This is a genomic window from Mesorhizobium sp. LNHC252B00 (assembly GCF_000502955.1).
Classification (GTDB): Bacteria; Pseudomonadota; Alphaproteobacteria; order Rhizobiales; family Rhizobiaceae; genus Mesorhizobium.
The window spans coordinates 56,547-171,889 of the sequence record NZ_AYWO01000001.1 but is presented as its reverse complement, the minus strand read 5'-3'; the positions used below and the strand labels follow the sequence as shown (position 1 = coordinate 171,889).

101 protein-coding genes and 7 pseudogenes (2 of these 108 cut by a window edge) are annotated in these 115,343 nt (G+C 61.9%); 69 read left to right on the top strand and 39 right to left on the bottom strand.

The annotated features are described in order from the left end of the window. Together X744_RS168335 and X744_RS168340 are read left to right on the top strand one after the other, a co-directional pair. Nucleotides 1-839, top strand: the 3' portion of a protein-coding gene (locus X744_RS168335) for an AMP-binding protein (protein ID WP_023756814.1). It extends 934 nt beyond the left edge of the window; only the last 839 of its 1,773 coding nucleotides appear in the window; its start codon lies off the left edge, out of view; it ends in the stop codon at nucleotides 837-839. 190 nt (nucleotides 840-1,029) lie between these two features. Then, the gene (locus X744_RS168340; RefSeq protein ID WP_245266365.1) at nucleotides 1,030-1,986 is read left to right on the top strand and encodes a calcium:proton antiporter; all 957 of its coding nucleotides are present in this window, start codon (nucleotides 1,030-1,032) and stop codon (nucleotides 1,984-1,986) included. Between the two features lie 100 nt (nucleotides 1,987-2,086). On the opposite strand, the gene X744_RS168345 is transcribed toward X744_RS168340, so the two are convergent. Beyond that, nucleotides 2,087-2,995 carry a LysR substrate-binding domain-containing protein gene (locus X744_RS168345; RefSeq protein ID WP_023756812.1) on the bottom strand — a complete coding sequence of 303 codons (909 nt, stop codon included), beginning with the start codon at nucleotides 2,993-2,995 and terminating at the stop codon, nucleotides 2,087-2,089. Nucleotides 2,996-3,097: 102 nt separating this feature from the next. Here X744_RS168345 and X744_RS168350 point away from each other — a divergent pair, with 102 nt between their 5' ends. Further along, nucleotides 3,098-3,622 (top strand): membrane protein, encoded by a 525-nt coding sequence (locus X744_RS168350; protein ID WP_023756811.1) that lies wholly within the window; start codon nucleotides 3,098-3,100, stop codon nucleotides 3,620-3,622. A gap of 85 nt (nucleotides 3,623-3,707) precedes the next feature. On the opposite strand, the gene X744_RS0135675 is transcribed toward X744_RS168350, so the two are convergent. The 5 genes from X744_RS0135675 to X744_RS168370 form a co-directional block, all read right to left on the bottom strand. Beyond that, nucleotides 3,708-4,487 (bottom strand): ATP-binding cassette domain-containing protein, encoded by a 780-nt coding sequence (locus X744_RS0135675; protein WP_031259482.1) that lies wholly within the window; start codon nucleotides 4,485-4,487, stop codon nucleotides 3,708-3,710. Beyond that, nucleotides 4,487-5,584: an ABC transporter permease gene (locus X744_RS168355; protein ID WP_023756810.1), complete on the bottom strand. Its 1,098-nt coding sequence runs from the start codon at nucleotides 5,582-5,584 to the stop codon at nucleotides 4,487-4,489. Before X744_RS168355 ends, X744_RS0135675 begins: the two co-directional genes overlap by 1 nt. Before the next feature lie 55 nt (nucleotides 5,585-5,639). Next, nucleotides 5,640-6,596, bottom strand: a complete 957-nt coding sequence (locus X744_RS168360; RefSeq protein ID WP_023756809.1) for a sugar ABC transporter substrate-binding protein — start codon at nucleotides 6,594-6,596, stop codon at nucleotides 5,640-5,642. Nucleotides 6,597-6,710: 114 nt separating this feature from the next. After that, on the bottom strand, nucleotides 6,711-7,610 hold the full coding sequence (gene iolE / locus X744_RS168365) for a myo-inosose-2 dehydratase (protein WP_023756808.1): 900 nt from the start codon (nucleotides 7,608-7,610) through the stop codon (nucleotides 6,711-6,713). Continuing rightward, nucleotides 7,607-8,725, bottom strand: coding sequence for a Gfo/Idh/MocA family oxidoreductase (locus X744_RS168370; RefSeq protein ID WP_023756807.1), 1,119 nt, complete (start codon nucleotides 8,723-8,725; stop codon nucleotides 7,607-7,609). The genes iolE and X744_RS168370 overlap by 4 nt, the downstream gene beginning before the upstream one ends. A 98-nt stretch (nucleotides 8,726-8,823) precedes the next feature. On the opposite strand from X744_RS168370, the gene X744_RS168375 reads away from it, so the two are divergent. Beyond that, the gene (locus X744_RS168375; RefSeq protein WP_023756806.1) at nucleotides 8,824-10,284 is read left to right on the top strand and encodes a PLP-dependent aminotransferase family protein; all 1,461 of its coding nucleotides are present in this window, start codon (nucleotides 8,824-8,826) and stop codon (nucleotides 10,282-10,284) included. Between the two features lie 140 nt (nucleotides 10,285-10,424). Here X744_RS168375 and X744_RS168380 read toward each other — a convergent pair whose 3' ends face one another. Then, nucleotides 10,425-11,102, bottom strand: a complete 678-nt coding sequence (locus X744_RS168380; RefSeq protein WP_023756805.1) for an MIP family channel protein — start codon at nucleotides 11,100-11,102, stop codon at nucleotides 10,425-10,427. A gap of 316 nt (nucleotides 11,103-11,418) precedes the next feature. Between X744_RS168380 and X744_RS168385 the strand changes: the two genes are divergently transcribed. The 3 genes from X744_RS168385 (at nucleotide 11,419) to X744_RS168395 (ending at nucleotide 13,972) form a co-directional block, all read left to right on the top strand. Further along, on the top strand, nucleotides 11,419-12,708 hold the full coding sequence (locus X744_RS168385; protein WP_023756804.1) for an RsmB/NOP family class I SAM-dependent RNA methyltransferase: 1,290 nt from the start codon (nucleotides 11,419-11,421) through the stop codon (nucleotides 12,706-12,708). Nucleotides 12,709-12,849: 141 nt separating this feature from the next. Continuing rightward, nucleotides 12,850-13,308 carry a PaaI family thioesterase gene (locus X744_RS168390; RefSeq protein ID WP_023756802.1) on the top strand — a complete coding sequence of 153 codons (459 nt, stop codon included), beginning with the start codon at nucleotides 12,850-12,852 and terminating at the stop codon, nucleotides 13,306-13,308. A 4-nt stretch (nucleotides 13,309-13,312) separates the two neighbouring features. Then, nucleotides 13,313-13,972: a 5'-methylthioadenosine/S-adenosylhomocysteine nucleosidase gene (locus X744_RS168395; protein WP_023756801.1), complete on the top strand. Its 660-nt coding sequence runs from the start codon at nucleotides 13,313-13,315 to the stop codon at nucleotides 13,970-13,972. Here the strand turns inward: X744_RS168395 and X744_RS168400 are convergent. Then, nucleotides 13,944-14,270: a hypothetical protein gene (locus X744_RS168400; protein ID WP_023756800.1), complete on the bottom strand. Its 327-nt coding sequence runs from the start codon at nucleotides 14,268-14,270 to the stop codon at nucleotides 13,944-13,946. The genes X744_RS168395 and X744_RS168400 overlap by 29 nt on opposite strands. A gap of 90 nt (nucleotides 14,271-14,360) precedes the next feature. On the opposite strand from X744_RS168400, the gene X744_RS168405 reads away from it, so the two are divergent. From X744_RS168405 to X744_RS168410, 4 genes and pseudogenes are all read left to right on the top strand, one after another. After that, on the top strand, nucleotides 14,361-14,861 hold the full coding sequence (locus X744_RS168405) for a MarR family transcriptional regulator (RefSeq protein WP_023756799.1): 501 nt from the start codon (nucleotides 14,361-14,363) through the stop codon (nucleotides 14,859-14,861). A 55-nt stretch (nucleotides 14,862-14,916) separates the two neighbouring features. After that, a pseudogene (locus X744_RS1000000171300) lies at nucleotides 14,917-15,333 on the top strand (GMP synthase (glutamine-hydrolyzing)); the annotation flags it as partial. Continuing rightward, nucleotides 15,332-16,675, top strand: a pseudogene (gene guaA, locus X744_RS0135665) (glutamine-hydrolyzing GMP synthase); the annotation flags it as partial. The pseudogenes X744_RS1000000171300 and guaA, both read left to right, overlap by 2 nt. A 292-nt stretch (nucleotides 16,676-16,967) precedes the next feature. After that, nucleotides 16,968-18,224: a tyrosine-type recombinase/integrase gene (locus X744_RS168410; RefSeq protein ID WP_023756798.1), complete on the top strand. Its 1,257-nt coding sequence runs from the start codon at nucleotides 16,968-16,970 to the stop codon at nucleotides 18,222-18,224. Here the strand turns inward: X744_RS168410 and X744_RS1000000171295 are convergent. The 4 genes and pseudogenes from X744_RS1000000171295 to X744_RS01000000169090 form a co-directional block, all read right to left on the bottom strand. Beyond that, nucleotides 18,178-18,474, bottom strand: a complete 297-nt coding sequence (locus tag X744_RS1000000171295; RefSeq protein WP_084025030.1) for an AlpA family phage regulatory protein — start codon at nucleotides 18,472-18,474, stop codon at nucleotides 18,178-18,180. The genes X744_RS168410 and X744_RS1000000171295 overlap by 47 nt on opposite strands. Before the next feature lie 365 nt (nucleotides 18,475-18,839). Further along, nucleotides 18,840-19,067, bottom strand: coding sequence for a hypothetical protein (locus X744_RS1000000174880; RefSeq protein ID WP_050589459.1), 228 nt, complete (start codon nucleotides 19,065-19,067; stop codon nucleotides 18,840-18,842). A 186-nt stretch (nucleotides 19,068-19,253) separates the two neighbouring features. After that, nucleotides 19,254-19,422 (bottom strand): annotated as a pseudogene (locus X744_RS1000000173375) (transposase domain-containing protein); the annotation flags it as partial. Nucleotides 19,423-19,428: 6 nt separating this feature from the next. Beyond that, nucleotides 19,429-19,669 (bottom strand): annotated as a pseudogene (locus tag X744_RS01000000169090) (DUF6429 family protein). Between the two features lie 1,251 nt (nucleotides 19,670-20,920). On the opposite strand from X744_RS01000000169090, the gene X744_RS1000000173370 reads away from it, so the two are divergent. The 10 genes and pseudogenes from X744_RS1000000173370 to X744_RS0135635 all read left to right on the top strand — a co-directional run bounded on the left by X744_RS1000000173370 (nucleotide 20,921) and on the right by X744_RS0135635 (nucleotide 34,105). Beyond that, nucleotides 20,921-21,130, top strand: a complete 210-nt coding sequence (locus tag X744_RS1000000173370) for a hypothetical protein (RefSeq protein WP_156938467.1) — start codon at nucleotides 20,921-20,923, stop codon at nucleotides 21,128-21,130. A gap of 14 nt (nucleotides 21,131-21,144) precedes the next feature. Next, a complete protein-coding gene (locus X744_RS168430) occupies nucleotides 21,145-22,722 on the top strand; it encodes an Ig-like domain-containing protein (protein WP_023756794.1) in 1,578 nt (525 codons plus the stop codon). Continuing rightward, nucleotides 22,719-23,747, top strand: coding sequence for an Ig-like domain-containing protein (locus X744_RS0135650; RefSeq protein WP_031259473.1), 1,029 nt, complete (start codon nucleotides 22,719-22,721; stop codon nucleotides 23,745-23,747). Before X744_RS168430 ends, X744_RS0135650 begins: the two co-directional genes overlap by 4 nt. Beyond that, nucleotides 23,744-24,193 (top strand): Ig-like domain-containing protein, encoded by a 450-nt coding sequence (locus X744_RS1000000174875; RefSeq protein ID WP_031259471.1) that lies wholly within the window; start codon nucleotides 23,744-23,746, stop codon nucleotides 24,191-24,193. The genes X744_RS0135650 and X744_RS1000000174875 overlap by 4 nt, the downstream gene beginning before the upstream one ends. Then, complete coding sequence (locus X744_RS168435) at nucleotides 24,190-25,956, top strand: Ig-like domain-containing protein (protein ID WP_198032166.1); 1,767 nt, start codon at nucleotides 24,190-24,192, stop codon at nucleotides 25,954-25,956. Before X744_RS1000000174875 ends, X744_RS168435 begins: the two co-directional genes overlap by 4 nt. 126 nt (nucleotides 25,957-26,082) lie before the next feature. Further along, complete coding sequence (locus X744_RS168440) at nucleotides 26,083-27,834, top strand: type I secretion system permease/ATPase (protein ID WP_050589458.1); 1,752 nt, start codon at nucleotides 26,083-26,085, stop codon at nucleotides 27,832-27,834. Between the two features lie 19 nt (nucleotides 27,835-27,853). After that, entirely contained in the window at nucleotides 27,854-29,191 is a 1,338-nt protein-coding gene (locus X744_RS168445) for an HlyD family type I secretion periplasmic adaptor subunit (protein ID WP_023756791.1), read from the top strand. A gap of 326 nt (nucleotides 29,192-29,517) precedes the next feature. Beyond that, nucleotides 29,518-30,438: pseudogene (locus X744_RS01000000169085) on the top strand (IS110 family transposase); the annotation flags it as partial. A gap of 629 nt (nucleotides 30,439-31,067) precedes the next feature. Continuing rightward, nucleotides 31,068-33,227, top strand: a complete 2,160-nt coding sequence (locus X744_RS168450; protein ID WP_245266361.1) for a DUF3363 domain-containing protein — start codon at nucleotides 31,068-31,070, stop codon at nucleotides 33,225-33,227. 416 nt (nucleotides 33,228-33,643) lie between these two features. Beyond that, nucleotides 33,644-34,105, top strand: a complete 462-nt coding sequence (locus X744_RS0135635) for a phage integrase N-terminal SAM-like domain-containing protein (RefSeq protein ID WP_031259469.1) — start codon at nucleotides 33,644-33,646, stop codon at nucleotides 34,103-34,105. Here the strand turns inward: X744_RS0135635 and X744_RS1000000173365 are convergent. Both X744_RS1000000173365 and X744_RS168455 read right to left on the bottom strand, forming a co-directional pair. Continuing rightward, on the bottom strand, nucleotides 34,020-34,724 hold the full coding sequence (locus tag X744_RS1000000173365) for a hypothetical protein (RefSeq protein ID WP_156938466.1): 705 nt from the start codon (nucleotides 34,722-34,724) through the stop codon (nucleotides 34,020-34,022). The two genes, X744_RS0135635 and X744_RS1000000173365, sit on opposite strands and share 86 nt — an antisense overlap. A gap of 154 nt (nucleotides 34,725-34,878) precedes the next feature. Beyond that, nucleotides 34,879-35,115 (bottom strand): helix-turn-helix transcriptional regulator, encoded by a 237-nt coding sequence (locus X744_RS168455; RefSeq protein WP_023756785.1) that lies wholly within the window; start codon nucleotides 35,113-35,115, stop codon nucleotides 34,879-34,881. Nucleotides 35,116-35,266: 151 nt separating this feature from the next. Between X744_RS168455 and X744_RS168460 the strand changes: the two genes are divergently transcribed. Then, nucleotides 35,267-35,971, top strand: a complete 705-nt coding sequence (locus X744_RS168460; protein WP_023756784.1) for a hypothetical protein — start codon at nucleotides 35,267-35,269, stop codon at nucleotides 35,969-35,971. A gap of 198 nt (nucleotides 35,972-36,169) precedes the next feature. Here the strand turns inward: X744_RS168460 and X744_RS0135625 are convergent. Next, a pseudogene (locus X744_RS0135625) lies at nucleotides 36,170-37,524 on the bottom strand (IS1380 family transposase); the annotation flags it as partial. Between the two features lie 427 nt (nucleotides 37,525-37,951). After that, complete coding sequence (locus X744_RS0135620; protein WP_050589467.1) at nucleotides 37,952-38,191, bottom strand: hypothetical protein; 240 nt, start codon at nucleotides 38,189-38,191, stop codon at nucleotides 37,952-37,954. Nucleotides 38,192-38,310: 119 nt separating this feature from the next. Between X744_RS0135620 and X744_RS01000000169080 the strand changes: the two are divergent. The 3 genes and pseudogenes from X744_RS01000000169080 (at nucleotide 38,311) to X744_RS168470 (ending at nucleotide 42,366) form a co-directional block, all read left to right on the top strand. Further along, nucleotides 38,311-40,679, top strand: a pseudogene (locus X744_RS01000000169080) (hypothetical protein). 164 nt (nucleotides 40,680-40,843) lie between these two features. Then, nucleotides 40,844-41,458, top strand: coding sequence for a type IV toxin-antitoxin system AbiEi family antitoxin domain-containing protein (locus X744_RS168465; protein ID WP_031259459.1), 615 nt, complete (start codon nucleotides 40,844-40,846; stop codon nucleotides 41,456-41,458). After that, nucleotides 41,455-42,366, top strand: a complete 912-nt coding sequence (locus tag X744_RS168470; protein ID WP_023756782.1) for a nucleotidyl transferase AbiEii/AbiGii toxin family protein — start codon at nucleotides 41,455-41,457, stop codon at nucleotides 42,364-42,366. Before X744_RS168465 ends, X744_RS168470 begins: the two co-directional genes overlap by 4 nt. 644 nt (nucleotides 42,367-43,010) lie before the next feature. On the opposite strand, the gene X744_RS168475 is transcribed toward X744_RS168470, so the two are convergent. The 4 genes from X744_RS168475 to X744_RS168485 form a co-directional block, all read right to left on the bottom strand. Further along, nucleotides 43,011-43,823, bottom strand: a complete 813-nt coding sequence (locus X744_RS168475) for an SDR family oxidoreductase (protein WP_023756781.1) — start codon at nucleotides 43,821-43,823, stop codon at nucleotides 43,011-43,013. A 17-nt stretch (nucleotides 43,824-43,840) separates the two neighbouring features. Then, nucleotides 43,841-44,290, bottom strand: a complete 450-nt coding sequence (locus X744_RS01000000169075; protein ID WP_245266359.1) for an SRPBCC domain-containing protein — start codon at nucleotides 44,288-44,290, stop codon at nucleotides 43,841-43,843. A gap of 78 nt (nucleotides 44,291-44,368) precedes the next feature. Then, a complete protein-coding gene (locus X744_RS168480) occupies nucleotides 44,369-44,968 on the bottom strand; it encodes an NADPH-dependent F420 reductase (protein ID WP_023756780.1) in 600 nt (199 codons plus the stop codon). A gap of 75 nt (nucleotides 44,969-45,043) precedes the next feature. Further along, complete coding sequence (locus tag X744_RS168485; protein ID WP_023756779.1) at nucleotides 45,044-45,778, bottom strand: SDR family oxidoreductase; 735 nt, start codon at nucleotides 45,776-45,778, stop codon at nucleotides 45,044-45,046. 267 nt (nucleotides 45,779-46,045) lie between these two features. Here X744_RS168485 and X744_RS168490 point away from each other — a divergent pair, with 267 nt between their 5' ends. Continuing rightward, nucleotides 46,046-46,942: a LysR family transcriptional regulator gene (locus X744_RS168490; protein ID WP_023756778.1), complete on the top strand. Its 897-nt coding sequence runs from the start codon at nucleotides 46,046-46,048 to the stop codon at nucleotides 46,940-46,942. A gap of 179 nt (nucleotides 46,943-47,121) precedes the next feature. Here the strand turns inward: X744_RS168490 and X744_RS168495 are convergent, their stop codons facing one another. Next, the gene (locus tag X744_RS168495; RefSeq protein WP_023756777.1) at nucleotides 47,122-47,991 is read right to left on the bottom strand and encodes an NmrA/HSCARG family protein; all 870 of its coding nucleotides are present in this window, start codon (nucleotides 47,989-47,991) and stop codon (nucleotides 47,122-47,124) included. A gap of 102 nt (nucleotides 47,992-48,093) precedes the next feature. On the opposite strand from X744_RS168495, the gene X744_RS168500 reads away from it, so the two are divergent. Then, entirely contained in the window at nucleotides 48,094-48,987 is an 894-nt protein-coding gene (locus X744_RS168500; RefSeq protein WP_023756776.1) for a LysR substrate-binding domain-containing protein, read from the top strand. A gap of 130 nt (nucleotides 48,988-49,117) precedes the next feature. Here the strand turns inward: X744_RS168500 and X744_RS168505 are convergent, their stop codons facing one another. The 5 genes from X744_RS168505 to X744_RS168525 form a co-directional block, all read right to left on the bottom strand. Next, a complete protein-coding gene (locus X744_RS168505; protein ID WP_023756775.1) occupies nucleotides 49,118-50,179 on the bottom strand; it encodes an alkene reductase in 1,062 nt (353 codons plus the stop codon). 32 nt (nucleotides 50,180-50,211) lie between these two features. Next, complete coding sequence (locus X744_RS168510; protein WP_023756774.1) at nucleotides 50,212-51,192, bottom strand: NADP-dependent oxidoreductase; 981 nt, start codon at nucleotides 51,190-51,192, stop codon at nucleotides 50,212-50,214. Between the two features lie 689 nt (nucleotides 51,193-51,881). Beyond that, entirely contained in the window at nucleotides 51,882-53,000 is a 1,119-nt protein-coding gene (locus X744_RS168515) for a mannonate dehydratase (protein ID WP_023756773.1), read from the bottom strand. A gap of 4 nt (nucleotides 53,001-53,004) precedes the next feature. Further along, nucleotides 53,005-53,790, bottom strand: coding sequence for an SDR family oxidoreductase (locus X744_RS168520; RefSeq protein WP_023756772.1), 786 nt, complete (start codon nucleotides 53,788-53,790; stop codon nucleotides 53,005-53,007). After that, a complete protein-coding gene (locus X744_RS168525) occupies nucleotides 53,783-54,541 on the bottom strand; it encodes a FadR/GntR family transcriptional regulator (RefSeq protein WP_023756771.1) in 759 nt (252 codons plus the stop codon). The genes X744_RS168520 and X744_RS168525 overlap by 8 nt, the downstream gene beginning before the upstream one ends. A 178-nt stretch (nucleotides 54,542-54,719) precedes the next feature. Between X744_RS168525 and uxuA the strand changes: the two genes are divergently transcribed. From uxuA to X744_RS168580, 13 genes are all read left to right on the top strand, one after another. Continuing rightward, on the top strand, nucleotides 54,720-55,904 hold the full coding sequence (gene uxuA, locus X744_RS168530) for a mannonate dehydratase (protein WP_023756770.1): 1,185 nt from the start codon (nucleotides 54,720-54,722) through the stop codon (nucleotides 55,902-55,904). A gap of 117 nt (nucleotides 55,905-56,021) precedes the next feature. After that, nucleotides 56,022-57,164 (top strand): extracellular solute-binding protein, encoded by a 1,143-nt coding sequence (locus X744_RS168535; protein ID WP_023756769.1) that lies wholly within the window; start codon nucleotides 56,022-56,024, stop codon nucleotides 57,162-57,164. Then, entirely contained in the window at nucleotides 57,164-58,240 is a 1,077-nt protein-coding gene (locus X744_RS1000000176175) for an IclR family transcriptional regulator (RefSeq protein WP_023756768.1), read from the top strand. The genes X744_RS168535 and X744_RS1000000176175 overlap by 1 nt, the downstream gene beginning before the upstream one ends. Continuing rightward, nucleotides 58,167-59,150, top strand: coding sequence for a sugar ABC transporter substrate-binding protein (locus tag X744_RS168540; RefSeq protein WP_348626146.1), 984 nt, complete (start codon nucleotides 58,167-58,169; stop codon nucleotides 59,148-59,150). Before X744_RS1000000176175 ends, X744_RS168540 begins: the two co-directional genes overlap by 74 nt. Before the next feature lie 70 nt (nucleotides 59,151-59,220). After that, entirely contained in the window at nucleotides 59,221-60,204 is a 984-nt protein-coding gene (locus tag X744_RS168545; protein WP_031259451.1) for an ABC transporter permease, read from the top strand. Further along, on the top strand, nucleotides 60,194-61,726 hold the full coding sequence (locus X744_RS168550) for a sugar ABC transporter ATP-binding protein (RefSeq protein ID WP_023756765.1): 1,533 nt from the start codon (nucleotides 60,194-60,196) through the stop codon (nucleotides 61,724-61,726). Before X744_RS168545 ends, X744_RS168550 begins: the two co-directional genes overlap by 11 nt. A 45-nt stretch (nucleotides 61,727-61,771) precedes the next feature. Further along, nucleotides 61,772-62,767 carry an ABC transporter permease gene (locus X744_RS168555; RefSeq protein WP_023756764.1) on the top strand — a complete coding sequence of 332 codons (996 nt, stop codon included), beginning with the start codon at nucleotides 61,772-61,774 and terminating at the stop codon, nucleotides 62,765-62,767. A 1-nt stretch (nucleotide 62,768) separates the two neighbouring features. Further along, the gene (locus X744_RS168560) at nucleotides 62,769-63,554 is read left to right on the top strand and encodes an SDR family oxidoreductase (protein ID WP_023756763.1); all 786 of its coding nucleotides are present in this window, start codon (nucleotides 62,769-62,771) and stop codon (nucleotides 63,552-63,554) included. Between the two features lie 21 nt (nucleotides 63,555-63,575). Beyond that, the gene (locus X744_RS168565) at nucleotides 63,576-64,781 is read left to right on the top strand and encodes a CaiB/BaiF CoA-transferase family protein (protein WP_023756762.1); all 1,206 of its coding nucleotides are present in this window, start codon (nucleotides 63,576-63,578) and stop codon (nucleotides 64,779-64,781) included. A 2-nt stretch (nucleotides 64,782-64,783) separates the two neighbouring features. Continuing rightward, the gene (locus X744_RS168570; protein ID WP_023756761.1) at nucleotides 64,784-65,566 is read left to right on the top strand and encodes an enoyl-CoA hydratase/isomerase family protein; all 783 of its coding nucleotides are present in this window, start codon (nucleotides 64,784-64,786) and stop codon (nucleotides 65,564-65,566) included. Further along, nucleotides 65,563-65,715, top strand: a complete 153-nt coding sequence (locus tag X744_RS1000000173360) for a hypothetical protein (RefSeq protein ID WP_023756760.1) — start codon at nucleotides 65,563-65,565, stop codon at nucleotides 65,713-65,715. Before X744_RS168570 ends, X744_RS1000000173360 begins: the two co-directional genes overlap by 4 nt. Next, nucleotides 65,712-67,499: a CoA-transferase gene (locus tag X744_RS168575; RefSeq protein ID WP_023756759.1), complete on the top strand. Its 1,788-nt coding sequence runs from the start codon at nucleotides 65,712-65,714 to the stop codon at nucleotides 67,497-67,499. Before X744_RS1000000173360 ends, X744_RS168575 begins: the two co-directional genes overlap by 4 nt. A gap of 10 nt (nucleotides 67,500-67,509) precedes the next feature. Further along, complete coding sequence (locus X744_RS168580; RefSeq protein ID WP_023756758.1) at nucleotides 67,510-68,346, top strand: SMP-30/gluconolactonase/LRE family protein; 837 nt, start codon at nucleotides 67,510-67,512, stop codon at nucleotides 68,344-68,346. Nucleotides 68,347-68,390: 44 nt separating this feature from the next. Here the strand turns inward: X744_RS168580 and X744_RS168585 are convergent, their stop codons facing one another. After that, nucleotides 68,391-69,527 (bottom strand): mandelate racemase/muconate lactonizing enzyme family protein, encoded by a 1,137-nt coding sequence (locus X744_RS168585; protein WP_023756757.1) that lies wholly within the window; start codon nucleotides 69,525-69,527, stop codon nucleotides 68,391-68,393. 134 nt (nucleotides 69,528-69,661) lie between these two features. Between X744_RS168585 and X744_RS168590 the strand changes: the two genes are divergently transcribed. The 24 genes from X744_RS168590 to X744_RS168705 all read left to right on the top strand — a co-directional run bounded on the left by X744_RS168590 (nucleotide 69,662) and on the right by X744_RS168705 (nucleotide 97,569). Next, the gene (locus tag X744_RS168590) at nucleotides 69,662-70,297 is read left to right on the top strand and encodes a GntR family transcriptional regulator (RefSeq protein ID WP_156938465.1); all 636 of its coding nucleotides are present in this window, start codon (nucleotides 69,662-69,664) and stop codon (nucleotides 70,295-70,297) included. Nucleotides 70,298-70,426: 129 nt separating this feature from the next. Continuing rightward, nucleotides 70,427-71,665, top strand: coding sequence for a sugar ABC transporter substrate-binding protein (locus X744_RS168595; protein ID WP_023756755.1), 1,239 nt, complete (start codon nucleotides 70,427-70,429; stop codon nucleotides 71,663-71,665). 143 nt (nucleotides 71,666-71,808) lie between these two features. Further along, nucleotides 71,809-72,672 carry a sugar ABC transporter permease gene (locus tag X744_RS168600; RefSeq protein ID WP_245266357.1) on the top strand — a complete coding sequence of 288 codons (864 nt, stop codon included), beginning with the start codon at nucleotides 71,809-71,811 and terminating at the stop codon, nucleotides 72,670-72,672. Then, on the top strand, nucleotides 72,665-73,510 hold the full coding sequence (locus X744_RS168605; protein WP_023756753.1) for a carbohydrate ABC transporter permease: 846 nt from the start codon (nucleotides 72,665-72,667) through the stop codon (nucleotides 73,508-73,510). Before X744_RS168600 ends, X744_RS168605 begins: the two co-directional genes overlap by 8 nt. Nucleotides 73,511-73,520: 10 nt before the next feature. Next, nucleotides 73,521-74,600: a sn-glycerol-3-phosphate ABC transporter ATP-binding protein UgpC gene (ugpC, locus tag X744_RS168610; protein WP_023756752.1), complete on the top strand. Its 1,080-nt coding sequence runs from the start codon at nucleotides 73,521-73,523 to the stop codon at nucleotides 74,598-74,600. Between the two features lie 272 nt (nucleotides 74,601-74,872). Beyond that, a complete protein-coding gene (locus tag X744_RS168615; protein ID WP_023756751.1) occupies nucleotides 74,873-75,799 on the top strand; it encodes a helix-turn-helix domain-containing protein in 927 nt (308 codons plus the stop codon). A gap of 183 nt (nucleotides 75,800-75,982) precedes the next feature. Next, nucleotides 75,983-77,494, top strand: coding sequence for an alpha-N-arabinofuranosidase (locus X744_RS168620; RefSeq protein WP_023756750.1), 1,512 nt, complete (start codon nucleotides 75,983-75,985; stop codon nucleotides 77,492-77,494). 48 nt (nucleotides 77,495-77,542) lie between these two features. After that, nucleotides 77,543-78,634, top strand: coding sequence for a sn-glycerol-3-phosphate ABC transporter ATP-binding protein UgpC (ugpC, locus tag X744_RS168625; protein ID WP_023756749.1), 1,092 nt, complete (start codon nucleotides 77,543-77,545; stop codon nucleotides 78,632-78,634). A 34-nt stretch (nucleotides 78,635-78,668) separates the two neighbouring features. Then, on the top strand, nucleotides 78,669-79,571 hold the full coding sequence (locus X744_RS168630) for a sugar ABC transporter permease (RefSeq protein WP_245266395.1): 903 nt from the start codon (nucleotides 78,669-78,671) through the stop codon (nucleotides 79,569-79,571). After that, nucleotides 79,568-80,416, top strand: coding sequence for a carbohydrate ABC transporter permease (locus X744_RS168635; RefSeq protein ID WP_023756747.1), 849 nt, complete (start codon nucleotides 79,568-79,570; stop codon nucleotides 80,414-80,416). The genes X744_RS168630 and X744_RS168635 overlap by 4 nt, the downstream gene beginning before the upstream one ends. A gap of 99 nt (nucleotides 80,417-80,515) precedes the next feature. Beyond that, complete coding sequence (locus X744_RS168640) at nucleotides 80,516-81,829, top strand: extracellular solute-binding protein (RefSeq protein WP_023756746.1); 1,314 nt, start codon at nucleotides 80,516-80,518, stop codon at nucleotides 81,827-81,829. 581 nt (nucleotides 81,830-82,410) lie between these two features. Continuing rightward, nucleotides 82,411-83,946 (top strand): FGGY-family carbohydrate kinase, encoded by a 1,536-nt coding sequence (locus tag X744_RS168645; RefSeq protein ID WP_023756745.1) that lies wholly within the window; start codon nucleotides 82,411-82,413, stop codon nucleotides 83,944-83,946. Next, nucleotides 83,943-84,719, top strand: coding sequence for a DeoR/GlpR family DNA-binding transcription regulator (locus X744_RS168650; RefSeq protein ID WP_031259448.1), 777 nt, complete (start codon nucleotides 83,943-83,945; stop codon nucleotides 84,717-84,719). The genes X744_RS168645 and X744_RS168650 overlap by 4 nt, the downstream gene beginning before the upstream one ends. Before the next feature lie 50 nt (nucleotides 84,720-84,769). Further along, nucleotides 84,770-86,428 (top strand): glycerol-3-phosphate dehydrogenase/oxidase, encoded by a 1,659-nt coding sequence (locus tag X744_RS168655; protein ID WP_245266393.1) that lies wholly within the window; start codon nucleotides 84,770-84,772, stop codon nucleotides 86,426-86,428. Nucleotides 86,429-86,802: 374 nt separating this feature from the next. Next, nucleotides 86,803-87,813 carry a sugar-binding transcriptional regulator gene (locus X744_RS168660; protein ID WP_023756742.1) on the top strand — a complete coding sequence of 337 codons (1,011 nt, stop codon included), beginning with the start codon at nucleotides 86,803-86,805 and terminating at the stop codon, nucleotides 87,811-87,813. A 33-nt stretch (nucleotides 87,814-87,846) separates the two neighbouring features. Next, the gene (locus X744_RS168665) at nucleotides 87,847-88,506 is read left to right on the top strand and encodes a DUF2291 domain-containing protein (RefSeq protein WP_023756741.1); all 660 of its coding nucleotides are present in this window, start codon (nucleotides 87,847-87,849) and stop codon (nucleotides 88,504-88,506) included. Then, entirely contained in the window at nucleotides 88,503-90,029 is a 1,527-nt protein-coding gene (locus X744_RS168670; RefSeq protein ID WP_023756740.1) for a sugar ABC transporter ATP-binding protein, read from the top strand. Before X744_RS168665 ends, X744_RS168670 begins: the two co-directional genes overlap by 4 nt. 26 nt (nucleotides 90,030-90,055) lie before the next feature. Continuing rightward, a complete protein-coding gene (locus tag X744_RS168675) occupies nucleotides 90,056-91,189 on the top strand; it encodes an ABC transporter permease (RefSeq protein ID WP_023756739.1) in 1,134 nt (377 codons plus the stop codon). A gap of 31 nt (nucleotides 91,190-91,220) precedes the next feature. Further along, nucleotides 91,221-92,168, top strand: coding sequence for a D-ribose ABC transporter substrate-binding protein (locus tag X744_RS168680; RefSeq protein WP_023756738.1), 948 nt, complete (start codon nucleotides 91,221-91,223; stop codon nucleotides 92,166-92,168). 92 nt (nucleotides 92,169-92,260) lie between these two features. Beyond that, nucleotides 92,261-93,820: an FGGY-family carbohydrate kinase gene (locus X744_RS168685; protein WP_023756737.1), complete on the top strand. Its 1,560-nt coding sequence runs from the start codon at nucleotides 92,261-92,263 to the stop codon at nucleotides 93,818-93,820. Next, the gene (locus X744_RS168690; protein ID WP_023756736.1) at nucleotides 93,817-95,334 is read left to right on the top strand and encodes a glycerol-3-phosphate dehydrogenase; all 1,518 of its coding nucleotides are present in this window, start codon (nucleotides 93,817-93,819) and stop codon (nucleotides 95,332-95,334) included. The genes X744_RS168685 and X744_RS168690 overlap by 4 nt, the downstream gene beginning before the upstream one ends. Next, the gene (locus X744_RS168695) at nucleotides 95,334-96,272 is read left to right on the top strand and encodes a TIM barrel protein (RefSeq protein ID WP_023756735.1); all 939 of its coding nucleotides are present in this window, start codon (nucleotides 95,334-95,336) and stop codon (nucleotides 96,270-96,272) included. The genes X744_RS168690 and X744_RS168695 overlap by 1 nt, the downstream gene beginning before the upstream one ends. A 62-nt stretch (nucleotides 96,273-96,334) precedes the next feature. Next, nucleotides 96,335-97,105, top strand: a complete 771-nt coding sequence (locus tag X744_RS168700; protein ID WP_031259445.1) for a triose-phosphate isomerase — start codon at nucleotides 96,335-96,337, stop codon at nucleotides 97,103-97,105. Nucleotides 97,106-97,131: 26 nt separating this feature from the next. Beyond that, nucleotides 97,132-97,569 carry an RpiB/LacA/LacB family sugar-phosphate isomerase gene (locus X744_RS168705; RefSeq protein ID WP_023756733.1) on the top strand — a complete coding sequence of 146 codons (438 nt, stop codon included), beginning with the start codon at nucleotides 97,132-97,134 and terminating at the stop codon, nucleotides 97,567-97,569. An 18-nt stretch (nucleotides 97,570-97,587) separates the two neighbouring features. Here X744_RS168705 and dhaL read toward each other — a convergent pair whose 3' ends face one another. The 4 genes from dhaL to oiaX form a co-directional block, all read right to left on the bottom strand. Further along, nucleotides 97,588-98,226, bottom strand: coding sequence for a dihydroxyacetone kinase subunit DhaL (gene dhaL, locus X744_RS168710; RefSeq protein WP_023756732.1), 639 nt, complete (start codon nucleotides 98,224-98,226; stop codon nucleotides 97,588-97,590). 25 nt (nucleotides 98,227-98,251) lie between these two features. Then, on the bottom strand, nucleotides 98,252-99,265 hold the full coding sequence (locus tag X744_RS168715) for a dihydroxyacetone kinase subunit DhaK (protein ID WP_198032165.1): 1,014 nt from the start codon (nucleotides 99,263-99,265) through the stop codon (nucleotides 98,252-98,254). A 118-nt stretch (nucleotides 99,266-99,383) separates the two neighbouring features. Next, a complete protein-coding gene (locus tag X744_RS168720) occupies nucleotides 99,384-100,724 on the bottom strand; it encodes a four-carbon acid sugar kinase family protein (protein ID WP_023756730.1) in 1,341 nt (446 codons plus the stop codon). A 4-nt stretch (nucleotides 100,725-100,728) separates the two neighbouring features. After that, a complete protein-coding gene (gene oiaX / locus X744_RS168725; protein ID WP_023756729.1) occupies nucleotides 100,729-101,979 on the bottom strand; it encodes a 3-oxo-isoapionate-4-phosphate decarboxylase OiaX in 1,251 nt (416 codons plus the stop codon). 179 nt (nucleotides 101,980-102,158) lie between these two features. Between oiaX and X744_RS168730 the strand changes: the two genes are divergently transcribed. Next, nucleotides 102,159-102,872: a transcriptional regulator NanR gene (locus X744_RS168730; RefSeq protein ID WP_023756728.1), complete on the top strand. Its 714-nt coding sequence runs from the start codon at nucleotides 102,159-102,161 to the stop codon at nucleotides 102,870-102,872. Nucleotides 102,873-102,874: 2 nt separating this feature from the next. Here the strand turns inward: X744_RS168730 and X744_RS168735 are convergent, their stop codons facing one another. From X744_RS168735 to X744_RS168765, 7 genes are all read right to left on the bottom strand, one after another. Beyond that, nucleotides 102,875-104,713, bottom strand: coding sequence for a hypothetical protein (locus X744_RS168735; RefSeq protein ID WP_023756727.1), 1,839 nt, complete (start codon nucleotides 104,711-104,713; stop codon nucleotides 102,875-102,877). Further along, entirely contained in the window at nucleotides 104,710-105,744 is a 1,035-nt protein-coding gene (locus tag X744_RS168740; protein ID WP_023756726.1) for a Gfo/Idh/MocA family oxidoreductase, read from the bottom strand. Before X744_RS168740 ends, X744_RS168735 begins: the two co-directional genes overlap by 4 nt. A 2-nt stretch (nucleotides 105,745-105,746) precedes the next feature. Then, nucleotides 105,747-106,811, bottom strand: a complete 1,065-nt coding sequence (locus X744_RS168745) for an ABC transporter permease (protein ID WP_023756725.1) — start codon at nucleotides 106,809-106,811, stop codon at nucleotides 105,747-105,749. Then, the gene (locus X744_RS168750) at nucleotides 106,804-108,360 is read right to left on the bottom strand and encodes a sugar ABC transporter ATP-binding protein (protein WP_023756724.1); all 1,557 of its coding nucleotides are present in this window, start codon (nucleotides 108,358-108,360) and stop codon (nucleotides 106,804-106,806) included. Before X744_RS168750 ends, X744_RS168745 begins: the two co-directional genes overlap by 8 nt. Further along, nucleotides 108,357-108,995, bottom strand: coding sequence for a DUF2291 family protein (locus X744_RS168755; protein WP_023756723.1), 639 nt, complete (start codon nucleotides 108,993-108,995; stop codon nucleotides 108,357-108,359). Before X744_RS168755 ends, X744_RS168750 begins: the two co-directional genes overlap by 4 nt. Nucleotides 108,996-109,091: 96 nt before the next feature. Beyond that, entirely contained in the window at nucleotides 109,092-110,033 is a 942-nt protein-coding gene (locus X744_RS168760) for a D-ribose ABC transporter substrate-binding protein (protein ID WP_023756722.1), read from the bottom strand. A gap of 327 nt (nucleotides 110,034-110,360) precedes the next feature. Further along, nucleotides 110,361-111,188, bottom strand: a complete 828-nt coding sequence (locus X744_RS168765) for a phosphogluconate dehydrogenase C-terminal domain-containing protein (RefSeq protein WP_023756721.1) — start codon at nucleotides 111,186-111,188, stop codon at nucleotides 110,361-110,363. A gap of 238 nt (nucleotides 111,189-111,426) precedes the next feature. Here X744_RS168765 and X744_RS168770 point away from each other — a divergent pair, with 238 nt between their 5' ends. From X744_RS168770 to X744_RS168780, 3 genes are read left to right on the top strand one after another with little or no spacing between them, the layout of a single operon-like run. Continuing rightward, entirely contained in the window at nucleotides 111,427-112,212 is a 786-nt protein-coding gene (locus X744_RS168770) for an SDR family oxidoreductase (protein ID WP_023756720.1), read from the top strand. 10 nt (nucleotides 112,213-112,222) lie between these two features. After that, on the top strand, nucleotides 112,223-113,170 hold the full coding sequence (locus X744_RS168775; RefSeq protein WP_023756719.1) for a 3-hydroxyacyl-CoA dehydrogenase: 948 nt from the start codon (nucleotides 112,223-112,225) through the stop codon (nucleotides 113,168-113,170). Further along, nucleotides 113,167-114,129, top strand: coding sequence for a 3-keto-5-aminohexanoate cleavage protein (locus X744_RS168780; protein ID WP_023756718.1), 963 nt, complete (start codon nucleotides 113,167-113,169; stop codon nucleotides 114,127-114,129). Before X744_RS168775 ends, X744_RS168780 begins: the two co-directional genes overlap by 4 nt. 77 nt (nucleotides 114,130-114,206) lie before the next feature. Here X744_RS168780 and nanR read toward each other — a convergent pair whose 3' ends face one another. Further along, a complete protein-coding gene (gene nanR, locus X744_RS168785; protein ID WP_280948930.1) occupies nucleotides 114,207-114,908 on the bottom strand; it encodes a transcriptional regulator NanR in 702 nt (233 codons plus the stop codon). A gap of 200 nt (nucleotides 114,909-115,108) precedes the next feature. On the opposite strand from nanR, the gene X744_RS168790 reads away from it, so the two are divergent. Next, a protein-coding gene (locus tag X744_RS168790) for an ABC transporter substrate-binding protein (RefSeq protein WP_023756716.1) crosses the window boundary here: on the top strand, nucleotides 115,109-115,343 show its 5' end (the start). The gene runs 1,367 nt beyond the window's last position; 235 of the gene's 1,602 nt are visible here — the first part of the coding sequence; the start codon lies at nucleotides 115,109-115,111; the stop codon falls past the right edge of the window.

Sequence of the window (115,343 nt, the reverse complement as noted above, 5' to 3'; positions counted from 1 at the left end):
TGAAGGCGGTGGCTCGGGAACGCTGCACCGGGCTCTACGGGGTGCCGACCATGTTCGTCGCACTCCTCGATCATCCGGACTTCCCGTCCTTCGATCTCTCCAGCCTGCGCACCGGCATCATGGCCGGCTCGCCATGCCCGATCGAGGTGATGAAGAAGGTGGTGTCGCTGATGCATATGGAGGAGGTGACCATCGCGTATGGCATGACCGAGACCAGCCCGGTCTCGTTCCAGAGCGGCGTCGACGATCCGCTGGAAAAGCGCGTCTCGACGGTCGGGCGCGTCCATCCCCATGTCGAGGTCAAGGCGGTCGATGCCGATGGCGCCACCGTCGCCGTCGGCGCGCCGGGCGAGCTTTGCACACGTGGGTATTCCGTGATGAAGGGTTACTGGGAAGACGACGAGAAGACCCGCGAGGCGATCGACAGCGACGGCTGGATGCACACCGGCGACCTCGCCACCATCGACGCCGAGGGCTATTGCAACATCGTCGGCCGGGTCAAGGACATGGTCATACGCGGCGGCGAGAACGTCTACCCGCGCGAGGTCGAGGAATTCCTCTACCGCCATCACAAGGTCAAGGAAGTGCAGGTGTTCGGCATTCCCGACGCCAAATATGGCGAGGAGCTGTGCGCCTGGATCGTGCTCAAGCCCGGCCAGATCGTCAGCGAGCAGGAAATCAAAAACTTCTGCGCCGGCCAGATCGCCCACTACAAGATTCCCCGCTACATCCGCTTCCGCTCCGAATTGCCGATGACGGTGACCGGCAAGCCGCAGAAGTTCCTGATGCGTCAGGCGATGGTCGAGGAACTGGGATTGGTGACGCAGAAGACGGCGTGAGTATAGGCTTTCCGCTAGGTTCGCAGAAACGCACAGGGCCTGAATGAGTGGTTTCGCGCGATCGGTGACTTCTTATGCGATGCCGTTGGCCGCCTTGGTGATGGCTGTCGCAGTCAGAGCCAGCGGGCTGTCGGTAGACGAAGGTTCGCCGAGCGTCAGGATCCTCGTCGGAACGCTTTCGAGTGCGATCATGTTTATCACCATTTTCGTGGTGCTCGACCACGCCGAAGCGGTAGCTCGGCGTATAGGGGAGCCTTACGGTACGTTGGTGCTGACTTTTGCCGTCACGGCAATCGAAGTGTCGATCATCGTTTCCATGATGCTGCATGGAGAGAACAACCCTACGCTTGCACGTGAGTCCGTCTTTTCGACGGTGATGATTACATCTACCGGCGTTGTCGGCACGTGTCTCACGCTTGGCGGCTGGCGCCATCGCAAGCAGGCAATCGTTCGACAAGGGACCAGCGCATATCTGGCGGTTCTGGCCGCGCTGACCGTCATGACGCTTATCCTGCCGACCTACACACGAACTACGGGTCCTGGCACATTTTCAGCAGCTCAACTTGGTTTCGTGAGCGTGCTTTCGGTGCTGCTTTATGCAAGTTTTGTGTTCGCGCAGACTGTGCGGCACCGAGACGACTTTGTCGAAGGGCAGGCGCACGGCGTTTCGCTGCGGACTGCCCCTCACGAAAGCATCTCTGCCAGCACTCTGCTCCTGTTAATCGGGCTGATTGGCATTGTCATGCTCGCCGAGCAAGTCGCCGCAAGTGTTGAAAATACGCTCGTTACCTATAAGGTGACACAGGCTGACAGTATTGTGGGGGCATTGATCGCGGGGCTGGTTTTGATGCCTGAGGCCATTTCGGCGGTTCGCGCTTCCCTCAACAATGAGCTGCAGCGCGGCTTGAATGTCGCGATGGGTTCGGCTTGCGCTACAATTGGTTTGACAATACCGGCGGTCGCAGCCGCCAGCCTGCTGACGGGAAGAGGGTTAACCCTGGGGCTTCCAGCGACTGACACAGTGCTTTTGATTTTAGCGCTCTTCATATGCAACGTGAGCTTTAGTACTGAAAGAACAACATTCTTGACGGGTACGGTTCATATCGTGGTATTTTTTACTTATTTATTTCTTATATTTGTACCGTGAAAGATTTGGTTCGAGCGGGCAACTACTGCACGTATGAGGCGGCCGCTATTGGTGACGCAGAAGACAGCGTGAGGGGGCAGGGGCGACATCCTTCATTGCCTCACGCCTCGTATTTGAGGTGATCGATGAAGGCGCGCAGCTTCGGCAGGATCTGGCGTTTGCCGGGATGGTAGAGGAAAACGCCCGGCGTCGTGGCGGCGACGCCGTCCAGCACCGATTTGAGTTTTCCCTGTTCTATGGGGCCTGCGGCGACGGGACGAGGCGTCTGGGCCAGCCCGATGCCCTGTATCGCCGCACCGAGCAACGTCGGATAGTCGTGCGCGATCAGCGGCCCTGAGACCATCGCCTCGATTGCCTCGTTGCCGTCGACGAACGACCAGGGCGCAAGGGCGCCGTTCGAGCGGCGCAATCGCAGGCAGGCGTGGTGGCGCAAGTCGTCCACACGCTCGGGGCGGCCGTGGCGTTCGAGATAGTCCGGGCTGCCGACGACCACGAACGGGAACGATGGCGTCAGTCGCACGGCGACCATGTCGGGCGCGATGAACTGGCCGAGGCGGATGCCGGCATCGAACCCGCCGGTCGCGAGATCGACCATCTCGTCGCTCGCGGCGATCTCCAGTTCGATCTCGGGATAGGCCCGGCAGAAGGACGCGATCATCGGCTCCAGGATCAGCGGCACGACGGCGCGGGGTACGGAGAGGCGCAGCAACCCGGTCGGCCGTTGGCCAAGGTCGCGTACGGCTTCGCCTGCCGCGACGAGTTCCTCGAAGGCAGGGCCCGCACGGTCCAGGAACCGCTGACCGGCCTCGGTCAAACCGACGCTTCGGGTCGTGCGGACGAACAGCGCCGCACCCATGCGGGCTTCCAGCGTGCGCACCGCCTGGCTCACAGCGGATGGCGTCACCCCGAGATCGGCTGCGGCACGGCGGAAATTGCGGCGCCTGGCGACGGCCAGGAAAGCCTCGATCCCCTCCAGCGCACCGTGTCGGACTGTGTAGTTCTGCTTCATGGGCTGTGATGATTACACCGCCTAGTCGAACTATGAAAGCTGGCCTAGAGGTAACCGGACTGGCTGGGAGCCTGCGTGAACCAGCTGCTGACAGGAGGCCAAATGCCCACCGAAATGCTGTTCCAAATCCATCTCGTTCTCGGCTATGTCGCGTGGCTGCTTTGCTTCGGCGCATACGGGTTGCCGTGGCTGAGCTCAATGGACCGGGTCGCGGCGCAGCGCGCCATCGCCACGCTGCACAGCTTCCGCTTCTTCGGCCTCGTGTTCATCCTGCCGGGCGTCGTAAGCCCCGATCTGCCGGCCGGTTTCGCCGTGTTCGCCGCCTATGGCGATTTCGCGACAGGGGTGCTGGCGATGCTGGCGCTGCTCACGGTGAGGCTACCGCAGCTCTTCTGGCCGCTCGTCGTCGCCTTCAACCTGGTCGGAATGACCGACCTCGTCGTCGATTATTACCACGCGATACAGGTCGGCCTCCCTGCACATGCGGAGCAGCTGGGCGCCACCTACGCGATCCCGATCATCTATGTACCGCTGCTGATGATCACGCACATCGCCGCATTCTATTTTCTGGCGCGCCCTCACCAAAACGCGACTCGAGCCATTGCAGAAGATGCGAATGCTTCCTAACCGTGGCGAACGCCGTGCCTTTCAGCTGTGATGCCGGATGTATCGCGCCTGTCAGGCAAGTCGGGCGCGCGTCAAGTCGGGCTGCTTATGGCCGATTGGTCAGCTCCTGCTCCAGATCGACCAGTTCCTTGCCGCCCGCCATCAGATTGAGCAACTGGTCGCGATCAATCTCGCTTTTTGTGTAAGTGCCAGTGCTTTTGCCGCGCTTCAACAAGGTGAAGCGATCGCCAACCACATAGGCGTGATGAACGTTGTGGGAAATGAAGATGACGCCGATGCCGCGCGCCTTGGACTGCACCACAAGCTTCAGAACCACGGATGCCTGATGGACTCCCAGCGCCGATGTCGGCTCGTCCAGGATCAGAACCTTGGCACCGAAATAGACGGCGCGGGCGATGGCCAGGCACTGACGCTCGCCGCCTGAAAGCGTGCCCACGGGTTGTTCGGGATCGCGCAGCTGGATCCCCATCGCCGACATCTCGTCATACGCCGTGCGGTTCGCGAACTCGCTGTCAAACTGCCGGATCGGTCCGAACTTGCGCATCGGCTCGCGCCCGAGAAAGAAGTTTCGCGCCACGCTCATCAGCGGCACCAGAGCGAGGTCCTGGTAGACGGTGGCAATGCCGCTGTTGCGTGTATCGGCCGGTGAGGCAAACCTTGCGGGCTTGCCCTGCACGCGGATCTCACCTTCGTCAGGTGTATAGACGCCGGACAGCGTCTTGATCAGCGTCGACTTGCCGGCGCCATTGTCGCCAAGCAGACAATGCACCTCGCCAAGACATACATCGAAAGATACGTCCTTCAGCGCAACGACCGAGCCAAAATACTTGCTGACCGATTTCAGTTCGACATAGGGCTCGGCCATCACCGGCTCCTCATGGCGCGGTTGCGCACGTAGCTGTTGAACAGCACCGCGATGACCATCATGGCACCCATGAACAGCTTGAACCAGTCTGTGTCGATGCCGGTGTAGAAGATGCCCATTTGCACCACGCCGAAGATCAACGCCCCGAACATGGCGCCTACGGCCGATCCGTAGCCGCCGGTAAGCAGCGTGCCGCCGATGACGACGGCAATGATGGCCTCGAATTCCTTTTGGGTTCCGCGTAGCGTGTCGGCCGAGCCCGTGACCAGAACCTGGATCGCCGCAAAGAGCGCGGCCGCCATCGCCGTCATGACGAACAGGGTGATCTTGGTGCGTGCAACCGGCACGCCGAGGTTGCGCGCGGCATTGGCTTCACCTCCCGCGGCGAAGATCCAGTTGCCGAAGCGGCTGCGGGTCAGCAACCAGGTACAGGCCAAGGTCAAGACGATCCACCAGACGATGGACACCGGAATGCCGGAGATCGACGGCAGGCCGTCCGCGCGTTTGCCGATCAGGCCGATGTCCGAAAGCCAGGCGATGGGGCCGGAAAGTACCTGTCCCGAGAACAGGCTGTTGAGGGGATCGTTCAGGGCCAGTTCGTGCACGCCTGAAACCTGCGTTCGCCCGGATATGCCGCGCGTGAGGCCGAGCGTCAGGCCGCGCAGCATGAACAGGCTTCCGAGCGTCACGATGAAGGAGGGCAATCCGGTTCTGACCACGGCGAGCCCGTTGAGCGCGCCGATGCAGCCGCAAACAGCAAAGCAGAACAGCAGGGAAAGCCAGATCGGCCAGCCCCAGAACACCGAAGGGATGGCGATCAGGATGCCGGCAAACCCGATCATCGAGCCGACCGACAGGTCGAACTCGCCCGCGATCATCAAAAGAGCCACGGGAGCGGCGAGAATGCCAAGCTGGGCCGAGACTTCGAGGAAATTGATGATGCCCTTGGCGCTGAAAAGCCCGGTATTTCCTGCTGTAATGGCGAAGAACACAAAAACCAGAACGGTTCCGGCCGCCGCGCCAAGTTCCGGCCTGCTCAGAAGGCGGCTCAGGCGGGAGACGGAGCGGACCCGCTCGTCGCGAAGCTCTGCGGTCATGGATGCGCTACCTTCGTCGATGAAGGCGGCCGGGCTGATGCCCGGCCGCGAGCCGTCAACGCTTGCCCAGTTTTGCCAGTTCTATGACCGAGGCGGCGGTATCCTTGGTGACGAAGCCGGGACCCGTCGGATAGTCGGCGATCGGCGCGATCTTGTACTTCTTCCAAAGATCGAACATGGCGACCGGGATATAGCCCATGGCATATTGCTGGGCATCGATACCCCACTCCATCTTGCCGGCAACTACGGCCTGCAGGATCGTGGGAGAAAGGTCGAATGTGCCGGTTTTCACCTTGCCCGCGAGGCCCATTTCATCGAGTGCGGCCAGCGTCGGCTCGGCACCGCTGGCGCCGACTGCAAGAACGAACTGCGTGTCCCCATGAGCGGTCATGTAGGCGGTCACGCGGTTTTTCATTTCGGTCGGGTCGATGACGCCGTTCATCACCGGAACATCGACACCGAGACCTTTGGCAAAACCGGCACAGCGGTCATCGAGGCTCGAATTGCCTACTTCATGGTTGGCGCAGACCGCTTTGTTGATACCGAGTGCCTTGATGCGCTCGCCGGCCATGACGCCCGCCTGGAATTCGTCCTGGCCCATGAACAGCAGGCCGCCAAGGTCATGCGTCAGTTTGGAGCCGCCGGAATCGATGACGATCACCGGAATGCCGGCGGCAATGGCATTCTTGACCGGCGCCGAGAGAGCGGCCGCGTCGGGGATCGAAACAACCATGCCGTCGGGCTTCGAGGCTGCGATGGCGTCGATCATCTGCCCCATCTTGGCCATGTCGAATGTTTCGGGCGCCAGATATTCAGCCTTGACCCCAAGCGTCTTGGCTGCGTCGTCCATGCCGTTCTTCACGACCGACCAATAGGGGTCGCCGCTCTGGCCATGCGTCACAAACACCACGCGCGTTTCGTCGGCGGCCGCAAGGCTCGTGGCCGCCGTCATCATTGTAATGCCGGCCAGCAGGCCGAGCGCAGGCTTTATTAATTTCGCAAGCGAAAACATAATAACCTCCTGTTTGTTTTCCGCCGCCGCAATTACGGTCGGCAGTCCAGTTGCCCCTTCAGTCCAGTCTCATTCATCAGCACTGGTTCCCTGGAGGCCGCATCGCGGCCTCGATCATTTCAAGACTGTAAATCCGGCCTCGCTGGCCATGCGCGACAGATTTTGGAATCCCATTGTCGCATAGATCAGCGGGTTGGCCTTGTTTGGATCCTGCTCGGCCTCGACGACCAGCCAGCCGCTGTAGCCGTTGTCCGCAAGCACCCGCAAAATGGCCGGATAATCGATGAACCCGTCGCCGGGGACCGTGAAGATCCCTTCCATGACCGCGCCCATGAAACTCATGTCCTCGGCGCGGGCACGATCAAGGACGGACTTGCGCGCGTCCTTGCAATGCACATGCACGACGCGTTTGACATGCGCCTTGACCAAAGCCAGCGGGTCGCCGCCTGAAAATATCGAATGGCCGGTGTCGTAGAGAAGGCCGACCGCCTCGCCGGTGTGCCGCATCAGCAAGCCCACCTCGGCATCGGTCTCGACGATGGTCCCCATATGATGATGGAAGGCCATGCGCACACCGAAATCCGCCATCCTCTCGGCCAGCGCGGTCAGTTTTCTGCCATAGGCCGGCCATTCCTCCGGGCCGAGGGCCGGGCGCTGCGAGATCGGCCCCCAAATGGCATTGTGGCGCCCCCGCGACGTGTCGGCATAGACGACGTGGGTCGAGCCCATATCCTTCAGAAGCTGGAGATGCGGCGTGATCGCATCCATTTCCGCACCGACTTCCTTCTCGTCGCAGCAGCCATCATACCAACCGGAAATCACAGCAAGGCCGTGCCGCGCCATGATAGGCCTCAGTTCAGCCGATTGGCGCGGAAACTTTCCGCCTAGCTCGGTGCCGGAATAGCCGGCCTGCTTGGTTTCGCGAAGACAGACCTCGAGCGGAGTGTCGCCACCCAGTTCCGGCACGTCATCGTTGGTCCAGGTGATCGGATTGATGCCTATGCGAACCTTCACGGGCGAACTCCTGATTGCTTGAGCTGGCCAAGGTGGTGCCGCGCGAGGCCGGCCAGCAGCACCATGTCGCGACGCGCGTGTTCGGCCGTGTTGCGCACCGGCGTTCGTTCGACGATCGCCGACCAGAAACCTTTCAGTTCTTCGACGAACGCCTCTTCGTAGCCGCTTCGAATCTCCCGGCTGGAGAGGGTGTGGCCGTCGCTTGCCCGCAGGCTCAGCTGCGTCGGCTGGTGATTGAGATAGGGCGAGGGGAATTCCAGCTCGAGCGCGGCGTCATCGAAGTAAAGCGTGATGCGCTCGCGGTAGTCGGCGAGCCCCGGAACGGCCAGATGCGCCATGCTCCACAGTGCCTGGCCGCCGAGCAGCCGCACGGCGCCGTGGCCGCCTTCGCCCCTCGCGAAAAGCGAGGCGCCGACAATCTCGCCATCCGCGACGCCGAGCGCATCGAGCAGCCCATGCACGGCGTTCACGTCGTGCACGAGCGCCGAACAGTAGGCGCCGACAAAGCCACGAAACGCGTCGGGATCGTCCAATCCGGGCACCGCGCGGTTCACCTGCTCGCGCTGCCTGGCTTCGGTCAAGGCAGCCAACCCCGCCGCGACGTCGTCACCCCGGCATGTCGAATGGTGCCGCACGAACGGCCACGCGTCGGGATCGCTGACCTCGACCGAAATGTAGCGAAGCGTTTGCGCTGTGCCCGGCAGCATTTTCAATGCCGCCTCGTAGCTCGGATCGAAACGCTTCATGTAGCCGACCTGAAGCACCACCCCGGCGCGATCCCTGGCAGAGATCAAGTCGTCGATATCCCCGGGGCTATAGCAAAGCGGCTTTTCGCAGAAGACATGCAGCCCTCTGGCAAGGGCGACGAGAGCCTGTTCCCAGTGCAACGCATCCGGCGAGGCGATGACCACGGCGTCGAGCGGCATGGCGAGAAGCTGGTCTAGATCGGCGAATGTCTCGAGGCCGAACTCGTCGCCGACAAAGTCGCGGACTTTGCGCGAAGGATCATAGACGCCGAGGATCTCGAACTGCCGGTGCAATCTGAGCAGATTGGGAATGTGCTCGACCTGGGCGACACCGCCCGCACCGATCACACCCACCTTTATGCTTTGCATCGGTCAGCCCCATCTGAACCTGATCGCATTCTTCTTGAGCCTAAGGCTGCTTTGGTTCCATTGTTAGAACCAGATCGTTCTGATTTTGTGGAACCACGATGAAGACCAGTTTTCCGATCGACGGCATTGCGCTGGACCGCGAGAGTCCCGCCAATTTGCATCGGCAGCTCTATGTCCAGTTGCGCGACCTGATCGAGCACCGCGTGTTGCCGAGCGGTCACGCGCTGCCCTCGACACGGGTCATGGCGCGGGACCTGCACGTCGGCCGCAACACCGTGATTGCCGCTTGCGACCAACTGGCGCTGGAAGGCTACCTGGCCATACGGCCGCGCAGGCCCTCCGTGGTGATGGATCTGCCGACCAGGTTGGCGGTGCAGGAACACGTCTCGTCAGCGGACGAGAACCCGATATCCTTGCGTGGGCAGACCATGCTCGCCCAACCCTACCATCATGGCCGGCCCGGCATGCTGGCATTTCACCCCGGCATGCCCGACCCGGATAACTTTCCTTTCAACACCTGGTCGAAGCTGCTCAGTCGCCGTGCAAAATTTGCGCATATCGACCTTTTCGGGACCTATCATGTGAAAGGCTATCCTCCGCTTTGCGAAGCCATAGCTCGCTATCTCACGGCCTCGCGCGGCGTGAAGTGCAGCCCGGAGCAGATCGTCGTGACCAATGGTGCCCAGTCGGCGTTCGATCTTCTTGCTCGGCTGCTGATCGATGAAGGCGACACGGTATGGATGGAGGAGCCAGGATACTACGGCGCAGGTTCGGCCTTCGTCTCGGCGGGAGCGAAGCTGGCTCCGCTGCGGGTGAGCAATGCAGGGTGGGATCTTGATCCACCGCCTGTCATTCCGCGCATGATTTTTGTGACGCCCTCCTGCCATCACCCTCTCGGGATAACCATGCCGATGGAACAGCGGCTCAACCTCTTGCACATGGCCGAGACCTGGCGCTCATGGATCATCGAGGACGACTATGACGGCGAGTACCGATTTCAAGGACAACCGATTCCCGCGCTGCAGGGCATCGGCGCGTCAAATCGCGTGGTCTATGTCGGCACCTTCGCGAAGATACTGTTTCCAGCCATGCGCCTGGGCTTTCTGGTGGCGCCCAAGGTCATCGACCCTACGATCGTAGCGGCGATGAGCGTGACCGGCCAGTTTGCCCCATTGCTTACCCAGGCCGCTCTGGCCGACTTCATGAACGAGGGCCACTTCACCCGCCATCTCAGGCGCATGCGGCGTCTCTATGCGGACAGGCGGCAGTTCTTCCTGGAAAGCTCACAGAGACATCTCGGAGAATGGCTGGATTTCCACGCCACCGAGTCCGGGATCCAGGTTGTCGGCATTTTCCGCGAGGGATGTAACGACACCTCGATTGCCGAGGCGGCGCTCCAGCACGGGATCAATTTGTCGGCGTTGTCGATTCAGTACCGTCACGGCACGAAACAGAACGGCCTTGTCATGGGCTTTGCGGCTGCTGATGCGCAGACAACCGAAAACACCATGCAGAAATTTCGGACCGTGCTGAAAACCTGTTTCTCAAAAAGCATCTGATCCTGGCCAAAATGCCGAGATTGATCACGCCTTTGAGGCCGAGCTGCTGATGAGAATTCGACGCGTCTGTCGCTAACAAAAAGGCGCGGACGATGCCCGCGCCTTTTGTATTCTGGTCTTTGTATTCAACCTTCCGAAGCTCAGTCCTTCTCGAAGACACGCGCCTTGGCGACGACGCCGGCGATGGCGCCGCCGATCAACGGTGCAACGATGAACAGCCAGAGCTGGCCGATCGCGGCAGTGCCGGAAAACAGCGCCGGGCCGATCGAACGGGCCGGGTTGAGCGAGGTGCCGGTCACCGGGATGATGGCGAAATGCAACCCTGCCAGCGTCAAGCCGATGACCAGCCCGGCGAACGCCGTCGAGTGCTTTTCAGCCGTGACGCCGAGGATTACGGTGACGAAGGTGAAGGTGCCGATCACTTCCCACAGGAACGCCGAGCTGACACCCCATTTGGCCACGTCCCAGCCATTGGCGCCGAAGCCGCCAGTGTGTCCGCCAACCTGGCCGAAGACAATGATCCACAACGCCAGCGAGGCGAGGATGGCGCCAATGACCTGCGCGATCCAGTAGGGGATGACGTCCTTGGCCGGCAGCCGGCCGGCAAGGAAGACGCCGAGCGTCACCGCCGGATTGAGATGCGCGCCCGAAATGGGGCCGATCGCATAGGCCGCCGCAATGAGGCCGATGCCGAACGCCAGGCCGATGCCTTCCTGCCCGAGCGGCAGAGCGCCGCCGAAACCACCCGTAACCACCGACGCCGTACCGATGAACACCAATAGAAATGTGCCTAGAACTTCCGCCAGATAAGTTTTCATTGCCCTCTCCTCGTAGCGATCCGCCGGTCCGTCTTTTCTGCGCCGCGAATCATGGCGCCAAGAGTATTCTCAACGGAAAAATTTGGGAAGCAGAGCTATTGCGCCACGTGCCATGCTTGCGGTCGCCGGTCACGAATATTAGAGATCTTTGATCTATTGATCGATCTGCTGCCGCCGGCCTGAGACATTTACTGGTTGGGTCGCTGGTCTCGGTTTGGGTTGCCGCGTCGTCGCCAGGCGGAAGCGGGGTTCAATCCAGGCGCGAAAGGCTCTAAGAGCAGGCTGAGATCATGTGCTCGATTTGATGGAATGACGAATGCGACTGGGCGGACGGCTGGCTGCGGCCATCGAAGTGCTGGAAGACATCGGCCGGCGCCACCGGCCGGTGGCGGACGCGCTGAAGGACTGGGGCCTGTCGCATCGCTTCGCCGGCGGCGGTGACCGCGCGGCGATCGGCAACATCGTTTATGATGCCTTGCGCCACAAGCGGTCCGCCGGCTGGCTTTTGGGCGAGGACACGCCGCGCGCCATCGGCTTCGGCGCCCTGCTTCTCGAATGGGGCCAGACCGCGCAATCGCTCAACGACGCGCTCGAAGGCGACAAGTTCGCACCGCCGCTGCTCACTGCCGCCGAGCTTCAGGCAATTGCCGAACGCCGGCTTGCCGATGCGCCGGGCGCGATACGGGCCGACATACCGGATTGGTGCGCGCCGCTTTTCGAGCGAGCCTTTGGCCCGACCTGGGTCGACGAGGGAGCGGCGCTTGCGACACGCCCGCCGCTTGACCTCAGGGTCAACACCTTGCAGGCCGATCGCGTCAAGGTGCTGGCCGAACTGTCGGGTACCGGCGCGAAACCCGCGGCAATTGCCCCGCAGGGTATCCGCATTCCGCCGATCGACGGCGACGGCAGGCATCCGAACGTCCAGGCTGAGCCGGCCTTCCAGAAAGGCTGGTTCGAGGTCCAGGACGAAGGCTCGCAGGTGGTGGCCGCCCTTGCCGGGGCCGAAGCCGGCATGCAGGTGCTGGATTTCTGCGCCGGCGCCGGCGGCAAGACGCTGGCGCTCTCGGCTTCGATGGGCAATACAGGCCAGATCTTCGCCCACGACGCCGAAAAGGCGCGGCTGGCGCCGATCTTCGACCGCATCCGTCGTTCGGAAAACCGCAATATCCAGATCGTCACCAAGCCGTCCGAACTCGCGCCGCTCGGCAGCCACATGGACGTCGTGCTGGTGGATGCGCCCTGCACCGGCAGCGGCACATGGCGGCGCCGTCCCGACGCCAAATGGCGGCTGACGCAAAGGCAGCTCGATGCCCGCAAGGGTGAGCAGTCGACGATCCTCGATGCGGCAAAAACCTATGTCAAGTCGGGCGGCCTGCTGGTTTACATCACTTGCTCGGTCTTCGATGAGGAGAATGGGGAGCAGGTCGCGGCCTTCCTCGACCGCAACAGCGGATTTGTCCCGGTCGATCATCGCGCGCTCTGGGACGGCCGTTTTCCCGGCCACGCGGCAGCCGCACGCATCGGTGTCGAAGGGGACATCTCGCTGTCGCCGGCGCTGAGCGGCACCGACGGGTTTTACTTCTGTGCGTTGCGCAGGTCGGCCTGAACCTCAACGGAGATCGCCAATCCCTGCCGGATGTGAAACCCCTGCAGGCGGACGAGGCCGATTGCTGCAGTGCAGCAAAAGCATTTGCCTGCCGCCAGTGCCTCTGCAATAAGCTTATCCGCATAAAGGAAGGCAGCGGCCATGGCAGCAAAGATCGTACCCGCCCCGGACTATGACGACCGCGTCAGGACATCCTTCGCGCGTCAGAAAGCGATGGCCACGATCGGCGCCGAACTGACGCTGGTGACGCCCGGCATCATCGAGATCGAGATGCCCTATTCGGCCGCGCTCACCCAGCAGCACGGCTTTCTCCACGCCGGCGTCATTTCGATCGCGCTAGACTCGGCTTGCGGCTATGCGGCGTTTTCGCTGATGCCGGAAAACTCGGGCGTGCTGACCATCGAATTCAAGGTCAATCTGCTGGCGCCGGGCCGAGGCGAGCGCTTCCTGTTCCGCGGCTCGGTGACCAAACCCGGCCGCACCATCATCGTCGCCGACGGCCAGGCCTATGCCTTTGCCGCCGACGGCGAGGCCAAGCTGATCGCCACCATGACCGGAACGATGATGACGGTGGTCGGGCGCGACGGCATAGAAGGCTGATCCGATGGGCAACGTTGCGCGACTAGGCGGCAAGGACGTCCTCTTCGTCATGGCGGCCCAGGCCGAATACGGCCCGCACCTCAAGCAACTGTTCACGCCACTAATGACGGGGGTGGGCCCGGTCGAGGCCGGCGTCAGGCTAGGCGCCGATCTCTCCTGGCTGAAGTCGCGGAAGGCGCTGCCGGATCTCGTCGTGTCGCTCGGCTCAGCCGGCAGCCGGACGCTGGAGCAGACGGAAATCTACCAGGCGGTCTCGGTCAGCTACCGCGACATCGACGCCTCGCCGCTTGGTTTCGAGAAAGGGGCGACGCCGTTTCTCGATCTGCCGGTGACGGTTCCGCTGCCCCTGCGAATTCCTGGAATCAAGGAAGCGACGCTATCGACCGGGGGTGCGATCGTCACCGGTGCGGCCTATGATGCGATCGCCGCCGACATGGTCGACATGGAAACCTTCGCTTGCCTGCGCGCCTGCCAGTTGTTCGATGTCCCACTGATAGGACTGCGTGGCATTTCCGACGGCGCGGCTGATCTCAGGCACGTCGGCGACTGGACCGAATATTTGCACGTCATCGACGAGAAGCTGGCAGACGCCGTCACGCGCCTCGAACAGGCGATCGAGTCGGGCGCAATCGATCTCAGGGCTGCTGACGCGGCAGGTTCTTAGCGTTGCCGAACAGCACCCCGATCATCCTGAAGCGAACGGCATTGTCGCGGTTGACGTAGGTGATGGATCCCGGTTCATGGTGCAGGGTCCAGCGCCCTGTCACACCCGTGTCCCAGTCCGTGACATAGCCGTCATCGAGCATCCTCCAGCGACCGCTGCGCGCCTCGCCATCATCGAGCAGCATGTGCGCGGCACCTTCGTTCTCAAAATAGACGTAAGCCTCCTTGCCGTTTCGCTCCAGCACATGGGTCATGCCTGGAATGAGGATTGCAAGACTTTCCTTTTGCAGTGCCGTCATATTGTTCTCCTTGAGTGAATTCGGCGATTGCTTCGGCCATGGTCGCCACGTAAGGTCAAGCTACTTGACTATCTAGAGGGTGAATTGAATTTGGTCAAGCATCTTGACGAAAAAACCGAAGCGCCCGATCACATCGGCTGGCGGCTATGGCAGGCAAGCCGTGCCTGGCAGGCCGATTTTGCCACTGCGATGCGGGCCGCCGGTCACGGCTGGTTCACCGAAGCGCGCGCCGGATTGCTTGGACACATCGCCAGGGCAGGCATGCGGCAGTCGGCATTGATCGAACGCTCGGCAATCTCCAAGCAGGCGGTCCAGCAACTGCTCGACGGCCTTGAGGCGGAAGGTATCGTCGAGCGTCTGCCTGATCCGCAAGATGGCCGCGGTAAGCTGGTGCGCTACACCCGCAAGGGACTGGATGCCTTGCGAGACGGCGATCGTATCAAGATGGAGATCGAGCGCCGCTATGTCGGTCGCATTGGCGAGGAGCGGTTCACGGCGCTGATGGGCGCTCTGCGGGCGCTCGCGGCCGGAGAAGCTGCTGCAATGGGTGAAGACGCTGGCGCTGAAGGTGAAGTCGTGGAATCGAAGTGACAGCCAGGCCTCGCAACCCATTGCGCCGACTCATTTCTTTCTCTAAACGCTCGCCATGAAAACAGCCAATCATCCCGACACCGTCCTGATTGTCGATTTCGGCAGCCAGTTTACCCAGCTTATCGCCCGCCGCATCCGCGAGGCCGGCGTGTTTTCCGAGATCGTGCCGTTCCAGTCGGCCGAGGCGGCATTCAAGCGCATCAGCCCAAAAGCGGTGATCCTGTCCGGCGGCCCGGCTTCGACCTCCGATATCGGCAGCCCGCGCGCGCCACAGGTCGTCTTCGATGCCGGCGTGCCGGTGCTTGGCATCTGCTATGGCCAGATGGCCATGTGCGTGCAGATGGGTGGTGTCGCTGAAAGCTCCAACCATCGCGAATTCGGTCGCGCCTTTGTCGAAATCGAGAAGGACAGTCCGCTGTTCGAGGGCCTCTGGGCCCCTGGCCAGCGCCACCAGGTGTGGATGAGCCATGGCGANCTTCGATGCCGGCGTGCCCGTGCTCGGCATCTGCTATGGCCAGATGGCGATGTGCGTGCAGATGGGCGGCGTCGCCGAAAGCTCCGACCATCGCGAATTCGGCCGCGCCTTTGTCGAGATCGAAAGGGACAGCCCGCTGTTCGAGGGCCTGTGGGCCCCTGGCCAGCGCCACCAGGTGTGGATGAGCCATGGCGACCGTGTCATCTCCTTGCCCAAGGGGTTCGAAGTGTTCGGCAAGTCGGAAGGCTCGCCCTTCGCCATCTTCGGCAACATCGAGCGCAAGATGTACGGCATCATGTTCCACCCCGAGGTGGTGCATACGCCGGACGGTGCCCGGCTGCTCAGGAACTTCGTCCACAACATCGCCGGCATCGAGGGCGACTGGACCATGCGCGCCTACCGCGAGCACGCGGTCGAGGCCATTCGCAAGCAGGTCGGCAAGGGCAAGGTCATCTGCGCACTGTCGGGCGGCGTCGACTCCTCCGTCGCGGCGCTGTTGATCCACGAGGCGGTCGGCGACCAGCTGACCTGCATCCTTGTCGACCACGGCCTGATGCGCAAGGACGAGGCCGCGGGCGTGGTGGCGATGTTCCGCGAGCACTACAATTTGCCGCTCATTCTGGTCAACGCATCGGACCGTTTCATCGGCGCCCTGGAGGGCGAGTCGGACCCCGAGAAGAAGCGCAAGACCATTGGCCGGCTGTTCATCGAGGTGTTCGAGGAGGAGGCCAAGAAACTCGGCGGCGCCGATTTCCTGGCGCAAGGCACGCTCTATCCCGACGTCATCGAAAGCGTCTCCTTCACCGGCGGCCCATCGGTGACGATCAAGTCGCATCACAATGTCGGCGGCCTGCCGGCGCGCATGAACATGCAACTGGTCGAGCCCCTGCGCGAACTGTTCAAGGACGAGGTGAGGGCGCTCGGCAAGGAACTCGGCCTGCCCGAAAGCTTCATTGGCCGCCATCCTTTTCCCGGCCCCGGTCTCGCCATCCGTTGCCCCGGTGGCATCACCCGCGAAAAGCTGGAGATCCTGCGCGAGGCCGACGCCATCTATCTCGACGAGATCCGCAAGGCCGGCCTCTACGACGCCATCTGGCAGGCCTTCGCCGTGTTGCTGCCGGTGCAGACCGTCGGCGTGATGGGCGACGGCCGCACCTACGAATTCGTCTGCGCACTGCGCGCCGTCACCTCCGTCGACGGCATGACTGCGGATTTCTACCACTACGACATGGCCTTCCTCGGCGCCGCCGCCACCCGCATCATCAACGAAGTCCGCGGCATCAACCGCGTCGTGTACGACGTCACCTCAAAGCCGCCGGGGACGATCGAGTGGGAATGATTCAGGCCTACCCAAACGCCGCCGAAAACAGGCCGACGTTCGCCGCAACCTATTGGAAACAAAAATAAATCATTCCAGGACAGTCAGCACCTATCGGTGGGCAGAGATTGGCGGTGGCGGAGTGCTTGACGGGCCTCCGGCATGTTGCCCGCCCTGATTTTTCAAAGTACCGTCACGGCCAACGAGGCTCATGACGGTACTTTTTTTGCTTTAACGCATTGGAAGTAAAAGAGATTTCCTGCCGGAAAGCCTCAAAATTGTACTGACGGTACTTTTTCTGGAGGCAGTAGGAATGTTGACGGATGCCGCCCTTAAGGCACTGAAACCAAAACAGAAAATCTACAAAATCGCGGACCGTGACGGCATGTATGTCAAAGTCATGCCGGGTGGCGCGATGTCGTTTCTGCTGGACTACAGGCTCAATGGGCGCCGAGAGACGGTGCACCTGGGCAGATATGGACGAGACGGAATCTCGCTCGCGCTCGCACGAGAGAAATGCCTGGACGCTAGGAGCCTCATCCGCGAGGGACGATCGCCGGCGATCGAGAAGCAGCGGGCGAAGCGCCGCCTGAAAGAGGCGAAGAGTTTTGGCGAATTCGGCGAGAAGTGGTTCACCGCCGCGCCGATGGCCGACAGCACGCGCGCCATGCGCCGTTCCATCTTCGAGCGAGAGCTTCTTCCGGTCTGGCGCAATCGCCTCCTGACGGAGATCACTCCTGACGATCTAAGAGCCCACTGTGGCAGCATCGTCGAACGTGGTGCTCCGGCGACCGCTATCCACGTGCGAGACATCCTGAAGCAGATTTACGGCTTTGCGATCTTACACGGGGAGAAGGTCGCCAACCCGGCTGATGATGTTGGGCCCGCATCGATTGCTACGTTCTTGCCAAGGGAACGCTCGCTTTCGCCCTCGGAAATTCGCGTGATGCTGAAGCAGCTCGAGCACATCGCGACACTTCCCACGATCCGTTTGGGAATGCGGCTCTACCTCCTCACGATGGTGCGCAAGAGCGAGTTGCAGGATGCGGTGTGGGACGAAGTCGACTTCGAGAATGCGGTCTGGACAATCCCAAAGGAGCGGATGAAGCGCTCCAAGGCGCATAACGTGTACCTGTCGCGCCAAGCCCTCGACATCATGATCGCCCTGAAAACCTGCGCGGGAAATTCCAGATACCTTCTTCCATCGCGGTACGATGCGGATGCGCCGATGTCGCGCGCCACCTTTAACCGGGTTACCTACGCAGTTGTCGAACGGGCGAAGGCGGAGGGTTTGCCCCTGGAGCCGTTTACGGTGCACGACCTGCGGCGGACAGGTTCAACTCTGCTGAACGAACTTGGCTTCAACAGCGACTGGATTGAAAAGTGTCTGGCGCATGAGGACGGCCGTTCATCGCGCGGCGTCTATAACAAGGCCGAATATCAGGTGCAGCGTCGACACATGATGCAGGAATGGTCGGACATCCTGGATGCCTGGGTCAATGGCAAGAAGCATGTGCCGACACTCATCCCACCGTCGATGCCGATCTTGGAACCTGATCCGGCTCTGTGACCGGTCGGGCACGGCGCTGCTTCAGGTCCGGTTTTGGAGCGCGCAGTATTGGCTTTGCGCGGCGGGCAGCGAGCCATGCTTGAACCTCGCTCAGATCCCAGACTACGCATCTCGGGCTTAAAGCGAAGCGTCGCGGAAATTCGCCCCGCTGCTCCATTTCATAGATCGTGCTGTCTGCCAGCGGCACCATCTCGCGCAGCTGCCGCCTTCGGATTGTACGCCTCAGTGTTTCGTCATTCGATTGGGCCATCTCGCACTCCTCTGCAATGAGCCGAAATTGAAGGCGATTGTGTTCGATGAGAAAAGAGCTTCAGCCCCGGCGTCGTGCCATCGGCGGTCTCGACCTGTGAAAGGGACAGGTCCAACGCGTTTCAGAATGCCGGTTTTCACATTTTCGGGGGTTCGAGTCAGGAGAGGGATACCGCCAATACAGTGCTGCCACTGAATTCGTTTGCTAACTCGAGGGCGGTTTGCAGCCTTAAATCGTGTCCCCGCAACCACTTTCGTCATAATACCCTAACCGTCCCGGTCTAACCGGGGCGGTTTTTTTGCGTTCGTGGATTCGGAAACCGCGGGACGCGCCAAAACGTAACCATTCGGCCAGGGCCGCGGTGGCTATGCTTCCGGGCTACGGTTTTCTGCGGTGGGTTTCGGCGGTGCCTGACCCGCAGCCCTGCGCTCGTCTACGATATGGCGAAGGTTGCCGATGCCGTCTTCGGTGAAGACGACGATAGGTTCGCTCAATTCGGATGCGTGATAGTCGTCGTAGGCGCTCAGGCAACCGTCTTCCGACAACATCTCGATCGAGCAATCGCGCAAAAAGTCTTCGTCCTCTTCGAGCATCTCAGCCACATATNCTACACGACGCTCTTCCGATCTATCGAGCAATCGCGCAAAAAGTCTTCGTCCTCTTCGAGCATCTCAGCCACATATTTGAGGGTGTAAAGAGCGGTGTTGCGATATCCCATCTAATGGCTTCAAGATCGGGTTTGCATGTGAGCTCAATAATGAAAGGCCCTGATCAGGTGATTAGGCAACTGCTGCGATCGTCAACGAGCTCCAATTCCAGGGAAGCAAATCCTTGAGCCGTGTGATTGGCGTGTCCGATAAAGGAGAGAACATCGGCCTGCCAGGCCTGGGGATTGACGTCGTTGAACTTTGCGGTGGCGATCAGCGTCGCCACGAAGGCGGCCCCCTCGGGCGCTCATGGTGTCGGCCGCGTAAACAGGACGCGAGACAGCTCCTCCGAGCGTCTAAGACCTTCATCCGTCAATACCAAGGATTTTGCCTTGCTGACTGGATCGGCGATCAGTCCCTTCCGGTGAAGCCGATCCGTCACGTCCCAGTCAAAGCCCTTCCAGGCGCACCGCGCACCGCGCATCGCGCAGCGTCAGCCAAAGCAGCGCCAGGACCGCATCGTCGATCTTGTCGGTGTCGATCTCCATCGCTGCAGTTTAACACAGACTGCGCCCGACGCGGGCCAGACCGAATGGATACTGTGGGCTCTCGAACTTCGAATGCAACCGAGGCGAAGGCTGCGCGGTCTACAGGCAGCCCTTTGATTTACTTGCGGAAACGACGACCGCTGCAGTGAAGGAGAAGTCCGGGGAGCCAAGTTATCCACGGGACATCCGGTTTGGCTGGGTTCTTGGAAGCTTTTCGAACCTTCTGCCTTACTCCACCGTTCGAATTGCGAACGCCTATGAAGGAAGTTGGGATGTCTGGATCCTGGATCCGCAGTGGTTCGAACTTGATCGAGCACGCATTCTGGGGTTCGAGTCGGTAGACCGCTACATCGCGAGACCCGCTATCGAAGAGGCGTGCTTTTGTTATCGGCGACACTCCGCTCAATTATAATCTTTGAGAGTGGGAGGGCCCGACTTGACCGTGAGCGCACGGAGCTGGCGCAGATCTACGTCAAGCGGGCTCGAGGCGGGCTTGGGGCATCAACTTGCGACGAGTTGGTGGCCAGGAATGGGGTGGCCGCGCACGCCGATGAATAACTCGGCATTTCCAAGATGACTACGGCCCGGCGGGTCCAGGCGGCGCTGACTTCGGCGGGGACCTTCAGCGTGGCCGCGGCGATGCCGCTGCCCGCCTGCGTCCATCCTGGGACCGGCGATTTCGGTGGCGTCGCTGCATTCCTCGCTCTGCTCTGCGGCATTGGGCTGAGACACTCGCGGCTCCCTCGGTCTAGACCAAACGAGGGATGCAGCTCGCCCTGATGCGTCTTGGTCGATGCACTTGAGGCGCGTCCGGCAAAGTATTGATTCCTCACGAAATACCGTCCAGACGGCCAAAGCCTTTAACCAAGAATCTATTGGTAACGATTCGGATAGTTTACAAATCCTTAATTTTCCACTTTAGTAATGGCGCATATAAAAGTTGCGCGACCGATAGGGGCGGTCGTTCGAGTAACTGGGAGTTTGGGGTTCGTAAGACGAATTGTCGGGATGTGGCGACGGCGCGACCGGGATTGGCGTGCCGCAGAAACTACTTGTCTTATAGTTTCAGGCGCTTGCATTTGTCTTCCGCTTTCCGAATTTTCTTGCTGAGTCGTCGCCGAGGCATCGGCGGATGGGCAGGGGTAAGTGCGCGTAGGTCGGAAAGAGTCGCCACCGGGAGGCCAGAGCAGGAATGCCGCAGGCTTTGTCCGTTTGACTGGTCGCACGTCCGCGCAGGTGACTTCGCAAGGCATGCGCCACCTGGCTGAACTGTTGTTCATCGAACCCCTCGTCTTTGATCCTCTGACGCTGTTGAAGCATTTGAAGCCGGAGGTAGGCGCGATCGAGCTCGGCGTGAAGCGACCGGCCGCGCCCCATATGGCTACGGCAATCCGGCCAGTCGCCGGCGATCGTGTGAAGTCAATTTGTGGTCGACAGGCACCAGAGTTCTGCCGCCGCTGAAAAGGAAGCAAGTCATGGCCTCGACAACAAGCAATGGCACGACGGTCGACAACCTTAATGTGCTTGACACCCTCGCAAGTGATAACGTCGGCGGAACCCAGATTATCGAACTGCAAGATATCGCATACGCCCTGTTCGCCACCACAAACGCGACCCAGCTTCAGACGATTGATGCTGCGTTCTGGGCGAACAATCTGACACTTACATTTCAAGCTGCGGGCACGGGCCTATACTACACACTCCGGGCGACATCCCTCGACAACTTTTCGTTCGTGCAGAGTGACCATTATGGAAACCCGCTTGCTGGTGCCTCTGCTGTCGGCTTCAATGCTAACAGTGCATCCGCTTTTCTGAGCGCCTTCTCCAGCAACCCAAGCTTAGCTGGTTCCGGCCTGTCGAGCACCTCTCTGCTCGCCGCTGTCGATATCAACAGCGACATTGGCAAGAACGTCTTTCAATCGACAGTCAACGGTCAGATCGCCAACGTCTTCAGCTACGCCAGTGCAAATGATTCCTTCAATGGTACTGGGTCGCAGTGGGATGTGATCAACAATTTCAAGGAAGGCGTCGACAAGCTCGATTTCAGAAAGCTCCTCAACGACAGTATGATCGTTGGCTCGCAGGGTGGACAGACCGCCTCCAGCGCCGGTCTTGGGGAATTCTTTTGGAAGGGACAGCAGTCGGCCAACACGACCAACCTCGGGGCTGCTGGCGCTTTTGCGGTCTGGTATACCACAGACGGTAGCGGTGGTTCGTTCGTTTATACAGATACCAACGGTGATGGCATCGCCGATCTCAAAGTAAACGTCTCTGGCGTTTCAACGCTCACGCCAAGCGATTTTCTTGGAGTCGATCCCCCAGCCGCATTCACGGTGAAAATCAACCCGATCGAGCCGAGCCAGTCAAACCCCTGGCTGCTCAACTCCGCCGATGCAGCGGCTGGGGTCACCATCACCGGTACGGTCACGCATTTTACGCCGAGCGCACAGCTCATCGTTAGCCTAAATGGCCATAACTACACGGCCGCGGTTGCCGCGAATGGTACATGGTCCGCCGTCGTTCCGGCAAGCGATCTGGCACACGCCTTGCTGCCGGACGGCACGTATACTCTTGCCGCCACAATAAAGGTTGGCAGCTCAACAGCGGCTTCAGATTCCCATTCGGTGACGGTCGACGAGACGCCGCCCAACGAGACCACCAGTTCGATGATCGGGACCGATACCGGGCTGACCACGACGATCAGCAGCGGCGGCCAGACCAAGGACAACACGCTGGCTCTGTCGGGCACGGTGAGCGACACCAATGGTGTGGCCTCGGTGCATGTGTTTGACGGCAGCACGGACCTGGGTGCTGCCACGATCACGGGCAACACCTGGACGCTCACGACCGCCGCGCTGTCGGACGGAGCGCACAGCTTCACGGCGAAGGCGTTCGACAACGCCGGCAACAGCACGACGACGGCGGCAATCAGCGCGACGGTCGACACCACGGCGCCGAGCGAGACGATCAGTTCGACGATCGGGACCAATACCGGGCTGACCACGACGATCAGCNGACCAAGGACAACACGCTGGCGCTGTCGGGCACGGTGAGCGACACCAATGGCGTGGCCTCGGTGCACGTGTTTGACGGCAGCACGGACCTGGGTGCTGCCACGATCACGGGCAACACCTGGACGCTGACGACCGCCGCGCTGTCGGACGGAGCGCACAGCTTCACGGCGAAGGCGTTCGACAACGCCGGCAACAGCACGACGACGGCGGCAATCAGCGCGACAGTCGACACCACGGCGCCGAGCGAGACGATCAGTTCGACGATCGGGACCAATACCGGGCTGACCACGACGATCAGCAGCGGCGGCCAGACCAAGGACAACACGCTGGCGCTGTCGGGCACGGTGAGCGACACCAATGGCGTGGCCTCGGTGCACGTGTTTGATNCCAAGGACAACACGCTGGCGCTGTCGGGCACGGTGAGCGACACCAATGGCGTGGCCTCGGTGCACGTGTTTGATGGCAGCACGGACCTGGGTGCTGCCACGATCACGGGCAACACCTGGACGCTGACGACCGCCGCGCTGTCTGATGGAGCGCACAGCTTCACGGCCAAGGCGATGGACAACGCGGGCAACAGCTCGACCAGCAACGCGATCACGGTCACCGTCGACAACACCGCGCCGAGCGCCGGCACGCTGGCCTTTGCCAACCTCACCGACACCGGCACGCCGAACACCCCNGTCGACAACACCGCGCCGAGCGCCGGCACGCTGGCCTTTGCCAACCTCACCGACACCGGCACGCCGAACACCCCGGCGGTCACCACCGACGGCACCTTCGATCTCAGCCTGAGCGGCAACGCGGATGCCAACGGCACCGCGGTGACCTATCAAGTTTCGACCGATGGCGGCACCAACTGGACCTCGACGACTGCCACGCAGACCAGCCTGGCCGACGGCGACTATCAGTTCCGCGCCGTCGTCACCGATCCGGCCGGCAACAGCTCGAACAGCAATGCCATCGAGGTCGTGGTCGACAACACCGCGCCGAGCGCCGGCACGCTGGCCTTTGCCAACCTCACCGACACCGGCACGCCGAACACCCCNACACCCCGGCGGTGACGACGGACAATGCATTCGACCTGACGCTTTCCGGCAATGCCGACACCAACGGCACCACGGTGGCGTACGAGAAGTCGACCAATGGCGGCACGACCTGGACGAGCACCACGGCGAGCCAGAGCGGGCTTACGGATGGGGACTACCTGTTCCACGCCATCGTCACCGATCCGGCCGGCAACAGCTCGACCAGCAACGCGGTCGAGGTGAAGATCGACACTACCGCGCCGACGGCCGGCACGCTGTCTTTCAGCAACCTGACCGACACCGGCACGCCGAACACCCCGGCGGTGACGACGGACAATGCATTCGACCTGACGCTTTCCGGCAATGCCGACACCAACGGCACCACGGTGACCTATCAAGTTTCGACCGATGGCGGCNCCTGTTCCACGCCATCGTCACCGATCCGGCCGGCAACAGCTCGACCAGCAACGCGGTCGAGGTGAAGATCGACACGCAAAATCCGACTTTATTGGCTATTACAAGTTCTGGATCTGGCAGCAGTAAAACGTTGACCTTTGAGTTCAGCGAGAACGTGAGTGGCTTTGATGCATCGGACGTAACGGTAACCCGCACCTCAGGGAGCCAAGATCCTAGCAAGGGTACCGTATTATTTGATCACATCGATAGTGTCACGGGACACGCATTCTACACTCTCGCGATCACGAAGCAGAATGTTCCCCAAACGTTCAATGTTTCAGTGGCAAACGCCTCCTTCACGGATCTTGCTGGCAACCAAGGAATTGGCAAGACAGTAAACAACCTGAGTCCAGCGGGGTACGCGGGCCAACCAATCAATCTCGGCCTCACCGATCCGCTACAAGACGGCTCGCTCGTCACGGCGACGGTGAAAGATGTGCCTTCCGGCTGGATCATCGACGGCGCAACACTCAATGCCGACGGCAGCTGGACGCTCGAGACCACCAGCCCGCATGGTCTCACCGTCACCACGCCTGCCGATTATGCCGGCGCGGCCGTGCTCAACGTCTCGATGAGCTGGACCAACGGCGATGGCACCACGGGAAGCACGTCGGTCGCCGACAACGTCGAGGCCTATGCGCCAGGAATGCCGATCTTCGCCTGGTCCGGCGACGACGTGCTGACCGGCTCGAGCGGCAACGATCTCTTCGTCTTCTCGCAGCCAATCGGCAACGACACGGTGCATAGCTTCGACGCGGCCGCGGACAAGATCGATCTGATCGGCTATTCCGGTTTCGCGAGCTTCGCTGACGTCCAGACGCACATGGCCGACGATGCCAACGGCAATGCGGTGATCAGGCTTGGCGACGGGCAGTCGATCCTGCTTGACGGTGTCCACTCGAGCGCGCTCACCGATGGCAATCTCGTCTTCGACCAGACGCCGGTGGTCAATAACGCCGGCACTATGACGATCGGCGACGGCGCGATGCTGCCGCTGAGTGGCACGATCAACAACACCGGCCTCATCTCGCTCAATTCCGCAGGCAGCGACACGCTACTGCAGCTCATTCAGCACGGCATCACCCTGCAGAGCGGGGGGCAGGTCGTCCTGTCCGACAGCGACTCCAACATTATCTCCGGCACGAGCGCGGATGTCATTCTGACCAATGTCGACAACACCGTCTCCGGCGCCGGTCAACTGGGCGGCGGCCTGTTGTCCCTGAACAACCAGGGGACGATCGTCGCCACCGGCACCCACGCGCTGGTCATCGACATGGGCGCCAACACAACCCTCAACTCCGGAACGCTGGAGGCGACGGGTTCCGGCGGCCTGATGATCACCGGCACGCTCGCCAATTCCGGGCTGCTCTGGGCCAATGGCGGCAACATCACGATCGACGGCCAGGTCACGGGCACAGGCGAAGCCACGATTGGCAACCTGTCGAAGCTGGAATTCGGCGCAGCCTCATCGACGGATGTGACCTTCGCGCAGAATGCCGCTGGCACGCTGCAGCTCGATGATTCCTTCGACTTCAGCGGCAGGATTGGAGGTATCACCAACGACGATAAGATCGACCTCGGCGACATGCTGTTCGGCGCTGGAACGTCCGCGGCCTATCAGGCCGACTCGAGCGGTAATGGAGGGACATTGACCGTGACTGACGGCGCTCACAATGCCACACTCCACCTCCTTGGCATCTTCGATGCGCATAACTTCACGCTTGTAGACGACGGGGCCGGCAGGACGGTGGTTGAGTATGGTCTAACAGCGAGCGGTCTCGTGGCGTGAACCTCGAGGTGTGCGGCAAACACACGCGGCTCACCTCAGGGCGGCTGGTCGCAGATTCAGCTTACGAATTAAGGTTTATGACAGGAAAGGGAACCGATTGAGTGGGCGTTTGAAGGATTTGGTGTAATGTCGCTTACAGGTGTGCAATTGGACAGGGGGCGGTTCTCCGCTGAGTCATTGAGTCTCAACAGCAAAAGCAACATCGTCAAGGAAGCTCTGCTGGCGTGCCGCCATTATTTCCTGGTCGCGGCAGGGTTCAGTTTAGCGATCAACCTGCTCTACCTGGCCTCGCCGCTCTATATGCTGCAGATCTATGACCGGGTGGTCAGCAGCGGCAGCGAAACAACGCTGGTGATGCTTACGATTGTGCTGGTGGCTGCCTTCCTTGCCCTTGCCGGCCTCGATCTGGTGCGCGCCAGGATTCTGACTCGTGCCAGCGCTCGGCTCGACCGGCTGCTTTCGGCTAAGGTCGTCGCAGCCTCGCTCGAGGCCTCCTCGCCGGGTTCCTCGCTGAGTCAGCCGATCCGCGACTTCGACACGTTCCGGCAGGTCATTACCGGCAGCGGCATACATGCGCTGCTCGATCTACCCTGGTCGCCTATCTACATCGCCATCATCTTCCTGCTGCACCCTTGGCTGGGGTTCTTCGCGCTCGGGTCTTCGCTGCTCCTGATTGCGATGGCGGTCACCAATGAATTTCTGGTGCGCGGGCCGCTGAAGCAGGCCAACGACGTGGCAACGGCCAACTATGCCTTCACCGAGATGAGCCTCAGGAACGCGGAAGTCGTCCGCGCCATGGGAATGATCGACGGCCTCATCCGCCGCTGGGAACGCGATCGAAACCTGGCGCTTCGGCGTCAGGCGGACGCCAGCGACCGCGCCGCATTCATGTCCGGGTTGATCAGGTTTCTTCGGCTGACCATGCAGTCGCTCATCCTCGGCCTTGGCGCTTATCTGGTCATCGAACGGCAAACGAGCGCCGGCTCCATTTTCGCAGCAAGCCTTCTGCTGGGTCGGGGCCTCCAGCCGGTCGAGCAGATCGTCGGCGTGTGGCGCAGCCTTGTCCTGGCGCGCGGCGCGCTGGCGAGGGTTCGAAAGCTGGTCGAAGGGGATGTGCGCAACGACCGCTCGTTCAATCTGCCGAAGCCAACAGGCAAGATTTCGGTTGAGCAGGTGAGCTACGCGCTACCCAACCTGCAGAAGGTTCTGCTGCGGGACATCTCCTTCCGGCTCGAGGCCGGCGAGGCGCTCGGCATCATCGGCCCCTCGGGCGCGGGCAAATCCACCCTTGCCCGACACCTGGCTGGCGTCATGCAGCCCAGCCGGGGAACCGTCAGGCTGGACGGGGCCGACATGGCCCAGTGGGGTCGCGACGCGCTCGGTGATCACATCGGCTACCTGCCGCAGGACATCGAGCTCTTCTCCGACACGATCGCTGCGAACATTGGGCGGTTCAAGACCAACGTCGACCAGGAGGTGATCGAGGCCGCCCGCCTAGCCGGCGTGCATGACATGATCATCCGCTTGCCGCAGGGTTATGAGACACAGATCGGCGAAGGCGGCGCGGTGCTGTCGGGCGGGTACCGGCAGCGCATTGCCCTTGCCCGGGCGGTGTTCGGAACGCCGAACCTCATCATTCTCGACGAGCCGAGTTCCAATCTCGACGCCGATGGAGACCGCGCACTGAGCGAGTGCGCGATCGAACTCAAGCGCCGCGGCAGCACGCTGATTATTGTGTCGCACCGCCCCTCGACGCTCGCCAACGTCGACAAGATCCTTTTGCTGCGCGAGGGCGCCCTCGACGCCTTCGGCATGCGAAACGAGATCGTGGCGCTGCTCAACCAGCGTGCGGCTCCGATCGAGGTTGCAACGCAATGAGTCTGATCAGGAGAGATCGATGAGCGACGGCACCTTCGTCTATCGCAGCCTGCCAGGCGAAGCCGGCCCCACCGCCTCGGATTCGATCAGGGTGCCGGCTCTTGTGGGTCTGTTGATCATCCTTGGCTTCTTTGGCATTTTCGGCGGCTGGGCCGCCATCGCGCCGCTGAATGGCGCGGTGCTCGCGGACGCAGTCGTTAAGGTGGAGGGCAACCGCAAGAGCGTCCAGCACTTCGACGGCGGCACGGTGAAGGAGATACACGTAAAGGACGGCGACATCGTAAAGACGGGCGACATATTGCTGGTGCTAGACGACAGCAAAATCCGATCCGAGTTAAACCTCTATTCCCAGCAATATGCTATGTTGCGCGCGACGGATGCCCGCATCCGCGCAGAGCTCGACGGCAAGGAGGAAGTCGCTTTCCCGACGGACATGACCGCCGCACATCAGACTTATCTACAGGACGCGATGGCAAGTCAGATCGCCGACCTTGAAAGCCAGCGCGCCTCGATGGCAGGCGCCAGACAGATTCTGCAGAAGCGAATCGACGAACTCGATGAGCAAATCGACGGCAAGCAGCTGCGCGTCCAATCTTTTCGCGCGCAGCTGAAGTCCACCATCGAGGAGAAGGCAGGCCTCGACAAGCTCTTGAAGGCTGGATTGACGACGCGCACGCGTATCCTTGAGCTCGACCGCTCCGCGTCCGACCTGCAAGGCCTGATAGATGAGTCCCTGGGCGAGATCGCCGGGAACCATCAGAGCAAGGCCGAGCTTGTGAGCCAGATCGCACAGCTGACAAACGACCGCCGCGCCAAGCTCTCGGCAATGCTGATCGATACGCAGTCCAAGCTGGCGGACCTCGTACCCACGATGTTCGCGAGCCAGGCCGCCGTGGATCGCGCTATGGTCCGCTCGCCCTATGACGGCCAGGTGATGAACCTCAGCGTCTTCTCGACAGGTGCGATTGTCGCCCCCGGTCAGACGATCCTTGATATCGTGCCGACACGAAACTCGCTGGTCGTCCAGGCGCAGGTGCGCGTCGAGGATATATCAAGCCTGCGATCCGATATGATGGCGGAAGTGCGCTTTACATCTTACAAGCAGCGTTCCATTCCAATCATCCATGGGCGCGTCACCCGCATTTCGGCGGATCGCGTCACCGACAGCAAAACCGGATTCCCCTACTACATGGCCGATGTCGTGGTCGATCCGGCCGAACTTGCCGCAGCCCCGCAGATCGCGCTCTATCCCGGGATGCCTGCCTCGGTGATGATCGTCACAGAGGAGCGCACCGCCCTCGATTATATTCTAAGCCCGCTTGTTGCCTCAGTTCATTCCTCTTTCCGCCAGAAGTAGAGCCTGGTGCAGCAAATCACGAAACGTAGTCAGCGATCATTCCTATACTGCACCCGCAAGAGAGATGATGTCTGAAGCTCAGGGGTTGGGCGAATTAACTCTTTCAGCTGCTCCAGAGCCGGCGACTGGACCACGGTCTCATACGTCCGGCAAGCATATTAAGGGTCCTTGGTGCAGATCACGCGCGGCTGCGATGGGACCCAGAGCGATCGGACCGCTGCCCACGCGCCTGCTGTGGCGAAGCACGAAGGCCTTTTGGGTCGCTTCGGCGCATTCACAGCTCGAATGTCGTGATCGAGAGATCGCGCCAGCGACAGTAGACCAGCCACGAGGCCGGCTCGCTGTCGCCTTGGCTGCATCCGGAACTCAAGAAACTTGGCCTGCCGGCGATCTGCCTGGAGACGCAGCACGTGCGCGCCGCGCTGTCGGCGCAGCGCAACAAGACCGACATGCGCTCGGCATCGCCCACATCATGCGCACCGGCTGGTTCCGCCAGGCCTACATCAAGTCGGAGAGCTGCTACCGGACGAAGCTTCTGCTGACCCACCGGCGCAATCTGAAGGCCAAGTTTCTCGACCTGGAGAACGCCATCCGGCACTCGCTGAAGTCGTTCGGCATCCGCCTGGGCAAGGTCGGACGCGGCGCTTTCGAGCACGCGGTTCGCCAGGCTGTGGCCGACGATCCGCTGTCGGCCGAACTGATGGACGCCATGCTGTAGGCGCGCGCGGCGCTGTGGAAACAGTACTGCCGGCTGCACGATCTCGTCGTCAAAATGGTAGCGCGCAGCGAGCTGTGTCGACGCTTCATGGCGATCCCCGGCGTCGGCCCGGTGACGGCGCTCTCGTTCATGACGGCGATCGACGATCCCACACGCTTCCGCCGCTCTCGCGACGTCGCGGCCTACTTCGGGCTGACCTCGCGGCGCTGGCAGTCGGGCACCTCGATCGACGTTCAGGGCCGCCTCTCGAAGGCTGGCGATGCGGACGTGCGGCGCGCGCTCTACGAGGCGGCGTCGGGACTGATGACGCGCTTAGGGCAGGGACAAGGTCAAGAGCTGGGGCCGGGAGATCGCCAAACGCTCCTGCCACCGCAAGGCCTGTGTCGCGGTGGCGCGCAAGCTGGCGGTGATCATGCACGCGATGTGGAGCGACGGCACGTTCTATGTCGGCGACGCGGCTATGAGTGACACCGACGCCGCGCAACGCGCCCACATCAAGGATCGACGCCTGCTCGGAGCGCATCGATGAGCGGCGCGACGGCGGTTGAAACGCATGGCGCCCGCACGCTGACGGACGCCATCTGACACAAGGAGATCCGCCCCGGCGGATGAGAACCGATGCAGACCAGGAACGACGGAACGCACGTTATCTTGCCTGCGGCCGCGCCGACAATGAGACGGCCGGACCGCGCTCGATTGCCTGTGACGATGCTCCGTCAGTCCGATGGAAAAGTGCGCCACGACGGTTCGAGCGCTGCAACCATGCAGCCGAACAACACCGTCGCAGAGCGCGGAAGATTGCACGGCGCATCGGAACTCGACACCAGAACGCGGAATCGTGGCAGAGCATAGATTCGTATGTTATCGCATCCTGAAGGAGTAACGACGATGGTTACAAAGTATCGCAAAACACTACCGATTAAGATGGCAAGATAAAGCAAGCTTGCGCTCGCACCTCGCCTTGCTCGGTAAGTCGTTGTCTGCACATTGTTTTCGCCTGCGAAAACGGAGCTCCTTCTCGACTTTGAGATGTGTGTGCGGCGGCGGTAGTGCCGTTAACGCACTGGTGGTGCTCGCAAATCCGTTGCGCCGCTGCGATGTGTGATCCGACGTTTCCGCGCCACTGCCTGTCTTTGTACGCTGGAGCACTATCCGCGCTTGCGGCGTCTTGCAGAGCCTCAATCCGCCGCTGATCCTGCCGTCATGGTGGAGCGTGACGACAGAGATTTCCATGTCAGGCTTGGGCGTGTGCGAAGCGGCGGCACGCGCGTCAATCCGCGCTCGCTGCCGTTCACGACGCAGGTGAAGATCGCCGTGCGCAAGGCCGGCGGCAATCCAGGCAGGAGCGGTGGTTCGGCTGGGAGCAAGGGCGGCGGCCGGTTCAATGCCAGGGGACGCGGCGCCGGCATCGCCGCAGGCCTGTCGCGCGATGGCAGCGGTTGGGGCCGGGAAGGGAGCGGAAGCCGCTTCCGGGCGCGGCGGGTGATGGTCAAGGCACGCATAGTCAAGTTCGCGTCCCAGCATGGCGCGCGCGGCGCGAAGATGCGTGGCGTCTCAACCCGGGCGGTCGACGCGCATCTGCGTTATCTTGAGCGCGACGGAGTGGCGCGCGACGGCGAGAAGGGCCGGGTTTATACCGCGCTCGAGGACGGTCGCGATAGCGACGAGGGCAGGGCGTTCATCGAACGCTGCCGTGGTGACCGGCATCAGTTCCGCTTCATCATCGCACCCGAGGATGCCATCGAGATGGAAGACCTGCGCTCCTTCACCCGCGACCTCGTGCGACAGATGGAGAGCGATCTCGGAACCCGGCTAGACTGGATCGCCGTCGACCACCACAACACCGGCCATCCTCACACCCACATCTTGGTGCGCGGCGCGACCGATCAGGGCAGGGTGCTCAACATCGCCGGCGATTATATCGCTCACGGCATCCGCCATCGCGCTGGCGAGTTGGTGACGCTTGAGCTCGGACCGCAGACCGAGATCGATGTCGCCCACAAGCTGAGAGCGGAGGTGGAGGCAGAGCGGCTGACCCGCCTCGACCGGATGCTGCTTGCCGAGCAAGAGGAGCGTGGCATCGTCGACCTACGGATCGGCGTTAGCGAGACCTACACGTTCCGCGCCAACCGCCATCTCCTGATCGATCGGGCAAAGCGTCTGGAACACTACGGCCTCGCCTCCGAGACTGAACCCGGCCGTTGGATGATTGCCGGTGATGCCGAGCACGTCCTGCGCGGCCTCGGCATGCGCAATGACATCATCAAGACCATGCATCAGGCACTCGCCGACCACGGCATCGCCGAGGAGCGCGGCGCCAGCCAGTATTTCAGCCATGGCAGAGAGATCACCGAGCGTGTGATTGGACGGGTGCTGGCCAAGGGGCTTGCCGGCGACGGCATGGATGCCGGGCTCTATGTCGTCGTCGATGGCGTCGACGGCCGCACGCATTATCTTGAGACTGGCGATGACACAAGATTCGACGAGGTGAGGCGCGGCCACATCGTCGCCCTCGAGCCTGTCCCGGCAAAGGCAGAGCCACGCGCGGCCGATCTCAATATCCGCGACCTGGCAGCCGAGCACGGCGGCGTCTACCGGCCGAGCGAGCATCTGGAGGCAGCACGGCCACGGATCGAGCGCATCAACGGCGACCCCGATGCCTTCATCCGCGCGCACGTGCGCCGCCTTGAAGCGCTGCGGCGGGCCGGCATCGTCGAGCGTATCGATGCCGACCACTGGAAGATCCCCCAAGACATCACCGAGCAAGGTGCGGCCTACGATGCCCGCAACAGGGGCAGGGATTTTACGGTCCGCACGCTTTCCTTCCTCGACCTCGACAACCAGGTGACGAGCGACGGCGCGACCTGGCTCGACCGGGAACTGGCATCGGCAAACCGGACGCCGCTCGCACAGATCGGGTTCGGCCGGGAGGTCACTGACGCGACGGATCGGCGTCGCCAAAGTCTCGTCGACATGGGCCTTGCCGCTCGACTGGACGACGGCCGGATTCGGGCGCCCAAGGATCTACTGCAGCGGCTCGAGCAAACCGAGGTCGCCCGCGTCGGCCGTGTGATGGCGGCCGAGCGCGGGCTCAACTTCATTCGGGCCAAGCCGGGCGAATATGTCAGCGGCCGGCTGATCGGAGCGGCCGATCTCGCCTCCGGCCGCTTCGCCATGATTGACGACGGTGCTGGCTTCCAGCTCGTGCCTTGGCAGTCGGTTCTCGAAAAGCGCATTGGTCAGCACATCAGCGGGCTTGCCCGTGACAACGGCGGCATCGAATGGACCTTAGGCAGAAAGCGGGGGCTGGGGTTGTGATGGCTTAGAGATGACTAGTTTCTCAGCTACCGCGTCCATGTAGGTTCACTTCTGAACGCGCAAGATGCGCCAGGAACGGTCGGTCAATTGAGGTTTCTGGAATGGGGTGCTTATGGGCCGTGGAACGAACCCGCTGCGCGGGATAGGCGCGTGGGGTGAGGTAGAGATCAAGAACCGGTCGTCGCGCTCGCGTTGAGCGTCGTTCGGCTAGAGCAGAGCATGGCGAGCTTCTTCAACAAGGAGCCTGACCATGCACCATCCTATTCTCGATGCACGGATCAGCCCGCTGCGCCAGCGGCTGATCGACGACATGAACATGCGGCGTTTCTCACGCGAGACACAGCGCAACTATCTCCGCGATATCGGACGCCTGGCGACANAGAGTATGGCGGGCTTCTTCAACAAGGAGCGCGACCATGCACCATCTCATTCTCGATGCAGCGATCAGCCCGTTGCGCCAGCGGCTGATCGACGACATGAACATGCGGCGTTTCTCACGCGAGACACAGCGCAACTATCTCCGCGATATCGGACGCCTGGCGACATTCCTCGGGCGTTCACCAGACACAGCGACCGCCGACGACCTGCGCCGGTTCCAGATCGAGCAGCAGGATGACGGTGTTCCCGTGCCGACCATGAACAGCATCGTGTCGGCGTTGCGCTTCTTCTTCACGCATACGGTCGATCGTCCCGATCTGGCGCGCAAGCTCGTTCGTCTGGCGCACCCGCGCAAGCTGCCGGTGGTCCTGAGCCGCGACGAGGTCGCCCGGCTGCTCAACGCCACCACCTGCCTCAAGCACCAGGCCGCGCTCTCGGTCGCCTATGGCTCAGGGCTGCGCCTTTTGCGGCGACGAGTGAATGGCCAAAATTGGGGTTGAGGCCGTGAACAATTCCGTGGCGGAAAGGCAGTGTGATTGAGCTGCTATCCAACTTTCGGCGCGTCGAGCCGAAAAGGGCCAAGCCTTCTGACAGCCCGCCTGAGCCAGACGTTTGCGAGTCGAAGACCGGCGCGTCAGCTCCACCGGAGAATGGGTGCTTGGCGGTCATCGTCGTGCAGATGCCGTCGATAACAATGAGGATCAACGGAATAGCGGACAGGTAATCCTCCACAGCGGTCCGTTCGACCGCGCGCTCGTAGAGTTCGCCCCAACTTGCATAGTGAGACGTGTGATAGCGGTATCCGAGGAAGCAAAGATTGTCCGGATCAAGATGGTAAGCGGTGAGAATAGCCTCGCCCTCATTAACTTCCGCTGCAAGCGCTTTGGCCGCCGCATCGACGGACATCCGATCGTAGTTCACCCAACCAAGAGGGCTGTAAATTTCGGCGAACCGATCCCTATTGGCAAGCATGACCTTTACGCTCTCAACCTGTGCGTCAAGGTCCTGGAATTGCTTCCGCAGATCCGAATTGAAGAATCCAATCAGCTTTGCAAGAGGCTTCAGCGCTTCGAACTGTTGAAGGGTGAAATCGCCGGGCGGTTTTGGCTTATCCGTCACGAGTAGTTTCCCGCTTTTCTATAAGCTCCCGGCGTCGCGTGAGGAAAAGACAGCAATGATGCTCCAAATTTTCTCCAGCGCAAAGCGACCGTCAATGTCTCAGCAGAAGTAAGTCGTCTTTGGGTCAAACTTACCCTTTGCTGCCAAGGACAGGCTAGACGTCCTCGGATCGGCGCGCCAGTCGAACACCAGCGCCGCCACCGTTCTCCGGAATGAATTCGATCCCGGCCGCTTCGAAGACCGCACGAATTGCAGCGATGGTTGAATTCTTTAGCTGTTCGCCTCTTTCCAACCGCGCGATGGTATCGGGAGATACGTTTGCATTCAGGGCTAGCTCTCGAGTTCCCCAGCCCAACGCGACACGTGCCATCTTGCATTGAACTGCATTCATTTCGTAACCGTGATACGATTCTTGTTGATCCATTGCCGCTTTTTCAATATCGTACCTCTGATACGATTTTTCGCTTGAAAGCGGCCGCTGTTGGTGTGCCAACCACCCCTCAGCAGCCCGACCACAACCCAAGCTGATTGGAGCTCGGATCATGGCTGATTCCGACAATAGCATGACTCTGCCTTTCGTCACCCGCAGGCGAGTGCTTGTGGGAGGGATGATCACGTCCATCGCTTTGGTGCTTGAGAAAAGTGCGCTTGCCGGCAACGTTGCTGCAACGAGTGCGCTCCCCGACCCAGCGCTGACGCTTTGGCGGGAATGGGAGACAGCCTACAAGCTGAGCGAGCGGCTTTGCCGCAGCCAGCAGCGCCTGGAGACGAGGCTTGTCGAGAGCATCGGCTTTCCTGGTGTGACCGTCCGCCTGCCCGAGGGTGAGGACGTAATGGTCCACTCGATCGGGGCGCTGAATGAGGTGCTCGGCAAAGGGCCGGATATGGCGGCTCTCCGCGAGAAGGCCGCATCTGATCTCGCGGCACAACAGGCACGCTGGGATGCGGCCGCCGAGGAGGCCGGTTACACCGCCGCGCTCAGAGCCGAGCGCGAGGCTGGCGAGCGGGCGGAGGACCTGCTGGAAGCGTTTTCTACTACGCCTGCCACCACCCTCGCTGGTGTGGCAGGCAAGCTCGATGCCGTGTTGCGCGTGGGCGAGGCCTGGGAGGAATGCTCCGAGTTCCCGTGGCCGCAAATCCGCTCGGCGCTTAGCGATTTGGTGCGCATCGCCCCGCAGATGATGCCGGAACAGTTCGTTCACGACCTTCAGGCACGGACCATTTTTCCAAGGCGTCGTCGCGGCTGAAGGCGGGTGCGGAAACAGCAGCCAGCGCGGTGGCCGCGGAGCTTAGCCCGGATATCTCACACAGTCTTTCGGCGCGAGGCTGGCGGCAGCGATTTTGCCGGCGCTTGAGCTGCGGGCAAGGGATGTCGGCCGCTTGGAGCGGTTGGTGTTGGTTCGGCGCTGTTTCCTTGCTGTTGACGGGAAGGGTGGATGGGCCGTGGCGGCTGCCGAGAGCCGGGCATAGGTCAGGGCCCATTCGCGCTGGAAGGGACAGGCGGAGTTCATGGCCAGCTTGATGCGGCGTACCGAGACGCTGACCAGGGCGCCAATCTTGAACAGCTTGAGACGGATGGTGGCGCAGCTTGCCCTGGCGAGCCGTGTGTCCACCAGGCCGATGCGGCGCAACGCGCAGATCAGCACATAGGCCATCGAGGCGAACCAGAGCCTGAGCTGGTTGGCGCGCAGGGTGGCGGCAGAGGTGCGGTCGGCAAACAGGTCGAGCTGGCATTCCTTGATGCGGTTTTCCATCTCGCCGCGGGCGCAGTAGAGGTCCTCGTAGAGGCATTGCGCCGGCCAGGCCTCGGCGTCGAGCGAGGTGACGACAAAGCGCGGGTTGGCCTCGCCTTGCGTCCACTCGGCCTTGGCCACGACCCGGCGCCGGCCGCTCCAGCTCTTGCGCGTGGTCCACAGGAAGTCCTTGAAGCGGCGGGCGGGCCGGCTGGTGAGGGCACTCTCTGCCTTGGCCTCCTCCAGTTCAGCCGCGATGTGGCGGACCAGCCGAACATTGCGGGCCAGGCCGAACAGGTAGTCGACGGCGTTGGTTTCGCACCAGGCCATCAGCTCCTCGCGGGCGAAGCCGGAATCGGCGCGCAGCACGATGCGGACCTGGGGCCAACGCTCACGCAGCTGGCGCACGATGCGCTCGATCTCCTGAACCGCGCCGGCGGCCGCGTCGATGTTGGCGGGCCGCAGCTTGGCGCACAAAAGGTGATCGCCGCAGAAGATGTAGAGCGGCAGGTAGCAGTAGTTGCCGTAGTAGCCGTGGAAGAACCGCCCCTCCTGGTTGCCGTGCAGGGGATCGTCCGTGGCATCCAGATCCAGCACGATCTCTTCGGGCGGGGCGGCGTGCGCACCCATGAACAAATCGACGAACAGCGCCTCGATCGCCGCCGGATCGTGGCTGATCTTGTGATAGCGCGAAGGCTGCGGCCGGCTCAGCTCCAGCCGGTTGAGCGTCGACTTGCCGGCCACGGCCGCGCATTTCTTGTGACGGCGCGCCGTGAGCTTGCCGGCCAGCACCGCCAGCACCGGATCATGGCGCAACTCGTCATGATCGTTCAGATCTTCATAGCCAAGCGCGAGCGCTAAGATGCGCTGACCGACCAGCGTCTTCACCTCATGCTCGATCAGTGCCGGACGGCGGGCATCCACGAAGCAGCGGGCAAAGCGGCCGACCAGCCCGATCGCCCGGTCCGTCANTCGGAGGTGATCGTTCCACCGTCAAAACCGGCCACGACGGCACGCCTTTCAACAGGTGCAAAATCAAACCGTTCCGGTATACACTCTGTTTGCATCGGGGAATACCTCTGCTCAAGGTAAGTCTTTGTCGCAGAAGCATTTTCCTTGATTCGGAGCCCCGATGCACTTCAACTGTGTGAGATATCCGGGTTAGGACGCCGACGGGCCGGCACAGAAGCACCGATTCTGGTTTCGGGTATTCGCTTGTCTTCAGGTAAGGTTCGCCCCATTCCGAAGCCGAAGTACCGCCGGGCAGGCTCGTCCAGTCTCTACCCAGCAGGGGAAATTATGTCCTGTCAGCGAACTGCCTGCTTGTCGAGAAGCCGGACTGATGCCAGCCCGTCAAGGTCAGAGCCGCTTCGCCGCGGCACGTACCGCGCCAACCTTGACCAGGCGCTTCGTCCCGGCGAACGCTTGGGAAAGCGGGCGAGGCTCCGGCACGAGCGACACCGCTCCACTCCACAGGGCGCGCCAGTCCGGCAGTTAGTCACTCTTCATCGTCGCCTTCCCTTTGCCGGCCCGCTTCAGAGTTTTGAAAGCGTTGGGGATGTCTGCACGAGAATCCCATTCCTCAAAGTAGCTCTCCATTCGGAGTGCCGAAAGCTTTTCGGTAACAGCCACGTTGCTGAGTTGGTTGAGCGGCAAGCCTTCGGGCGCGGCAACACTGCGGTCGGCGCGTTCTCGCCACGGGCGCGACCCGGCGGGCGTTTCGATCCAGCTCATTTCAACAGGTTGCGACATTTCTGTTAGGCGTCATTCCGTCGAGCCTCCCAAGCGACAAGAATCGGGTATGTGCGCGTACTCCTTCGTCGCCGACCCCGACAACCACATAGCCTACACGCATGACTAAAAATTCGCATACCAGACTAATCTCACGAAAAACCACTGATTTCTGCCGTCTCCGTCTTGACCCTGTACTCCCTCCCCAAGAAAGCGCGCGCGTCAGAGAGTTTCTACTCCACCTCATCTCCAGCGCTCAAACTCCGCCTCTAAAACTCCGGGGCTATGACTGGCAAGAAATTAGCTTTCAATGCGGCCTCGACGACAGCGCGATGCGAGCCGCCAGGGTTGCAATCGAGCGAGCTTTGGATGCAATCGTTCGAAACACGAACGCTTCGCCGATGCGGATGACCATCGGCGGTACCCGCAAAGCCAAAAACGAACGTCCCCAGCGAGGCCGTCCACAGTTGGAACCTTCGAAGGCGTCCACAGCAAGCCGCGACAGAAACGTCGACCAGCTAGGAGCCACGGCGGCAGGGGCCCGGCAGAAGCCCGGCATCAAACCGCGCGATATCGAGGAGTTCCCGGCGCCTCTTTTCGAGGAGGCGTTTGATCCACCGACCTTTCAGACGGCGCTGGATTTCCAGATGCGCCGTCATGGCGACAGCTATTGGCACCTCCATCGAGCTGTTGTCCGAGACGACGAGAGTCTCGACCGCTCCACGATTCGTCATTGGCTGCAGGGATCAAAATCGCCGCGCAGCGTGGCGAGCATGGAAGTGCTAGCTCGGATCGAGCGTCGTTATCGTCTTGCGGCAGGGTATTTTAAAGCGAAACTCCCGTTTCAGACCCGTTCCGCCTCCGGCCACATTCTCGATGACATCGGCTCGGCTGAACGCCGTCGGCTTGCGTGGCATTTGCCTGATAATTTCAACACGCGTTCGCCCGAGGAACAGGAGGAGATCCTGGAATGGGTACGTCGTGTGATTATCAGCGGGTCAACTGACTACCGGCGCTTCCAGGCGGCTGCGCTGAAACAGCGTTACGCCATCCGCTTCCCGGGCATCACATATGGTCAGTCAGATGCTGCCAATGACGGCTATCGAGTTCGAAGCGAGCAGCATGATGATCGTGCTTCGTTCACCGACCCCGACCTGATGTCCGGCGTCATAGACGCCCCGTCTGCGCTTGCCATGGAAATGGCCGATCTGATCCGCTTCAAGACCGCGACACTCACTGCGTTCGGTCTGCAGCGAAACGGTGTTTGGGGCGAGGAGACGGCATNGAGACGGCATCGCAGAAGGTCGAGCATCTCGGTTTGATGTTTGGTGCGTTGGCTGCGCATCCGCGCGGACCAGTACGCGGCTACGGCGTGCCAACGCAGCATTTGACCTTCGGCCTGCTCGTCTTCCCTTCCGTCTGGGACTGGTACGTGCAATGGCGCGAGAGGCGGCGCGGTTTCTACACTGCATGGGAGGTGGACATGCTGCGAATTTCCCTCGCTCTTACTCGCAAAGAGACGGGCTGGCTGAGGCAACAACCTCAATTGGCGTCGCGAGTCTGCCCCATCGCCGGACTGGTTTCACAGGCCGACATTGACCGCGCCCGCGATGACTGGCAGGACGCCTGCGATGTCTACTTCAAGCATGCCTCCTCCCGCGTGAAGGAGATCCAGCGGGTCGCTCGCGTGCATCGTGATCCTTTTGAACCAATCATGCCTGTGCTGGAGGCCGATAGCCCGGTCGGTGAGTATCGAAAGATTACTGAAGAGGTTCTTCGGCTCATGCCCGATGAGCGCTTTCATCGCCGTCCTGCAGCCGAGGCAGTCCGCTCGTTCCTGATGCTTCGGTTCGGGCTGCATCTTGGGTTGCGGCAGAAGAATCTGCGTCAGCTGATGGTCAGTGAACGCGGGAGACCGCCGCGGTCCGAGCGCCAGCTAGCCGACATGAAGCGAGGCGAACTCCGCTGGAGCGAACGCGAAAAGGGCTGGGAGGTGCTTATTCCTTCAGTCGCATTCAAGAATGCAAACTCATCCTATTTCGGGAGCAAGCCATTTCGGCTCCTGCTGCCGAACCTGGGGGGTCTCTACGAGCATATTGATGCCTATGTCGATCGCCATCGGCGAGTGCTGCTTGGAAGCGAAGAAGACCCCGGCACCTTCTTCGTCAAAACGGTGAAGGCGACCAGCAAAGACGCCGCATACGATCGAAACACATTCTATGAGGCATGGCGCCTGACTATCCAACGATATGGCATCTACAACCCGTATACGCAGCGCGGCGCGATCGCCGGCCTTCTGCCTCACGGCCCGCACAATGTTCGCGACGTGCTGGCTACGCACATCCTGAAGCAGACCGGGTCATATGAACAGGCAAGCTACGCGATTCAGGACACACCCGACATGGTGGCGCACCACTACGGTCGTTTCTTGCCGCAGGACAAGGCTGCGCTCGCCGCGCGGATTTTGAACCAAGTATGGCAGGCCGCGTAAACAGCATCAGTCTGAAAGCCACTTCGGACAGCCGATGTCCAGCCAGCCGTCGTCCAGTTGTGTGCGTTAAGTTCTGCAAAATGGCGTGGCAGTAGCTGTCACGTCGGCGCTGTTATAAATCCTTGTATATTGCAAATTAAGACCGAGGGTTTATAACGTGCATTATGATTGCCCAGACCCACCGAGATCGCGCCCTGGAGGTCGCACGACGACAAGGAATCGCGCGGGGTCGCGATTTCGATGCCGCCGGCGTGCCGCGCGTCTACCTGCAAAGGCTGCGCGACGAGGGAATTCTCCAGCAGGTCGGTCGTGGTCTCTATAGACTGGCGAATGTTGAGGTCGCCAGTGCCACCAGCCTGGCTGAAGCCGCACGTATACAGCCAAAAGGGGTCATCGGCCTGCTGTCGGCGCTGCAATTCCACAACCTCACGACCCAGACGCCGCAGGCTGTGTGGATGCTGCTCGGGCCAAAGGACTGGGCGCCGACCAATCCCTCGGTCTCGCTGAAGATCGTCCGCGCCAGCGGTGAGGCGCTGACGGCCGGCATAGAGACTCATCAGATCGACGGCGTGCCTGTGCCGATCACCTCGCCAGCGAAGACCGTCGCCGACTGCTTCAAGCACCGCAACAAAATCGGCCTCGATGTTGCGATCGAGGCGCTGCGGGACCTCATCAGATCGCGAAAGGGGCGGGCAGGGCTGAACGAGCTTTGGCGTTACGCTGAGATCGACCGCGTCCAGACCGTGATGCGCCCCTACATCGAGGCCATGGTTTCATGAAGGCGCCGAAGAATATCGGCGTTTCTGTACGCGACCGGCTGACCCAGCGTGCTCGCGAACGTCGTGAGAACGCCCAGTTGCTCATGACGCGTTATGCCATCGAGCGTGTGCTCTATCGTCTGAGTTTTTCGCCGTACCGGGATCGCTTCGTCCTCAAGGGTGCGATGCTGTTCAGCCTGTGGGCGCCTGTGCCCTACCGTGCCACTGGCGACCTTGATCTCCTCGGTTTTGGAGAGAACGCACCTGATACCGTCGCCGCCGTATTTGCGGAAATCCTGGCCACACAGGTTGAAGATGATGGGGTAATCTTCCGGCCCGAGACGCTTCGTGCCGCCGCCGCACGCGAGGAAGACGAATATGCTGGCGTGCGGTTGGACTTCGTTGCCGAACTCGCTGGCGCGCGCCTGCCCATGCATGTTGACATCGGATATGGCGATGCGATCACACCGGACCCGGTCGACATCGAATATCCCTCGCTTTTGGGGCAACCGACGCCGCACCTTAGAGCCTATCCACCTGAAACTGTTGTGGCGGAGAAGTTCCAGGCCATGGTGGCGCTCGACATGCTCAATTCGCGAATGAAGGATTTTTTCGACCTCTGGGCCATCGCGGGCGCCTTCGCCTTTGAAGGAGAGGTTCTGGCGCGGGCGATCCAGACGACCTTCGAGCGCCGTGAAACGCCGCTTCCCACCGAGACGCCATCGGCGCTAACGGCGGGCTTCGCCGAGGCAAAGCAAGTCCAGTGGGCGGCGTTTCTGAGGCGGACCGAGGTCGCCCTCGCACACGAACCACTTTCGGAAATCCAGGCGCGTATCGCCGAGCTTGTCATGCCGCCCGCGATCGCAGCGGCGGAGGCTGCGCCTTTCAATGCGCGTTGGGCGGCAGGCGGTCCCTGGGTCGACGGATAAGCATTTCAAGATTTCGAATAGAACTCTACGTGCAACCACGCAGAGCCATGCGCACCATCAATGCAGCCAGTGCCGAAACTCCAATGGCATTTGTTCTCTAAGCGAGATATCGTTTGATGACGGTACTTTTAGAGGCAGATTCGGGCGCGTCGCCAGACGTCGCGAAGGGCATAAATCACCCGATTGGTCTCGATAGTTGGTGAAACCTCAAAATATTTTTTTCGGCGATTTTCCCTTTAAAATCAAAAGCGTAACTTTTTGACGGCCCGTAAGTCGGTTTTCTGTGCCGCAAGCAAGAAAAAACCCAGTTAGATCAATGGCCTAGCTGGGTTGGAGACAATTGAGTGGGAGTAAGGGGTCAGCGTACTCCGGAGTGCCGGCGTAGTTTTTTGCAGAAAAAACAATGAGTTGCGATTTATATCATTCACTATCGCCGCTGCACGAGACGAGCGCATGGCCGCCGAGCACAGCGGGGACGGCGCCGTAGCTGAATACGTTCTCGTGCTTCGCATAGTTTCAGAGTGCTCCCGCAATACGTGGATCATGCACATGCCGTGCGGCAGATCCCTGTAGACTTCAGCATGCCATGCTTCAGCAGCTTGGCTGACAGCGGACCCGAGTTGGCGAACGGAACAATCGTCCTGCTACGCGACGAAGCGGACCACGCCACCATCCACCCGCAAAGCCGCGCCGGTGGTCGCCGAAGCCTGCTCCGAGCATGTGTAGATGACCATGTTGGCCACCTCATCGGTGGTCGCGAAGCGGTGGATGAGGCTCGTCGGACGCATCGCCTGCAGGAAACCCTGCTCGGCTTCGTGCTGCGTGATTCCATTTGCGTCAGCCTGTTTCGCCATGAAGTTGCCCAGGATCTCAGAGCGGGTAGGTCCCGGCAGGACGGCGTTGACGGTGACGCCCGTGCCCGCGACCGCCTCGGCAAGTCCGCGTGAGACCGCGAGTTGAGCGGTCTTGGTCATGCCATAGTCGAGCATTTCCTTAGGGATGTTGACTGCGGATTCGCTACTTATGAACACGACGCGGCCCCAGCCTTTCGCCACCATCCGCGGCAGGTAATGACGGCTCGCGCGCACGCCACTCATTACGTTCAACTGAAAGAGGTCAAGCCAATCCTCATCGGGGATATTTGCGATATCCTCGACGCCGTTGTAGCCCCGGATATGTGCTGTACCGACGTTGTTCACAAGGATATCGGCGTCCGGCGCATGCGCGATCAAGGCCTTTGCCCCCTCCGCTGTCGCAAGATCAGCGGCGATACCCGAGATGTCGCTGCCGGGGAAGGCCTGCCGCATCTGCCGCACCGCCTCATCGACCCGAGCGTTTCCACGGCCGTTGACGACGACCGATGCACCGGCACGCGCCAACCCCTCCGCCGTCGCGCGGCCGATACCGGCGGTGGATCCGGTAACAATGGCCTTGCGGCCTTTGAGTTCGATATTCATCTCATTCATCTCCAAAATTAAATAGGAAGCGCAATCAATCCACTGTCGTCTTCGCTGCTTCCGCCTCCGCTGCGTGGGCGAGGCTTTCGACCCAGTCTTGGTGATACCGGTAGAGTGTCGCCGGGATGTTTGCGCCAAAGCTCATCGAGGAAGGAGGGGCCCTGCTGCGTTTCCTCGGTCAGCATATGGCAGCCATGGTCCGTAGGCGTGATGACCCAGCCATGGTATGCGCTTGAGCCGGTCTCGTCACCATCAACTGTCGTCGCCCATGCGAGCCTGCGAAGGGGCTCGCATTCCGTCACGACCAGACTCATCGGAAATCCAACCGTCACACGCTGTATCGCGTTCCGAGCGCCAGTTCCGGCTCCCCCCGTCAGAATCTTGACCTGATCCTCGGAGGCAAAGTAGCTCGACCAATTCTCGGCTTCGACGAGCAGCTTCCAGACCGCTTCAGGCGGCGTCTTCACGTCAATGTCGTTGAGGCGTAGATGGCCGACGTTTTCGGATCGTATCGCTCGGTGCCAAGTCACACGGTCTTAGATCGACTACTGCTCCTTCTTGAACAAATCCTGGAAGATGAGCTGGCCCCAAGTGCGGCCGCGTGCGTGTACCAGCGCGCCACCCTCGTTGAGCTTTCCCAACTTGACGGGTGCGAACCCGAGTTGTTTGGCCAAGGCCGCTACGGGAGCGATCGCGTCCTCGTCGTCGCTCGACAGAAAGTCGACCCGGTGCCCGCCCTCGACGATCGGATCGGCAGCCAGGGTGACCGCAACGAGGTGATTGAAACCTTTTACGAGCTTGGCGCCGGTGAACCCCTTCGCGACGAATGCGGAGGACGGGAGGCCGTCCAGCTCTTCAGGGACAGGAAACGCGTTCATTGCGTCGATGACCGTCTTGCCTTTCCAGTTCGGCAGGGCTTTCGCAACCTCGCGATGCTCCCCGAACGGGACCGCCAAGATGATTGTGTCGGCCTCGAGTGCTTCCTGCAGCGACTTGGCGACGACCGTGGGTCCAATCGCCCGAACCTGCGGCACCAACGCCTCTGGCGGCCGGCGGCTCGCGACGGTCACGTCTATGTTTTTACGGGCAAACGCCCTGGCCAAAGCCTGGCCGATATTGCCGAAACCGATAATTGCGTAGCTCATATTTGTCCTCCTTGGGTTTATCACGCCGTGCGGCGCTCCGAACGAGCGAATGGAGCGCCGGACGGGCGCAGTGCGTCACAGTTGCGCCAGGCCGCCGTCGACGGCGACTTCGCTGGCGGTCATGAAGCTGCTGTCCGGTGACGCGAGAAAGGCGGCCACCGCTCCGATCTCCGCCGGATCGGCCATGCGCTGCAGCGGAGTCATCGAGGCGAAGACCTTCTGGCCGTCCTCGCCTAGCGCTTCCTTGGCGAGTTCGGTTGCCGTCGCCCCGGGCGACAGCACGTTTACCCGGATGCCGGTGCCCTTCAGGTCCTCCGCCCAGGTCCGCGCGAGGTTGCGCACTGCCGCCTTGCTCGCGCTGTAGGCGCTGAATGCCGGGGCGCCCGTCGTGCCGGCGCTCGATCCTGTCAGGATGATCGAACCGCCCGGGCCCATCAGCGACAATGCTTTCTGGACCGTGAAGATCGTACCCTTCACATTGGTGTCGAAGGTTTCGTCAATGTGCTCGGCGGTGATCTTGCCGAGCGCAAGCGGGCTTCCCGCCCCGGCATTGGCGAAGACGATGTCGAGCGATCCGCGCTCGGCCTTGACCGCCGCGTAGAGCCGGTCGAGGTCGGCCTCATCGGAGACCGAGCCCTTCACCGCGTGGGCATTGGGCCCAAGGTCCGCCACAGCGGCGTCGAGCGCTTCCTGCCGGCGGCCGAAGATGAAGACAAAGGCGCCCTCTTCGATGAAGCGCTTCGCTGCGGCGAGTCCGATGCCGGTAGCGCCGCCCGTGATGACTGCAACCTTATCCTCAAGCTTTCCCATGACTTCTCCTTTCGTGGTGTCGGGACAGCATCTGCCTCCGAGGACCTCGAAATGGGTCTGCCGGCGTCAGTTGTTGAGTGCGGAAGCGCGCACATCGGTGGTGCGAAATCGATCCGGCTGGACGACTGACGCCAGCCGCGACGATCGGTGTCCGCCGTTCGAAATTGGAGCGCACTCGTCGACATAGGCTATGAGGATGCCCGAACTGCTGTTCGATGTGTTAGACACTGGCTTTGGAAGGCGCACCGCGCGGTGCGGAATTACACCATGATCGACTGGGATGACGTTCGCTACTTTCTAGCCGTCGCGCGCGCAGGCTCGGTGCGGGCTGCTGGCGAGCGCCTCGGGGTCAATCACTCGACCGTGCTGCGGCGCATTGCCCAACTGGAGGAGCGGCTGGGCGCGCAGATGTTCGAGAAGCTGCCTTCGGGCTACCGCCTGACGGCTGCGGGCGAGGAGGTCCTCGATCTCGCGCACCAGATGGAGGCGTCGTCGCATTTGCTGGAGACGCGCGTCTTCGGTCGCGACCAGAGCGCGCGCGGGCTTTTGCGGGTGACGCTTCCACCGTTCCTCGCCACACGCCTGCTCATGCCGGATCTCGCCGACTTCGCGCGTCTGCATCCGGACATCGAGATGGAAATCTCGTCGACCGGCGAGGTGGCAAATCTGACCAACCGAGACGCCGACGTCGCGATCCGCATTGTCGCCAACCGCAAGACCCTGCCGCTCAATCTTCATGGCCTGAAGGGGCCGGAGCTGTTCAGCGCCGTCTACATGTCCCGAGATCGACTGGCCGCGTGGCGTGCTGGCGCGCCTGATCCCATCCGGTGGATCGTCATAGACAATCATGGAATTCCGGACTGGGCACGCGAGGGAGAAGTTCACGTCACGGAAGTTCCGTTCAGGAGCCCGGACGCCGAGACGCAGATCGTTGCTGTACGGCAAGGGATCGGGATGACGAAACTGCCGTGCTTCGTCGGAGATGCCGACCCCCTGCTGGTGAGGGTGCCGGGGACCGACCTGCCCATGCATGGGACGCTCTGGCTTCTCACGCAGGGGGAGACACGCAAGACGAAGCGCGTGCGGCTCTTCACTGAGTTCGTATCCCGCAGGCTCGCCGCCCACGCTCCGCTTCTCTCGGGGCTGTCCGTATCGCGCGGCTGACGCCAGGCACGTCGCCGGCGACGCTTGCCGTAATCCGGTCGGAAGCCGAGCTGCGATCGCTTGGTGCGGTGTCGTTCAATCCGCGAATGGCGCGCCGTATCGTAACCGGCGCGAGGGCCGCATGCTGGCGGCAGAGCGATGGGGAGCGACGGTTCGCCGCCCGCCGCGGCGCGCACTCATCAGGCCGACGCTGCGATCTCGGCTGCGAAGTCGCGATAGGAGCGTAGCGGGCGACCCAGCATGCCTGTCAGGCGATCAACATCTCCTGCCTCAGGGACCATGCCAACCACAAGGAAGAGCTCGGCCATGAGACGCATGTCGAGCGCCATCCAGCTCGGTGCGTAATTTCGGAGGTTTTGCTCGAACGCAGCGGTGTCATTGCCGCCGTAGTGGATCGTCCGCCCGAGAGCTTCCGACCAGATGGCGGCGATATCGGTGCCGGTCAGCGTGTCGGGACCAACGACATTGATCCGCTCGAGGGGAAGCGGCTCACTTGCCTGCGCACGGCGAACGAGCTCGATGGCTGCGATCTCGCCGAGATCGCGCGCGTCGACCAAGGCGATGCCTTTGTCGCCGATCGGCGTAGGATAGACACCGTGACCGAGCACCACGTCCTTCACCGAATAATCGTTGTTGATGAAGTATGCCGGCCGCAGGATGGTGGCGTTGAAGCCCAGCTGCTCCAGCATGCGTTCGACACTGAACTTACCGGCGAAATGCGGCACGTTCACGTAGATGTCGCTGTGAAGCACGGACAGATAGACGATCCGCTCGATCCCGGCCTCACGGGCCAGATTGAGGGCGATCAGCGCCTGGGTAAACTCGTCGGGCACCACGGCGTTGAGCAAGAACAGGGTGGAAACGCCCGAGAAGGCCGTGCGCAGCGCATCGATGTCAAGCAGGTCGCCTTCGGCGAGGGCAACGGCGGCTGGCAAATTGGCCTTCGAGGGATCGCGGACGAGCGCGCGCACATTAGCGCCGCGCTTGACGAGTTGCTCGACGACATTGCGGCCGACGGTTCCGGTTGCACCGGTAACGAGAATGGTCATGTGGTCACTCCTGCTTTTATCAAATCGCTAGCGCTTATTTAGGAGTCCACAAACGCACCGGAAGCTGCCATTTGTAGACACCCCGTCTCACTGGTGGAACACATGGACCTGCTCGCCCTAGCCGACTTCAATCTGGTTGCACGTCATGGTGGATTCGGGCGAGCCGCGCGCGCCACAGGGCGCCCCAAGGCGACGCTCTCGCGGCGCGCCGCAGAACTGGAGAATAGCCTGGGCCTACGCCTGTTCGAGCGCGGAGCGCGTGCCCTGAAGCTCACGCAGGAGGGAAAGGACCTGCATGAGCGAACCAGTCGCTTGCTGACGGAAGTGGAGGAGACGGCCGCAGCGATTGCGTCGGGAGACCGGGAACCGCGTGGAAATTTGCGGATCAGTGCACCGTTGCTCTTCTCTCAACTTGCGATGGGTAAGCTGGCGGCAGGCTTCTCGCTCAAATATCCCGACGTTATCCTCGAAGTCACGACCGAAGACCGCGCAGTCGACATGGTCGAAGAAGGGTATGACCTGGCCATTCGCGTCAATCCGCGTTCCGATGAAAGCCTGGTGGGACGGGTCTTCATGCGTGATCGGCTTGTGATCGTGGCGAGCCCGCAAGTGGCGAGACCGCAAGACGGAGACGCCGCTCCGGCTGTCGTGCGGAGCTCGGACAGAGGAGTCTCGTTGTGGAATATCAAACCGGACACGGGACCGACGACGATCGCGTTCACCCCGGTGCTCAGCCTGTCGTCGCTCATCATGGTTCGCGATGCGGTCGTCATGGGCGTGGGTGCGGCACGGTTGCCGGTATCGCTCGTGAGTCATGATCTGGCCGCCGGCACGCTGGTGCATTGGGGGGACGTAGATGGTCCGGATGCGGCCCTGTGGACACTCTACCCGTCGCGGCGCCTGTTGAATGCCCGCGTTTCCGCCTTCATCGACCATCTGGGGGAAGCGTTTCCCAAAGGCACTCCCGACGAATTGGCAGCGTTCATTCGGATCTGAAGCCGCCACAATTACCTTACTGTCGGCCAACGCCATCACCCATGTCGCATGGTCAGCATGATCCGATAACGCAAGCGACGACCGCCAGTAGGTGGCTGCTGCAGTCCGATGAACCACAGCAGCCGATGCGTCAGCCCGCCAGCCGCGGATAGTCCGTGTAGCCGGCCGCGCCACCGCCATAGAAGGTGGATGGATCGGGCTCGTTGACGGGCGCGCCCAACCGCAGACGCTCGACGAAGTCGGGATTGGCCAAAGCCCAACGGCCGATCGAGGTCATGTCTGCCTGGCCCGAGACGATGTCCTGGTCCAGGGCTTCGCGCGTGCGCCCAAGCCGCAGCACCATCAGGATCGTGGGCCAGGCACGGCGGATGTCGGCGAGGAGCTCGTCGCCCCCGCCATACATCAGGTGGAGATAGGCCAGCTTCAGAGGTGCCAGCGCGGCGACCAGTTCGCGATAGAGCGCAGGACTCTCCGGACCTTCATCGAGCCCGCCTAAAGGCAGGCCTGGCGAAAGGCGGATAGCGGTGCGATCGGCGCCGATCTCATCGGCGACAGCCTGCGCCACTTCGACGGCGAACCGAATGCGGTTAGCGATCGGCCCGCCATAGGCGTCGGTCCGGTGATTGGCGTTCGGCGCAAAGAACTGGTGGACGATATAGCCGTTGGCGCCGTGTATCTCGACGCCGTCGGCGCCGGCATCGATAGCCAGCCGCGCGGCCCGCCGGAAATCCTGCACCGTGGCGGCGACTTCCTCGGTCGTCAGCGCGCGCGGCTCGGGGATGGGCTGCATGCCGCTCGCGGTGAACATCTGCTCACCGGGCGCGACGGCCGATGGGGCGACGGGCTGACGGTGATGCGGCGTGTTGTCCGGGTGCGACATGCGGCCGACATGCATGAGCTGCAGGAAGATCCTCGCGCCTTTTGCGTGAACCGCATCGGTGACCTTGCGCCAGCCGGCGACATGTTCGGGCGCATGGATCCCCGGCGTCGCGAAATAGCCCTGGCCATCGGCCGAGGGTTGCACACCTTCGGTTATCAGCAGGCCCAGCGAGGCGCGCTGGGCGTAGTATTCGGCGGCGTGCTCGCCCGGTACGCCGTTGAACTCGGCTCGGCTGCGGGTCATCGGCGCCAAGGCCAGGCGGTGGGGCAGGTTCATTTGGCCCACGCGGACCGGATTCCAGATCGTCGTCATGATAAACTCCTTGAAAGTTGAAAACTTGGTGATCAGCGGGTGAAGTCAGCGACGATCTTGCCGGGTGCGTGGCCGGTGCGATTGCGCTCGATTGCGGAAGCCAAATCATCGAAACCCACCACGTCGGCGATCGTCGATCGCAGGGCGCCGAGGGCGATCTGCTGGGCGATCGCGGACAGGCGCGCGGTGTCGGGCTTGTTCGATAAGAAGACGCCGCGGCGGCCTGGCGGCGTACGCGATGCGAGGTCCATAGCGGCGATGCTTACGAGAAGGCCGTCGGGCGACAGGAGTGCCCAGGAGCGGTCCACGACCTCACCGCCGACGAGGTCGACGACGAAATAGATGTCGCGCGCAAGCAGCTCGAAGTTCTGCTGCCGGTAGTCGATCACCTCATCCGCGCCGAGGGCCCGGACATGCGGCAGGCTATTGGTCGAGGCCGTGGCAAAGACGGTCGCTCCGGCCGCCTTGGCGAACTGGATGGCAAAGCCGCCCACGGCGCCGGCTGCGCCATGGATCAGCACCCGCCGTCCGGAGAGGTCGAAATCCGCGACCTGAATGACATGCCAGGCTGTCATCGCCGCGACGGGAATGGCCGCTGCCTCAACGTCCGACAGGGCTGACGGAGTCAGGACGAGCTTCTCGGCGTTGATGACGAGATGGTCGGCGTAGGCCCCGACGCCACCGAGGGCGGCCATAACCCGATCCCCGGGCTTCACGCCCGTGACGCTGGGGCCGGTCCGAAGCACGACGCCGGCCATTTCGATGCCAAGTGTCGCGGGCAGGGTCAGCTTGAAGCGCTCGCGGAGGTAGCCTTCACGGATTTTCCAGTCGATGCCGTTTACCGCGGTGGCCTTGACCGACACCAAGACCTCGCCCGGACCCGGCTCGGGCGCGGATACGCTATCGACTGTCAGGGATTCGGGGCCGCCATATGTTTGAAGACGTAAGGCGCGGCCGGGGGCAAGCGGCTCGGATGTGGAAGCCCCGCGCTTGAGATCAGCGGATTGGATCATGTAGGTTCTCCTTCTTGGCAGAAGGTATGCGTTCGAAATCCGAGCCATAAGTCATCGAAATAAGACGGTCTGTCTCGCTGGAGAGACACCCGGATGGCCCTTCCAGCGTCGCCAATTTCGTAATTGTCGCCTTATCCGTCGGTGCTTTTCGGCCAAGCGGAAAAGCGGTCGACCGACGGCGACCTTGTAGCGGCGTGTGATCGGGCTTGAGGAAAGCCTGGGGCTATTCGAACGACGTGACCGCACGCTTGAGCTCACGGATGGCGGCCAGCGCTCTTTGCCGAACAGAAGGCTGGCTCGGCGAACTGCGTGAGATCCAAGTGTAATTCCGCAGCGGTCAAGGTGAGTTGCACGGGGACCTAGATCAGTGCACCGGTGCTCATCTCTCACTTGGCTATGGGAGGTCTCCTTCTCATAGATCGTGCTGTCGGCGAGCGGGACGATCAAAGGGCGTTCATGCCGCTTGATCTTGCCCGTTCGCATAGGTGTCGAGATTCTGAGGATGGGTGCTGACGGTATTTTTGGCGGCGTTTCCGGTTCGGAGCGGCGGACGCCGTCCCGGGTCGCGAGCGAAGCCGTTGACCAGCGCGCCATGGGCACTCAGGTCGCCATCAGTTCGCCCTCAACACGTGGGTGGGGACGCGCCGTAGATCTCACTAGGTTGGGATCATAAAGGCGCGTCGATTTTATCATGAGGCTTTCGTTCGGATCTTGCTGGCTTGGGCGGTCCGTGAAGGCCCCAGCGCAGCAGCGTTCTGGACCAGCGCGCGCATGTAGCCCAAGGCAAAGGCCTTTCCGGCGTGCCAGGGCGCGTCGCAGGACATCTCCGGCGTATGGTCGGGGATCATCACGCCGTCATAATGTTCATCGCGCAGGATACGGACGATTTCGGCCATATCGATATCGCCGTCGTCCACGAAGGTTTCGTGATAGTTCGGAACCTTGCCACGCACGTTGCGGAAGTGGACATAGCCGATGCGTTTGCTGCGTGCGAAGCGCCTGACGTGTCCGTAGATATCGTCGGTGCCGGGCATCTCCTGCAGCGAGCCGAGGCAGAGCTCCAGCCCATTGGACGGCGAGTCGATGATCCCCATCAGGCGGTCATATTTCTGCGGCAGGTTGACGAGCCGTGCGGTACCACGCAGCGCTTCGGCCGGCGGATCGTCGGGGTGCGCCGCCATCACAATGCCAGCTTCTTCGGCCACCGGTATGATCTCGCGAAGGAAGACATCGAGCCGCTGCCAAAGCTCGTCGCTGCTGACCTTCACCGGCTCGGCATTCGGCCGGCCGGCACGGTAGCGCATGTTCCAGACCACGCCGTCGGGGAGGGGCATATCGGGATCGATGGCAGCGAGATCGAGCCCCACCGACATCGCCTCGCCCCGAGCGAATGGGCCGCGCGACCAGCCCCAGACGCCGGCGATCGAGAAGTTGTAGCCGATACAGGGAATACCGGCACGTCCGGCATCGCGAACAAGGCGCTTCAAGCCTTCGATCTGTTTTGCCCTGTCAGGACCGCCGAGCAGCACGTCCGACCAGAAACGCGGCGAGAAATTTTCGATCGCGGCGATCTCGAGACCGTTGTCGCGCACGGTCTTCACCAGACCGATGAAATCCTCGTAATCCCACAGCTCATCGATTGAGCAATCGCCCCAACCCTCGGCATCGCTGCCGGCAGACAGCGAAGGATCGCGGCCGCGAAAATAGTTGGTGAGGTGGGCAACGATGTGGGTGGCGCCTGCCTGGCGGGCAAAGCGGAAATTATCAGGGGTCAGCGACTCCCGGTAAAGGCCAAGGCCGATCTTCACGGCCTTACTTCACGCCGATGCCGGCGGTCAGGCCGCCATCTATTCTGTAGTCCGCGCCGGTGCAGAAGCCGGCCTTCGACGAGCACAGGAAGGCGATCAACTCCGCCACCTCCTCCGGCTCGCCGATACGGCCAAGCGGATGGGCCGCGCCAAAGCGCCGGTAGGCCTCTTCGACATCGGCATCGCTGCCATTGTCGCCGCGTGCGGCCTTCTCGAGTATCGGCGTACGGATCGAGCCTGGGCTGACCGAATTGACCCGGATGCCTGCCGCCGCGTAGTCGAGCGCCAGCGATCGCGTCAGCGTGTGGATGGCGCCCTTGGTCGTGGCATAGGCGGCGACGTCCTGCTGGCAGGCGAAGCCCTGCACCGAAGCGACGTTGACGATGGCGCCGCCGCCACGCTTGATCATTTCCGGGATGCCGAAATGGGCGGTCAGATAGATCGAACCGACATTGACCGCCATCGCCCGGTTCCAGGTCTCCCAGTCGGTCGTCGTCGCCGTTCCGTAGGGATGAACCGCCGCGGAATTGACGATGACGTCGAGGCCGCCAAACCGCTTGACGCCCGCCGCGACCGCGTCGCGAACCTGGTCGGAAACGGAAACGTCCACCGTCTGCACCAGCGCATTCGCTCCGGCTCGGACGAGGCTTTCCTGCATGGCAGCATTGGCTGCCACATCGATACCGCAGGCGACGATCGCAGCACCTCCCTGCGCCAGACGCTTCGCGGTGGCGAGCGCGATGCCGGTCGTGCCGGTGATCAGCGCAACCTTGTTCTCAAAGTCAGACATGATGCAAATCCTTGGAAGGGTCCGGTAGCGCCGGCGAGGTGCGGGCGTTTTCGAGGTCGTCGGGGACGAAGCGCAGGCCGGAATCGAGATGCCGGCTCATCAGGTAGCTGTAGGCGATGCGGTCGCGCGCCCGCAAAGCCGCAATGATCTCGCCATGGGCTTGGCGTGTTTCGCTCAGCACCGGCCGGATCGATTTGCCGACGGTCATGATGTGCAGGATGACCGGCGACAGGAACTGATAGGTCTGCACCAGCATGCGGTTGCCGGCGAGCTTCATCAGCGCCAGGTGGAAATCGAAATCGCGCTGCGCGGCTTCCTGGACATCCTTGCTGGCTTCGATCAGGCCGTTGACTTCGTCCAGGGCGTCGAGTTCGGCGGTGCTCGCATTAAGGACGATATGGTCGCCGATGCCCAACTCGATGATGCGGCGAAACCCCTGTATGTCGTGAAAAGAGGTCCTTGAAATATCCATCTGAGCGGCGAAAAAGTTCTGGATAGCGACATTCTGGCGGTCGGCCAGCACTGCGCCGACACGCGGCTTGGGATCGATCAGTCCGTACGTGCGGATGGTGCGCAGCGCCTCGCGTATCGTGTTGCGGCTGGCGCCGAACAGCTCGCCAAGTTCCCGCTCCGTGGGCAGCACGTCGCCCACGGACATGGCGCGGTTTCGAATGAGGTCGAGGATCTGCCGCACCGTCTGGTCGACCGCCGAACTGCTGGCCCCGGCATCGTCCGCCACTTCTTGATCCAAGGCTTTGTTCCTTCTTATTTGTTGGACCAAGGCTAGGCTGAAACGGATGGGAAATCAATCGGCACCCGGCGAAAGGTCGAAAAAGGATCCCGCCATCGGTTGATTCAAGAAGAATTCAGCGTGTTGACAGGTGTGTGGTCCAACAATAATGTCGCCCACCTGACATTGAGGAGGCTTCATGGAACAGTGCTGGCGTTGGTATGGACCGAACGACCCGGTAACACTCGATCATGTCAAGCAGGCGGGCGCGACCGGCATCGTATCGGCCTTGCACGACATCTATGATGGCCGCGCCTGGCCGCTTGAGAGCATTCTGGAGCGCAAGCGGATCATCGAGGCCGCTGACCTGACATGGTCGGTTGTCGAGAGCATCCCGGTCCATAATTCGTTCAAGATCGGCGCACCGGAACGCGAGCGTTACGCCGGCTATTATCGTGACACGATCCGCGCGCTTGCCAAGGCCGGCATCGCGACGGTCTGCTACAATTTCATGCCCGTGGTCGACTGGACCCGCACCGACCTGGCCTATCGGCTGCCGACGACCGGTTATGCGCTGCGTTTCGACGCGATCGATTTCGCGGCCTACGACCTGTTCGTGCTGAAGCGCAGCAATGCCGAGGCCGGGTACAGTGCCGCCCGCATCGCCGAGGCGGAAGCGCGGCTGAAGGAACTGAGCAGCGAGGCGATCGACAGGATCGAGCGCAACCTGATCGCCGGCCTGCCGGCGACCGAGCGCAGCTACAACAGGGACAGTTTTCGCGAGGCCCTAGCGGAATACGATGCGATCGGGCCGAAGGAATTGCGCGACAACCTTGCCTGGTTCCTGCGCGAGATCATACCGGTCGCCGAAGAGGAGGGGGTGCGCATGTGCATCCATCCCGACGACCCGCCCTTCTCGCTCTATGGCCTGCCCCGCATCGTGTCGACCGCCGAGGATGCGCGTTTCATCCTCAACGCCGTCGACAGCCCCGCCAATGGTCTGACGTTCTGCACCGGCTCCTACGGCACGCGCGCCGACAACGACATCGTCGCCATGGTCAAGGAATTCGCTGATCGCATCCATTTCGTCCATCTGCGCAACATCACCATCGAGGATGACGGCTCGTTCTATGAGGCCGAGCATCTCGAGGGCGGCACCGACATGGCGCATGTCATCCTCGCTCTGATGCAGGAAGAGGCGCGGCGCCGCAACGAGGGCCGCGCCGACTGGCGCATTCCGATGCGGCCGGACCACGGCCACCTGCTCGCCGACGATATCGGCAAGACCAGGATCAATCCCGGCTATTCGCTGATCGGCCGGCTGAAAGGCCTCGCCGAGCTGCGTGGCATCATGCGCGCCGTCGAGCGGTTCGGACTGGCTTGAAGCTGTCAGGAGGCGAACTGCCCTTTGCATATGTAAAAGTTACTTGTCTATGTGAAAATACCTGCTACGACTGCGGGCCGGGCGGACATGCTCGGTTCCAGGGAGGAATTGCCTGAGATGACAAGACTGCGCGGTCTTGCGTGGGATCATCGACGTTGCTGGGGTCCGCTCGACGCCAGCGTGGCGCCGTATTGCGCTGGCAATCCAGGCCTTGAAATCGAATGGGACCGCCGCAGCCTCTATGAATTCGGCGAGGGTGCCCTCGGGCCGGTGCTCGGCACTTACGATCTGGTCGTGTTCGACCACCCCTTCATCGGAGACATCGCGGAGGATGAGCTGATGGTGCCGTTCGACGCCTATTTGTCGGCCGAACAAATCCGTTTCTTCGAACACGATTCGGTCGGTGCGTCCTGGCGTTCCTACGCAAGAAACGGACGCCAATGGGCGTTGCCCATCGATGCCGCTTGTCAGGTCGCGTCCTATCGCCCGGATCTCCTGGAGCGTTACGGGCTGGTGCCGCGCACACATGACGAGGTGGTCGAGCTTGGTCGGCGCGCCCGCAAGAACGGCAAGTGGCTCGGCCTGCCGTCGGTCCCGACGGATGCCATGTGCATGCTTCTGACGCTTGGCCGCCCACAGGAGAACGGTGAACAATTCATTGCCAGGGAGATGGTCGAGCAGGCTGTCGCTCAATTGCGAGAGCTCGCGGCGCTGTCGCATCCGAACTCAGCAAAATGGAACCCGATACGCTGCTGTGACCACATGATCGCGCATGACGACGTGGTCTATGTGCCTTTCGCATTCGGCTATGTGAACTATGCCTCCAGGACCGACAGGCCATGTCTGCGTTTTGCCGACGTGCCGACGCCGCGTTCTGCCGGAGCCTTGCTCGGCGGTGCCGGTATCGGCGTCAGCGCCCGGTCGAAACACAAGCAGGCCGCGATCGACTACTCGGTGTTCCTGTGTTCGCCCGAGTACCAGCGCGGCGACTATGTGAAGTCGGGCGGACAGCCGGGATCGCTGGCGGCCTGGAAAGATGTCGAGGTCAATCATCTCTGCGGCAATTTCTTCAACTCGACGCTTGCGACGATCAGCTCGTCCTATCTGCGTCCGACGCATCCTGGCTTCATCGGCTTCTTCCGCGAATGCGCGCCGCATGCGGCCGCCGCCATCGCCGGCGACATTTCGGCGGCCGAACTAGCAGACCATGTGAATCGCCTCTACCGCGAAACCAGGCAACCGGAACGGAGCATTGCGTGATGGCCGCCAGTATTGCCGAGACGCTCGACGACAGCGAAAGCGGCCGCAACGGCTATCGTGTGCCTGCGGTAGACAAGGCGCTCGACGTCCTTGAGTTCATGGCAGCCAGCGCCGAAACGCTGACCCAGACCGAGATCGCGGCCGGCCTCGGACGCTCCATTCACGAAATCTACCGCATCCTGCTCCTGCTGGAAAAGCGCGGCTATATCTTTCGCACGCAGTCCGACCGCTTCCGCCTGTCGCTGAAGCTGTTCGAATTGGCGCACATGCACCCGCCGGTGAACCGGCTGGTCGAATGCGCGCTGCCGGTGATGCGCGAGCTGACCGCCAATGCCGATCAGAGTTGCCACCTCGTGGTGCGCGAAGGCCAGAACGCGCTGGTGGTGCTGCAGATCGATTCACCACTGCCGATGCGCTACTCGGTTGCCTTGGGCTCGCATTTCCCGATCCTCGAAACCAGTTCAGGCGCGGTCTTGCTCGCCCATTCGAACCGGGCCGAGCGCGACCGCATTGTCGATCGCATCGTGACCGCCGGCGAAGGACAGGGCACGCGGGCCGAAATCGAAGCACGGCTGAACGAGGTGGCTAGGCTCGGCTACGAGATGCGTGCCTCGTTGGCCGTCGAAGCCTGCACCAACATCTCCATGCCGGTGCGCGATCACACCGGCGCCNTACGAGATGCGTGCCTCGTTGGCCGTCGAAGCCTGCACCAACATCTCCATGCCGGTGCGCGATCACACCGGCGCCGTCATCGCCGCACTCACGGTCCCGCTGCTGCCGCAGAAGGCCGCACGGTTCGACCGGCAAACCATCTTCGAACGCACCCGGGCAGCCGCCGAGAAGATATCGGCGGAGCTCGGCTGGGGGGAATCCAACTCTTCGTTACGTGCCGACCCGGAACGGCGGGGCTATCCGTTCAGCGATTAACAAAAGCGATAAACCTGGGAGAAGAAAATGCACTGGTCCAAGTCAATCCTGTTTGCATCCGCGGCCGTGCTGGCCATGGGCGCGGCGGCCGCACATGCCGAGAACATGCCGAAGCGCATCGGCTACGTCACCAATTACGCCACCCATGAATGGTACCAGAACGTCATCAAAGGCATGAAGGCTCACGGGAAGGAACTCGGCATCGAGGTCGAGGTGCAGGACGCCAACCTCGACATATCCAAGCAGGTCGCTGCAGCCGAAGACTTCATCGCCAAGGGCGTCGATGTGCTGATCATCACGCCGGTGAATGAAGAAGGTGTGGTACCGCTGCTGCGCCAGGCCAAAGCCGCCAACATTCCTGTGGTGCTCGAGGGCAATCCGGTCAAGGGCATGACCACGATGGTCGCCATCTGCGACTATGACACTGGCTATTTTTCCGGCGTCGAAGCCGGCAAATATGCCAAGGAAAAGCTCGGCGGCGTTGCCAAGGTGATGAATGTCGGCCTGCCGCTGCTCTCCGCCACGGTGCTGCGCTCGCACGGCTTCATGGACGGGCTGAAGACCGTCATCCCTGACGCGGTCATGGTCCACGACCTTGACGGCGGCGGCAATCCCGACCGAGCGCTCGAAGTGTCTTCGGCGGCACTCGCCAAGAACGCCGACATCAACATCATCTACGGCATCAACGATTCGTCGTCGCTGGGCGGCCTGCAGGCCTGGAAGGCGGCCGGCAAGTCGCAGGATGGCCTGTTGACCGTCGGCACCGGCGGCGAGGGGCTTGCCTTCATCAACGCGATGCAGAACGAGCCGTCGTATCGCATCGAGGCCGCGATGTTCCCGGAAAAGGAAGGCTTCACGGCAATCGATGCTGCGGTCAAGCTCTTCAACAACGAGGAAGTGCCGGAGCATATCGTCAGCCCGACCGCACCAATGAACGGCGAGGATTGGAAGAAGTTCTATGATTACGACGGCACCACCCGCACCATCAAATGGGATGCCGTCAACGCACTGCAGCCGCCGGCAAAGTGCATGAAGACCTCCGCCGACCTGAAGAAATAAAGCTGGCTGACTTTGCCCTTCCCGCAGTGCGGGAAGGGCGCCTGAACCATAGCGGCCCGAATGGATTGAGATGAGCGAGCTTACACACGCCTCCGCGCCGAAGCGCTTTGTCGGCGGACAGCTGCTGGGCAGCAGCCAGCTTGTGCTGGGTGTCATCCTGGCGGTGCTGTGCATCGCCATCTCGATCGCGGCGCCGCAATTCTATTCGGAGGCCAACATCATCGCCATTCTGCGCCAATGCGCGCTGGTGCTGATCGTTGCCTCGGGCATGACCATGCTCATCATCACCGCCGAGGTCGATCTGTCGGTCGGCGCGTCACTCGCCTTCGTCGGCTGCATCGGCATGGCGGTGCTCAATTCTACCCATAGCCTCACGCTCGGCTTGCTGGCGGCCCTTGCCTTTGCCGGCGGGGTCGGCCTGTTCAATGGGCTGGTCGTCACCAGGCTCCGGGTCAACTCGCTGATCGCCACCATCGGCACGATGATGATGCTGCAAGGCGGCGTCTATCTGTTCACGCGCGAGGCGGTGCAGAACCACAACCAGCTCGCGAGCTTCACCGATCTCGGCGCCGGCTATGTCGGCGCGGTGCCGGTCCCCGTCATTCTGGCGGCGCTGATCTTCGTGGTCGCCTATGTGACGCTGCGTTTCACCACGCTCGGCCGCTACCTCTATGCGGTTGGCGCCAATGAAAAGGCGGTGCGCCTGTCCGGCCTTCGGTCCGAGCGCCTCAAGCTGTTTGCCTTCGTCCTCACCGGGCTCTGCGTCGGCGTTGCCGGCATGATCCTGTCGTCGCTGATGAATGCCGGCCAGCCGACCGCCGGCCGAGGCTTCGAACTGACGGTCATTGCTGCCGTCATCCTGGGCGGCACCAGCCTGCTCGGCGGCCGTGGATCGCTGTTCGGCACCTTGCTCGGCGTGCTGGTGCTGAAGGTGATCGACAACGGCATCATCATTCTCGGCTGGAACCAGGACCTGCAGATGGTGGTGCCGGGCGTCGTCATCATCCTCGCAACCTATCTCGACATCATCCGGAACAAAGCCAATGTCCGTTGATTTCCTTCACCCTGGCGAAGGCGGGGCCATCGACACCAGTGTGCCGGCGCTCGAACTGCGCGGCATCGACAAGCGCTTCCCCGGCGTCGTGGCGCTCGACAATGTCGACTTCAGCCTGGAGCCCGGCAAGATCCATGCCTTGATGGGCGAGAACGGCGCCGGCAAGTCGACGCTGATCAAGATCATGGCTGGTGTCTACGGCAAGGATGCCGGCACCATCCGCATGCGCGGGCACGAGGTCGACATCAAGTCGCCGCGCGACAGCTTGAAGGAAGGCATCAAGGTCGTGTTTCAGGAGATCGCGCTGATCTCCGAATTCACCGTTGCCGAGAACATCTTCCTGGAAGGCTATCCGACCGGCAGAGCCGGCTCGATCGACTGGAAGAAGATTCGCGCCGATTCCGCCGCACTGTTCAACCGCATCGGCTTCAACGTCGATCCGGCGGCACGCACGGGATCGCTGCCGGTCAGCCAGCAGCAGATGGTCGAGATCGCGCGTGCGCTCGCCCATGAAGCCCGCGTCGTGGTGATGGACGAACCGACGTCCTCGCTGACGCCGAACGAGGTTTCGCTACTGTTCACAGTCATCCGCCGGCTGGCCAGCCTTGGCATCGCGGTGGTCTATGTCAGCCACAAGCTCGACGAGGTTTTCGAGATCGCCGACACGGTGACCGTGCTGCGTGATGGGCGCCACATCTCGACCAGGCCGATCGGCGAGCACACCAACGACACGCTGATCCAGGACATGATCGGTCGGCGCATCGACAATCTGTTTCCCCGCCAGCGTGGCCCGGCCGGCAGCAGGGTTGCCTTGTCGGTGGAGAACCTCAGCACGGCGAAGAAGCTGTCCGACGTCTCCTTCGAGGCGCGAGCCGGCGAGGTGCTCGGCTTCTTCGGCTTGATGGGCGCGGGCCGCACCGAACTCGCCAAGGCGATCGTCGGCTATGACCCGATCACCGCGGGTACGATCACCGTCGACGGCAGCCGGCTCGTGCCGCACGATACGCGCACCGGCGTCAAGCTCGGCATCGGCCTGCTCACCGAGGACCGCAAGAGCGAAGGGCTGATGGGCGAACTGCCTGTCTACCAGAATGCAAGCCTGGCCTCGCTCGGTGCTTTCGCCCGCCTGGGGTTCGTCGACAAGGCGAAGGAACACAAGGCGGTGCAGGACTATGTCGACCGTTTCCGCATCAAGACGCCCAGCCTGTTCCAGCAGGTGAAGAACCTGTCGGGCGGCAATCAGCAGAAAGTGCTGATCGCGCGTTGGCTGATGCGGGGCCTGAAAGTGATCGTCGTCGACGAGCCGACGCGCGGCATCGATGTCGGTGCCAAGTCGGAAATCTTCGCGCTGATCGACCGGCTCGCCGGCGAAGGCCTGGCGGTGGTCATGATGACGTCCGAGATGCCGGAGCTGCTCGGACTTGCGGATCGGATCGCGGTGATGTGCGAAGGCCGCCTGACCGTGATCATGTCGCGCGAGGAAGCCACACAGGAGAAGATCCTCAATGCGGCGATCGGGTAAGATGACGACATCAAGCGATCAGCCCCACCTCGAAGGGAGCACGCGATGAGCTTTGCAGCCACGGCCCCCGCAAAGGCCCAACCATCCATGCTGGTGCGTCTCGTTGCCCGACAGGAACTGGCACTGCTTGTCTGCCTTATCCTGGTTCTGGCGTTCTTTTCCTTCACGGTCGAGAATTTCTTCTCCGTGCGCAATTTGACCAACGTGCTTGGCCAGGCGTCGCTGCCGCTGATCGCCGGCATTGGCTGTGCCATCGTGTTCATTTCCGGCGAGGTCGACATCTCGATCGGCTCGCTGGTCGCGACCATTGCCCTGCCGCTGATCATCATCATGAACGACACCAACTCGCTGTGGCTCGGCATCGGTGGCGCGCTGCTGTTCGGCCTGATCATCGGCGTGGTGAACGGCTATCTCACCGCTTATGCCGGCATCAACTCGCTGATCGTGACTTTGGGCACGATGTTCATCATGCGCGGCGGTGTCTATCTTTATACCGGCCAGCGCGCCATCCCGGACGATGCCAGCCTCGACAGCTTTATCGCTCTGTCGGATGGCCGCCTGTTCAACACCATCCCCTATTCGGCTGTCATCGCCATCGTCCTGCTCGGCGCCTTCGCCTACATGATGCAGCATCGGCCGTTCGGGCGGCAGATCTATGCCGTCGGCGGCAATCAGGAAGTGGCGCGGCTGGCTGGCTATGATGTGCGGCGCGTCAAGTTCATCTGCTTCATCATCAGCTCACTGCTGGCGACGGTCGCGGGCATTATTCTCGCCGCGCGCGTCGGCTCGGCGCAGCATACGGCGGGGCTCAATTTCGAATTCCAGGTCGTTGCCGCGACAGTGCTCGGTGGGGTCAGCCTTGCCGGCGGCATCGGCAGCCTGACCGGCATGGCGCTGGGCGTGCTGATCCTGCAGTTCCTGTCCAACGGCCTGCGCGGGCTCGGCCTGCCGACCGAATGGCAGCTGGTCATCACCGGCATGATCATCATCGCCGCGGTCGCCTTCGACGAGGCGAAACGCCGGCGCGCGAATGGAGGCTGACATGGCCCGTCTCGAAGGGAAAACCGCCGTCATCACCGGTGCTGCCGACGGCATCGGGCACGCGATCGCTGAAGCGATGGCGCGCGAAGGCGCGCATGTTTTCCTCGGCGACATAGCCGACGGCGCGGGCGAGGAATTCGCGACCGCACTTCGCGCCGCCGGCCGTCAGGCCGATTACGTGCATTGCGACGTCTCTCAAGGGGCCGACATTGCCGGCCTCATCGACAGCGCCGTCAAGAAGACCGGGCACCTCGACATCCTGGTCAACAATGCCGCCATCGCCATTGGCGGCATGCCGGTGCACGAGATGACCGATGAGCAGTGGCACCGGCTGATCGCGGTCAACCTGACCAGCGTGTTTCACGGCTGCAAATACGCGCTGCCGCACATGATCGCGCAGAAGTCCGGCTCGATCATCAACATGGCCTCCGCACAGGGGCACATCGGGCTTGATGGCTGGACCGCCTATGCCGGTGCCAAGGGCGCGGTGATGGCGATGACGCGCCAAATGGCAGTCGAGTTCGGCCCCGTGAACATCCGCGTCAATTCGATCTCGCCGGGCACCATCAACACGCCGATGAACGACAGACTGATCAAGGAGATCGGCGGCAACTTGGCCAAGGCTTGGGTCAAGATGCATCCGCTCGGCCGCATAGGCGAACCTTCCGAAGTGGCCGAAGCCGCCGTCTATCTCGCCTCCGATGCCGCGGGCTTCACCACCGGCACCGATTTGCGTGTGGATGGCGGACTGACCGCCGCACCGCGCTATGTTCCCGAACTGCTTTGAAAACACGAAACGAGATTTGAAATGAACAAGGCCCTCGAAGGCGTCCGCATCCTCGATTTCAGCCATTTGCTGCAGGGGCCGTTCGCCACACAGCTGCTCGGCGACATGGGCGCCGACGTCGTCAAGGTCGAGCGTGCCGGCGCCGGCGACATGTTCCGTGGCATGACCTTCTTCGCCAAATGGGTGGGCGGCTCCGAGAGCCCGAATTTCCTCGCCTGGAACCGCAACAAGCGCTCGATCGCGCTCAACCTGAAGAGCCGCAAGGTGCACGCCATCCTCATGGAGATGGCCAAGACCGCCGACGTGGTGGTGCAGAATTTCCGCCCCGGCGTGCTGGCCAAGCTCGGCTATGGCTATGAGGACTTTAGGGCTGTCAACCCGCGCATCATCTATTGTTCGGGTTCAGGCTATGGCGAGGAAGGACCCTATGTCGAGCGCCCCGGCCAGGACATGCTGATCCAGGGGCTAGCCGGGTTGATTGCCAACACCGGCCGCGGCGACCAGGCGCCGGTCCCGGCCGGCGCCGGGCTCGCCGACCAGATCGGCGCCATGAACATGGTCTACGGCATCCTGTCGGCGCTTTACTATCGCGAGAAGACCGGCAGAGGTCAGAGGATCGAGGTCAATCTGCTGGCCGGCCTGCTGGCGCATCTCAATCAGGAATATGTCGCCGTGCTCAACCTCGGCGAGGACTTTGTCCGGCCCAATTCCGGCATCGGCCATCCCGGCATGCAGGCGCCGTTCGGCATCTACGAGGCGAAGGACGGCGGCTACATTTCGATCGCTATGAGCCCGTTCAAGACGCTGTACGAGGTGCTGGAGGCGCCGCAGCTTGCCGTCTATGACGACCTCAAGACCTTGTTCGACAAGCGCGACGAGGTGTTCGAGAAGGTCAATGCGGAGACGAAGAAATTCGCCACGCAGGATCTGCTGGCACGGCTGCTGGCGGTAGACGTCTGGTGCGCCGAGGTGAAGGATATCCGCCGCGCGGCCGAAGACCCGCAGGTCAAGCATATGGGCATGATCACCAGCTATGATCATCCGCGCGGCGGCAAGGTGCGGGTGGTGGCACCCGCGGTCAAGATGAGCGAGACGCCCGCGACCATCGAGCGGCCGGCGCCACTGGTCGGCCAGCATGGCCGCGAGATCCTGGCCGAGTTCGGCCTTTCCAACGAGGAAATCGCAGCACTGGAGGCGTCCGGCGACATGACCGTGGACGCGGCCTGACGATGCGCTTCTACCGGACACTCACGGTCGAAATTTCTGGCTGTGTCGCGGTCGTCACCTTCCGCCGCGCCGACCAGCTCAACGCCATGAATCGGATCATGCAAGGTGAGATCACCGACGCGTTCGAGGCGCTGTCCAGCGATGCGGGCGTGGGAGCGATCGTGGTGACCGGCGAAGGTCGCGGCTTCATGGCCGGCGCCGATATCAAGGAATACGCCGCGCAGACCGCCGCCGAGTTCGACACGTTCCAGGCTGCCGGCATGCGCATGTACGCGGCGATCGAGAACAACCGCAAACCGGTGATCGCGGCGGTCAACGGCTTTGCCCTCGGCGGCGGCATGGAACTGGTGCTGTGCTGCGACATCGTGATCGCCAACCAGTTCGCGAAGCTCGGTCTGCCGGAGATTAAGCTCGGGCTGGTTCCCGGCGGCGGCGGCACGCAACGTAGCGTCGCCAAGCTCGGCCGCAACCGTGCCAACCTTCTGCTGATGACCGGCGCCATCGTACCGGCCTCTGAATTCGTCGCTGCCGGCCTTGTCAACGAGGTCGTCGATGTCGACAGGCTGATGCCGCGCGCGCTGGAATTGGCTGAGATAATTGCCGCCGAGCCAGCCGCCGCGATCGAAGGGTTGAAGGCGCTGACGTTGCATGCCGTTTCGGGCGACCTGGCCTCAGGCCTCGCCATGGAGCGCGGCATATTGGGCGACCTCTATCGCAGCGAGATCGGCCAGCAGCGGGTCAAGGAGTTCGCCGACAGGAGCACTACAAAGAAGGCTGGGCCGTGAAGACCTGCGCGCTGACCGTCCAGCGGCTAGGCACGATGCTTGCGCTGGCCGGCAATCCCATGGCCCAATCCGGCGTTGCGACGGCGCTGGAATTCTCAACCGAAAAGCCGTTTGTGACCCGCTACCGCATCGAGGCGTCCGCGCTGTGAATGATCGTGCCGCAATGTCCCTGGTCAAGTCGAACCGGCCGCGCTTCACTGATATCGAAGGGCTGGCCGCGATGGTCCGACAAGGCGACTCGCTTGGCGTCGGCGGTCACCATTTCGCTCGGTTGCCGATTGCATTGCTGCGCGCGATAGCCCAGTCGGGCGTCAAGGATTTGCGTTACGTCTGCTGGGCCGGCGGCTTGCCGCTCGAACTGCTGCTCGAAGCGGGTGCGGCGGCGGAAATCGACCTCTGCTTTTCCAGCCTCGATATTTTCGGCCTGCCACCAAGATTCCGTGCCGCCGCCGAAAGCGAGGCGATACCGGTTCGCGATTGGACGGCTCTGGCCATGATCCAGGCGCTGCGGGCGGCACAGCAGAATCTGCCGTCCATGCCGTTCCAGCTTCCGGAAGGGTCGGACATGCTGTCGCGTTTGCCGGGTGCGAGCGCCATGCCCGATCCGATTGCCGGAACAGATATGGGATTTATCCCGCCGCTGAGGCTCGATGCGTTTGTCGTCCACGCACAGCGGGCGGATGAAAACGGCAATGTTCAGGTCATCGGCCCGCGCGCATTGGACTTCGCGATGGCGGGCGCGGCGCGCAAGGTGCTGGTCACGGTCGAGGAAATCGTCCCGGTCGGGGCGCTGCGGCAAGACGGGCGCCAGAGCGTGTTGACCCGCAACCAGGTTTCGGCCATAGCGCTTATGCCGGGCGGTGCCTGGCCGGCCTCGTGCCTGCCATTCTATGTCACCGATTATCAGGCACTGTCGCAGGCATTGGCGGCCCGGGAAACGCCCTTGGCGGACAGTCTGCGGCTGCCCTCCGATGGCGTGCCGAAGCCGCTGCAAAGGGCTGCGAAGGTTCGCGCCAAAACGGCCCTCGCAATGCCGGCGCTCGCTCATGATGCGGAGAAAGCATCCATCGACGAGATCATTGCCGCCCGCATCGCCGCCGAACTCGACAATGAGAGTTTTGCCAGCGCCGGCGCTGTCTCGCCGCTGGCCAACGTCGCCTACCGGTTGGCCAAGGCGACGCATGCGCCCGACATGATCATCGCGACGATGAGCTGCGGCCATCTCGACATAGCGCCGAGCCCGATGATCCTGTCGCTGATCGAAAGCCTTGATTGCGAGACGGCGGTGACGCATGCCGGCGGCGACGACACTTACTCGACTTACTATCAGGCAGGTGCGGTGACGCATGAGATCGTTGGCGCGGCGCAGGTCGACCGACGCGGCCGCGTCAACACCATCGCGCTGCGCAAACCGAGCGGCGGCCTGATACGGTTGCCAGGGCAAGGCGGCATGGCCGATGTCGCCAACATGCACCGCGACTATTTGCTCTACATTCCTCGGCATTCGGTCCAGTCGCTGGTGGATGAGGTGGAGATCGTGAGTTCCGCCCGCGGGCTGCTGACACCGGAGGAGCGAGAGCCGATGGGCTATCGCACCGGCCAGGCGCTGGTGTTCACCGATCTCTGCGTCTTTCGGCTCGACCGGACATCCCGGGAATTGATCGTCATCGAGACCATGCCCGGCGTCATGCAGCAGCAGATCCGCGACGCCACCGGGTTTGCGGTGACCTTCGACGCCGATTGCCGGGAGGTTCCGCTGCCTTCCAGCGATGCGCTCGCTGTTCTGCGCAATCGCATCGACCCGCTCGGCCTGCGGCGCCTCGAATTTGTCAGCGCCAAGGAGCGCGGCGCGCTGATCGCCGAGATACTCTCCGCCGACCGCGCGATGGTCGAGCTCTGCATCGCCGCACAGAAATCGCACATCGCAAGCTGAGGAGCGCTCGATGGCAAAACCATTGCTCGATATGTCCGCCGCGCGCGTCTTCTTCGATGGCATCTTCACCAGCCCTCGCGTCGCGCACCCGGAGGGCGTGGCCGTCCACCGTGACGGGTCGATCTGGTGCGGCACCGAAACCGGCGACCTCCTGCGGCTTGCCGCCGACGGCGGCTCGGTTGAGCGCATGGGCGGCACGGACGGTTTCCTTCTTGGCATTGCTTTCGACAGCATGGGGAACTGCTTCGCCTGTGACCTGAAGCACGCGGCGATCTTTCGTTGGGATGCCGCGACAGCGCGCATGGAGCGCTTCGCGTCGTCCGGCATCCGCGTGCCGAATTATCCCATCGTCGACGAGGCGAGGGGCTGGCTCTATGTGTCGGACAGCGTCGGCGAGGACAATCGTTCCGGCATCTTCCGCTACGATCTCGAAACGGGCGAAGGCCGTCTGTGGTGCCAGGAGGCGATGTCCTTCGCCAATGGCATGGCCATGGCGCCGGAGGGGAGCGGGATTTATGTGGTTGAAAGCAATGCCTCGTGTGTCAGCCATGTGCCGATCCTTGCCGACGGTGAGGCTGGGCCGAAGCAGGTCGTCATCGAGGGCGTGCATAACGTCCCGGATGGCCTAGCCTTCGCTCCGGACGGATCGCTGTTCATCTCGTGTTACGAGCCCAGCCGGATCTATTGCTGGTCCAACGATCGGGGGCTCGAAGTGCTGATCGAGGATCCGGCGGCAACCACGCTGGCGCATCCCACCAATATCGCCTTCAAGGGTAACAAACTCTACACCGCCAATCTCGGCCGCTGGCACATTACCGAGATCGATTTGACCTTGGGCAGTCGATAAGCCGACGACCGCCGCCCAGTCTGGGCTTCAGCTTCTCTTCTGCTTCACGGGACAAAGCGTGGATTTTCGGGCGCTGTGCCCAGTTCCGACCGGGCCAGTCGCCTCGGTCTCCTCCATTCGCCGCGTGCTTTTTCGGAAAGCACCAGTCCATGGCCGGGTCGATCGGGCGCATAGACGTAGCCGTCTCGGATTTCGATGGGCTGCTCCACCAGATGATCGAAATTCTGGAACGAATATTCCAGCCATTCGACCTCGGGAAGTGCGACCGCCATATGCACGCCAACCTCCAGGAAGGTGTTGCCGATGCTGACCGGGATTCCGAGTTCGGCGGCTAGCCACCCGATGCGCATGACGTCGGTCACCTGGCCGTGGACATTCAGTATGTCGGCTGCATGGGCTTCCAGAAGAAGCCGCTTGCCTTGAAGATCCAGATATTCGCCGCTGTTGACCTGGGTCCATGTCACGGCATGCCTGAGCGTTCTCAATCCTTCGTGGTCGTGACGCAGGATTGGATCCTCGACCCAGAGAAGATCGTGACCGGCATCGCGGATCGCGACCAATTTCACGAGCGCTTCCTTCGATGTCCACGCCTCGTTCGGATCGATCATGACTTTTGAGCCTGCCGGAACGCAGGTCTTCAACAGCTCCAGGCGCCGCAGATCGCGGTCGAAATCCGGATGGCCGACTTTGATCTTGAAAGCGGAGTAGCCAAGCGATGCCGCGTGAGAGAACAACGAGACGAACGCCTCATCGTCGAGGTGAAAATCGAGGCCGCTGGCGTAGGCTTTCACGCGGTTGCGGCGACTGCCAAGCAAGACGTGAAGAGGCAGGCCGGCTTCCTTCCCCGCAAGATCCCAAAGCGCCACCTGAACCGCCTCGTGAAAGGGCAGCGAATAGGTCCGCTGGTTGCCGCCGCGCGGGCGGTTCACACGGTGAACCAGCGCTATCGCCTTGTGCCCCTTGAGTGTCGGCCAAACCTCGTGTTCGAAAACAGTCTCGATCTCCGTCTGATCGGGTAGAGGATTGAAGAGCGTCTGGATGAACCCCAGCCCCACCTCGCCGCTTTCCGAAACGAGTTCCAAAGTGGCGACGTTGACGTCGTCCACCCGAACTTGACTGTCCCCGATTACCCGGTCGCGGGCGAACTGAAATCGGGTTATACGAAAATGCGAAAGGCTCATCACAAGGGCTTTCTGATCGTTTACAATGATAAACTGATCTATCAGATTGCGTCTTTAGTATCGGACCAATGGGGGTGCCGCAAGTGGTGGGCAAAGCAAAAACCGTCTCTACCGGCCTGGGGGCAGCCGTCCGTATGAGCGATATTGCCTATCAGCGTATTCTGGAGGGCCTGTTCGACAGGCGCGTTCCTGCAGGGGCCTTCGTTTCTCAAAACGAGTTGTCCGCGATCGTCGACGTGCCGGTTGCCCCGCTTCGGGACGCTCTGCGCGTTCTGGAGGCGGAAGGGATTCTGATAATCCACCCGCGCTCCGGCATCCAGTTCATCAGGCCCGGCATGGAGCTAACGCGTGCCACCTACCAATTCCGCGCCATCATTGAGCGCTCGGCGATCCGCGTCTTTGCCGAACAAGGCGACGAAACCGTCATGAATGCCTTGGAAATCCGGCATTCCCGTATGCTTAGAAGCGTGGAGCGGGATGGCCTCGGAAAGGAACAACTGGAGGCAATGGACGCGCTGGAGGGAGAGTTTCACGGCGCAATCATTGCGTCATTGCACAATCCTCTGATCGACAGCGCCTACCGGCGCATGCACAATTATCTGCGCCTGCTGCGGCTCGACCGCAAGATCACCGCGCCTATCATGGTCCGGACGATCAAGGAGCACCTCGACATCCTCGAGGCTTGCAGCACCAGGAATGCGGATGCCGCCGAAGCAAAGCTGCAGTCCCATTTCCAGGCTGCGATGCAACGGAATCTAGGTCTCGTCTGATAGGCCGGTAGCGATCAGTCGTTTTCCCAGTTTGCGCGCCGGCGCGGTTGCACGGCGTGGGAAAGGATGCTACCCAAAAACTGCAACTGATCGATCAGATTGCTGATCTGATATCTGGGAGGAGGTCGCATGCAGTTGAACAAGAGGCAGTTTCTCATGGGTTCGGCGGCTCTTGCGATGGCAGGGCGCGTCGGCGGTGCCCGTGCCGCGAATGCCATCAGTTACTGGCACCATTTCACCAGTCAGTCGGAAATGACCAGCCTGATGAAGATTATCGGATCGTTTCAGGCGGCGAATGCGGGTGTGGCGGTGACCCAGGAGAACATCCCGAACTCGGAATACATGGCGAAGGTCTCTTCGGCCGTGCTGACCGGTGGGCGTCCGGATACCGCCATGGTGATTGCCGAGCGCTTCGCCGATCTTACCGCGATGGAGGGGTTGATTGACCTTACCGAGCGGGTGAACGGATGGCAGGGCAAGGCCAATTTTCCCGAAAATCGCTGGACCGGGCTTTCCAGCAACGGCGCTATCTATGCGGTTCCCGCCTTTGCCTTCGTCGATTGGATGTACTACCGCGCCGACTATTTCGAGGAAGCCGGATTGGCCGGGCCACCCACGAAATTCGACGAATTCCTGGGTGCCTGCCGCAAGCTCACCGATCCGTCGAAGGGCAGGTATGCATTCGGCATGCGCGCCGGCGCCGGCGGTTTCAAATACGTCATCGATGTCATGGAGGCGTTTGGCTCGCCGATCGTCAAGGATGGACAGCCAGCCATCGACAGGGCGGCGGCGGTCGAGGCGATAACGTTTTATTCAGATCTCTTCCTGAAGGAAAAGGTTGTGCCGCCGAGCGCGCCCAATGACAGCTACCGCCAGATCATGGAGGGCTTCCGCACCGGGCAGACCGCGATGGTGTGGCACCATACCGGTTCGCTGAACGAAATCTCGGCTGCGATGAAGCAGGGCAACCAGTTCTCGACCGCACCGATGCCGGCCGGTCCGAAGGCGCATGTCGCCCGCGTCGCCTACGCCGGCAACGGTATCATGAAGGAAGACAATATCGAGGCCGCCTGGCAGTGGGTGAGTTTCTGGGGCCAGACCGATGCTGCGCTGACCTTGCTCGAGGGCACGGGCTATTTCCCGGCCTCCGCCGCTGCCCTGCAGGATCAGCGGATCACAGGCAATCCAATCTATAACGCGGCTGTCGAAACGCTGAAATTCGGACGCCTGCCGAACAATTTCGTTGGCGCGGCGGGTTGGTCCGAGAATGTCGTCAATCCCGCTTTCCAATCGGTGCTCACGGGTCAATCGACGCCGGAACAGGCTGTGGACCGGATGATCCAAGGCCTCGAAGCGGCCCTTCGCTGACATCCCGGCACGGCTGCTCCGACGTGTAGCCGTGCTTTGAACGCAACGGGACGGTGCTTTCGCTCCGGAGATACATGACGTCAAGCTCAAGCAGATATCTGCCTTTGCGGGCCCTCGGCGAACTGTCCGAGACCCGATATTGGATGTACTTACTGCTCCTCCCCAGCCTCGTCATGATCCTTCTGGTGATCGCCTATCCGACGCTTTACGGCATGGCCATCAGTTTTCGCGACATGCGTCTGACGCGTCCCGGGCTGGATGGCTGGGTCGGCTTCAAACACTATGCGGGAATGTGGTCCGACCCGGTCTTCTGGATCGCACTGAAGAATACAGTTGTGTGGGTCACTGCCGCCATCGTGCTGGAACTGGCGCTTGGCCTTCTCGCCGCGACAGCCCTCAACAGGGATTTGCCGGGCACGAAGATCTTCGCCGTGCTTATCCTGCTTCCCTATTTCCTCCCCAACGTCGTTGCGGGCCATATGTGGGCCTTGCTGCTCGATCCGCGGCTTGGCGTCATCAACGACCTTCTTGTCCGCGTGGGCGTGCTGGAGACCTACAAGGCCTGGTTCGCGGATCCCAATACCGCCCTGGCGGCGACCGTCCTCGTCGAGGCCTGGCATGGTTTTCCATTCTTCGCCTTGCTGCTGCTAGCGGGCCTGAAGAGTATTCCCGAAGATCTCTACAGGGCAGCGGCAGTGGACGGCGCCGGCGTCTCGGCGCAGCTCAGGCTGATCACCTTGCCCATGCTCAAGACCGTCATCGCGGCGGCAGTCATCCTGCGCGTCATTGGTCTGGTCAATTCGCCCGATCTGCTCCTCATTCTCACCGGTGGCGGACCGGGAGATGCCACGCAGGTCCTGTCGTTATATGCCTTCCAGACAGCCTACAAGGAATTCAATTTCGGCTACGCGTCGGCGCTGTCGGTGGTGATGTTTGTGATCCTGATGATCTTCGCGGCGGCATACATCCGCCTGTCCAGGATTACCAAGGGAGAGGGCGATGATTGAAAGCAAGCGCCGCCGGCGCACAGTTGCGAACATTGCTACCTACTTCGTCCTCGCGGGCCTGTCGATGTTCTGCATCGGTCCGATGATCTGGATGTTGCTGACATCGCTCAAATATGAGGCCGACATTGTCACCCAGACGATGCAGTACATACCGAGGCGCGTTACCTTCGACAATTATGTGGCCATCTGGACGCAGTCCGGTTTCCCGCGCCTGATAGGCAATAGCATCACCGTCACTTTCCTCACGGTGACGATCTGCGTCGCCACGGGTACGCTTGCGGCCTATGCATTTTCCCGCTTCGCGTTTCGGGGCCGAACTCAGCTCATGCTCGGCTATCTTGTCGTTCGCATGTTTCCTGCAGTCATGATGATCATTCCCCTCTATGTCGTCATGCGCGGCGTTGGTCTTGTAGACAGCCGTTTCGGCCTTGCGCTTGCCTATACGAGTTTCCTGCTGCCGCTGTTCGTGTGGATGCTCAAAGGTTTCTTCGATTCCGCACCCAGGGAACTCGAGAGCGCGGCACGCATCGATGGTTCGACCAGGCTTGGTGCCATGGTCCGTATCGTCATGCCGCTCGCCCGCAACGGCCTGGTCGCAAGTTCGGTGTTCATTGCCATCGCCGCGTGGAACGAGTTCCTGTTCGCCCTGATGCTGACGACGGGGCAGGGGTCCCGTACCTGGCCCGTGGGCCTGCAACTGATGGTCGGCGAGTTCCAGCTTCCATGGGGCGTCCTGGCGGCGGGCGGCATTCTCAGCATCCTGCCTGTCGTCGTTCTCTTCGCCATTGTCCAGCGAACCATGGTTCAGGGGCTCACTGCGGGCGCAATCAAGGGTTAGGAGTATTCGCATGGCGACACTTTCCATCAAGGACGTGCGCAAGTCCTATGGCTCCGTGCAGGTCCTTCACGGGGTCGACATCGAGCTTGAGGACGGAGGCTTTCTGGTTCTGCTCGGGCCGTCCGGATGTGGCAAGTCGACCTTGCTCAACATGATTGCCGGCCTCGACGACACGTCCGGCGGCGACATCCTGATCGGCGGACGCTCAGTCGTCGACCTTGCACCCAAGGACCGCAATATCGCGATGGTGTTCCAGTCCTATGCGCTTTACCCGACAATGTCGGTAGAGAGAAATATCGGCTTCGGACTGGAAATGCGGGGCGTGGACGCAGACCAGCGTAAGCGTGCCGTCGACGACGCGGCACGACTGCTGCAGATTTCGCACCTGCTCGACCGGCGCCCCGCCAACCTTTCGGGAGGACAGCGGCAGCGCGTTGCAATGGGGCGGGCGATCGTGCGCGACCCCGAGCTGTTCCTGTTCGACGAGCCGCTGTCCAATCTCGACGCCAAGCTTCGTGTAGAAATGCGCACGGAGATCAAGCGCCTGCACGAGCGTCTCGGCACGAGCATCGTCTATGTGACGCACGATCAGATCGAGGCAATGACGTTGGGCACCAAAGTGGCGGTGATGAAGGGAGGCCATATCCAGCAACTGGCCGATCCTCGCACCATCTATGAAAGGCCCGCCAACATATTCGTCGCAAGTTTCATCGGATCGCCGGCAATGAATTTCCTTCCTGGACGACTGGCCTCGAGCCCGAGCGGCGTGCGTTTCGCAGCGAACGGCGTGTCGGTCGCAATGCCGGCCGGCAAGCGACAGGTCGATTTCGACCGCCCGGTGATCCTGGGCGTAAGGCCTGAAGAACTAAAGGCGGTTGCGCGCGATGAAGCTTCGGTCACAGGGGTCATTGATGTGGTGGAACCTACCGGGCCTGAAACCATGGTGACGGTGCAGGTTGGCGAGCAGTCGATCATCGCACGCTTGCCACCGAGGTTTGCAGGCCGGCGAAAAGAGCCAATATTCCTCGCCGTCGATCCGGCGAGCGTCAATCTGTTCGACCCCGACAGCGAGCAGCGCATCGATATTTAGGGCGTGGACACTCCGAACATTCCGCTCAAATCCCCCGAAGTGGACTGCCACGAACGCAAACGCCTCCAGCGCTTCTTCTCCAAGCTCAAGCACGTCCGCCGCGTCGCGCCTCGCTGTGACACATCGGTCTTGCTCGCCTCGACACGGCTATCGCTCCGCCCCGCGGGTCTACGGCCCGAAATGACATGGAGCCGGCAGCGCATTGATTAAATCAAACATCCCGATATACAAGGTGATTTCGGATATAGATTTCGCACAGGGTTGGCAAATTCATGAGTCGCAATTTTCTTGTGATCGAACCCGAGGAGGGCATTGCCGTCCTCAGGGGGCTGGCCTCCTTGGCACGCATCTCCATGCTGAAATTGCTGCATGAGAAGGGGCCGATGAATATCAATGACATCGCCGCCGTGCTGTCGCTGCCGCAATCGACGGTCTCGACCAATATCCAGGTGCTCGAGGATGCTGGCCTGATCCGTACGGAGAACCAGAAGGCGAAGAAGGGCAGCCAGAAAATCTGCTATCCGACCGCCGAGGAAGTGCTCGTGGTCTTCAAGAGCGAGTATCGTTCGGTCAAGAACGACGCGATCGAAGTGTCGATGCCGATTGGGCTTTACACCGGGTTCGAGGTCACGGCGCCCTGCGGCCTCTGTTCGCCGGATGGGATCATCGGTCTGCTCGACGTGCCCAACACTTTTCTCGATCCGGACCGCATGAAAGCCGGGTTGCTGTGGTTCACGCGCGGCTTTGTCGAATACCAGTTCCCCAACAATGCCAAGCTTGCCAATGCCGAGATTACGGAGCTGGAAGTGGTGGTGGAACTGTCCTCGGAAGTGCCTGGCACCAGCGCCGACTGGCCCTCCGACATCACGCTGACGATCAATGGCATCGATGTCGGAACGTGGACCTCACCTGGCGATTTCGGCGACAAGCGCGGCGTCTTCACGCCCTCCTGGTGGAAGCTCAAGGGCTCACAATATGGCAAGCTGAAGAACTGGCGAATTTCCGCTGATGGCACCTATGTCGACGGTGTCAGAATTTCCGAAACCAGCCTCGCTGTCCTCGACCTCAAGAGCCATCATTCAATCCGCATCCGTATCGGCGTCAAGGACGACGCCGAGCGTCCCGGCGGGATCAATATTTTCGGCAAGGGATTTGGAAATTACGATCAGGACATCCTGCTCAGGATCAAAACCAGTTGATATCATCAAATCGGGTTTTAAAGATAGCGAAGCAATTTCAGTATCTTACCTCAATTCACGACCGCAGCCGCCGTTCTTTTGTCAGACATTTTGATGTTTTTGACTTGACGAACGAGCGCTGCTTCCCTTTGATATCGAATAAGGTGATTTAAATCACCATTTGTGATATCGTGGGAGGAATGCATGAAGGCAGCCGTAACGGCGCATCCGCACTATGTTGTCTCGGAAATCGATCCGCGGCTGTATGGATCCTTTATCGAGCATCTGGGGCGGGCAGTTTACACAGGCATCTATGAGCCGGGCCACCCGACGGCGGATGCCAACGGCATGCGTCAAGACGTTATCGATCTGGTCAGGGAACTAAACGTTCCGATCGTCCGCTATCCCGGCGGCAATTTCGTTTCAGCCTACAATTGGGAAGACGGCGTCGGCCCCAAGGAAGAGCGCCCGGTGCGCCTCGACCTCGCCTGGCACACGTCGGAAAGCAACGAAGTCGGCCTGCATGAATTTGCCGACTGGTGCGCATCCGCCAACACCGAGATGATGCTTGCCGTAAATCTCGGTTCACGTGGCCTCGACGAAGCCCGCAACTTCCTCGAATACACCAATCATCCAGGCGGAAGTGAGTGGAGCGACAAGCGCATCGCCAACGGCCGCCAGGAGCCTTTCGACGTCAAGCTGTGGTGCCTCGGCAACGAGATGGACGGCCCTTGGCAGATCGGCCACAAGACCGCCGACGAATATGGCCGCTTGGCCCATGAGACCGCCAAGGCGATGCGCGCCTTCTCCAAGTCGCTCGAACTGGTGGTCTGCGGCTCTTCTAATGCCAAGATGCCGACCTATCCCGAATGGGAAGCGACCGTGCTCGACCACACCTACAACGAGATCGACTACATCTCGCTGCATATGTACTTCGACAACCAAGCCAATGACGCGCCGAACTATCTCGCAATGAGCGAGAAGCTTGACGACTACATCGTCTCGGTCGCCGGCGTCATCGACTATATCAAGGCCAAGAAGCGCTCCAGCAAGCAGGTCTACATCTCGTTCGACGAATGGAACGTCTGGTACCATTCCAAGGAGCAGGACAAGAAGATTCTTGGCGGCAATGACGGCTGGCCCTTTGCGCCGCCGCTGCTCGAGGACATCTACAATTTCGAGGACGTGCTGCAGGTCGGCTTGATCCTCAACACCTTCATCCGTCGTTCCGATGTGGTCAAGATCGCCTGCCTGGCGCAACTGGTGAACGTCATCGCGCCGATCATGACCGTTCCCAACGGCCCGGCATGGCGCCAGACGATATTCTATCCCTATCTCTATGCCTCGATCTACGGCCGCGGCAATGCGCTGGATCTGAAGGTGGACAGCCCGACCTACAAATCCGCCGTCGCGGGCGACGTCTCCTATGTCGATGTGGCCGGCGTGCACGACACCAAAACCGGCCATGTCACCTTCTTCGCCGTCAACCGCCATTCGAGCGAGGCGATCGAAACCGTGATCGACATCACTGGTTTCGGCGCGGCTGATATCGTTGATCACCAAATGATGACGCACGCCGATCTCAAAGCCGTCAATTCAGCCGAGAATCCCGGCAATGTCGGCCCTAGGAAGGGAGTGGGCGCCTCGATGACTGACGGCAGATTGAGCCTGTCGCTGCCGGCCTATTCCTACCAGATGATACGCCTGAAGCTCTGACCTCGGGTCTGTTGTCGGAAAGTGCATGCGCTGAGGAGGAGCGTCGACGTGACGGCCGATATCGAAATCAGGAATGTGAACAAGCACTTCGGTGCCATGTCGGTGCTGGAGGATCTGTCGCTCTCCATCAAGGCACGCGAATTCATCGTGTTTCTCGGTCCATCCGGATGCGGGAAATCGACGCTTTTGCGCATGATCGCAGGCCTCGAAACTGTTGATAGCGGCGAGATCGCCATCAACAGGGAACGTATCGATCATCTGCCGCCGGGCAAGCGCGGCATTGCCATGGTGTTCCAGTCCTATGCGCTCTATCCGCATATGACGGTACGCGACAACATGGCCTTCGGGCTTGAGAATATCGGCATGTCGCGCGAGGTCATTGACGCGCGGATCAACGAAGCCGCCCGCATCCTCGAAATGCCGCATTTGCTCGAGCGCAAACCGGGCCAGCTCTCGGGCGGCCAGCGCCAGCGCGTTGCCATCGGCCGTGCGATCGTGAAAGAGCCGAAGGCCTTCCTGTTCGACGAGCCGCTCTCAAATCTGGATGCGGCGCTGCGAACCCGCACCCGCCTCGAACTTGCCCAGCTTCACCAGCGCCTGCAATCGACGATGATCTTCGTCACCCATGATCAGGTCGAAGCCATGACGCTCGCCGACCGCATCGTCGTCATGAACAACCGCAGGATCGAGCAGATCGGCTCTCCCATGGAAATCTACGAGCGCCCCGCGACCAAATTCGTCGCCGGCTTCGTCGGTGCCCCGGCGATGAACTTTATCGATGCGACACTCGACAGATCGAGTGGCAACGCCACGGCCAGGTTTTCGGACGGTATATCGGTTCGGACCGCGATTTCTTCCGACCTGTTGGCCGATGACAAGTACAGCTTCGGCATCCGTTCGGAAGATGTCCGCATCGTTCCTCCCGGGCAGGGCAATGCCGATGGCGTGGTCGATGTGCTCGAGCGGCTTGGCGAGCGCACCTTGATCTACATTCGTCTCGGCGATGGCCAGCAGATCGTCGGCTCGGATGTCGGCAACAGCCGGGTCGCGGTCGGCCACAAGGTAGGGCTCGCCTTCGACGGCCAGAAGTCGCATCTGTTCAGCGCGGCCGGCCGCGCCTGGCACGCGAGGGAGGCTTGATATGGCCGACCGGCTGACGATGCCGCGGACCGCGATGGCAACCGTGAGCGTCAGGGCTCCAAGCGTCGACATCTATGCGCCGCAATGGCGAAACTTCGTTTTCGTCGCGCCGTTCCTGTTCTTCTTCACGACGCTGCTCATCTTTCCGCTCCTCTGGGGGATGTGGCTGAGCTTCCACAAGGCCGACACGTTCTCGTCCGGAGATTTTGTCGGTCTCGGCAATTATGTCAGGCTGTTTCACGACAAGGTCTTCCTGCAATCGGTCTGGAACACCTTCTACTTCGTCCTTCTGACAGTGCCGACGCTGGCGCTGATCGGCCTTTTCCTCGCGCTTTGCCTCAACCGCCGCACGCGCACTGCCGCAGTGCTGCGGACCTTGTTCTTCTCTTCCTCGGTGCTGTCGGTCACAATCGTCACGCTGATCTGGCGCATCGTGTTCATTCCGAATGTCGGCCTTCTGTCGACGATCTACGGATGGTTCGGCGCAACCGCCCCGGCTTTCATTTCCGACCCCAGCCTCGCGATGATCGGTATCGCCATTGCCACCGTCTGGTGGTGCATCGGCTTGCCGATGATGCTGTTTCTCTCGGCCCTGCAGCAGATCCCGCAGGATGTTTACGAGGCGGCAGCCCTGGACAATGCCAATCGCTGGCAGACGCTGCGCTCGATCACGCTGCCGTCTATCAAACGCACTTTCATCCTGGTGATCATTATCCAGATCGTGCTGCAATTTCAGCTGTTCGGCCAGGCTTGGCTGATGACGCGCGGCGGCCCTAACAACCTCACCAAGCCGATCGTGCTCTACATCTATGACACCGCGTTCCGTCGTTGGGATCTGGGCATGGGTGCCGCGGCATCGGAGGTCCTGTTCATTCTGATCCTGATCGCGGCCATGGCCCAATACCTCGTAACACGCAACAAGGCGGATCAGACATGAGCGCGCCAGCCATTTCCATCAAGGGACGTGCGTTTGGCGACCGCGTGTTGCTGGCCCTCGTCATCCTGCTTTCGATAGCCATGATCGCGCCGGTTCTGTGGGTCATCGGCCTGTCGCTCAAGGACAATGCCGAGTTGATGGCCGATCCGAATTCGGTTTTTCGCCTACCCTACACGCTCAGGAACTACTTCAACACCATCGGCACCTCATCGGTATTTCTCTGGGTGCTCAACAGCATCATCGTCTCGGGCGGGCTGACACTCGGTACGCTGGTCCTGTCGTCGCTCGCCGGCTACGGGTTTGCACGTCTGAACTTCCCCGGCAAAAACATCCTGTTCGTGATCGTTCTCTTCGGTCTGGCGGTGCCGGAACAGGCCGTGCTCGTCGCCCGCCACCAGATCTTCAGCATATTGAAGTTCCACAACACCTATCACGGGCTCATTCTCCCCGGCCTGTCGGCTTCGTTCGGCGTCTTCCTGATGACCCAATATTTCAAGGCCATCCCGAAGGAGCTGGACGAAGCCGCCATGCTGGACAATGCCAGCCGGTTCCGGACCTTCTGGAAGGTGCTGCTGCCGCTCACCGTGCCTGCGCAGGCAACGCTCGGCATCTTCACCTTCCTTGGCGCCTGGAACGACTATTTGTGGCCGCTGATCTCGGCAACCAGGAAGGACATGTACACGCTGACCGTCGGCATGGCTTCGACACAGACGAATTTCGCCCAGTCCGAAGGCATCGGCTTCCTGATGGCGCAAGCTGTGTTCGCCGGCGCGCCGATCCTGATCGTCTACCTCTTTTTCCAGAAATACATCGTCACCGCCGTCTCCGGCGCCGCGGTCCGATAATGAGAATTGCAGGGCGGGGGAGTGCGCCGCAGCGATGGAAAGCATGACGCCAATCCAGTGTGGAGTGGCGGAAACTCAGTAGGAGGAACTGACATGAGAATGAAGAAAATACTGTTTGCCGCGGTCTCCGCGGGGGTAATGATGCTCGCAAGCCCAGGCTTTGCGGCAACGGAGCTGACGGTACAGCGCTTTTTCGGTGCCTGCGATGCCGATTTCGGCACCAACACCGATGTCACCAAGGCTGTTGGTGAATGCGGCATCATCACCTCGCTGATCAACAAGTTCAACGCCGACAACCCCGATGTGCATGTCAGCGTCAGCACCGTGGAATGGCCGGGCTATGACCAGTTGACCGCGCAATTCGCTTCGGGCGATGCCCCGGACATCGTCACCATCCATGAATCCGCGCTGTCGGACTACCAGTCCAAGGGGCTGTTGATGCCGCTCGACGATCTCTTGAAGTCCGTCGGCGTCACACCTGAAGCCTTCACGGACGCAGCGCGCAACGGTGCCACCAAAGACGGCAAGATCTACGGCCTGCCGATCGACAGCTGGACGATGCTCTATCACATCAACATGGATCTCTTCAAACAGGCCGGGCTCGTCAATGCCGACGGCACGCCGATGCTTCCGAAGTCGCCCGAGGAATTGCTCGCCCAGGCCGAACAGTTCAAGCAGAAGACCGGCAAGCCCTACTTCGTTCAGAACCTGGCTAATGAGACGGCACTCTACACGCGCAATCTCTACACCTATCTCTTTCAACAGGATTCCGACTTCTTTGCCGATCCGAAGCATGTGAAGCTGAATACACCGGAAGCCAAGAAGGTCGTCGAGATGTACAAGGCGATCTTCGACAAGGGCTACACCACCAAGGATCTCGACTACGGCGGCGCGATCAACGCTTTTCTTGCCGGTGACGGTGGCGTTCAGCTCAACGGCACATGGGTCGTCGGCGACAACAATGCCCAGTCCCAAACCAAGGGCACGGCGCTCAACAAAGGCGGCTACGCTGTGTACCCATATCCGCAGCTTTTTGGCGGTGCCCATGCGCAATATGCCGATGGCCACACCTGGGCAGTCTCGCAGAAGGACCGCACGCCTGAACAGACCGCGGCCATCGGCAAGTTCCTGAAGTTCTTCGCCGACAACGACTTCGAATGGTCGCGCACCGGCCACCTGCCGGCATACAAGGCCATCATCACCTCGGATGCCTTCAAGGCGCTGCCGCATCGCAACACGATCGCCGCTGTCGCCGATCTCGGCAGGCCGCTGCCGTCAGCCGTGCAGCGTCAGTTTGCGATCCAGGACATTGTCGGCGAAGAGATGAGCGCTGCAATCACTGGCCAGAAAGACGTCGACGCCGCCCTTGCCGACATGGAAAGCCGCGTCAACGAGTTGCTCGCCAACATTTGACCACCAGCTCTTCCCGAGAACGCTCCCAACGCCCCGCGACCGGAAACGGTCGCGGGGTTCTTTGCCAAATGGGAGCAGGTGCATCCGATCCAGACAACCACACCGATGCGGTTTGACACTCATTGCGGATGGTCCCCTCTGATGTAATTTGGACCTTTCTCGGATGGGGAAGGTGCCTGCTGTCGCGACGTTTTTCACTCTGTTGCTGTCTCGGCAGATTGTGAGCTCTTAACAGACCTTGATACCGCAACCTGAGGCAGTTGCCATGCTCCGGCTTTGCGGATTAATCGATGGCGATCGGCGGCCGATTGAACGATCCTGGTGGGATATTTTTATCGACAAAAAATCGAATTAAATCAGAATTCTATAACCATTGATGTCCATTTTGACGCGCGCGTAAAAAGGGTTGTCTCATAGATTGACGTTAAATTAACATCGATATATGGTTCGATTAATCCGTTGGATGCCATCGCTTTTGTATCACCGTTGCTCGTCGATCGCCGCTATGTCTGTCACCCTTGCCCCAGCCTGCAGGATAAGCTTGCAGTGCGCATTGCCAGTCGCTGAAAGAGGCGGTGACCGTGCCCAGTTTGCTCGGAATCGATAACGGTCTCACGGTTACCAAGGCGGTGATCTTCGATACCGATGGCACTCAGTTGTCCGTGGCGCGTCGGCGGGTGCCGCAATCGATGCCCCATGCGCGCTGGGTGGAGCGCGACATGGCCGGCCTCTGGCAGGCCACCGCCGACGCAATCAAGGAGGCGATCGCCCTCTGTGGCCGCCCGGCAGACGATATCAGGGCGGTGGCGGCGACCGCGCATGGCGACGGTCTCTACCTGCTCGACCAGGATCGTCGGCCGCTGGGGCCTGGAATCCTGTCGCTCGACAGCCGCGCCGGCGAGATTGTAGAACAATGGTCGGCGGACGGGGTCTTCGAAGATGCGTTGGCGCGCACCGGCCAGGCGCCGCACGTCTCGGCTCCATCGGCGCTGCTAGCCTGGATCAGGAAGAACGAGCCAGACCGCTACGGGCGCATCTGGCATATACTGGCCTGCAAGGACTGGCTGCGCTTTTGCCTGTCGGGCACGATCGGCACCGACCGTACCGAGGCCAGCACCTCATTCACGGATGTCCGCACGCAAGCCTTCGCGCCGGAAGCGATGCGCATCTTCGGACTGGATGGTCTTTTCGACGCGCTGCCGCCGATGGCGCATTCGGCTGACATAGTCGGCCACGTCACTGCTGAGGCCGCCGAAGTGACTGGCCTTCGCAAGGGGACACCCGTCGCGTGCGGACTGCATGACGTGACCGCCTCGGCCCTTGGCATGGGCGGCCATGAGGAGGGCATGCTCGCCATCGTCGCCGGGACCTATTCCATCAACGAAGTCGTCTCTTCGGAACCGCGCGTCGACCCGCGCTGGTTCTGCCGCAACGCCATCGACGCAGGCCGCTGGAACAATATGGCGATCTCGCCGGCCTCGACCGCAAACTATGACTGGTTTCTCGATACGTTTTGCCGCTCGGAGCAGGAAAAGGCATCGGTCGATGGTGGCTCGATCCATGAGTTGCTTGCAGCAGAGATCGACGTGGCGCTGAAGAAGCGGTCGACCATCCTGTTTCACCCCTATCTGTTCGGCTCCCCGTTTGGCGATTTCGCCAGCGGCAGCTTTGTCGGCCTGCACGGCTGGCACGATCGCGGCGATATGCTCAAGGCGGTTCTGGAGGGCATTGCTTTCAATCATCGCACCCATGTCGAAGCCTTGCGCGAGGGCTTTCCTATCAGCGAGATCCGCCTGACCGGCGGCGGTTCGCGCAATCCGGCTTTTGTCCAGATGTTTGCCGATGTGCTGAACGCCCCGGTCACCATCACCTCGACCGACGAGGCCGCGGCCTTTGGCGCTGCCCTTTGCGCGGGTGCCGCGGTCGGCATATTCGCGACGCCGCAACAAGGTGCCACGCAGGCCGGCATGACGGCGCGCCAATACGAGCCAGTGCCGGCCTCAAGTGCTGTGTTCAACGAGCGCTTTTCCCTCTATGGCCGCATAGCCGGTGCGCTCGAACCGCATTGGCCCGAGATCGAGAAGCTGGCGCGGCCAGACACTGGGGGAACCGCATGATCAAGGCCGACGAACGACGCGAAGAGATCGCCGACTATGTGATCAAGCTCGGCCAGGTGCGCATCGACGATCTGGTCGAGCATTTCGGCGTATCGCGCATGACCATCCACCGGCACATCGACCGGCTGGCCCAGCAGGGCGTATTGCGCAAGCTGCATGGTGCGGTGACGGTTCAGCCGTCCGGCCTCTACGAAAGCGCCTTCCGCTATCGGGTGACGGTCAATCGGGCTGAAAAGGATGCGCTGGCGCGGGCGGCACTGGATTATGTCGAAGCCGGCCAGGTGGTGATGCTGGACGATTCCTCGACGGCAAACGCCGTCGCCACGCTGCTGCTCGACGTCAAGCCGCTGACCGTCATCACCAATTCGGTGGCGACGGCGTCGCTGCTGACCAATGTCGACGACATCGACTTCATCTGTCTCGGCGGCCAGTACCACGTCACCTACAATGCCTATATCGGCATCGTCTGCGAGAACGCCGTGGCGCAATTGCGCGCCAATGTGCTGATCTGTTCGGCTTCGGCCATCACCGGAACCACCGCCTTCATCCAGGATCCCAATGTCGTGCGGGTCAAGCAGGCGATGATGGCCGCATCGGTCAAGCGCATCCTTCTGGTCGATCACGCAAAGTTCGACAGGATCGCGCTGCACGTCTTCGACGACCTGACCAGCTTCGACGTCGTGCTGGCGACCGAAGGCTTGGGCGATGCGCGGGCGCAAGCCCTCGAACGGGCCGGCGTCAAGCTGCGCATCGTCAAGACGAAAGCGCCATGAACCCAACGGAAGCAGCACGTACGGGAAACCCCGCAGGGCGTTTGGCTGCCATGGCCGGGACAGGCGAGGTCGACGTCGTCATTCTCGGCGCCGGCATCAACGGGGCGGGCCTGTTTCGCGATCTGTGCGCACAAGGCGTCAGCTGCCTGATCGTGGACAAGAGCGACTTCGGCGCGGGCACCAGTGCCGCGCCGTCGCGGCTCATTCATGGCGGTTTGAAATATCTCGAAACCGGCGAGTTCGGTCTGGTGGCGCAGTCGACGCTCGAACGCAATCTGCTTTTGAAGAACGCGCCGCATTATGTCAGTCCGCTGCCGACCGTCATCCCGATCTTCTCCTGGAGCAAGGGCATGCTGGCGGCGCTGCGAACGCTGTTCGGCTCGACCAGCGCACCGCGCAGCCGCGGCGCCATCCTGATCAAGATCGGCCTGATGATCTATGATTTCTATGGCTCGCGAAACCGGGTCATGCCGCGCCACCGCATGGTCGGGCGGCGCCAGGCGCTCAGCGGGATGCCGGCGCTCAACCCTTCGATCGTCGCCACCGGCACCTACTACGACGCCAAGATAAGCCACCCCGAAAGGCTGGTGCTCGAACTGATCCTCGATGGGCTGCAGGCGAACGCGGCCTCGGCCAGCGCGAATTACACGGCGCTGGTGGCCTCGTCCAATGGCGTACTGACATTCCAGCCGGAAAACGGCGCCGCCTTTTCGGTGCGGCCGAAGCTGGTGGTCAATGCCGCCGGTCCATGGATCGATCGTGTCAACGATCTGCTTGGCGCGCCCTCGAAGATGATCGGCGGCACCAAGGGCTCTCACATCCTGCTGAGGCACGACGAACTGGTCAAAAGCCTTGCCGGGCGCATGCTTTATTTCGAGGCCGACGACGGCCGTATCTGCCTCGTCTACGACTATCTCGGCTTGGCGCTGGTCGGCTCAACCGACATCAAGGCCGACAATCCCGACGAGGTGCGCTGCGAGCCTGACGAAGTCGAGTACCTGCTCGACAGCGTGCGAACGCTGCTGCCGGGCATGGCATTCGAGCGCGAGCAGATCGTCTACGTCTATAGCGGCATCAGGCCGCTGCCTTCCTCGGATGCATCGGTGCCCGGGCTGATCAGCCGCGATCACTCGTCACCGATCGCCGAGCCGGACCAGAACAGACCTTTCGCGGTTATCTCGCTGGTCGGCGGCAAATGGACAACGTTCCGTGGCTTTGCAGAGGAAGTCGCCGGCACCGTGCTCGGTCGCCTGCAGCGCAAGCGCGAGGTCTCAACGCAAGCCATGCCAATTGGCGGCGGCAGGGATTTTCCAGCCGATGCGGCGGCACGCGCAGACTGGCTGGCCCGGGCATGGTCGGAAACGGGCATCGCGGAACGGCGTCTCGATGAATTGCTGTCGCGCTACGGAACCAGAGCCCTGGAGATTGCCGGGCACGAACTGGACGATAAGGGCGATCTGCCGGATTCCGAAGGCTACAGAAAATCGGAAATCGACTACATCGTCCGCAGCGAGTTCGTGGAACATCTGACTGATATCGTCATGCGTCGCAGCACCCTGGCGATATCAGGTTCCCTGACAGGCCGGGACCTGCAGGAGATCGCGTCGATCGCCGGAAGGGCGTTGGGCTGGAGTGCTGGGCGCATTGCGCGGGAAGTCGAAGCCGCCGTTGTGGAGCTCAAGGGCCGCAACCTGATGCGGCTGGCCTGATCGCGTCATCGGGCAATGCCGATGGCTTTTCTCAAGGCAATCCTATCGGTTTGCCCATGGCTCCGTCGCATGTGCAACACACCGCAACACAGCCTGATTGGGATTTATGTGCCGCCGGGCGTAAATGATTGAAAACAGACATTTAGTTTGAAGATCGGCAGCAAATACCGGTTGCTGTCTCGATGGCATTGAAGCGATATAACATCGATTGACGTTAAAATAACACATCATTATGATCACCCAATATGCAGACCTCCTAATAGGGCCACACAGAATTCCCCGTAGGCCAAATCCGGCGAGGGATTGACAGCGATGCAGGGATGTGAAAATTTTTGCACACAAAGATAATAATATCATCCTGGGGAGGAGATGGCTTGAAATCCGGCGGAACCGCTAACCGCGACCATGAATCCAGCCTCGCCACCCGCGCGGCCTGGCTTCACTATGCCGGCGGTCTCACACAGGCCCAGGTGGCCAAACGGCTCGGCTTGACCAGCCTCAAGGCGCATCGGCTCATCACCCGGGCCACTCAGGATGGCCTGGTCAGAGTGATTATCGACGGCGACGTCGGCGAATGCATCGACCTCGAGCAGCAGCTGATCGATGCTTATGGGCTCGATTACTGCGAGGTCGTTCCTGATCTCGATCAGGACGATCTGCCGCTGAAGGCGCTTGGCATCGCCGGCGCGCAGTTTCTGAAGCGCGAGATCGATCGCGGCGAGGACATGCTGATCGGCGTCGGCCATGGTCGTACCCTCGCGGCAAGCGTCGAGTATCTGACGCGCACCGCCGCCGCCCATATCCGTTTCGTCTCGCTGCTTGGCGGCGTGACGCGCAAATTCGCGGCCAACCCGCACGATGTCATGCATCGCCTGGCCGAGCGGACAGGCGCGCAGGCCTATGTGATGCCGGTGCCTTTCGTCGCCAACACTGCCGAGGACCGTGAGGTGCTGCTTGGCCAGCGCGGCATTAGCGATGTCTTCGCTCTCGCAAGCCGATCCGACCTGATGTTCGTCGGCATAGGAACCGCCATGCGGGAAGCCTCGCTGGTCGCTACCGGCATGATCGAACATTCCGAAATCGATGAGGTCAAACGCGACGGTGGCGTTGGCGAGCTGCTCGCCCACTTCTTCGATGACAAGGGACGCCCGGTGGAAACGGCGCTGTCGGAGAGAATTCTGGCGCTTCCGCGGGATCAGTTGAAAGGCCGCAGGATTGTCGCCGTCGCCGGTGGCAAGGTGAAAGTGCGCGCGATCAAAGCGGTGCTCGAGAGCCGTTATCTGAGCGGCCTGATCACCGATGAAAGCACTGCACGCGCTCTTGTCGAAAAGAACCAATCCAATGGTGCAAAGCGCCATGTGAACGGAGGATCGTCAAATGCGTGACAACGGCAGATCTGCCTTGCAGGTGGTTGCGTCATGAGTGCCAAGGCTGCCACCGCATCGACCCGGCAGGCCTCGGCCAGCTTGCGTCGGATACTGGCTGGCGTCGCGGTCGTTGTCCTGCTTGGCGCCATGGCGCTCGACACCAAGGTGGTCAGGATCGGCTCCGCCGGTGACGTCCGCAGCGCCGCCGTCTTCTCCGCCGCGGATTACGGCAAGTCGGAATTTCCCAAGGTGCAGGCCGATGTCGAGACCCGTGCCGCCGACGCCGTGACAGTGGCGACGGCGATCGCCAAGGACAGGGCGACGGCCGAGAAGGAATACGGCGTGCCCGCAGGTGTCGGGCCAGTCATTTCGGTCAAGTTCACCGGCGTTGTCGGCGAAGGAAAATCGGGCATCTACAAGGTCGCAGTCGACGGTTTGCCCGACACGTTGATGATCCGCGTGCAGACGGGACCGGCGATCAACGGCACCGAACTGCGCGACGCCACCGGCAAGATCACATTCGGCCAATTCACCAACCAGATAGAATACCAGGACGCCGGCTCGGCGCTGAACAACGAGATGAAGAAGGAAGTCCTGGCAAAGGTCGACACGAGCACCTTGGCCGGCAAGACCGTTTCGGTTGTCGGCGCGTTCAAGCTGGTCAATCCGAAGAGCTGGCTGGTCACTCCCGTGAGGCTGGACGTCAAATGAAACCGGCTGCGAATGGCGACGCCGTGCTTTCGGCGCGCAACATCGTCATGTCGTATGGCGGCGTCCATGCCCTCAGGGGCGTCAATTTCGACATCCATCGCGGCAAGGTCACGACGCTGTTCGGAGAAAATGGCGCCGGCAAGTCGACGCTGATGAAGATCCTGTCCGGCGTCGTCACGCCGACGTCGGGCGACATCGTGCTCGACGGCAATCTCGTCAGTTTTTCGTCGTCCTCGGACGCGCGCGATCGCGGCATCTCGATCATCCACCAGGAACTCAGCCTGGCGCCGAACCTCAGCGTACGCGACAACATCTTCATGGGCCGCGAACTGCGCACCAGGACCGGCCTCGATTTCGCCGAGGAATCGCGCCAGGCGCGCGCGCTGATGGCTGACCTCGAAGAGGACATCGATCCAATGACCCTGGTCGAGGATCTGCGCCTCGGGCAGCAGCAGATAGTCGAGATCGCGCGGGCGCTGTCGGTGGATTCACGTATCCTGATCATGGACGAACCGACCTCGGCGCTCAGCGCGACCGAGGTGGAGGTGCTGTTCAAGGTGATCCGCGATTTGACCAGCCGCGGCGTCTCCATCGTCTACATTTCACATCACCTCGAAGAAGCCCTGCAGATCACCGACTACGCCGTCGTCCTGCGCGACGGCGCGATCACGGCGACGGCCGAAGCCAGGGATATCGACCTCGAGTGGATCGTGCGCAACATGGTCGGCGAGAACTTCGATCTCGGTTCGCCACCGACCGGTCATGCGTTCGGCGACGTCGCCCTGTCGATCGAGGATGTCAGCGTCGTCGACACTTCGGGCTCCGGTTATTCCGTCGTCGATCATCTGTCGCTGGACGTCAAGGCGGGCGAGATCGTCTGCATCTATGGGCTGATGGGCGCCGGGCGCACGGAATTGCTGGAAGCGGTCGCCGGACGGGTGCCGATGGCGGGCGGCCGCGCGCTTCTGGAAGGCGAGGACGTCTCGGGACTGAGCATTGCCCAGCGCATCGCCAAGGGTCTGGTGTTGGTCCCCGAGGACCGCCAGCGTGACGGGCTGGTGCAGACCATGACCGTCGGCCGCAATCTCTCGCTTGCCAGCATCGAAGCGTTCGCAAAGGGGCTGTTTCTGTCCCGCACCAGGGAGCGTGGGCTGGTCGAGGATTCGATCCGCAAGGTGACCATCAAGACCGCCGGCGGCAACGCCATGATCGGATCGCTGTCGGGCGGCAATCAGCAGAAGGTCGTCATCGGCAAGATGCTGACGACCAACCCCAAGGTCATCCTTCTCGACGAGCCGAGCCGCGGGATCGATGTCGGCGCCAAGGCCGAGGTCTTCCGATTGCTCAGCGAACGCGCCGCGCAGGGCCTTGCGGTGATCTTCTCGACCTCGGAGGTCAACGAGTGCCTCAGCATCGCGCACCGCATCGTCGTCATGCGCCGGGGCAGGATTTCAGCGCAGTTCGGCGCCAACGCCACCAAAGAGCAGATCATGGCCGCCTCCGGCGAAGCCGTGGTCGCCTGATCACCAGGAATTTCGGAGCCCAGACCATGACCGATGTCAGCCAGGCCAGAAAACAATCCAGTCCAAGCGCGGGCGGCGAAGGCTTTGATCTCGCCAAGCTGCTGCTCGAGGGACGCGCTTTCTTTGCCCTGATCGTGATCATCGTCGTCTTCTCGTTCCTGTCGCCCTACTACCTCTCGGTGGCGAATTTCCTGACCATGGCCTCGCATGTCGCCATCTTCGGAATTCTCGCAGTCGGCATGCTGCTCGTCATCCTCAATGGCGGCATCGACCTGTCGGTGGGATCGACGCTCGGGCTTGCCGGCGTCGTTGCCGGTTTCCTGATGCAGGGCGTGACGCTGACCTGGCTGGGCGTCGTTCTCTATCCGCCGGTCTGGGTGGTCGCCGTGCTTGCCTGCATGCTGGGCGCCGTCGTCGGGCTGATCAACGGCGTGCTCATCGCGCGCTTCAAGGTTCCGGCCTTCGTCGCGACGCTGGGCGTCATGTACATGGCGCGCGGCCTGGCGCTGCTGATGACCAGTGGCCTGACCTACAATAATCTCGGTGGCAAACCGGAGCTGGGAAACACCGGCTTCGATGCGCTTGGCTTCAACCGCCTGTTCGGCGTGCCGACCGGCGTGGTGGTTCTCGCAGTCATCGCGCTCATCGGCAGCATCGTCTTGAACCGCACCGCCTTCGGGCGCTGGCTCTATGCCTCGGGCGGCAATGAACGCGCGGCCGAACTGTCCGGCGTTCCGGTCAAGACGGTGCAGATTTCCGTCTATGTGCTGTCAGGCATCTGCGCCGCCATTGCCGGCCTGATCCTGTCCTCGCAGCTGACATCGGCAGGACCGACCGCAGGCACCACCTACGAACTGACGGCCATCGCGGCCGTCGTCATCGGCGGCGCGGCACTGACCGGCGGGCGCGGCAACATCCGCGGAACCCTGCTCGGGGCCTTCGTCATCGGCTTCCTGTCCGACGGTCTGGTGATCATCGGCATCTCATCCTACTGGCAGACAGTGTTCACGGGCGCGGTCATCGTGCTCGCCGTGCTGCTCAATGCCGTTCAGTATCGCCGCCGCAGCAAGCTCCCAAGCGCGACAGGTGGCCAACCGACTTCTCAGAAACGGGGGAAGGCCGAAGCGGCCAATCCTGCCCAAGGGAAGACTGCCAGGTGACTGGCAGCAACACCGCGTAATCATTGGAGGAATGTACATGAAAACCATGCTGAAAAGTCTGCTTGCGGCCGCGATGGTCGTCGGGTTCACGGCCGCCGCTTCTGCCGCGGGCCTGATCTCGATCATCGTCAACGATCCGGCCAACCCCTACTGGCTCACCGAGGGCAACGTCGCCAAGGCCGAGGCCGAGAAGCTCGGCTACACGGCCAATGTCGGGGCCCACAAGGGCGACACCAACACGGAAAGCAACCTGATCGACACCGCCATCACCAACAAGTCGGTGGCCATCATTCTCGACCCGGCCAACGCTGACGGCTCTGTCGGCGCGGTGAAGAAGGCGATTGCCGCCAACATCCCGGTTTTCCTCGTCAATGCCGAGATCAACCAGGAAGGCCTCGCCAAGGGGCAGCTCGTCTCCAACAACGCGCAGGGTGCAGCTCTCGGTGCCCAGCAGTGGGTGCAGGCAGTCGGCGAAAAGGGCAAATATGTCGAACTGCTCGGCGCCCCGTCGGACAACAACGCCGCGACGCGCTCGAACGGCTACGCGACTGTGCTGAGCCAGTATCCAGATCTCGAAAAGGCCGCTTCGCAGGTCGCCAACTGGGATCGTACCCAGGGCCACGACAAGATGCAGAGCATGCTGCAGGCCAATCCCGATATCATCGCCGTGATCAGCGGCAATGACGAAATGGCTCTTGGCGCGGTTGCGGCGCTGAAGGAAGCCGGCAAGCTGGCTGGTATCAAGGTCGGCGGCTTCGACGGCTCCCCGGATGCGGTTGCGGCGATCAAGTCCGGCGAACTGCAGTACACTGTGCTGCAGCCGGTTGCCATCTTCTCGGCCAAGGCCGTGCAACAGGCGGACTCGTTCATCAAGACGGGCGCCACTGGCGCGGCGACCGAGAAGCAGCTGTTCGATTGCCTACTCATCACCAAGGACAATGTCGACAAGTACACTGCACCCTTCGTGCTGTCGGAGTGAACCTGAACAGGGGGTGTCCTTGAGGACACTCCCTGCCTCTTCTGCGAGACTGCCCTCGTGAACTGCCTTCTTAACCAACCGGAATTTGCGGCATGAAAGACCTGCTGATCGGCATCGACGCGGGAACGTCGGTGATCAAATCGGTCGCTTTCGATCTGTCCGGGCGGCAGCTCGCCATGACGTCGGTACCCAACAGCTTCGTCACACTGGAAGGCGGCGGTGCCGAGCAGGACCTTGAGCAGACCTGGCGCGACATGGCGCAGACCGTTCGCGATCTCGCGGCCAAGATCCCCGACCTCGCGCAACGAGCCGCGGCGGTTGCGATCACCGGGCAGGGCGACGGAACCTGGCTGATCGATGGCGACGGCTTGCCTGTCTCGCGCGCATGGCTGTGGCTCGACGCGCGCGCCGGACATCTGGTGGACGAGATGCGTGCCGATCCCCGGGATCGCAGGCGGTTCGAGCTGACCGGCACGGGGCTGAATTCCTGCCAGCAGGGCGCCCAGTTAGCCTTCATGAAAAAGAACAATCCGGAGATGCTGGAGCGGGCGGCGACCGCACTGCATTGCAAGGATTGGCTCCACTTCAAGATGACAGGCGAACGCGCCACCGATCCTTCGGAAGGAACATTCACCTTTGGCGATTTTCGGTCGCGCAGCTATTCCGACGAGGTCCTCGACATCCTGGATCTGACGACGCATCGCCGCCTGTTGCCGCCCATGCTCGAAGGCACCACCGACCATCATGCGCTGTCGCGATCGGCGGCAGCAGAGACCGGCCTGCTCGCAGGCACGCCGGTGGTGCTGGGTTACGTGGATATGGTCATGACGGCTCTCGGAGCCGGCCTCTATGATCCCTCAGGCAATGTCGGCTGCACGGTGATCGGCTCGACTGGCATCCACACGCGCTTCGCAGCCGCTCCCGGCGATGTCGTGCTGAACGATGATGGCTCCGGCTACACCATCGCCATGCCTATTCCAGGCGGCTTCGCGCAATTGCAGTCCAACATGGCGGCGACGCTCAACATCGACTGGCTGCTTGGCCTTGCGCGCGATGTGCTTGCAACGGGTGGTGGAAACCCTTCTCATGATGAGTTGCTAAAGGCACTCGATGTCTGGGTGGAAGCATCCGAGCCGGGATCGCTGATTTACCAGCCTTACATATCGTTGGCAGGTGAAAGAGGGCCATTCGTCGACCCCGATGCGCGCGCGGGATTCATCGGCCTTTCGGTCAAGCACGGCTTTGGCGATCTGGCGCGCGCCGTCCTCGAGGGGTTGGCTTTCGCGGCTCGCGATTGCTACCAGGCGATGGGTCCCGTGCCGGGCGAGATTCGCCTGTCGGGCGGCGCCGCGCGCAGCCCGTCCCTACGTCGCATCATCGCAGCGGCGACACGGGCGCAAGTCCGAACGAGCAGCCGCCAGGAAGCCGGCGCTGCAGGTGCCGCGATGATGGCCGCGGTCGGGCTGGGCGTCTATGACTCGATGGAAGATTGCGCCGCCGAGTGGGTGACGCCGCTTCTCGGCGACTGCGATGCCTATGACGAGGCGCTTTCGCAAACCTACGATGCGCTCTTCCCTTCCTTTGTTGCGGCGCATCGGGCGCTTCGGCCGGTGTGGAAGGGCATGGCGCACCGCACAGGAGCAAGATCTTGAGCAATACAACAGATGTCGTCGATCTCTTCGTGATCGGCGGCGGCGTCAATGGGGCCGGCATAGCGCGTGACGCGGCAGGGCGCGGGCTGTCCGTTATCCTGTGCGAAAAGGACGATCTCGCCCAAGGCACCAGCTCGCGCTCCGGCAAGCTGGTGCATGGCGGTCTGCGCTATCTGGAATATTATGAATTCCGGCTGGTTCGCGAAGCGCTGATCGAACGCGAGGTTCTACTCGAGGCGGCGCCGCACATCATCTGGCCGATGCGCTTCGTTCTTCCGCACAGCCCGCAAGACAGGCCGGCATGGCTGGTCCGGCTCGGACTGTTTCTCTACGACCACCTTGGCGGCCGCAAGCGGCTGCCGGGAACCAGGACACTTGATCTGAGAACGTCGCCGGAAGGCGCGCCGATCAAGAACGAATTCAAGCGCGGCTTCGAATATTCCGACTGCTGGGTCGACGATGCGCGGCTGGTGTTGCTCAACGCTCTGGACGCCAGGCAGCGCGGCGCGACGGTTTTGACTCGTACTGCATGCATTGCGGCACGACGCGAAAATGGCCTGTGGTCGATTGATATGCAGGATGGCCGCACGGGTGCGATCACGAAAGTCCGGGCGCGCGCACTGATCAATGCGGCAGGGCCATGGGTCAACGACATTGTCAGCCGCGTCGCTGGGCAGAATTCCACCCGCAATGTTCGCCTTGTGAAGGGCAGCCACATCGTCGTGCCCAAATTCTGGGAGGGACGGCAGGCCTATCTGATCCAGAACAACGACAAGCGGGTGATCTTCGTCAACCCCTACGAGAACGATCTGGCGCTGATCGGCACCACCGACATTCCCTACGAAGGCAGGCCCGAGGAAGTGGCAGCCGAGGCAAGCGAAGTCGATTACCTGATCAAGGTGGTCAATCGCTATTTCAAGCGGCAGCTGACGCCTCAGGACGTGGTCTACAGCTTCTCCGGCGTGCGTCCGCTCTATGACGACAATGCCGATAATCCAAGCGCGGTGACGCGCGACTATATTTTCGAACTCGACGCTTCCAACGGCAACGCGCCGCTGCTTTCGGTGTTCGGCGGCAAGATCACCACCTTCCGCAAGCTGTCCGAACATGCGCTGGAAAAGATCCAGCCGTTCTTTCCGACCATGAAGAAAGCCTGGACGGCCAAAATTCCCTTGCCGGGGGGCGACATTCCCAATGCTGACTTCGAGCAGTTCCTGAGTGATCTGCATTCCGAGTTTTCATGGCTCAGTCCGTCGCTGGTGAAGCACTACGCTCGAACCTATGGCACCCGCGCCAGGCAATTGCTGGCCGGCGTGCATAACGAAGCGGATCTCGGCCACCGCTTCGGACCCGATTTTTATGAACGGGAGGCGAAGTTCCTTGTCGAGACCGAATGGGCCGGCACATCAGTCGATATACTGGAGCGCCGCACCAAACATGGCCTGCATATCAATGCGGCTGAGCGCAAGACATTTGAAGACTGGTTCTCCAACATCATGGCGACGACGGACTGATGGCCTTCACGCTTTCCCTCAACACCAATCCCCTGGTCAACCGCTTCGCCGATCCAGATGATCTGATCGACGCGATCGCCTACGGCATTGGCATCCGGGACGTGCAACTGACGCACGAATTCGTCAATCCGGGCTGGCCGGCGGCGACGATTGCCAAATTCCTTCGCCTGTTCAACAGCGCATTGGCGAGGACCGGCGTGCGGATCACCTCGGGCATGACCGGACCCTATGGCAGGCTCAACCATTTCGGCCACCCGGATGCGGATGTCCGGCGCCACTATATCGACTGGTTCAAGACCTTTGCCGACATTTCCGCCGAACTCGGCGCGTCGGGCATGGGCACGCAGTTCGCCATCTTCACCTACAAGGACTTTAACGATCCGCAACGGCGGGCAGTGCTGCTCGACATCGCGCTCGAATGCTGGCGCGAGGTGGCCGAACACGCCAAGGCGGCGGGCCTGACCTATCTGTTCTGGGAGCCGATGTCGGTCGGCCGCGAGTTCGGCCACACGATCGAAAGCTGCGTCACGCTGCAGAGCGCCATCGATGCGGCGAAGCTGCCCATTCCGATGAAGATGATGGTCGATATCGACCATGGCGATGTGACCTCGCCCAACCCTGCCGACACCGATCCCTATGCCTGGGCGAAAGCGTTTCCATTGCAATCGCCGATCATCCACATCAAGCAGTCTTCCATGAACAAGGGCGGCCACTGGCCGTTCACGGCCGCCTACAACAAGGATGGCCGCATAGTGCCGCAAAAGCTGCTGGATGCCGTTCGGCAGGGCGGTGGCACCGACAATGAAATTTGCCTTGAACTTTCCTTCAGGGAGAGGGAACCGGTCGACCGTCAGGTTATCGAGATGATCCGCGAGTCGGTGGATTTCTGGGCGCCTTACATCGACAGTGGCCGCGACAGCCTCAAGCCTCGAGTCTGAGTGAAATACCGGCTCGACGCCGGCACTGGTGGCTAGGAAAACACGCGTTGAAGGAGAAAAGAATGACCCCATATTGGGTCGGCACGAGCTGGAAGATGAACAAGACGCTGTCGGAGGCGTTGCAGTTCGCCGATGCGCTGACGGCTTTCGTGCCCGGTTTCGATCAGGCGATACAGCCTTTCGTCATCCCGCCGTTTACCGCCGCGCGCCAGGTCAAGGCCGCGCTGGCCAAGACACGCGTGAAGGTCGGTGCCCAGAACATGCATTGGGCCGACGCCGGCGCCTGGACTGGAGAGGTTTCGCCGGTGATGTTGAAGGATTGTGGGCTCGACCTGATCGAACTGGGCCACAGCGAGCGCCGAGAGCATTTCGGTGAAACGGATGCGACAGTGGGACTGAAAACCGCGGCTGCGGTCCGGCACGGTTTCGTGCCGCTGATCTGCGTCGGCGAGACGCTGGCCGAGCGAGAATCCGGCCGCGCCGATGAGGTTTTGACCGCGCAGGTTCTTGGTGCGCTGCAAGGCCTTGAGGGCGATGCACCGTCAGCAGAAATCCTCTTTGCCTACGAGCCGGTCTGGGCGATCGGCGAAAAGGGCATTCCCGCCAGCGCCGACTATGCCGACAGGCAGCAGGCGCTGATCAAGAAAATTGCCGCCGACCGGTTGCCGATTGCCCCGCCTGTGCTTTACGGCGGCAGCGTCAATCCCGGCAACGCGGCCGAACTGATCGGCCAGCCGCATATCGACGGCCTGTTCATCGGCCGCTCCGCGTGGCAAGCGGAAGGCTATATCGACATTCTGAAAAAGGCGTCGGCCGCCATAGCTGACCGCTAAAGACCAAAGCAAAGGAGTTCATCACCATGAAGATCGCACTCGGAGCCGATAGCGCCGGCAAGCCGCTGCTCGATGTCATCGCCAAGCACCTCGCCGGCAAGCCGGAACTGCAGGTCGTTGATCTCAGCCAGGCTGGGTTCTACGCCGATATCGCCGCCGCGGTCGGCCACGAAGTTCTCGACGGCAAGTACGACCGGGCCATCCTGTTTTGCGGCACGGGCATCGGCGTCAGCATATCCGCCAACAAGGTGCCGGGCATTCGTGCCGCATTGACCCACGACACCTATTCCGCCGAGCGCGCCGCCAAGTCCAACAACGCCCAGATCATCACCATGGGCGCCCGCGTCATCGGTCCGGAACTGGCGAAATCGATCGCCGACGCATGGCTGGCCTCGGAATTCGATCCGAACGGCCCCTCCGCCGCAAACGTACAGGCCGTCGACAAGCTCGACGCCAAGCGCTGACGTGAGGGACCTGCTGAGTTAACTGGTCAAGGCGACCCGCATCGCCTCGATCACAGTCACGGCGGACGCGGCGCCTGGGTCCATATGCCCAAGCGAGCGCTCGCCGAGGCGGGAGGCCCGGCCCTTGGTGGCGATCATCGCCTTGGTCGCTTCCGCGCCTGCCTTTGCCGCCTGCGCGGCAGCCTCGAGACTGGCCGCCAGACCCTTGCCGGAAGCCAGCGCTTCGCCCGCCGCTTGCGCTGCTGGCGCCCATGCGTCGATCATCGTCTTTTCGCCAGGTTCAGCCTTGCCGCGATCCTGAATGCCCTTGGCCATGGCCTGGAACAGCGCGACCGTTTCCGCGTCGTCAAGCGTCGTCTTGCCCTTCACGGCTGCCGCGCCACGCATCAACGCAGTCGCATAGAGCGGACCCGAGGAGGCGCCGACCGCGTTCAGGAACGACTTTGCCGCCGTATTGAGCAAGGCAGTCGGGTCAGCGGCCGCCGTGTCGAGCGCGGCTACCGCATCGCGTGCCGCGGAAAACCCAAGCTCCATCGCGATGCCGTGGTCGGCGTCGCCGATAACCCCGTCAAGCGCGCACAGCCTGTCCCTGTCGGCTGACATGGCGTTTGCGATCGCCGCGAACATCGCAACAAGGCGGGCAGTGTCGATTGTCATGTCTTTGTCCTTGCCGCAGAGAAGGTTAGCCGGCGCGAAACATGGCGCAGTCACACGGGTGGTCCAGCATCGTCTGCAACTCGCCGTCAAGCCGATGCAGAGTGATCGAGGCCCCCGCCATTTCGAGCGAGGTGCAGTAGTTGCCGACCCAGCTTGCGTGGATGGACACACCGATCTCGTCGAGCCTCTGCTTCACGCGCCGGTTCATGATGTAGAGTTCCATCAGCGGCGTCGAGCCGAGCGAGTTGACGAGCACCGCGACCTTGTCGCCGCGCGCCGGCGCCATCTCGCCGAGGATCCTGTCCAGCATCTCGTCGGTGATCTCGTCGGCTGTTTTCAATTTTTCGCGCGCGATGCCGGGTTCGCCGTGAATGCCCATGCCGATCTCCATCTCGTCCGGCTCGATCTCGAAATTCGGCCGGCGGGTCTGCGGCAGCGAACAGGGCGACAGCGCCACGCCCATGGTGAAAGTGTGGTCGTTGGCCTTGCCGGCGATGCGCTCGCATTCGTCGAAGGACAGCATCCGGTCGCAGGCGGCGCCGGCCGCCTTGAAGATGAAGAAATTCCCGGCGACGCCGCGCCTCTTGTGCCGCTGGTCACGCGGTGCCGAAGCAACGTCGTCGGTGCTCAGCACGGTACGCACCTCGATGTCGTCCATGGCCGCCATCTCGGCGGCCATGTCGAAATTCATCACGTCGCCGGCATAGTTGCCGTACATGAACAGCACGCCGGCGCCGCTGCTGACTGCCTTGGCACATTCGAGGATCGGGTCCGGCGGCGGCGAGGCAAAGACATTGCCGATGGCCGCCGCGTCGGCCAATCCTTTGCCGACGAAGCCGAGGAAGCTCGGCTCATGGCCCGAGCCGCCGCCAATCACGAGACCCACCTTGCCTTGGCGCGGTCCGTCGCGGGCGATGATCGAGCGTGGACTGCCATCCACGCTTTTGAGATGGCGAGGATGTGCGGCGAGAATGCCTTCCAGCATCTCGTCGACGGCGCGATTGCCGTCATTGATGATCTTCTTGGTCTGCACCGGCATCCTCCCGATTTCGGCATTTTCGCAGATAATACCGGGTGTTATCGGGATTTCTACCCGGCAAGGAGTATTTCACGCCTAGAGGTGTTCCCGCCGGCCAGCACCTGGACGCAGTATTGGCTCAATCGCCGAGGCCATCGCGGATGGCTGAGAAATAGCGATCGGTTCCGACCTGGCCACCCTTGAGCGCAACCTCCAGTCCGTCGATCGCCTTGACGCGCGAATGGGCAACGCAGAGCGGCGAACCCGGTGAAGCGGGCAGCGGCATTCGGATTGTCAGGGCATCGACACCCATCTCGCCAAGTGCATGGCTCGACGTGTCGCCGCCGGCAATGACCACGCGCCGCAGGCTCTGTTCGATGGTAAGGCTGCGAAGAATTTCTCCAAGACTGCGACCAAGCTTGTGGCGCGCGCCTTCCTGCCGGTCGATTTCTGCGCCCCTTTCGGCGGCGGGACCAAGCGCGGTATAGAGGATGATGCTGCGCCCGGCTTGCAGACTGGCTCTGCCGCTTGCCGTAGCGCGCGCGATCGCCAGCTGTGACGCCTCGGAAACCAGTTCGACCGGATCGACCTCGATGCCGTCGAAACCGTCGGTCAGGGAATGCCNATGCCGGATCTGTCGTTCGGTGGTCGGGGAGCAACTGCCCGACACGACGGCTATCCGCTCGGCTGCCCCCGGCGGCGTGAAACCCTGCCCAGCGCTGGCGATGCCATTCGACACCCATTCGGCCAGCAACGCATACTCGACCCCGGACGAGCCGACGACAAAAGAACCGCCGGGCTTGCGAACGCGCCAGATCTCTTTGCCAGCCAGGGCCTGGGTCTCCCGGCTGTCGACATCGACAAGCACGATGGCGGTGCCGTTTGCGGTCAGGCGATCGAATGCCGCCGACCGCGACGCAGACTGTAGCGTCGCAAGGTCGATCAGCCCGGAACTCAGCTCCGTCTGCCGCGACAGATGGATCAGCAGATCGGACTCATCCATCGGCGTCGTCGGGTGACGGCTCATCACGGGATGGCGATCGATGCGGAAATATTGATCGCGATAGGCGGCGAACAGATGGCCGAAGGCGGTGTAGCGCCGGAGCTGCGGCGCGCCGACTACCAGCGGCACACTGGCCTGCGCGAACACCGAGCGGCCGATCTCGATGGCCCGGCCGATGCTGCCGATCGTCGGGCTGGAATCAAAAGTCGAGCAGACCTTGTAGTGGCAGATCGCGGCATTGAGCGTCTTTAGCCAGGCGAAAGCCTCGCGCAGATGCGTGTCCATCCATCGCGGCGTCTCGCTGCGACTGGTGCCGGCCAGTCCGATCGCCCGGCAATGGGCGAAGCGCGACAGCAAGGTCTCGTCCGGCTGGCGCATGAACAGCACGGTCGGCACGCCGCCGAGCTCGAGCGCCTCCATGACATCGGTCGAGCCGGTCAGGTCGTCGCCATAATAGCTGAGAAGCAGGTCCTGCATGGCTTCAGGCCGCCTTGCCGTCGCCGAATTTTTCGATCGACCGCGCCAGTTCGGGATGGCTCAAGGCGAAGTCCGCCAGCGGAATGCCGTCGACCGCCGCCTGCCAGGCTTGCTGCACGGCCCGCACGCCGGCGCCCGGCCCGTCCGGATGGCTGACAATACCGCCGCCGCAGAGATAGAGAAGATCGACCGTCCGTCCCGTCCGCGCATACGTCTCGGGCGCCTGACCGCCCCACTGGCCGGAGCCCGCCACCGGCAAGGCGCAGTCCTCGGGTGAAAAGATCGGTGTTGTCACGGCCTTGAACGACTCGACGAAAGAGTCATCCGGTTCCCAGTATTTCGAGGCGATGCCGTTGATCTGGAACTGGTCGACGCCGAGCAGCCGCCAGAACTGCTGCCAGACCTTGAAATCCATGCCGAGGCCAGGGTGACGGGTGAGGATGTCCCAGCCATTGCGATGGGCGTGTAGCACCAGGCTGGAGCGTTTTCTCAGGAAGGCCATGCCACCGAAGCCGATCGAATTGATGTTGACAACAGCGCAATTGCCGCCGGCCTTCACAACCAGATCATGATTGCGCATCATCTCGTCCGGGTCGGCATGCGAGATGCCGAAGGCATACATCACTTTCTTGCCGGTCTTCTGCTCGTGATCGAGGATGAGCGGCATGATCGCCTTCACCCGTTCCGACAGCGGCGAATAGGCCGGGCTCATCAGCTTCTCATCGTCCTTGATGAAGTCGACGCCGGCGGCGATCAATTCCGCCACCATCGCCGCTGTCTCGTGCGGCCGCAGCCCGAGCGCCGGCTTGACGATCGTGCCGATGATTGGCCGGTCTGCGACGCCGGTAAGTCGGCGGCTGCCGGCAACACCGAACTGTGGGCCAGGATGCGCGCCACGAAAATCCTCCGGCAGCTTCATGTCGACGACGCGAATTCCGGTGAGGTCCCTGATCGAATAGGTGCCGCCGATGGCAATCGTCATCAGCGCCGAGAGGTCGGCGCCGATGGCATCGAACGGAAAGGCGATATCGACATCGGCGCGCCTGAACGGCCCCTCGCCGGCGTCGGGAAGGGACGGCCGTTCGGCATCGGGCAGAGGCCGGATCGCCAGCACGCGCGCCGCCACCCGGGCCTTCAACTCCTCGGTCTCGCCAGGCAGCGCCACGAAGGTGCCGGTCGACTGGTCGCTGGCGATCTTGGCGGCCAGCGCTTCGATGCTGCCGGGCGTTTCGATGCGATAGGTGAGGGTGATCATGGTCTGTTGTCTGAGGCCGAGCATTCGAAAAAGGTTCACCAGTGTGCGAAATCTGGTATAATGAGTACATAAGTATTGCAAGACATATCCGGAAGCCTTGGCGGATCAACAGACGGCAATTTCCGGGAATTGTGGCGGCAGTGTTAAATATGGCCGGCTCAAGGGAGTGATTCGCGACGATGAACCGTTCGGAACCGATTGTCCGGCGCAAGCTTTCCGATGAGGTCTTCTTGCGGCTGAAGCGCCTGATCACCAGCGGCGAACTGATGCCGGGCGACGACATGCCATCGGAGCGAGAGCTGATGGAGCGCTTCGAGGTTGGCAGGCCGGCGATCCGCGAGGCCATGCAGGCGTTGAGCAATATGGGCCTGGTCGCGATCTCGCATGGCGAGCGCGCCAAGGTGCTTCAGTTGACAGCCAAGTCGATCATCAAGCAGGTCGATGGCGCCGCCAAGATCATCCTGTCGTCATCGAAGGACACGCTTGAGCATCTGAAGAGCGCGCGCATCTTCTTCGAGCGCGGCATGGTCAGGGAAGCCGCCGAAAAGGCCACCGCTGAGGACGTGCAGCGGCTGCGGGCCATCATTACCGAACAGCGCGGCTTTCGCGGTGATTCCGAAGCCTTCATTTCCGCCGACATGAAGTTCCATACCCAGATCGCCGCGATTTCCGGCAATCCGATCTATGTCGCCGTAAGCGAGGCGATGCTCGGGTGGTTGAAGGAATACCACACCGAAATGCTGATCTGGACCGGCAAGGAAAACTTCACGCTGACCGAGCACGAAGAGATCATCGGCCGCATCGAGAAGAAGGATGCCGACGGCGCCGAGAAGGCGATGATCAAGCACCTTGAGCGCTCGCGCGCGCTCTATGTGATGAACTCCGAAAAGTAACTTCAGCCGATCCGGACGATCGCGTAAGGGGTCATCACGAGGTGGCCTCGGCCAAAAGCTGAAATGTCGACCGGCACGTCGTCCGCCGTCAGGTTCGCCAGCCACACGATTGTCTTGCCTGAAGTGGAGCGTCCAGCCAGAGCCAGCACCCTGGTCTCATCGCTCGTCCTTGCCGCCACATGCGCAAGGCCAGCCATCTCGCAAAGGCCCTTGATAGCCCTGAAGATGGGCCGGGGTGATCCTTCCGCGACGGGTTCTCCGGATGATGCCAGCACGCCGAACGGCCCGGTGAAGCTGGAAAGCGTCAGCATCTCCAGCCCGGCCGGTGCGACACGCGCTGCATATCCGATCGTCCACGCAGCGGCGAAAAGGCCGGCATGCCGCGGGTCGCGATCAGCCATCGCGATGCGCTGTCCCTGCGGATTGGGCTTGGTCGCGCCGCCATAGGGGTTTTGGCGCATGGCAATCGTCGACGGACCGATCCGGTAGGGTTTTGTCCCGAAGATCGCTCGTGCCGATTGGGTGACGAAAGGCAGCGCCTCCAGCGATTGCATGATGCTGAGATCGTCGGCGGCATGCACGATCGGGCAGGTGCAATGGGTAATGAAATCGAGCTGGTCCGCCGGTACGCGCTTCCGGTTGAGCTCGGTGAAATAACTGAACATGCCGCCGCCGAGTCGGATATCGGGAAAGGCGCGCCGCGCCGCGGCATAGACCGTTTCGAGTGGCGGGCAGGGCGGCCACGCACTGCCCGGCGGCGTCGACTGCCGGTCGACCGAAGGCGACACCGCAATGGCCGAGAGGCTCAGCCCGGCCTGGCGCACCAGGTCGGCGACGCCTGACAGTTCGGTATCGAGGTCGCCAGTGCAGGTAACGACGCATTCGAGGGTCGTTTCAGCTGGGTAAGCAATTGCGAGCCGCGCGAAAGCGCGCAAGGCGTCGAGCCCGTGGCCGCGCGTCGGATCGTAGTGAAACAGCAACTGTTGGGGGCCGAGTGTCGTCAGCGCGGAGAGATTCGCCAGCGCCGTCTCGACATCCTCGGGATAGATGACCACGCCGATATCGGGCAGCCTCGGTCCGGCTTCGCCGAGTTCGACGCGGACCGGTTCGTTGGCCACGGCGGCAGCCGGCGCTGTGCCTTCACCGGTGATGCGCAGGCTGATCGTCTGGCGCAGGGGTTGGCCGGCAGGCAGTACATAGGGCCAAGGCAGCGCCAGCGGCCGCACATAGGTCTTGTAGGATGCGTCCGACCAGTTACGCTGGTCCTCCATTTCGAAAGTATCGCCATCCATCCGGCATTCGGCGGTGACACCAGGCCGAACCTGATGGGTGATGGCGCGCAAATCCTTGAAAGGCTGCCAGGGGTCGATCAGTTCGGGAAGCTTTGTCGCCACCACGTGGCCGTCCGTGTGCTCGACCGTGACCTGGCTGCCGGCCAGCCCGGCGATCGGGTGCAGGATGCAGAAGCCGCAGCGATTGGTCTCGAAATCGCTCTCGGGTAGGGCGCTCACATCGAACGTCAGGCGACCCTCGGCGGAACCTTCGATCGTGGCGCGGAAGCGGAGCCGGCTTCCGTCCGGCCCGGTGCAACTTGCCGAATAGCCGACCGAGAAACTGTTTGCGTCTTGGTCAATGGCAAGGTCCGTCAGCACTGGCTCATAGGTGCCCCAGTCGCGATCCCTGACGATGTAGGCGATGGCGCGCAGCAATTCGGTGCCGCCATGGCGGATGGTGCGCAGATTGCCGTTGACGAAGTCGGCGGTGAGCGCGCCTGCGCTCAGCCTGACCGGCTCGGCTTCTACCGCACGCGTGCCATAGAGCAGGAAGGCGTCGGTGGTCATTTCAGCAAGGCGTCGAGCTGCACCGGTTGGCGGCTCGCGGCACCGGCATAGGCGGCCTCGACCAGCGCAAACGTTTTGAGATTGTCGGCGCCCGAGGTCGCCGGTTCGATCCCCTTTGCCAGGCAGTCTACCCAGTGCTGCTGGATGGCAACGACGCTTTCCTGGATGTTGTGCCAGGGCCGCGACGCCCACGGTAGCAGCGGCGGCGAAACGTCGGTGACGGCCGTGCCGCTCTTGCCGGCGACGGTGAGCCGGTATCCCTGCGCCAGCCGGATCGTGCCGTCGCTGCCGTCGATCTCGACCAGCGTTTCGGGAAACGGCTCGGTGGCGAGCTTCGTCGCGTAGCTGCAATCGACCACAGATGTCGCGCCGCTCACGTGATCCATCAGCACGGTCGCGACGTCCTCACCAGCGATCGCTTGGTTGATGCGAGCCGTTCGTGTCGTGATCGTCGAGACGTCGCCGAGCAGAAAACGGGCGATATCGAGGATATGGATGCCGAGGTCCTCGATGATGAAGCGCTTTCCCGTCGCCAGATAAGGCTGGCCGGAAAACACGTCATAGGCGGAGCGGAAGGAAATGCGCCCGAAGAAAGGCGTGCCGATCTCGCCGCTGTCGAGCACGGCGCGTACCGCCTGGATCGGCGACTGCCAGCGAAAATTCTCATGCACCATCAGCGGCACGCCTGCGTCGGTGCAAGCCCTCACCATCGCCTTGGCGTCGGCGAGCGTCGGCGCGAACGGCTTTTGGCAGATCGCCGGAACGCGGTGGGCGGCCGCCATCTCGACAAGGGGACGATGGCTGGGCGCGGTGGTGGCGATATCGACGAAGTCGAACGTCTCGCCTTCGAACAGAGAGGTCGCGTCGGTATAGCGTTTCGCAATGCCGAACTGGTCGCCGACGATCCTGAGCCGTTCCGGATCGCGGTCGCAGATGGCGACGATCGAGGCGCCCGCTATGTCGCGCCAGGCATGCATCTGGTTGACGGCAAAGAAGCCGCAGCCGATCAGCGCTCCCCGCAGCTTCGCCATGATCAGCCCGCCTTTGCCATTTGCATCAGCGTTACGCGGCTCTGCAGACGCCGCTGCGCCTGGTCGACGACGACGGCGACGATGATGACGAGGCCCTTGATCACCATTTGCCAGAACGAACTCACACCCATCATCACCAATCCGTCCGAAAGAATGCCGATGACGAACGCGCCGACGATGGTGCCGCCGATCGTGCCGCGGCCGCCCGACATCGAGGTGCCGCCGAGCACCGCCGCCGCAATGGCGTTGAGCTCGAAACTTTCGCCTGTCGCGGGATGCGAGGCCATCAGCTCGGACGAGATGATCAGGCCGACGATCGCCGCGCAGAAACCTGAGAACATATAGACGAACATCTTCACCATGTTGACACGGACGCCCGAAATCCGCGACGCGCGTTCATTGCCGCCGACGGCAAAGATGTGGCGCCCGAGCGGTGTGTACTTGGCGAGATAGGCGGCCCCCAGTGCAACGACGATCAGGATCCAGATCGCCACCGGCAGGCCAAGCAGCCGGCCGGCGCCGAGAAAACCGAAACCGGTGGTTCCAAGCTCCGGCTTGCCGACGAGATTCGGGAAGGTGCGGCCGTCCGACGACAGCAGTGCCAGGCCGCGCGCGACATAGAGGACGCCCAGCGTGGCGATGAACGGCGCGACATTCAGCTTGGTGATCAGCAACCCGTTGACGGCGCCAATCAATATGCCGACCGCAAGCGTGATCAGCGCGATCTCGAAAACGTTGAAATAGATGGTGTAGCCGATCTGCAGGTCGATGCCGTTGAGCACGAGATAGCCGGCCACCATGCCGCACAGACCGACGATCGAGCCGACCGAAAGGTCGATGCCGCCGGTGATGATGACGAAGGTCATGCCCATCGCCAGGAACGCGTTCAGCGCCACATGCTTCGACATCAGGATCAGATTGGCGGTCGACAGGAAATTCGGCGCCGCGATCGAGAAGAAGATCAGGACGGCGATCAGCGCGATGAAGGTCCTGAGCTTCATCAGCGTCAACAGCACGGAGCCGCTGGGCGCGGAGGGAGCTGCCGCCTTGGCTGGGATGTCAGTCATGGGCGATGCTCTCCTTGTGTGCGGCCGGTCCGTGGCCAAGCGCCGATGCGGCGACGAGTGCCGCCTCCGTCGCTTCAGTGCGATCGAACATGCCAGTCAGTTTTCCGTTGCTCATCACCGCAATGCGGTCGGACAATGCCATGACCTCGTCGAGATCGGAGGTCGCGAAAAGAATCCCCAAACCGTCGCGGGACAATTTGCGCATGGTGCGGAACACATCCGCCTTGGCGCCGACATCGATGCCTCGGCTGGGCTCGTCCATCAACAGCACCTTGGGTCCGGTGAGCAGCGCCTTGCCGATCACCACCTTCTGCTGGTTGCCGCCGGACAGCGACGAAACCTCTTGCACCGGGTCGGCGACCTTGATCGCCAGTTCCCGCACCATCTGTGTCACCGCCTGCCTTTCGTCGGCGCCACGGATATGGAACAGGCTGGCAAATCGCGACAGGCTGGCCAGCGTCAGGTTGCTGGCGACCGAGAGGATCGACACCAGCCCCTCGCGCTGGCGGTCCTCGGGGATCAGTGCCAGCCCGCGCCGGATGCGTCGCGTCGTGTCGCGCTCCCTGACCTGTTTGCCGCCAATGAAGATCTCGCCCGTCGAATGACTATGGCGGCCCATGATGCAGTCGAACAATTCGCTGCGCCCGGCGCCCATCAGGCCGTATATGCCGAGAATCTCGCCGGCACGCAGCGACAGCGAGACATGGTCGACGGCAAGGCCGCCGGTGGCGCGTGGCAGGCAAATGTCCTCGGCCCGGAAGATCTCTTCGCCGGGAACATGACCGTCGGCCTTGGCGAAGTCCTTGGCGTCGGAGCCGATCATCTGCCGCACGATCCATTGCGTGTCGACGTTCTTCATCTCCTCCTGGCCGGTGATGCGGCCGTCGCGCAGCACGGTGATGTAGTCGCCGATGCGGATCAGTTCTTCCAGCCGGTGAGAGATGTAGACGATGGCGACGCCACGCGCCTTGAGGTCGGCGATCACCTTGAACAGGATCTCGACCTCCGCCGCACTCAGCGCCGAGGTCGGCTCGTCCATGATCAGAATACGCGCGTCGAGCGAGACCGCCTTGGCGATCTCGACCAGCTGCTGCTGGCCGATGCGCAGATCCTCGACCAGCATAGCGGGCCGTATGCCGGCTTGCAGGCGTTCCAGAAATTCCGCCGCGCGGCGCTCCTGCTCCTTGCGGTCGATCTTGCCGAACCGGTTGGTGATTTCGCGGGTGGCGAAAATGTTCTCGGCGACGCTCATGTTGCCGAACAGGTTCAGTTCCTGGAACACCATGCCGATGCCGCGGTTCACCGCATCGCCGGACGACGAGAAGGACACCTCTTCGCCCTCCAGCAGTATGCGGCCTGCAGTCGGCCGTTCGACACCGGCGATGATCTTCATCAGCGTCGACTTGCCGGCGCCGTTTTCGCCGACCAATACGTTGACCGCGCCCTTGCGTACCTCGAAATTGGCGCGCTTGACCGCAACGGTTCCGGAATAGACCTTGGAGACGTCCTCCAGCTTCAGGATGATTTCGCGCTCTGCGGTCGCGCTCATGGCTTCGACCCGATCTCTGCCTCCGCCGGCGTCACCAGCGGCAGGTCCTGGCCGCTGCCCAGCGTATAGGCGCCGAGCACCTTGGCGCTGCGGCCCTCCAGCGCCTCGCGCGGCAACTTGGACAGCACCGTCTTGTCGGCGTAGCTGTTGAACGCCTTGCCGAACTGGGCGAAGTCGATCTGGTTGGTGAAATCGTTGAACTGGATGAAGTCTAGGCTGTCGCGCAGTGCGGTTCCCCGCACCGCTGGTCCGATCTGCACCCGCGCATCGGCCTTGCCGTCGCCGTCGACATCGATGTCGACCGTCGCCGCACGCGACTGCGTATTCGCCGCGACGATCTTGCCTTCCAGGCGAACTGCGAAAGTCCACGGCGCGTTCGCCTGCTTGTTCGGATTACCGTATTTGGCTCCGGCCGCTGCGGCATCGGTTGTCGCTAGAGTGTGAACTTCTGGAAACGGTCCGGCTTTCTGCTGGAGATAAGGCACGACCTTTGCCGCCCATATCTCTTCGACCGTCTTGTCCGGATTGAAGACGGGAGCATTGCCGCCGTCTGCCGATTTTGTCGGCAAGATCTTGCAAGCGGTCAGGCAGACCATCAAGGCAAGGATCGGCCAGTTCGGCTTGTTGTTCAGCATGATGGCCTGTTGTTCAGCATGGTGGTGGTCGGCCCACGGAAAATGGCGGCGAGGGGCGAACCGAAATTCGCCCCTCGCTGTTCAAATCACGCTGGCTCAGTTGGTCAGCGCGAAGGTCTCGAGCTTGGCGGCATTCTCGCCATTGACCAGGACGCAATCCATCAGCTGCTTTTCCTTGGCCGGCGACTTCTTGTTCTTGATGAAGTCGTTGGCCTGCTCGACCGCCATCTGCGCCTGCGCGAAGGCCGGCTGCAGGACGGTCCCCTTGATGCCGCCCGAGGTGATGGAGTCGCGCACGTCGTTCGATCCGTCGAAGCCGACGACGATGACATCCTTGCGGTTCGCCGCGGCAAGTGCTGCATAGGCGCCCATCGCCATCGTGTCGTTGCCGGAGATGACGCCCTTGATGTCGGGGTTGGCCTGCAGGATCGATTCCATCTTGGAATAGGCTTCCGTCTGGCTCCAGTTGGCCGACTGCTGGGCGACCATCTTCAGATCCGGATAGTCGTCGATGACGTCGTGATAGCCCTTGGAGCGGATGCCGGCATTGGTATCGGATTCCTTGCCGACCAGCTCGACGAAATTGCCCTTCTCGCCCATCAGCTTGACGAATTCCTGCGCGCCGAGTTGGGCGCCCTGATAGTTGTTGGAGACGATCTGCGCCATGGCGACGCCGGTGGCGTTGATCTCGCGATCGATCAGGAAGGACGGAATGCCCGCATCCTTGGCCTTCTGTACGGCGGCGACTGTGGCGTCGGCGCCGGCATTGTCGAGGATGATCGCCTTGGCGCCACGACCGATTGCGGTGTCGATCAGCTCGGACTGCTTGTTGGCGTCGTCGTCATGGACGAGGACCAGCGCCTCGTAGCCGAGTTCCTTGGCCTTGGCCTCGGCGCCGACGGCTTCCGCCTTGAAGAACGGATTGTCGTGCGAGGGCGTGATGATGGCGATGAGATCCGCCGCACAGGCGGGCATCGCCGTGCCAAGCGCCAGCATGCCGGCGAAAGCCGCAAGCGTCATTCTGCGAGTGAGTTTCATGAAGTCCTCCCGTTTGAAAAATTACCTTGGTCAACCAAGGCCTCTGTCGGCATCCGAATTCGTCAGGCAGCGCGGGCGGCGGATCGCTTTCGGGCTAAAGAGCCGTTTGCCGGCTCCCCTCAGCGGATCGTTGCTCACCAGCCATCCTCCACTCGCCAGGCTTCGTACTCCCTGCGAAACCTTGTCGATCCGAGCCATGAACAGCTAAGCCAACTGGTATGATGAGTCAATCACTAATTCAGGTGACATGTGCCTGATGGCGGCAAACGGAGTGTCGGTAACGGTACGCCGACGCGTCGGGACGCTGCGCCAAGCGCATGTGCTCTTTCAGGTGATGCGCTGAATGCTTGCGGCGATCTCTTCCGGTTCGAAGACGCGCTTCCAGTCGTCACGCATCAGAACCGGCTTGCCGAATTCGATCGCCTTGTTGCAGGCGTCCGAGAACACGCCCTTGGTCTCGCCGAAGATGACGGCGCCGAGCACGTTCATATGGCCGAGCAGGAAGTCGAGCGCCGCCTGCTTGTCGACGCCGCGCGCCACGACCTCGTCGACGGCCTCCTTCATGACCACCAACAGCGAGGCGCAGACCGTCTCCGAAAGGCCAGGCTCGAGCAGCGCCATCTGTTCGACGGTGACGCGGTGCGAGCGCATGACCGGCGCCCAGATGATTTTCGCGATCGCCTCGCCCTTGGCGTAATCCTCTTCCGGTCCCTGCATCAAGGCGCTGACCATATGCTGCTTGGCCTTGACGCCGCCGAAATAATCCTTCTTGGCCGCCATGTCGGTCTCGTCATTGAAGATCGGCGGATGGCAGGGGTGGGTGACGAAATAGGTGAGGTCCGGCCGGTTCGGCAGATGACCGGCGAAAGGTGCCGCCGCGTCGAGCACCACCACCATCGTGCCCGGCGCCAGCTGGCTCTCGATGCTAGTCGCCACTTTGCCGATATGCGTGTCCGGAACGGCCAGGATCACCACGTCGGCCCCCTTGAGCGCCTCGTCGGCGCTCACCGCATCAAAACCCAGTCCGGTCTTCAGCCGTTCGCGGCCGGCCTCGCTGACCTCGACATGGCGTATCGTGTAGGGCGATCCGCGAAAATTGATCGACAGGCGGTAACCCATTTTCCCGCCGGCACCGAACAGCGCAATCGTTGTCATCTCTGGCCACTACTCCTGGTCTCATCCGACGGCATCGCCCGTCGTCAGCTTATCAACTGGTATAATCACACTACCATTCCTTGGCAATCCGATAACGGTGAATGCCCCAAGTCATGACTGCCGGTCTCCGGCCGCGCGTCCCCCGTTGCCCGTAGCTCGACCGGCTCTCACTTGCGCGGATCGCGTACCCACGTCAGTCTCGTTTCTATATAGTCAGGAATCTCGCTGGAGCTGTTGCATGCAGGACGACTTTCTGACCGGGCTGAAAGGCCAGCGCGTGCTGGTGACGGCAGGCGCTGGAGGCATCGGGTTTGCCATAGCCGACACGTTGTCGCGGCTCGGCGCTCGCATCATAGTCTGCGACGTTTCCGACGAGGCGCTGGCCGCTGCTCCCGGCAAGATCGATCTGGTCGCCGCGATCAAGGCCGATGTCTCGCGTGACGACGACGTCGACCGGCTTTTCGAGGCCGTTAAGGAAAAGCTCGGCGGTCTCGATGCGCTGATCAACAATGCCGGCATTGCCGGACCGACCGGCGGTGTCGAGGAGATCGATCCGGCGGACTGGCGACATTGCATCGACATCTGCCTGACCGGCCAGTTCCTGTGTGCCCGGCGCGCGGTACCGCTGATCAAGGCAGCGGGCGGCGGCTCGATTGTCTCGATGTCGTCGGCGGCCGGCCGGCATGGCTACGCCTTCCGCACGCCTTATTCGGCGGCGAAGTTCGGTGTCATCGGTTTCACGCAGAGTCTCGCCAAGGAGCTCGGGCCGCATGGCATAAGGGTCAACGCCATCCTACCCGGCATCATCGAGGGGCCGCGCATCGAAGGCGTCATCTCGGCACGTGCCAAGCAGGTCGGCATCAGCCATGAGGAGATGAGGGATCGCTATCTGCAGAACATCTCGCTGCGCCGCATGACCAGCCCCTATGATGTCGCCGCGATGGTCGCCTTCCTGCTCTCCGATGCGGGGATCAACATTTCCGGCCAGTCGCTCGGCGTCGACGGCAATGTCGAAACACTCTGAGGAATAGTCCATGGCCAATGTCGCGATTGTCGGAACCGGGTTCATCGGGCGAGCCTGGGCGATCAGCTTTGCCCGTGCCGGCCATAATGTGCGGATGTGGGATCAGTCGCCCGCCGCGACTGGCGGCGCCCGCGACTACATTGCCGGCGTGCTTGGCGATCTCGCTGGGAACGACCTCCTGCGAGGACAGGCGGTCGACGCCGTGGTCGGCCGGATCGCAATCGTCGCCGAGTTGGCGGAGGCGCTGGCCGGTGCAGCCCATGTCCAGGAGAACACGCCCGAAAACCTGGAGGTGAAACGTGGCGTATTCTCTCTGATCGACAGGCTTGCCGATCCGCAAACGATCATCGCCAGCTCCACCTCGGCGCTCTTGCCATCGAAATTCACCGACCATCTGCAAGGGCGCCATCGCTGCCTGGTCGTGCATCCAATCAATCCGCCCTATCTCATTCCGGCAGCCGAGGTCGTGCCGGCGCCGTGGACGTCCGCCGAGGCGTTGGAAAGGACCCGCGCCTTCCTCATCGATGCCGGCCACGCGCCGCTCGTGATGAAGCGCGAGCTCGACGGCTTCATCATGAACCGCTTGCAAGGCGCATTGCTTGAGGAAGCGTTCCGGCTTGTCGCCGACGGTTACGCCAGTGTCGAGGATGTCGACATCGGCATCCGCGACGGACTGGCGCTGCGCTGGTCATTCATGGGTCCGTTCGAGACAATCGATCTGAACGCGCCCGGCGGCGTGCGCGACTATGTCGAGCGCTATCAGTCGATATATTCGAACATATTTCCGCAGATGCTGCGCCGCGTCGACTGGGCGGGCGAGGTGATGAAGACCGTCGAAGCCGACCGCCGCGAACGCTTGCCGCGCGAGAACCTCGGCGAGCGGCAGGTATGGCGCGACCGCCGGCTGATGGCGCTGGCGGCGCACAAGAAAAAATCGGACCAGGAGTACGGACAATGATCGAGACGACCCGCAAGCCCGGCGTCCAGCAGACCAAGGGCAAGGTCATCATCACCTGCGCGGTGACGGGCGCGATCCACACGCCGACCATGTCGCCCTATTTGCCGATCACACCCGACCAGATTGCCTCGGAGGCGATCGCCGCGGCGGAAGCCGGTGCCGCGATCCTGCATCTGCATGCTCGCGACCCGGAGACCGGCAAGCCCGACCAGACGCCGGAGGCCTTCGCCCGCTTCCTGCCACGCGTCAAGCAAGGCACCAAAGCCGCCATCAACATCACCACCGGCGGCAGCCCCTACATGAAGGTCGAGGAGCGTGTGCGCCCGGCCGCCCAGTTCAAGCCCGAGGTCGCCTCGCTTAATATGGGTTCGATCAATTTCGGGCTCTATCACCTCGCCGACAAATATGAGACCTTCAAGTTCGACTGGGAAAAGCCGCATCTGGAAGCGACGCGCGACCTCGTCTTCCGCAACTCGTTCAAGGACATCGAGTACATTCTGGCGACCTGCTACGACAATGGCACGCGCTTCGAATTCGAGTGCTACGACATCGCCCATCTCTACAACCTTTCCCATTTCGCCGACCGTGGGCTGGTGAAGCCGCCCTTCTTCGTGCAGTCGGTGTTCGGGCTACTTGGCGGTATCGGCACGCATCCCGAAGACGTGGCTCATATGAAGCGCACGGCCGACCGGTTGTTCGGCGACCAGTTCCGTTGGTCGGTGCTGGGCGCCGGCGCCAGCCAACTGCGTATCGCCGCGCAATCAGCCGCACTCGGTGGCAACATCCGCGTTGGGTTGGAGGACAGCCTGTGGGCGGGCAAGGGCAAGCTTGCCAAATCGAACGCAGAACAAGTGCTCCTAGCCCGCAAGATCATCGAAGGGCTCGGCATGGAAGTGGCGACGCCCGACGAGGCACGTGAAATCCTGTCATTGAAAGGCGGCGACAAGGTCGCTTTCTGACGCGGCCCGACCAATCGCTGTGCGGCGCCAAATACCGAGATGACGGCATGAAGATCGAAGCGTGAAGACAGGCGAGCCTAGTCGGGTTTCGCCAGACCCGAATTGAACTTGCGCCGGGCGTTTTCCAGATGCTCGCGCATCGCTCGGCCGGCAGCTTCCGGGTCGTGCCGCTCGATGGCCTCGAACACGGCTTTATGGCCGGCAAAGCTCCTGCGGTTCTCCACCTCGGTGTTGGCCATATGGATGCGCTGGTTGATCAGCCATTCCACCAGCGCTTCGTGCGCGGCGAGGAAGATCGGGTTGCCGGGAATCGCGGTCAACACCCGGTGAAACGCCACATCGGTGACAGCGAAGGCGCGGGCGCGCGGGATGGCGCGCTCGTTCTCGGCAAGTGCCGCCGCCAGCGCATCGACCTGTTCGCGCGTCGCCGCCTCGGCGGCATGGCGCGCGATCGAAACTTCGAGGAACAGCCGCAGCTGCTCGAAATGGCCGATGCCGTCGGGCTGGTCCATCAACAGATGGGCCGTGCCGGTCAACTGCTCCAGCATGTTTTTCGACGTCGGCCGCGTCACCTTCGGCCGCTCGCCGCTGTTGATGCGCACCAACCCCATTTTCTCCAGCGCAAACAGCGCTTCGCGCACCGAGGGGCGCCCGACATCGAACATCGACATCAGGTCGCGTTCGGACGGCAGCGAGGCGCCGACCGCATAGACCTCGTCGCGGATCATCTCCTCCAGGCGGAGGCGGACTTCATCGGATAATTTTTTTCGAACCGGCATATTGTGCATGGTCTACCTTTTAAGCTATTAGACCAGTCGCCGCAAGCGAGGACTTGCGGAACCGATGGGTTTGGAGGAGGTCGCCGCCGGCCAATGGCGCGGCGGTCGGCGCGGCAGGCGAGGGTCTGACGCGGGAGTAGGCCTGGAGCAGGGGCATCGCCCCGATTTCGGCCGGCGGAAAGCAATGGGAGGAGGATTCCATGAGACGACTGCTGATGAGCCTTGTGCCGGCGATGGCGCTGATGTTTGCCGCAGTGATCGCCAAGGCCGAGGGGGGCGGCACGTTCCGTTCCGCCGTGCGCACCGGCTGCATCGAGATGGGAACACTGCACACCACGTGCGGCCATAGGCTCGACGAGACCGTGCTGCAGGGACTGGTCCACATCAAATGGACGGGCGATGGCGTGCAACCGATGCTGGCCGAAAGCTGGAAGA

Excerpts from the sequence above, each read along its gene's own strand:
- X744_RS168340 (WP_245266365.1), top strand. The coding sequence starts at position 1,030 with ATGTTTATCACCATTTTCGTGGTGCTCGACCACGCCGAAGCGGTAGCT.
- X744_RS168345 (WP_023756812.1), bottom strand. The coding sequence starts at position 2,995 with ATGAAGCAGAACTACACAGTCCGACACGGTGCGCTGGAGGGGATCGAG.
- X744_RS168350 (WP_023756811.1), top strand. The coding sequence starts at position 3,098 with ATGCCCACCGAAATGCTGTTCCAAATCCATCTCGTTCTCGGCTATGTC.
- X744_RS0135675 (WP_031259482.1), bottom strand. The coding sequence starts at position 4,487 with ATGGCCGAGCCCTATGTCGAACTGAAATCGGTCAGCAAGTATTTTGGC.
- X744_RS168355 (WP_023756810.1), bottom strand. The coding sequence starts at position 5,584 with ATGACCGCAGAGCTTCGCGACGAGCGGGTCCGCTCCGTCTCCCGCCTG.
- X744_RS168360 (WP_023756809.1), bottom strand. The coding sequence starts at position 6,596 with ATGTTTTCGCTTGCGAAATTAATAAAGCCTGCGCTCGGCCTGCTGGCC.
- X744_RS168370 (WP_023756807.1), bottom strand. The coding sequence starts at position 8,725 with ATGCAAAGCATAAAGGTGGGTGTGATCGGTGCGGGCGGTGTCGCCCAG.
- X744_RS168375 (WP_023756806.1), top strand. The coding sequence starts at position 8,824 with ATGAAGACCAGTTTTCCGATCGACGGCATTGCGCTGGACCGCGAGAGT.
- X744_RS168380 (WP_023756805.1), bottom strand. The coding sequence starts at position 11,102 with ATGAAAACTTATCTGGCGGAAGTTCTAGGCACATTTCTATTGGTGTTC.
- X744_RS168385 (WP_023756804.1), top strand. The coding sequence starts at position 11,419 with ATGCGACTGGGCGGACGGCTGGCTGCGGCCATCGAAGTGCTGGAAGAC.
- X744_RS168390 (WP_023756802.1), top strand. The coding sequence starts at position 12,850 with ATGGCAGCAAAGATCGTACCCGCCCCGGACTATGACGACCGCGTCAGG.
- X744_RS168395 (WP_023756801.1), top strand. The coding sequence starts at position 13,313 with ATGGGCAACGTTGCGCGACTAGGCGGCAAGGACGTCCTCTTCGTCATG.
- X744_RS168400 (WP_023756800.1), bottom strand. The coding sequence starts at position 14,270 with ATGACGGCACTGCAAAAGGAAAGTCTTGCAATCCTCATTCCAGGCATG.
- X744_RS168410 (WP_023756798.1), top strand. The coding sequence starts at position 16,968 with ATGTTGACGGATGCCGCCCTTAAGGCACTGAAACCAAAACAGAAAATC.
- X744_RS1000000171295 (WP_084025030.1), bottom strand. The coding sequence starts at position 18,474 with ATGGCCCAATCGAATGACGAAACACTGAGGCGTACAATCCGAAGGCGG.
- X744_RS1000000174880 (WP_050589459.1), bottom strand. The coding sequence starts at position 19,067 with ATGCTCGAAGAGGACGAAGACTTTTTGCGCGATTGCTCGATCGAGATG.
- X744_RS1000000173370 (WP_156938467.1), top strand. The coding sequence starts at position 20,921 with ATGCGCCACCTGGCTGAACTGTTGTTCATCGAACCCCTCGTCTTTGAT.
- X744_RS168440 (WP_050589458.1), top strand. The coding sequence starts at position 26,083 with ATGTCGCTTACAGGTGTGCAATTGGACAGGGGGCGGTTCTCCGCTGAG.
- X744_RS168445 (WP_023756791.1), top strand. The coding sequence starts at position 27,854 with ATGAGCGACGGCACCTTCGTCTATCGCAGCCTGCCAGGCGAAGCCGGC.
- X744_RS0135635 (WP_031259469.1), top strand. The coding sequence starts at position 33,644 with ATGCACCATCTCATTCTCGATGCAGCGATCAGCCCGTTGCGCCAGCGG.
- X744_RS168455 (WP_023756785.1), bottom strand. The coding sequence starts at position 35,115 with ATGAATGCAGTTCAATGCAAGATGGCACGTGTCGCGTTGGGCTGGGGA.
- X744_RS168460 (WP_023756784.1), top strand. The coding sequence starts at position 35,267 with ATGGCTGATTCCGACAATAGCATGACTCTGCCTTTCGTCACCCGCAGG.
- X744_RS0135620 (WP_050589467.1), bottom strand. The coding sequence starts at position 38,191 with ATGAGCTGGATCGAAACGCCCGCCGGGTCGCGCCCGTGGCGAGAACGC.
- X744_RS168465 (WP_031259459.1), top strand. The coding sequence starts at position 40,844 with ATGATTGCCCAGACCCACCGAGATCGCGCCCTGGAGGTCGCACGACGA.
- X744_RS168470 (WP_023756782.1), top strand. The coding sequence starts at position 41,455 with ATGAAGGCGCCGAAGAATATCGGCGTTTCTGTACGCGACCGGCTGACC.
- X744_RS168475 (WP_023756781.1), bottom strand. The coding sequence starts at position 43,823 with ATGAATATCGAACTCAAAGGCCGCAAGGCCATTGTTACCGGATCCACC.
- X744_RS168480 (WP_023756780.1), bottom strand. The coding sequence starts at position 44,968 with ATGAGCTACGCAATTATCGGTTTCGGCAATATCGGCCAGGCTTTGGCC.
- X744_RS168485 (WP_023756779.1), bottom strand. The coding sequence starts at position 45,778 with ATGGGAAAGCTTGAGGATAAGGTTGCAGTCATCACGGGCGGCGCTACC.
- X744_RS168490 (WP_023756778.1), top strand. The coding sequence starts at position 46,046 with ATGATCGACTGGGATGACGTTCGCTACTTTCTAGCCGTCGCGCGCGCA.
- X744_RS168495 (WP_023756777.1), bottom strand. The coding sequence starts at position 47,991 with ATGACCATTCTCGTTACCGGTGCAACCGGAACCGTCGGCCGCAATGTC.
- X744_RS168500 (WP_023756776.1), top strand. The coding sequence starts at position 48,094 with ATGGACCTGCTCGCCCTAGCCGACTTCAATCTGGTTGCACGTCATGGT.
- X744_RS168505 (WP_023756775.1), bottom strand. The coding sequence starts at position 50,179 with ATGACGACGATCTGGAATCCGGTCCGCGTGGGCCAAATGAACCTGCCC.
- X744_RS168510 (WP_023756774.1), bottom strand. The coding sequence starts at position 51,192 with ATGATCCAATCCGCTGATCTCAAGCGCGGGGCTTCCACATCCGAGCCG.
- X744_RS168520 (WP_023756772.1), bottom strand. The coding sequence starts at position 53,790 with ATGTCTGACTTTGAGAACAAGGTTGCGCTGATCACCGGCACGACCGGC.
- uxuA (WP_023756770.1), top strand. The coding sequence starts at position 54,720 with ATGGAACAGTGCTGGCGTTGGTATGGACCGAACGACCCGGTAACACTC.
- X744_RS168535 (WP_023756769.1), top strand. The coding sequence starts at position 56,022 with ATGACAAGACTGCGCGGTCTTGCGTGGGATCATCGACGTTGCTGGGGT.
- X744_RS168540 (WP_348626146.1), top strand. The coding sequence starts at position 58,167 with ATGGGCGCGGCGGCCGCACATGCCGAGAACATGCCGAAGCGCATCGGC.
- X744_RS168545 (WP_031259451.1), top strand. The coding sequence starts at position 59,221 with ATGAGCGAGCTTACACACGCCTCCGCGCCGAAGCGCTTTGTCGGCGGA.
- X744_RS168550 (WP_023756765.1), top strand. The coding sequence starts at position 60,194 with ATGTCCGTTGATTTCCTTCACCCTGGCGAAGGCGGGGCCATCGACACC.
- X744_RS168555 (WP_023756764.1), top strand. The coding sequence starts at position 61,772 with ATGAGCTTTGCAGCCACGGCCCCCGCAAAGGCCCAACCATCCATGCTG.
- X744_RS168560 (WP_023756763.1), top strand. The coding sequence starts at position 62,769 with ATGGCCCGTCTCGAAGGGAAAACCGCCGTCATCACCGGTGCTGCCGAC.
- X744_RS168565 (WP_023756762.1), top strand. The coding sequence starts at position 63,576 with ATGAACAAGGCCCTCGAAGGCGTCCGCATCCTCGATTTCAGCCATTTG.
- X744_RS168570 (WP_023756761.1), top strand. The coding sequence starts at position 64,784 with ATGCGCTTCTACCGGACACTCACGGTCGAAATTTCTGGCTGTGTCGCG.
- X744_RS168580 (WP_023756758.1), top strand. The coding sequence starts at position 67,510 with ATGGCAAAACCATTGCTCGATATGTCCGCCGCGCGCGTCTTCTTCGAT.
- X744_RS168585 (WP_023756757.1), bottom strand. The coding sequence starts at position 69,527 with ATGAGCCTTTCGCATTTTCGTATAACCCGATTTCAGTTCGCCCGCGAC.
- X744_RS168590 (WP_156938465.1), top strand. The coding sequence starts at position 69,662 with ATGAGCGATATTGCCTATCAGCGTATTCTGGAGGGCCTGTTCGACAGG.
- X744_RS168595 (WP_023756755.1), top strand. The coding sequence starts at position 70,427 with ATGCAGTTGAACAAGAGGCAGTTTCTCATGGGTTCGGCGGCTCTTGCG.
- X744_RS168600 (WP_245266357.1), top strand. The coding sequence starts at position 71,809 with ATGTACTTACTGCTCCTCCCCAGCCTCGTCATGATCCTTCTGGTGATC.
- X744_RS168605 (WP_023756753.1), top strand. The coding sequence starts at position 72,665 with ATGATTGAAAGCAAGCGCCGCCGGCGCACAGTTGCGAACATTGCTACC.
- ugpC (WP_023756752.1), top strand. The coding sequence starts at position 73,521 with ATGGCGACACTTTCCATCAAGGACGTGCGCAAGTCCTATGGCTCCGTG.
- X744_RS168615 (WP_023756751.1), top strand. The coding sequence starts at position 74,873 with ATGAGTCGCAATTTTCTTGTGATCGAACCCGAGGAGGGCATTGCCGTC.
- X744_RS168620 (WP_023756750.1), top strand. The coding sequence starts at position 75,983 with ATGAAGGCAGCCGTAACGGCGCATCCGCACTATGTTGTCTCGGAAATC.
- X744_RS168630 (WP_245266395.1), top strand. The coding sequence starts at position 78,669 with ATGGCAACCGTGAGCGTCAGGGCTCCAAGCGTCGACATCTATGCGCCG.
- X744_RS168635 (WP_023756747.1), top strand. The coding sequence starts at position 79,568 with ATGAGCGCGCCAGCCATTTCCATCAAGGGACGTGCGTTTGGCGACCGC.
- X744_RS168640 (WP_023756746.1), top strand. The coding sequence starts at position 80,516 with ATGAAGAAAATACTGTTTGCCGCGGTCTCCGCGGGGGTAATGATGCTC.
- X744_RS168650 (WP_031259448.1), top strand. The coding sequence starts at position 83,943 with ATGATCAAGGCCGACGAACGACGCGAAGAGATCGCCGACTATGTGATC.
- X744_RS168655 (WP_245266393.1), top strand. The coding sequence starts at position 84,770 with ATGGCCGGGACAGGCGAGGTCGACGTCGTCATTCTCGGCGCCGGCATC.
- X744_RS168665 (WP_023756741.1), top strand. The coding sequence starts at position 87,847 with ATGAGTGCCAAGGCTGCCACCGCATCGACCCGGCAGGCCTCGGCCAGC.
- X744_RS168670 (WP_023756740.1), top strand. The coding sequence starts at position 88,503 with ATGAAACCGGCTGCGAATGGCGACGCCGTGCTTTCGGCGCGCAACATC.
- X744_RS168675 (WP_023756739.1), top strand. The coding sequence starts at position 90,056 with ATGACCGATGTCAGCCAGGCCAGAAAACAATCCAGTCCAAGCGCGGGC.
- X744_RS168680 (WP_023756738.1), top strand. The coding sequence starts at position 91,221 with ATGTACATGAAAACCATGCTGAAAAGTCTGCTTGCGGCCGCGATGGTC.
- X744_RS168685 (WP_023756737.1), top strand. The coding sequence starts at position 92,261 with ATGAAAGACCTGCTGATCGGCATCGACGCGGGAACGTCGGTGATCAAA.
- X744_RS168695 (WP_023756735.1), top strand. The coding sequence starts at position 95,334 with ATGGCCTTCACGCTTTCCCTCAACACCAATCCCCTGGTCAACCGCTTC.
- X744_RS168700 (WP_031259445.1), top strand. The coding sequence starts at position 96,335 with ATGACCCCATATTGGGTCGGCACGAGCTGGAAGATGAACAAGACGCTG.
- X744_RS168705 (WP_023756733.1), top strand. The coding sequence starts at position 97,132 with ATGAAGATCGCACTCGGAGCCGATAGCGCCGGCAAGCCGCTGCTCGAT.
- dhaL (WP_023756732.1), bottom strand. The coding sequence starts at position 98,226 with ATGACAATCGACACTGCCCGCCTTGTTGCGATGTTCGCGGCGATCGCA.
- X744_RS168715 (WP_198032165.1), bottom strand. The coding sequence starts at position 99,265 with ATGCCGGTGCAGACCAAGAAGATCATCAATGACGGCAATCGCGCCGTC.
- oiaX (WP_023756729.1), bottom strand. The coding sequence starts at position 101,979 with ATGATCACCCTCACCTATCGCATCGAAACGCCCGGCAGCATCGAAGCG.
- X744_RS168730 (WP_023756728.1), top strand. The coding sequence starts at position 102,159 with ATGAACCGTTCGGAACCGATTGTCCGGCGCAAGCTTTCCGATGAGGTC.
- X744_RS168735 (WP_023756727.1), bottom strand. The coding sequence starts at position 104,713 with ATGACCACCGACGCCTTCCTGCTCTATGGCACGCGTGCGGTAGAAGCC.
- X744_RS168740 (WP_023756726.1), bottom strand. The coding sequence starts at position 105,744 with ATGGCGAAGCTGCGGGGAGCGCTGATCGGCTGCGGCTTCTTTGCCGTC.
- X744_RS168745 (WP_023756725.1), bottom strand. The coding sequence starts at position 106,811 with ATGACTGACATCCCAGCCAAGGCGGCAGCTCCCTCCGCGCCCAGCGGC.
- X744_RS168750 (WP_023756724.1), bottom strand. The coding sequence starts at position 108,360 with ATGAGCGCGACCGCAGAGCGCGAAATCATCCTGAAGCTGGAGGACGTC.
- X744_RS168755 (WP_023756723.1), bottom strand. The coding sequence starts at position 108,995 with ATGCTGAACAACAAGCCGAACTGGCCGATCCTTGCCTTGATGGTCTGC.
- X744_RS168760 (WP_023756722.1), bottom strand. The coding sequence starts at position 110,033 with ATGAAACTCACTCGCAGAATGACGCTTGCGGCTTTCGCCGGCATGCTG.
- X744_RS168765 (WP_023756721.1), bottom strand. The coding sequence starts at position 111,188 with ATGACAACGATTGCGCTGTTCGGTGCCGGCGGGAAAATGGGTTACCGC.
- X744_RS168770 (WP_023756720.1), top strand. The coding sequence starts at position 111,427 with ATGCAGGACGACTTTCTGACCGGGCTGAAAGGCCAGCGCGTGCTGGTG.
- X744_RS168775 (WP_023756719.1), top strand. The coding sequence starts at position 112,223 with ATGGCCAATGTCGCGATTGTCGGAACCGGGTTCATCGGGCGAGCCTGG.
- X744_RS168780 (WP_023756718.1), top strand. The coding sequence starts at position 113,167 with ATGATCGAGACGACCCGCAAGCCCGGCGTCCAGCAGACCAAGGGCAAG.
- nanR (WP_280948930.1), bottom strand. The coding sequence starts at position 114,908 with ATGCCGGTTCGAAAAAAATTATCCGATGAAGTCCGCCTCCGCCTGGAG.